Origin of the sequence: Nonomuraea sp. B10E15 (assembly GCF_039871615.1) — a bacterium.
In the GTDB taxonomy this organism is placed as follows: domain Bacteria; phylum Actinomycetota; class Actinomycetes; order Streptosporangiales; family Streptosporangiaceae; genus Nonomuraea.
On record NZ_JBDPMB010000004.1, the window covers coordinates 224414 to 336449 of the forward strand.

Annotated in this window: 105 protein-coding genes (2 of these 105 cut by a window edge); 44 read left to right on the top strand and 61 right to left on the bottom strand. The window is 71.6% G+C overall.

What is annotated here, in order from left to right; all coding sequences use genetic code 11:
• The 9 genes in view from ABGB14_RS16675 to ABGB14_RS16715 are tightly spaced (each overlapping or abutting the next) and all read left to right on the top strand, a layout consistent with a single transcriptional unit that may run on beyond the window.
• Nucleotides 1-624, top strand: the 3' end of a protein-coding gene (locus tag ABGB14_RS16675) for a beta-L-arabinofuranosidase domain-containing protein (RefSeq protein ID WP_347644563.1). The gene continues 1293 nt to the left of window position 1, outside the view; the window shows 624 of its 1917 coding nt (coding positions 1294-1917); its start codon lies beyond the left edge, outside the window; the stop codon is at nt 622-624.
• Nucleotides 621-2309, top strand: a complete 1689-nt coding sequence (locus ABGB14_RS16680) for an ABC transporter substrate-binding protein (RefSeq protein ID WP_347644564.1) — start codon at nt 621-623, stop codon at nt 2307-2309. The genes ABGB14_RS16675 and ABGB14_RS16680 overlap by 4 nt, the downstream gene beginning before the upstream one ends.
• Nucleotides 2310-3254 carry an ABC transporter permease gene (locus tag ABGB14_RS16685; protein WP_347644565.1) on the top strand — a complete coding sequence of 315 codons (945 nt, stop codon included), beginning with the start codon at nt 2310-2312 and terminating at the stop codon, nt 3252-3254.
• Entirely contained in the window at nt 3254-4249 is a 996-nt protein-coding gene (locus ABGB14_RS16690) for an ABC transporter permease (RefSeq protein WP_347644784.1), read from the top strand. Before ABGB14_RS16685 ends, ABGB14_RS16690 begins: the two co-directional genes overlap by 1 nt.
• Nucleotides 4246-5055 carry an ABC transporter ATP-binding protein gene (locus ABGB14_RS16695; RefSeq protein WP_347644566.1) on the top strand — a complete coding sequence of 270 codons (810 nt, stop codon included), beginning with the start codon at nt 4246-4248 and terminating at the stop codon, nt 5053-5055. The genes ABGB14_RS16690 and ABGB14_RS16695 overlap by 4 nt, the downstream gene beginning before the upstream one ends.
• The gene (locus ABGB14_RS16700) at nt 5052-5864 is read left to right on the top strand and encodes an ATP-binding cassette domain-containing protein (protein ID WP_347644567.1); all 813 of its coding nucleotides are present in this window, start codon (nt 5052-5054) and stop codon (nt 5862-5864) included. Before ABGB14_RS16695 ends, ABGB14_RS16700 begins: the two co-directional genes overlap by 4 nt.
• Nucleotides 5861-7159, top strand: a complete 1299-nt coding sequence (locus tag ABGB14_RS16705; protein ID WP_347644568.1) for an alpha/beta fold hydrolase — start codon at nt 5861-5863, stop codon at nt 7157-7159. The genes ABGB14_RS16700 and ABGB14_RS16705 overlap by 4 nt, the downstream gene beginning before the upstream one ends.
• Nucleotides 7156-8511: an aminopeptidase P family protein gene (locus ABGB14_RS16710; RefSeq protein ID WP_347644569.1), complete on the top strand. Its 1356-nt coding sequence runs from the start codon at nt 7156-7158 to the stop codon at nt 8509-8511. The genes ABGB14_RS16705 and ABGB14_RS16710 overlap by 4 nt, the downstream gene beginning before the upstream one ends.
• On the top strand, nt 8508-9398 hold the full coding sequence (locus ABGB14_RS16715; RefSeq protein WP_347644570.1) for a dihydrodipicolinate synthase family protein: 891 nt from the start codon (nt 8508-8510) through the stop codon (nt 9396-9398). Before ABGB14_RS16710 ends, ABGB14_RS16715 begins: the two co-directional genes overlap by 4 nt.
• Nucleotides 9399-9414: 16 nt before the next feature.
• Here the strand turns inward: ABGB14_RS16715 and ABGB14_RS16720 are convergent, their stop codons facing one another.
• Nucleotides 9415-11487, bottom strand: a complete 2073-nt coding sequence (locus tag ABGB14_RS16720; protein WP_347644571.1) for an alpha-galactosidase — start codon at nt 11485-11487, stop codon at nt 9415-9417.
• Between the two features lie 235 nt (nt 11488-11722).
• Between ABGB14_RS16720 and ABGB14_RS16725 the strand changes: the two genes are divergently transcribed.
• Nucleotides 11723-12610, top strand: coding sequence for a siderophore-interacting protein (locus ABGB14_RS16725; RefSeq protein WP_347644572.1), 888 nt, complete (start codon nt 11723-11725; stop codon nt 12608-12610).
• A gap of 141 nt (nt 12611-12751) precedes the next feature.
• Here ABGB14_RS16725 and ABGB14_RS16730 read toward each other — a convergent pair whose 3' ends face one another.
• Nucleotides 12752-13849 carry a hypothetical protein gene (locus ABGB14_RS16730; protein WP_347644573.1) on the bottom strand — a complete coding sequence of 366 codons (1098 nt, stop codon included), beginning with the start codon at nt 13847-13849 and terminating at the stop codon, nt 12752-12754.
• A 614-nt stretch (nt 13850-14463) separates the two neighbouring features.
• Here ABGB14_RS16730 and ABGB14_RS16735 point away from each other — a divergent pair.
• Nucleotides 14464-14790, top strand: coding sequence for an STAS domain-containing protein (locus ABGB14_RS16735; RefSeq protein ID WP_347644574.1), 327 nt, complete (start codon nt 14464-14466; stop codon nt 14788-14790).
• Between the two features lie 18 nt (nt 14791-14808).
• Here ABGB14_RS16735 and ABGB14_RS16740 read toward each other — a convergent pair whose 3' ends face one another.
• Entirely contained in the window at nt 14809-15387 is a 579-nt protein-coding gene (locus tag ABGB14_RS16740; RefSeq protein WP_347644575.1) for a TetR/AcrR family transcriptional regulator, read from the bottom strand.
• Nucleotides 15388-15716: 329 nt separating this feature from the next.
• Entirely contained in the window at nt 15717-17384 is a 1668-nt protein-coding gene (locus tag ABGB14_RS16745) for an ABC transporter ATP-binding protein (protein WP_347644576.1), read from the bottom strand.
• Nucleotides 17385-17898: 514 nt separating this feature from the next.
• Here ABGB14_RS16745 and ABGB14_RS16750 point away from each other — a divergent pair.
• Nucleotides 17899-18084, top strand: coding sequence for a hypothetical protein (locus ABGB14_RS16750; protein WP_347644577.1), 186 nt, complete (start codon nt 17899-17901; stop codon nt 18082-18084).
• A gap of 114 nt (nt 18085-18198) precedes the next feature.
• Here ABGB14_RS16750 and ABGB14_RS16755 read toward each other — a convergent pair whose 3' ends face one another.
• The 7 genes from ABGB14_RS16755 to ABGB14_RS16785 form a co-directional block, all read right to left on the bottom strand.
• On the bottom strand, nt 18199-20934 hold the full coding sequence (locus ABGB14_RS16755; protein WP_347644578.1) for a DEAD/DEAH box helicase: 2736 nt from the start codon (nt 20932-20934) through the stop codon (nt 18199-18201).
• A 98-nt stretch (nt 20935-21032) separates the two neighbouring features.
• Complete coding sequence (locus tag ABGB14_RS16760; protein ID WP_347644579.1) at nt 21033-21920, bottom strand: YegS/Rv2252/BmrU family lipid kinase; 888 nt, start codon at nt 21918-21920, stop codon at nt 21033-21035.
• 16 nt (nt 21921-21936) lie between these two features.
• The gene (gene tatC / locus ABGB14_RS16765) at nt 21937-22830 is read right to left on the bottom strand and encodes a twin-arginine translocase subunit TatC (RefSeq protein ID WP_347644580.1); all 894 of its coding nucleotides are present in this window, start codon (nt 22828-22830) and stop codon (nt 21937-21939) included.
• A 30-nt stretch (nt 22831-22860) separates the two neighbouring features.
• Nucleotides 22861-23187 (bottom strand): Sec-independent protein translocase subunit TatA, encoded by a 327-nt coding sequence (tatA, locus tag ABGB14_RS16770; protein ID WP_347644581.1) that lies wholly within the window; start codon nt 23185-23187, stop codon nt 22861-22863.
• A 67-nt stretch (nt 23188-23254) separates the two neighbouring features.
• The gene (locus ABGB14_RS16775; RefSeq protein ID WP_347622110.1) at nt 23255-23410 is read right to left on the bottom strand and encodes a hypothetical protein; all 156 of its coding nucleotides are present in this window, start codon (nt 23408-23410) and stop codon (nt 23255-23257) included.
• A complete protein-coding gene (locus ABGB14_RS16780; protein ID WP_347644582.1) occupies nt 23407-24378 on the bottom strand; it encodes a WYL domain-containing protein in 972 nt (323 codons plus the stop codon). The genes ABGB14_RS16775 and ABGB14_RS16780 overlap by 4 nt, the downstream gene beginning before the upstream one ends.
• Nucleotides 24375-25337 (bottom strand): WYL domain-containing protein, encoded by a 963-nt coding sequence (locus ABGB14_RS16785; RefSeq protein ID WP_347644583.1) that lies wholly within the window; start codon nt 25335-25337, stop codon nt 24375-24377. Before ABGB14_RS16785 ends, ABGB14_RS16780 begins: the two co-directional genes overlap by 4 nt.
• A gap of 39 nt (nt 25338-25376) precedes the next feature.
• On the opposite strand from ABGB14_RS16785, the gene ABGB14_RS16790 reads away from it, so the two are divergent.
• Nucleotides 25377-26450: a DUF3866 family protein gene (locus ABGB14_RS16790; RefSeq protein ID WP_347644584.1), complete on the top strand. Its 1074-nt coding sequence runs from the start codon at nt 25377-25379 to the stop codon at nt 26448-26450.
• Here ABGB14_RS16790 and ABGB14_RS16795 read toward each other — a convergent pair.
• Genes ABGB14_RS16795 through ABGB14_RS16805 form a run of 3 tightly spaced genes read right to left on the bottom strand, consistent with a single transcriptional unit; the run spans nt 26396 to nt 28531 of the window.
• Nucleotides 26396-26884 carry a DUF3291 domain-containing protein gene (locus ABGB14_RS16795; RefSeq protein ID WP_347644785.1) on the bottom strand — a complete coding sequence of 163 codons (489 nt, stop codon included), beginning with the start codon at nt 26882-26884 and terminating at the stop codon, nt 26396-26398. The genes ABGB14_RS16790 and ABGB14_RS16795 overlap by 55 nt on opposite strands.
• 24 nt (nt 26885-26908) lie before the next feature.
• On the bottom strand, nt 26909-27559 hold the full coding sequence (locus tag ABGB14_RS16800) for a transcriptional regulator (RefSeq protein WP_347644585.1): 651 nt from the start codon (nt 27557-27559) through the stop codon (nt 26909-26911).
• Nucleotides 27560-27619: 60 nt separating this feature from the next.
• Entirely contained in the window at nt 27620-28531 is a 912-nt protein-coding gene (locus ABGB14_RS16805; protein ID WP_347644586.1) for an FKBP-type peptidyl-prolyl cis-trans isomerase, read from the bottom strand.
• Nucleotides 28532-28639: 108 nt separating this feature from the next.
• Between ABGB14_RS16805 and ABGB14_RS16810 the strand changes: the two genes are divergently transcribed.
• The 3 genes from ABGB14_RS16810 to ABGB14_RS16820 all read left to right on the top strand — a co-directional run bounded on the left by ABGB14_RS16810 (nt 28640) and on the right by ABGB14_RS16820 (nt 30899).
• Complete coding sequence (locus ABGB14_RS16810; protein ID WP_347644587.1) at nt 28640-29179, top strand: MarR family transcriptional regulator; 540 nt, start codon at nt 28640-28642, stop codon at nt 29177-29179.
• A gap of 170 nt (nt 29180-29349) precedes the next feature.
• Nucleotides 29350-29757: a YciI family protein gene (locus ABGB14_RS16815; RefSeq protein WP_347644786.1), complete on the top strand. Its 408-nt coding sequence runs from the start codon at nt 29350-29352 to the stop codon at nt 29755-29757.
• Entirely contained in the window at nt 29754-30899 is a 1146-nt protein-coding gene (locus ABGB14_RS16820; RefSeq protein WP_347644588.1) for a DUF6596 domain-containing protein, read from the top strand. The genes ABGB14_RS16815 and ABGB14_RS16820 overlap by 4 nt, the downstream gene beginning before the upstream one ends.
• 74 nt (nt 30900-30973) lie before the next feature.
• Here ABGB14_RS16820 and ABGB14_RS16825 read toward each other — a convergent pair whose 3' ends face one another.
• From ABGB14_RS16825 to ABGB14_RS16845, 5 genes are read right to left on the bottom strand one after another with little or no spacing between them, the layout of a single operon-like run.
• Nucleotides 30974-35044 carry a glycoside hydrolase family 2 TIM barrel-domain containing protein gene (locus tag ABGB14_RS16825; protein ID WP_347644589.1) on the bottom strand — a complete coding sequence of 1357 codons (4071 nt, stop codon included), beginning with the start codon at nt 35042-35044 and terminating at the stop codon, nt 30974-30976.
• 13 nt (nt 35045-35057) lie between these two features.
• Complete coding sequence (locus tag ABGB14_RS16830; protein WP_347644590.1) at nt 35058-36893, bottom strand: sugar-binding domain-containing protein; 1836 nt, start codon at nt 36891-36893, stop codon at nt 35058-35060.
• 19 nt (nt 36894-36912) lie between these two features.
• Nucleotides 36913-37755: a carbohydrate ABC transporter permease gene (locus tag ABGB14_RS16835; protein ID WP_347644591.1), complete on the bottom strand. Its 843-nt coding sequence runs from the start codon at nt 37753-37755 to the stop codon at nt 36913-36915.
• The gene (locus ABGB14_RS16840) at nt 37752-38687 is read right to left on the bottom strand and encodes a sugar ABC transporter permease (RefSeq protein ID WP_347644592.1); all 936 of its coding nucleotides are present in this window, start codon (nt 38685-38687) and stop codon (nt 37752-37754) included. The genes ABGB14_RS16835 and ABGB14_RS16840 overlap by 4 nt, the downstream gene beginning before the upstream one ends.
• A complete protein-coding gene (locus ABGB14_RS16845; protein WP_347644593.1) occupies nt 38684-39691 on the bottom strand; it encodes a LacI family DNA-binding transcriptional regulator in 1008 nt (335 codons plus the stop codon). Before ABGB14_RS16845 ends, ABGB14_RS16840 begins: the two co-directional genes overlap by 4 nt.
• A gap of 139 nt (nt 39692-39830) precedes the next feature.
• Here ABGB14_RS16845 and ABGB14_RS16850 point away from each other — a divergent pair, with 139 nt between their 5' ends.
• Nucleotides 39831-41282, top strand: coding sequence for an extracellular solute-binding protein (locus ABGB14_RS16850; protein ID WP_347644594.1), 1452 nt, complete (start codon nt 39831-39833; stop codon nt 41280-41282).
• 17 nt (nt 41283-41299) lie between these two features.
• Complete coding sequence (locus tag ABGB14_RS16855) at nt 41300-42766, top strand: sulfatase-like hydrolase/transferase (RefSeq protein ID WP_347644595.1); 1467 nt, start codon at nt 41300-41302, stop codon at nt 42764-42766.
• A 139-nt stretch (nt 42767-42905) separates the two neighbouring features.
• Here the strand turns inward: ABGB14_RS16855 and ABGB14_RS16860 are convergent, their stop codons facing one another.
• The 5 genes from ABGB14_RS16860 to prcB form a co-directional block, all read right to left on the bottom strand.
• Nucleotides 42906-43835, bottom strand: coding sequence for an FKBP-type peptidyl-prolyl cis-trans isomerase (locus ABGB14_RS16860; protein WP_347644596.1), 930 nt, complete (start codon nt 43833-43835; stop codon nt 42906-42908).
• A gap of 122 nt (nt 43836-43957) precedes the next feature.
• The gene (gene pafA / locus ABGB14_RS16865; RefSeq protein WP_103962987.1) at nt 43958-45316 is read right to left on the bottom strand and encodes a Pup--protein ligase; all 1359 of its coding nucleotides are present in this window, start codon (nt 45314-45316) and stop codon (nt 43958-43960) included.
• 149 nt (nt 45317-45465) lie between these two features.
• The gene (locus ABGB14_RS16870; RefSeq protein WP_347644597.1) at nt 45466-45987 is read right to left on the bottom strand and encodes a hypothetical protein; all 522 of its coding nucleotides are present in this window, start codon (nt 45985-45987) and stop codon (nt 45466-45468) included.
• A 377-nt stretch (nt 45988-46364) separates the two neighbouring features.
• Nucleotides 46365-47153 carry a proteasome subunit alpha gene (prcA, locus tag ABGB14_RS16875; RefSeq protein ID WP_347644787.1) on the bottom strand — a complete coding sequence of 263 codons (789 nt, stop codon included), beginning with the start codon at nt 47151-47153 and terminating at the stop codon, nt 46365-46367.
• A 21-nt stretch (nt 47154-47174) separates the two neighbouring features.
• Nucleotides 47175-47921: a proteasome subunit beta gene (gene prcB, locus ABGB14_RS16880; protein WP_347622128.1), complete on the bottom strand. Its 747-nt coding sequence runs from the start codon at nt 47919-47921 to the stop codon at nt 47175-47177.
• A 307-nt stretch (nt 47922-48228) separates the two neighbouring features.
• On the opposite strand from prcB, the gene ABGB14_RS16885 reads away from it, so the two are divergent.
• Entirely contained in the window at nt 48229-49329 is a 1101-nt protein-coding gene (locus tag ABGB14_RS16885) for a DNA polymerase IV (RefSeq protein ID WP_347644598.1), read from the top strand.
• Between the two features lie 283 nt (nt 49330-49612).
• Here the strand turns inward: ABGB14_RS16885 and ABGB14_RS16890 are convergent, their stop codons facing one another.
• The gene (locus tag ABGB14_RS16890; RefSeq protein ID WP_347622130.1) at nt 49613-49822 is read right to left on the bottom strand and encodes a ubiquitin-like protein Pup; all 210 of its coding nucleotides are present in this window, start codon (nt 49820-49822) and stop codon (nt 49613-49615) included.
• Nucleotides 49823-49969: 147 nt separating this feature from the next.
• On the opposite strand from ABGB14_RS16890, the gene ABGB14_RS16895 reads away from it, so the two are divergent.
• Nucleotides 49970-50374 (top strand): hypothetical protein, encoded by a 405-nt coding sequence (locus ABGB14_RS16895; RefSeq protein ID WP_347644599.1) that lies wholly within the window; start codon nt 49970-49972, stop codon nt 50372-50374.
• Nucleotides 50375-50434: 60 nt separating this feature from the next.
• Here ABGB14_RS16895 and dop read toward each other — a convergent pair whose 3' ends face one another.
• From dop to ABGB14_RS16920, 5 genes are all read right to left on the bottom strand, one after another.
• Nucleotides 50435-51949 (bottom strand): depupylase/deamidase Dop, encoded by a 1515-nt coding sequence (dop, locus tag ABGB14_RS16900; protein ID WP_347644600.1) that lies wholly within the window; start codon nt 51947-51949, stop codon nt 50435-50437.
• 86 nt (nt 51950-52035) lie between these two features.
• Nucleotides 52036-53115 carry an acyltransferase gene (locus ABGB14_RS16905; RefSeq protein WP_347644601.1) on the bottom strand — a complete coding sequence of 360 codons (1080 nt, stop codon included), beginning with the start codon at nt 53113-53115 and terminating at the stop codon, nt 52036-52038.
• A gap of 67 nt (nt 53116-53182) precedes the next feature.
• Nucleotides 53183-54262, bottom strand: a complete 1080-nt coding sequence (locus ABGB14_RS16910) for a pyridoxal-phosphate dependent enzyme (RefSeq protein WP_347644602.1) — start codon at nt 54260-54262, stop codon at nt 53183-53185.
• Nucleotides 54263-54390: 128 nt separating this feature from the next.
• Entirely contained in the window at nt 54391-56154 is a 1764-nt protein-coding gene (arc, locus tag ABGB14_RS16915; RefSeq protein ID WP_132514529.1) for a proteasome ATPase, read from the bottom strand.
• Between the two features lie 204 nt (nt 56155-56358).
• On the bottom strand, nt 56359-57210 hold the full coding sequence (locus tag ABGB14_RS16920; RefSeq protein WP_347644603.1) for a tRNA (adenine-N1)-methyltransferase: 852 nt from the start codon (nt 57208-57210) through the stop codon (nt 56359-56361).
• Nucleotides 57211-57262: 52 nt separating this feature from the next.
• Here ABGB14_RS16920 and ABGB14_RS16925 point away from each other — a divergent pair, with 52 nt between their 5' ends.
• Together ABGB14_RS16925 and ABGB14_RS16930 are read left to right on the top strand one after the other, a co-directional pair.
• On the top strand, nt 57263-58378 hold the full coding sequence (locus ABGB14_RS16925; protein WP_347644604.1) for a GNAT family protein: 1116 nt from the start codon (nt 57263-57265) through the stop codon (nt 58376-58378).
• Between the two features lie 115 nt (nt 58379-58493).
• Nucleotides 58494-58991: a hypothetical protein gene (locus ABGB14_RS16930; RefSeq protein ID WP_347644605.1), complete on the top strand. Its 498-nt coding sequence runs from the start codon at nt 58494-58496 to the stop codon at nt 58989-58991.
• 369 nt (nt 58992-59360) lie between these two features.
• Here ABGB14_RS16930 and ABGB14_RS16935 read toward each other — a convergent pair whose 3' ends face one another.
• Nucleotides 59361-60872: an FHA domain-containing protein gene (locus ABGB14_RS16935; RefSeq protein ID WP_347644606.1), complete on the bottom strand. Its 1512-nt coding sequence runs from the start codon at nt 60870-60872 to the stop codon at nt 59361-59363.
• Between the two features lie 340 nt (nt 60873-61212).
• Nucleotides 61213-62349, bottom strand: coding sequence for a site-2 protease family protein (locus tag ABGB14_RS16940; protein ID WP_347644607.1), 1137 nt, complete (start codon nt 62347-62349; stop codon nt 61213-61215).
• A 186-nt stretch (nt 62350-62535) separates the two neighbouring features.
• On the opposite strand from ABGB14_RS16940, the gene ABGB14_RS16945 reads away from it, so the two are divergent.
• The 3 genes from ABGB14_RS16945 to ABGB14_RS16955 all read left to right on the top strand — a co-directional run bounded on the left by ABGB14_RS16945 (nt 62536) and on the right by ABGB14_RS16955 (nt 65438).
• Nucleotides 62536-63396 carry a RecB family exonuclease gene (locus ABGB14_RS16945; protein ID WP_347644608.1) on the top strand — a complete coding sequence of 287 codons (861 nt, stop codon included), beginning with the start codon at nt 62536-62538 and terminating at the stop codon, nt 63394-63396.
• Between the two features lie 186 nt (nt 63397-63582).
• Nucleotides 63583-64758 (top strand): sensor histidine kinase, encoded by a 1176-nt coding sequence (locus ABGB14_RS16950; protein WP_347644609.1) that lies wholly within the window; start codon nt 63583-63585, stop codon nt 64756-64758.
• On the top strand, nt 64755-65438 hold the full coding sequence (locus ABGB14_RS16955; RefSeq protein ID WP_347644610.1) for a response regulator transcription factor: 684 nt from the start codon (nt 64755-64757) through the stop codon (nt 65436-65438). The genes ABGB14_RS16950 and ABGB14_RS16955 overlap by 4 nt, the downstream gene beginning before the upstream one ends.
• A 248-nt stretch (nt 65439-65686) precedes the next feature.
• Here ABGB14_RS16955 and ABGB14_RS16960 read toward each other — a convergent pair whose 3' ends face one another.
• From ABGB14_RS16960 to metH, 8 genes are all read right to left on the bottom strand, one after another.
• The gene (locus ABGB14_RS16960; protein WP_347644611.1) at nt 65687-66721 is read right to left on the bottom strand and encodes a dipeptide ABC transporter ATP-binding protein; all 1035 of its coding nucleotides are present in this window, start codon (nt 66719-66721) and stop codon (nt 65687-65689) included.
• A 250-nt stretch (nt 66722-66971) separates the two neighbouring features.
• Nucleotides 66972-67997 (bottom strand): ABC transporter ATP-binding protein, encoded by a 1026-nt coding sequence (locus tag ABGB14_RS16965; protein WP_347644612.1) that lies wholly within the window; start codon nt 67995-67997, stop codon nt 66972-66974.
• Entirely contained in the window at nt 67994-69007 is a 1014-nt protein-coding gene (locus ABGB14_RS16970; protein WP_347644613.1) for an ABC transporter permease, read from the bottom strand. Before ABGB14_RS16970 ends, ABGB14_RS16965 begins: the two co-directional genes overlap by 4 nt.
• Before the next feature lie 84 nt (nt 69008-69091).
• The gene (locus ABGB14_RS16975; protein ID WP_347644614.1) at nt 69092-70852 is read right to left on the bottom strand and encodes an ABC transporter substrate-binding protein; all 1761 of its coding nucleotides are present in this window, start codon (nt 70850-70852) and stop codon (nt 69092-69094) included.
• Between the two features lie 48 nt (nt 70853-70900).
• On the bottom strand, nt 70901-71893 hold the full coding sequence (locus ABGB14_RS16980) for an ABC transporter permease (protein WP_347644615.1): 993 nt from the start codon (nt 71891-71893) through the stop codon (nt 70901-70903).
• A gap of 228 nt (nt 71894-72121) precedes the next feature.
• The gene (locus ABGB14_RS16985) at nt 72122-72613 is read right to left on the bottom strand and encodes a cellulose synthase (protein WP_347644616.1); all 492 of its coding nucleotides are present in this window, start codon (nt 72611-72613) and stop codon (nt 72122-72124) included.
• Nucleotides 72614-72718: 105 nt separating this feature from the next.
• Nucleotides 72719-73405: an HAD family phosphatase gene (locus ABGB14_RS16990; RefSeq protein WP_347644617.1), complete on the bottom strand. Its 687-nt coding sequence runs from the start codon at nt 73403-73405 to the stop codon at nt 72719-72721.
• Between the two features lie 96 nt (nt 73406-73501).
• The gene (gene metH / locus ABGB14_RS16995) at nt 73502-76966 is read right to left on the bottom strand and encodes a methionine synthase (RefSeq protein ID WP_347644618.1); all 3465 of its coding nucleotides are present in this window, start codon (nt 76964-76966) and stop codon (nt 73502-73504) included.
• A gap of 271 nt (nt 76967-77237) precedes the next feature.
• Here metH and ABGB14_RS17000 point away from each other — a divergent pair, with 271 nt between their 5' ends.
• Nucleotides 77238-78092, top strand: a complete 855-nt coding sequence (locus ABGB14_RS17000) for a PAC2 family protein (protein WP_132604671.1) — start codon at nt 77238-77240, stop codon at nt 78090-78092.
• Nucleotides 78093-78245: 153 nt separating this feature from the next.
• Nucleotides 78246-78800 (top strand): hypothetical protein, encoded by a 555-nt coding sequence (locus tag ABGB14_RS17005; RefSeq protein WP_347644619.1) that lies wholly within the window; start codon nt 78246-78248, stop codon nt 78798-78800.
• Nucleotides 78801-78833: 33 nt separating this feature from the next.
• Here the strand turns inward: ABGB14_RS17005 and ABGB14_RS17010 are convergent, their stop codons facing one another.
• The gene (locus ABGB14_RS17010; protein WP_347644620.1) at nt 78834-79571 is read right to left on the bottom strand and encodes a CbiX/SirB N-terminal domain-containing protein; all 738 of its coding nucleotides are present in this window, start codon (nt 79569-79571) and stop codon (nt 78834-78836) included.
• Complete coding sequence (locus ABGB14_RS17015; RefSeq protein WP_347644621.1) at nt 79568-80719, bottom strand: uroporphyrinogen-III synthase; 1152 nt, start codon at nt 80717-80719, stop codon at nt 79568-79570. The genes ABGB14_RS17010 and ABGB14_RS17015 overlap by 4 nt, the downstream gene beginning before the upstream one ends.
• Nucleotides 80720-80957: 238 nt before the next feature.
• Between ABGB14_RS17015 and def the strand changes: the two genes are divergently transcribed.
• Nucleotides 80958-81443: a peptide deformylase gene (def, locus tag ABGB14_RS17020; RefSeq protein WP_347644622.1), complete on the top strand. Its 486-nt coding sequence runs from the start codon at nt 80958-80960 to the stop codon at nt 81441-81443.
• Here def and ABGB14_RS17025 read toward each other — a convergent pair.
• The 3 genes from ABGB14_RS17025 to ABGB14_RS17035 are packed head-to-tail and all read right to left on the bottom strand — an operon-like array spanning nt 81379 to nt 83226.
• A complete protein-coding gene (locus ABGB14_RS17025; protein WP_347644788.1) occupies nt 81379-81681 on the bottom strand; it encodes a WhiB family transcriptional regulator in 303 nt (100 codons plus the stop codon). The genes def and ABGB14_RS17025 overlap by 65 nt on opposite strands.
• A 34-nt stretch (nt 81682-81715) precedes the next feature.
• Entirely contained in the window at nt 81716-82636 is a 921-nt protein-coding gene (locus ABGB14_RS17030; protein WP_347644623.1) for a glycosyltransferase, read from the bottom strand.
• Complete coding sequence (locus ABGB14_RS17035; RefSeq protein WP_347644624.1) at nt 82633-83226, bottom strand: HAD-IIIA family hydrolase; 594 nt, start codon at nt 83224-83226, stop codon at nt 82633-82635. Before ABGB14_RS17035 ends, ABGB14_RS17030 begins: the two co-directional genes overlap by 4 nt.
• 170 nt (nt 83227-83396) lie before the next feature.
• On the opposite strand from ABGB14_RS17035, the gene ABGB14_RS17040 reads away from it, so the two are divergent.
• From ABGB14_RS17040 to ABGB14_RS17085, 10 genes are read left to right on the top strand one after another with little or no spacing between them, the layout of a single operon-like run.
• Entirely contained in the window at nt 83397-85040 is a 1644-nt protein-coding gene (locus ABGB14_RS17040; protein WP_347644625.1) for a carbamoyltransferase C-terminal domain-containing protein, read from the top strand.
• On the top strand, nt 85037-86068 hold the full coding sequence (locus tag ABGB14_RS17045) for a glycosyltransferase (protein ID WP_347644626.1): 1032 nt from the start codon (nt 85037-85039) through the stop codon (nt 86066-86068). The genes ABGB14_RS17040 and ABGB14_RS17045 overlap by 4 nt, the downstream gene beginning before the upstream one ends.
• Nucleotides 86065-87336 carry a glycosyltransferase family 9 protein gene (locus tag ABGB14_RS17050; RefSeq protein WP_347644627.1) on the top strand — a complete coding sequence of 424 codons (1272 nt, stop codon included), beginning with the start codon at nt 86065-86067 and terminating at the stop codon, nt 87334-87336. The genes ABGB14_RS17045 and ABGB14_RS17050 overlap by 4 nt, the downstream gene beginning before the upstream one ends.
• On the top strand, nt 87333-88520 hold the full coding sequence (locus ABGB14_RS17055) for a glycosyltransferase (RefSeq protein ID WP_347644628.1): 1188 nt from the start codon (nt 87333-87335) through the stop codon (nt 88518-88520). The genes ABGB14_RS17050 and ABGB14_RS17055 overlap by 4 nt, the downstream gene beginning before the upstream one ends.
• Nucleotides 88521-88522: 2 nt before the next feature.
• Complete coding sequence (locus ABGB14_RS17060) at nt 88523-89071, top strand: SIS domain-containing protein (RefSeq protein ID WP_347644629.1); 549 nt, start codon at nt 88523-88525, stop codon at nt 89069-89071.
• On the top strand, nt 89068-90402 hold the full coding sequence (locus ABGB14_RS17065) for a PfkB family carbohydrate kinase (protein ID WP_347644630.1): 1335 nt from the start codon (nt 89068-89070) through the stop codon (nt 90400-90402). The genes ABGB14_RS17060 and ABGB14_RS17065 overlap by 4 nt, the downstream gene beginning before the upstream one ends.
• Nucleotides 90399-91073, top strand: coding sequence for an SDR family oxidoreductase (locus ABGB14_RS17070; protein ID WP_347644631.1), 675 nt, complete (start codon nt 90399-90401; stop codon nt 91071-91073). Before ABGB14_RS17065 ends, ABGB14_RS17070 begins: the two co-directional genes overlap by 4 nt.
• A complete protein-coding gene (locus ABGB14_RS17075; RefSeq protein ID WP_347644632.1) occupies nt 91064-91951 on the top strand; it encodes a glycosyltransferase family 9 protein in 888 nt (295 codons plus the stop codon). Before ABGB14_RS17070 ends, ABGB14_RS17075 begins: the two co-directional genes overlap by 10 nt.
• Nucleotides 91948-92910 carry a UDP-glucuronic acid decarboxylase family protein gene (locus tag ABGB14_RS17080; RefSeq protein ID WP_347644633.1) on the top strand — a complete coding sequence of 321 codons (963 nt, stop codon included), beginning with the start codon at nt 91948-91950 and terminating at the stop codon, nt 92908-92910. Before ABGB14_RS17075 ends, ABGB14_RS17080 begins: the two co-directional genes overlap by 4 nt.
• Nucleotides 92911-92912: 2 nt before the next feature.
• Nucleotides 92913-93452, top strand: a complete 540-nt coding sequence (locus tag ABGB14_RS17085) for an isochorismatase family cysteine hydrolase (RefSeq protein ID WP_347644634.1) — start codon at nt 92913-92915, stop codon at nt 93450-93452.
• 22 nt (nt 93453-93474) lie between these two features.
• Here the strand turns inward: ABGB14_RS17085 and mshC are convergent, their stop codons facing one another.
• Genes mshC through ABGB14_RS17110 form a run of 5 tightly spaced genes read right to left on the bottom strand, consistent with a single transcriptional unit; the run spans nt 93475 to nt 97413 of the window.
• A complete protein-coding gene (gene mshC / locus ABGB14_RS17090) occupies nt 93475-94698 on the bottom strand; it encodes a cysteine--1-D-myo-inosityl 2-amino-2-deoxy-alpha-D-glucopyranoside ligase (RefSeq protein WP_347644635.1) in 1224 nt (407 codons plus the stop codon).
• Between the two features lie 10 nt (nt 94699-94708).
• Nucleotides 94709-95359 carry an NRDE family protein gene (locus ABGB14_RS17095; protein ID WP_347644636.1) on the bottom strand — a complete coding sequence of 217 codons (651 nt, stop codon included), beginning with the start codon at nt 95357-95359 and terminating at the stop codon, nt 94709-94711.
• A gap of 48 nt (nt 95360-95407) precedes the next feature.
• A complete protein-coding gene (locus tag ABGB14_RS17100; RefSeq protein WP_347644637.1) occupies nt 95408-96172 on the bottom strand; it encodes an SCO1664 family protein in 765 nt (254 codons plus the stop codon).
• A complete protein-coding gene (locus ABGB14_RS17105) occupies nt 96169-96717 on the bottom strand; it encodes a DUF3090 domain-containing protein (protein ID WP_347644638.1) in 549 nt (182 codons plus the stop codon). The genes ABGB14_RS17100 and ABGB14_RS17105 overlap by 4 nt, the downstream gene beginning before the upstream one ends.
• Nucleotides 96718-96726: 9 nt before the next feature.
• Nucleotides 96727-97413 (bottom strand): MSMEG_4193 family putative phosphomutase, encoded by a 687-nt coding sequence (locus tag ABGB14_RS17110; RefSeq protein ID WP_347622317.1) that lies wholly within the window; start codon nt 97411-97413, stop codon nt 96727-96729.
• A 259-nt stretch (nt 97414-97672) separates the two neighbouring features.
• Here ABGB14_RS17110 and ABGB14_RS17115 point away from each other — a divergent pair, with 259 nt between their 5' ends.
• Together ABGB14_RS17115 and ABGB14_RS17120 are read left to right on the top strand one after the other, a co-directional pair.
• Nucleotides 97673-98620: an aldo/keto reductase gene (locus ABGB14_RS17115; RefSeq protein ID WP_347644639.1), complete on the top strand. Its 948-nt coding sequence runs from the start codon at nt 97673-97675 to the stop codon at nt 98618-98620.
• A gap of 127 nt (nt 98621-98747) precedes the next feature.
• Nucleotides 98748-99572 carry a hypothetical protein gene (locus ABGB14_RS17120; RefSeq protein ID WP_347644640.1) on the top strand — a complete coding sequence of 275 codons (825 nt, stop codon included), beginning with the start codon at nt 98748-98750 and terminating at the stop codon, nt 99570-99572.
• A 105-nt stretch (nt 99573-99677) separates the two neighbouring features.
• Here ABGB14_RS17120 and fabI read toward each other — a convergent pair whose 3' ends face one another.
• On the bottom strand, nt 99678-100442 hold the full coding sequence (fabI, locus tag ABGB14_RS17125) for an enoyl-ACP reductase FabI (RefSeq protein ID WP_347644641.1): 765 nt from the start codon (nt 100440-100442) through the stop codon (nt 99678-99680).
• Nucleotide 100443: 1 nt separating this feature from the next.
• The gene (gene fabG, locus ABGB14_RS17130) at nt 100444-101139 is read right to left on the bottom strand and encodes a 3-oxoacyl-ACP reductase FabG (RefSeq protein ID WP_347644642.1); all 696 of its coding nucleotides are present in this window, start codon (nt 101137-101139) and stop codon (nt 100444-100446) included.
• Nucleotides 101140-101216: 77 nt separating this feature from the next.
• Between fabG and ABGB14_RS17135 the strand changes: the two genes are divergently transcribed.
• Together ABGB14_RS17135 and ABGB14_RS17140 are read left to right on the top strand one after the other, a co-directional pair.
• Nucleotides 101217-102710 (top strand): TldD/PmbA family protein, encoded by a 1494-nt coding sequence (locus ABGB14_RS17135; RefSeq protein ID WP_347644643.1) that lies wholly within the window; start codon nt 101217-101219, stop codon nt 102708-102710.
• A gap of 62 nt (nt 102711-102772) precedes the next feature.
• Entirely contained in the window at nt 102773-104128 is a 1356-nt protein-coding gene (locus tag ABGB14_RS17140) for a metallopeptidase TldD-related protein (RefSeq protein WP_347644789.1), read from the top strand.
• Between the two features lie 36 nt (nt 104129-104164).
• Here the strand turns inward: ABGB14_RS17140 and ABGB14_RS17145 are convergent, their stop codons facing one another.
• On the bottom strand, nt 104165-104722 hold the full coding sequence (locus ABGB14_RS17145) for a hypothetical protein (RefSeq protein WP_347644644.1): 558 nt from the start codon (nt 104720-104722) through the stop codon (nt 104165-104167).
• A gap of 31 nt (nt 104723-104753) precedes the next feature.
• Nucleotides 104754-104966, bottom strand: coding sequence for a dodecin (locus tag ABGB14_RS17150; protein ID WP_347644645.1), 213 nt, complete (start codon nt 104964-104966; stop codon nt 104754-104756).
• Nucleotides 104967-105065: 99 nt separating this feature from the next.
• Between ABGB14_RS17150 and ABGB14_RS17155 the strand changes: the two genes are divergently transcribed.
• Nucleotides 105066-105380 (top strand): DUF3099 domain-containing protein, encoded by a 315-nt coding sequence (locus tag ABGB14_RS17155; protein WP_347644646.1) that lies wholly within the window; start codon nt 105066-105068, stop codon nt 105378-105380.
• A gap of 302 nt (nt 105381-105682) precedes the next feature.
• On the opposite strand, the gene ABGB14_RS17160 is transcribed toward ABGB14_RS17155, so the two are convergent.
• The 4 genes from ABGB14_RS17160 to ABGB14_RS17175 form a co-directional block, all read right to left on the bottom strand.
• Nucleotides 105683-106474: an NTP transferase domain-containing protein gene (locus tag ABGB14_RS17160; RefSeq protein WP_347644647.1), complete on the bottom strand. Its 792-nt coding sequence runs from the start codon at nt 106472-106474 to the stop codon at nt 105683-105685.
• Between the two features lie 310 nt (nt 106475-106784).
• Complete coding sequence (moaA, locus tag ABGB14_RS17165; protein WP_347644648.1) at nt 106785-107774, bottom strand: GTP 3',8-cyclase MoaA; 990 nt, start codon at nt 107772-107774, stop codon at nt 106785-106787.
• A 139-nt stretch (nt 107775-107913) separates the two neighbouring features.
• Entirely contained in the window at nt 107914-108888 is a 975-nt protein-coding gene (locus tag ABGB14_RS17170) for a hypothetical protein (RefSeq protein WP_347644649.1), read from the bottom strand.
• 38 nt (nt 108889-108926) lie between these two features.
• On the bottom strand, nt 108927-109295 hold the full coding sequence (locus ABGB14_RS17175) for a helix-turn-helix domain-containing protein (RefSeq protein WP_347644650.1): 369 nt from the start codon (nt 109293-109295) through the stop codon (nt 108927-108929).
• Nucleotides 109296-109399: 104 nt separating this feature from the next.
• On the opposite strand from ABGB14_RS17175, the gene ABGB14_RS17180 reads away from it, so the two are divergent.
• A complete protein-coding gene (locus tag ABGB14_RS17180; RefSeq protein WP_347644651.1) occupies nt 109400-110047 on the top strand; it encodes an NAD(P)H-binding protein in 648 nt (215 codons plus the stop codon).
• Nucleotides 110048-110117: 70 nt separating this feature from the next.
• Here ABGB14_RS17180 and ABGB14_RS17185 read toward each other — a convergent pair whose 3' ends face one another.
• The 3 genes from ABGB14_RS17185 to ABGB14_RS17195 all read right to left on the bottom strand — a co-directional run.
• Complete coding sequence (locus ABGB14_RS17185; RefSeq protein ID WP_347644652.1) at nt 110118-110621, bottom strand: hypothetical protein; 504 nt, start codon at nt 110619-110621, stop codon at nt 110118-110120.
• 153 nt (nt 110622-110774) lie between these two features.
• Nucleotides 110775-111641, bottom strand: a complete 867-nt coding sequence (locus ABGB14_RS17190; RefSeq protein WP_347644653.1) for a hypothetical protein — start codon at nt 111639-111641, stop codon at nt 110775-110777.
• A 107-nt stretch (nt 111642-111748) separates the two neighbouring features.
• A protein-coding gene (locus tag ABGB14_RS17195) for a long-chain fatty acid--CoA ligase (RefSeq protein WP_347644654.1) crosses the window boundary here: on the bottom strand, nt 111749-112036 show its 3' portion. Its footprint extends 1554 nt past the window's final position; the window shows 288 of its 1842 coding nt (coding positions 1555-1842); the start codon falls outside the window, past its right edge; the stop codon is at nt 111749-111751.

Sequence of the window (112036 nt, forward strand, 5' to 3'; positions counted from 1 at the left end):
GCCAGGATCGAGGCCTCGGAGCTGGGCCTGGCCATGGAGACCGGCTACCCGTGGGACGGCGACGTGCGCCTCACCGTCGAGCGGGCGCCGCGCGAGCCGTACGAGCTGGTGCTGCGCGTTCCCGGCTGGGCCAGGGACGTGACCGTCACCGTCAACGGCGAGCCGCCGGAGGCCGCCGCCCGCGACGGATGGATCACCCTGCGGCGCGCGTGGTCGGCGGGCGACGAGGTACGGCTGAGCCTGCCCATGCCGGTCAGGGCGCACGGCTCCCACCCCTACCTCGACGCCACCAGGGGCGCGGTCGCCCTGGCCCGCGGCCCGCTCGTCTACTGCGTGGAGCAGCAGGACAGCCCCGTGCCCGTCGATGACCTGGTGCTCGGCGTCGCCGACATTGTTAACGCGAACATCGAGCGGCGGGACGGGACCGTCGTCCTCCGCGTGGCGGCCGGCGCCGCTCGCCCGCCCTCCGCCGAGCTCTACCCCGAGCTGCCGCTGGAGGAGACGTCCCCGCGAGTGGAGGTCACCGCGACCTTCACCCCCTACTTCCTGTGGGGCAACCGCGGCCCCCAAGCCATGCGGGTCTGGGTCAGGACCCCCGCGACCAACGGAAAGAAGGCGACATGAGGAGATCGGCGGCGCTCGCGAGCGTGACCATGACCGTCGTGCTGGCGCTGACCGCGTGCGGAGGGGGTAGCGGCGCGGCTCCCGGCCCCGGCACGGCGGCGGCCGGGCCGGCCGCGGAACCCGCGACAGGCGGCACGGTGCACGTCCTGGCCAAGGCGGACTTCTCCCACCTTGACCCGGTGCGCGGCTTCGACGGCGGCGTCAACAACTTTTACCGGCTCATCTACCGGGGGCTGACGATGTTCGGCGCGGGTCCGGGCGCCGAGGGCACGAAGATCGTGCCCGACCTGGCCACGGACACGGGCACGCCGTCCGACGGCGCCAAGACCTGGACGTTCACGCTCAAGGACAACCTGTTCTTCGAGGACGGCACGCCGATCACGAGCGAGGCAGTGAAGTTCGGCTTCTCACGAACGTTCGACCCGGAGGCCGGGATCGGCTCACCGTACGGGAAACTGCTGCTCGACGCGCCGAAGGACTACCAGGGCCCGTACCTCGACGGCGACCTGGACACCATCGAGACGCCCGACGACAAGACGGTCGTCTTCCATCTGAGGAAGCCCTTCGCCGACTTCCCGAGCGCGCTGGCGCTCGCCAACTTCACGCCCTTCCCCAAGGGCACGGGGGCGGGCGCGGCGTTCGACACCAAGCCGATCGCGAGCGGGCCGTACAAGGTGGCGAGCTACCAGCGCGGCTCCTCACTGAAGCTGGTGCGCAACCCGCAGTGGAAGCCCGAGACGGACAGCGTGCGGGCGGCCAAGCCGGACGCCTTCGAGTGGACGTTCGGCCTGGACCCGGCCACGATCGACGAGCGCATGCTGGCCGGGCAGGGCGCCGACGCCGACGCCATCGGCGAGTCGATCCAGGCGGCGACCGTGGCGCGGGTGCAGCAGCCGCAGATCAAGCAGCGCACCCTGTCCGGGCTCAACGGCTGCACCACGTACATGAGCCTGAACACCACCAAGGAGCCCCTGGACGACGTGCGGGTGCGGCAGGCGATCAACCACGCGATCAACAAGGACACCGTCGTCGCTGGGATGGGCGGCAGCGCCCTGGCCGCCAAGGGCACCTCGATCCAGCCGCCCACGGTCGCGGGCCGGGTGGACTACGACCCGTACCCGTACAACGTCGAGCAGGCCACGAAGCTGCTGGCCGAGGCGGGCCTGGCGGACGGGTTCTCCCTGACGCTCGACACCCGCCCGGACCCGAAGATGGCGGCGGTGGCGGTGGCGATCCAGGACGCCCTCAAGCAGGTGAAGATCAACGTCAAGATCAACAACATCGACACCTCGACGTTCTACGAGGTCATCGGCACGCCGGCGCAGCAGCACGACGCCGCCGTCACCGGCTGGTGCCCCGACTGGGCCTCCGGCGCGACGTTCCTGCCGCCGCTGTTCGACGGCCGCAACATCACCACCAAGGGCAACGCGAACCTGGCCCAGATCGACGACAAGGCGATCAACGAGCGGATCGACGAGATCGCCGCGATGACCGCCGTCGATGAGGCCAACGCCGCCTACGGCGAGCTGGACAAGGAGATCATGAAGCAGGCGCCGATCGTGCCGCTGGCCTACGAGAAGCTCATCCTCGTCGTCGGCTCGAACATCGCGGGCGCCTACCAGTCCAGCTCGTTCTCCGGCGGCATCGACCTCATCTCCGTCGGCCTGGCCAAGCCGACCACGTAGATGACCGTCGCAGCTCACTCACAGCAGGTGGCGGGCGCGCCCGCCACCCCGCCCACCACCTCGGGACGGCGGGTCGCGGGCGCGCTGCTGCACGACAGGGCGGCCGTGCTCAGCAGCGCGTTCCTGGCGCTGATCGTGCTGATGGCGATCTGCGCGCCGCTGATCAGCCTGATCACCGGGCACGGCCCGAACGACTTCGACACCGCCGCGGTCGACACCGACCTGGGCGGCGTCCCGCACGGGCCGCTGGGCGGGATCAGCGCCGAACACCCGCTCGGCGTCGAACCGCAGAACGGCCGCGACATCCTCGCCCGCATCGCGTACGGCGCCCGCGTGTCCCTGCTGATCGCGCTCGCCGCCACCGCGCTCACGACCCTGCTCGGCGTGGTGCTGGGCCTGCTGGCCGGGTTCTACCAGGGCTGGGCGGACCAGGTGATCTGCCGGGTCATGGACTTCCTGATGGCCTTCCCCGCGCTCATCTTCATGATCGCGATCCTGTCGTCGCTGCCGCAGGGCAACCGGCCGGTGCTGCTGGTCGTGGTGATCAGCGTGTTCGGCTGGCCGTACCTGGCGCGGGTGGTGCGCGGGCAGACGATGACGCTGGTGAACCGGGAGTTCGTGGAGGCCGCGCGGGCCTCGGGCGCCTCCACGGGAGCGCTGGTGTTCAAGGAGATCCTGCCCAACCTGCGCAGCTCGCTGATCGTCATGACCACGCTGGCGGTGCCCGGCTACGTCGGCACCGAGGCGGGCCTGTCGTTCCTGGGCGTCGGCGTCACGCCGCCCACGCCGTCGTGGGGGCAGATGATCGCGAGCTCCGTCGGCTGGTACGCCGTCGACCCGATGTACTTCGCCATCCCCGGCACGTTCCTGTTCCTCACCGTGCTGTCGCTGACCGTGCTCGGCGACCGGCTGCGGGCCGCGTTCGACTCCGGGGAGGCCGCGTGATGGCGCGTTACCTGGCCGGGCGGGCCGCCGGGGTGGTGCTGATCCTCTTCCTGGTGTGCCTGTTCACGTTCGTCATCTTCTTCACGCTCTCCCCCGACCCGGCGGTGATGATCTGCGGGAAGACGTGCACGCCGGAGCGCATCGACCAGATCCGCGACGTCCTGGGCCTCGACGAGCCCTTCCTGGCGCAGTTCTTCGGCTTCCTCATCGGGATCCTCGCCGGGCGCGACTACGGCGAGGGCGCGAACCTCGTGCACTGCGCCGCGCCCTGCCTGGGCTACAGCTTCCAGACCAACCAGTCCGTGTGGGACATGGTCGTCGAGCGCCTGCCGGTCAGCGCGACCGTGGCGATCGGCGCGGCGGTGTTGTGGTTGCTCCTCGGCGTCGTCGCGGGCCTGCTCAGCGCGGTCAAGGAGGGCACCTGGTGGGACCGCGCCGCGATGGGCCTGGCACTGGGCGGCTCCAGCATCCCCAACTACGTGCTGGCACTGGCCCTGCAGTACGTGCTGGTGGTGCAGCTGCAGGTGCTGCCGTTCCCGCAGGCGGTGCCGTTCGCCGACGACCCGGCGCTCTGGTTCCAGTCGTACCTGATGCCGTGGCTCGTGCTGGCCACCGGCTACGCCTGCCTGTACGCGCGGCTCACCCGCGCGAACGTGATCGACACCCTGGCCGAGAACTTCATGCGCACGGCCAGGTCGAAAGGGCTCAGCCCGGCGCTGACCATGCGCAGGCACGCGCTGCGGCCGGCGCTGACGCCGATCGCCACGATCTTCGGCATGGACTTCGCGGCGCTGCTGGGCGGCGCGCTGATCACCGAGACGGTGTTCGGGCTGAACGGCGTCGGCAAGATGGCCGCCGACTCCATCGCCAAGAACGACCAGCCGGTGATCATGGCGGTGACGCTGCTGGCGGCGTTCTTCGTGGTGATCGGCAACGTGGTGGTGGACGTCGTCTACACGAGGCTGGACCCGAGAGTGAGGATCGCGGCGAGATGAGCGAGCTGCTGGTCGTAGAGGACCTCACCGTCACCTTCCCCACCACGCGCGGCCCCGTCGACGTGGTGAAGGACGTCTCCTTCACCGTCGGCAGGGACGAGACCGTCGGCATCGTCGGCGAGTCGGGCTCCGGCAAGTCGATGACCAGCCTGGCGATCATGGGCCTGCTGCCCAAGGGCGCCACGACCCGCGGCAGCATCCGGCTGGACGGCGCCGAGGTGCTCGGCGCCTCCGCCAGGGAACTGCGGCGGCTGCGCGGCGACCGGATGTCGATGATCTTCCAGGATCCGCTGTCGTCGCTGAACCCGTACTACACGGTCGGCCTGCAGATCGAGGAGCTCTACCGCGCGCACCGCGGCGGCTCGCGCGCGGCGGCACGCGAGGTCGTCACCGCCGCGCTGCGCCAGGTGGGGCTGCCCGACCCCGAGCGGCGGGCGCGCCACTACCCGCACCAGTTCTCCGGCGGGCAGCGGCAGCGCATCATGATCGCGATGGCGCTGGTGTGCTCGCCCTCGCTGCTGATCGCCGACGAGCCGACCACGGCCCTGGACGTGACCGTGCAGGCGCAGATCCTGCGCCTGCTGGCCGAGCTGCGCGGGCAGAGCGGCATGGGCATGGTGTTCATCACGCACGACCTGGCCGTGATCAGCTCGATCGCCACCCGCGTGCTGGTGATGCGGCGCGGCGAGCAGGTCGAGTACGGCACCGCGGAACAGGTCTTCGCCGAGCCCCGCCACGACTACACCCGGATGTTGCTGGACAGCATCCCCCGCATTGACGACCCCCTCGACGAGGTGAGCGCATGACGCTGCTGCGCGCGAAGGACCTGACCAAACGCTTCGTCGCCCGCGGCCCGCTCGGCGCGAAGGCCGGGTTCACGGCCGTCGACCGGGTGAGCTTCGACGTACGGCTGGGCGAGACGCTGGCCGTGGTGGGCGAGTCGGGCAGCGGCAAGTCGACGACCGCCAGGATGATCGCCAAGCTGCTGGAGCCGAGCGAGGGCACGCTGGAGTTCGAGGGCGAGGACGTCACCCGCGCCAAGGGGGCGGCGCTGGCCCGCTTCCGCGGCAACGTCCAGGTCGTCTTCCAGGACCCGTTCTCCTCGCTGAACCCGCGGCACACGGTGGAGCGCATCCTCATGGCGCCGCTGGTCTACCAGGGCATCGCGCCCAGCGGCAGCCGCCGGGCGCATGCCAAGGAGCTGATGGAACGCGTCGGTCTCAACCCGGACCACTCGCTGCGCTACCCGGCGCAGTTCTCCGGCGGGCAGGCGCAGCGCATCGGCATCGCCCGCGCGCTGGCCGTCAACCCCAAGCTGGTGATCTGCGACGAGGCCGTGTCGGCGCTGGACGTGTCCGTGCAGGCGCAGGTGATCGAGCTGCTGCGGCGGCTCCAGCGCGAGAGCGGCTTCAGCTACGTGTTCATCGCCCACGACCTGGCCGTGGTGCGGCAGATCGCGCAGCGCGTCGCCGTGATGAGCGAGGGCAGGATCGTCGAGCTGGGGACGACCGGCCAGGTGTTCGACGACCCTCAGGACGAGTACACGCGCACGCTGCTGGCGGCCATCCCGCGCATCGACCCGGAGTGGGAGCGCCGCAGGAGGGAGAAAGCTTGATCAGCGCGACTTACACGATCCCCGGGATGCGGATGCGCGACCACGTCGTGGAGGTGCCGCTCGACTGGTCGGCCCCGGATGCCACCATCACCGTGTTCGCCCGCGAGGTGGTGGACCCGGCGCGCGACGGCGAGGACCTGCCGTGCCTGCTCTACCTGCAGGGCGGCCCCGGAGGCAAGGGGCCGCGCCCCACCGGCACGTCGGGCTGGCTCGGGCAGGCGCTGGAGACGTACCGCGTGATCCTGCTCGACCAGCGGGGCACGGGCCGCAGCTCGCGCGTCGACGGGCGCGTGATGAGCGCGCTCAGCCCGCGGGAGGGAGCCGACCACCTGGCCCGCTTCCGCGCGGACTCGATCGTGGCCGACGCCGAGCACCTGCGCACGACGGTGTTCGGCGGGCGGCGCTGGTCGACGCTGGGGCAGAGCTACGGCGGCTTCCTCACCCTCACCTACCTCTCGCGCGCGCCCGGCGGGCTGAGCGCCTGCTACGTGGCGGGCGGGCTGCCCTCGCTCGACCCCGACGCCGCGGAGGTCTACCGGCGCACCTATCCCCGGGTGGCGGCCAAGAACGACGCCTTCTACCGCCGTTACCCGCACCACGTGGAGACCACCGGCCGGCTGGCCGACCGGCTGGCCGCCGGCGACGTGCTCCTGCCCGACGGCGACACCCTCACCGTGCGGCGGCTGCAGTCGCTCGGCATCGACTTCGGCATGAAGCCGGGCTACGAGCGCATGCACTGGCTGCTCGACGAGCTGCCCGACAAGGCCCTGCCCGGCGGGCGCGGCGACCTGCCGGAGACGTTCCTGCACCAGGTGCTGGCCCGCTCCTCCTACGCCGACAACCCGCTGTTCGCGGCGTTGCAGGAGAGCATCTACGGCTCGGGGCCCGGCGCGACCGCGTGGGCGGCCGAGCGGGAGCGCGCCCGGCATCCCGCCTTCGCCGAGGACGCCAGGCCGCTGCTGTTCACCGGCGAGATGATCTACCCCTGGATGTTCGGGGAGATCCGCGCGCTGCGCCCCTTCGGCCCGGCCGTCGAACTGCTCGCCGAGCGCGCCGCGTGGCCGCCGCTGTACGACCTCGACCGGCTGGCCGCCAACGAGGTGCCGGTGGCCGCGGCCGTCTACTTCGACGACATGTACGTCGACGCCGGCCTGCAACTGGACACCGCCGCCCGGGTCGGCAACACCCAGGCGTGGGTCACCAACGAGTACGAGCACGACGGCATCGGCGACGACCGGGTCTTCACCCGGCTGACCGGGCTCGTCCGCGACCTAGGAGGAGGAATCACCCCGTGACCGACGGCCGGTTGCCCAAGCTGGCGGAGATCCCCGCGTTCGCCGCGTACATCGCCGAGGGCTGGGACTCCCCCGCGTGCACACCTCCGGTGGAGCCCGGCGCGGCCGAGGCCGCCGCGGCCCACCGGGCCAGGCTCGCCGCCGCGCTGCCCGGCACGACCGCCGTCGTGGCGGCCGGCCGGGCTCCGGTGCGCAGCAACGACACCGCCTACGACTTCCGGGTGGACAGCGACTTCTACTGGCTCACCGGCTGCGCGGTGGAGAACGCCGTGGCCGTCGTCGCGGGCGGGGAGGCCACGCTCTACCTGCCCGCACCCGCCCGCCCCGGCGACCAGGGCTTCTACGCCGACGCCGCCTACGGCGAGCTGTGGGTCGGCCCCTCGCCGTCCCTGGCCGAGTGGGCCGGGGCGCTCGGGGTGGGGGTGCGGCCGCTGCCGGAGTTCGCCGGGCCGCCGGGCGGCGCGCTGCTCGCGGGACCCGGCTGGGCGGAACCGTCCGAGGAGCTCGGGCGGGTGCTGGCCGAGCTGCGCATGATCAAGGACGGGTGGGAGACCGCCCGGCTCCGCGAGGCGGTCGACCGTACCGTGGAGGGCTTCGCCGCGGTGCTCGCCGAGATCCCGGCCGCGGTCGCGGGCGGCGGCGAGCGCTGGTTGCAGGGCACCTTCGACCGCTACGCCAGGACGCACGGCAACGGCCCCGGCTACGCCACCATCGTCGGCGGCGGCGCGCACGCCCCCACGCTGCACTGGGTGCGCTGCGACGGCCCCGTCGTGCCCGGCGAGCTGCTGCTGCTCGACATGGGCGTGGAGGTGCGCGGCCACTACACCGCCGACGTCACCCGCACCTTCCCCGTCTCCGGCGCCTTCTCCGCCGCCCAGCGGCAGGTGCACGACCTGGTCGAGCGGGCGCACCGGGCGGGGCTGGCACAGGTGGCGCCGGGCCGCCGCTTCACCGACTTCCACCACGCGGCCATGGAGGTCATCGCGCGCGGGCTGCACGACTGGGGGCTGCTGCCGGTCTCGGTGGACGAGGCGCTGTCCGAGCGCGGCCAGCACCACCGCCGCTACCTGGTCTGCGGCATCGGCCACCACCTGGGCCTCGACGTGCACGACTGCGCACGATCCCGCCCCGAGGCGTACCACGGCGCGGAGATGGCGCCGGGGATGGTGCTCACCGTCGAGCCCGGACTGTACTTCCACGCCCACGACCGCACGCTCCCCCCGGAGCTGCGCGGGATCGGCGTGCGGATCGAGGACGACCTGCTGGTCACGGCGGGCGGCGCGGAGAACCTCTCCGCCGCCCTGCCCATCGACGCGAGCGGGCTGGAGAACTGGAGCAAGGAGAGATCATGAACGCCCCCGTCTGGCACGGCGTGCACGTCGCGACCGCGCTGCCCTTCAACGACGACCTGTCCGTCGACTACGACGGTTACGCCGAGCACGTGCGGTTCCTGGCCGAGGGCGGCTGCGACGGCGTCTGCCCCAACGGCTCGCTCGGCGAGTACCAGACGCTCACGGCCGAGGAGCGTGCCCGCGTGGTGCGCACCGCCATCGAGGCCGCCCCCGACGGCTTCCACGTCATGCCCGGCGTGGCCGCCTACGGCGCGGCCGAGGCGCGGCGCTGGGCCGAGCAGGCGGCCGAGGCGGGCGCCGGGTCCGTGCTGCTGCTGCCGCCGAACGCCTACCGCGCCGACCGGCAGGCCGTGGTCGGCCACTACCGGGAGGTCGCCAAGGCGGGGCTGCCGGTCGTGGCCTACAACAACCCGCTGGACACGAAGGTGGACCTCACTCCCGACCTGCTGGCCGAGCTGCACCAGGAAGGGCTGATCGTCGCCGTCAAGGAGTTCACCGGCGACGTGCGCAGGGCGTATGAGCTGGCCGAGCTGGCGCCCGGGCTCGACCTGCTCATCGGGTCGGACGACGTGCTGCTGGAGCTGGGCATCGCCGGGGCGGTCGGCTGGATCGCCGGCTACCCCAACATGATCCCGCGCTCCACGGTCGAGCTCTATCGTCTGGCCACCTCCGGCGACCTGGACAAGGCGCTGCCCATCTACCGCGACCTGCACCCGCTGCTGCGCTGGGACTCCAAGACGGAGTTCGTGCAGTCCGTCAAGCTGTCGATGGACCTGGCGGGGCGCAAGGGCGGCGTCTGCCGCCCGCCGCGCACCGCGCTCCCCTCCGAGCTGGCTGCCCGGATCACCCACGACACGCAGGAGGTGCTGGCGAAGGGCTACCGCTAGGCCTTCGCCCGCGCCTCTAGGCCCGCTCCACCTCGATGACCAGCGCCGACGCCGGCCGCAGCGTCGGCGCCGGCAGCCCGAGCTCGCCGAGCACCGAGCCCGGCAGCCGCACCGGGGCGGCGGTCCACCCGGGCAGCCCTGCCCCCTCGGGGAGCGGCCCGGCCACCCGCACGTCGTAGGTGGCCGCGGGGTCGAGGCCGGGCAGCCGCAGCGGGCCGGGCCCGGTGGTGAGCCGGGTGGTGAGCTGCACGAACGCGAACACCCCGCGCCCGGGCGTCACCACGCCGTGCAGCAGCGCCGACGGGTCGGGGTGGTCGGCCCGCACCACCCGGCCCGCGTGCAGCACCGGGCGCAGCCGCTTGTGCAGGGCGATCCACGTGGCCAGCTCCTGGAGCTCGGCCTCGCTCGCCGAGGTCAGGTCCCACTCGACGCCCATGTGCCCGAACAGCGCGGTGGCGGCCCGGAAGGCCAGCGGCAGCCGGCGGCCGGAGCCGTGGTCCTTCGGCGCGCCGACGTGGCAGCCCAGCCGCTCCGGCGGCACCAGCAGCCCGGTCCAGCGCTGGATGGCCTGCCGGTCGAGCGCGTCGTTGCTGTCGGAGGTCCACACCCGGTCGGTGCGGGCCAGGATGCCGTAGTCGACGCGCGCGCCGCCGGACGAGCACGACTCGATCTCCAGCCCCGGATGGCGGCGGCGCAGCTCGTCGATCAGCCGGTAGGCGGCCTCGGTCTGCGCGTGCACGCCCGGCGCTCCGTCGTGCACGGGCTCGGCGATGTCGCGGTTGTGGTCCCACTTGATGTAGTCGAGCGCGTACTCGCCGACCAGGGTGTCCAGCCGCTCCAGCAGGTACGCGTACGCCTGCGGCCTGGCGACGTCGAGGACCTGCTGGTTGCGCTGCGGCGGCGGCAGGCGTTCGGCCTGGCCGAGGATCCAGTCGGGATGCTCGCGGGCCAGGTCGGAGTCGGGGTTGACCATCTCGGGCTCGAACCAGAGCCCGAACTGCATGCCGAGTTTGCGCACCCGGTCGGCCAGCGGGTGCAGGCCGTCCGGCCACACGCCCTCGTCGACGTACCAGTCGCCGAGCCCGGCCCGGTCGTCGCGGCGGTGGCGGAACCAGCCGTCGTCGAGCACGAACCGCTCGATCCCGGCCGCCGCGGCCCGCTCGGCCAGTTCGAGCAGCCGGTCGAGGCCGTGGTCGAAGTAGGTGGCCTCCCAGTTGTTGAGGGTGACGGGCCGCACCGGCAGCGGGCCCTGCGCGCGCAGGTGGTCGTGCAGCCGTCCGCTCGCCTGGTCGAGCCCGCCGCCCGACCAGGTGAAGAACACCCGGGGCGTGCGGTAGCTCTCCCCCTGCGCCAGCACGACCTCGCCGGGCTCGAGCAGCTCGCCCGCGGCCAGCAGCGCCGGGCCCTCGGGCAGGCGCTCGGCGTGGTGCAGGTGGTTGCCGCTCCAGCCCGCGTGCACCCCCCACACCTCGCCGGAACGGAAGCCGAACCCTTCGGTCCCGGCCACCAGCAGGCCGGTGCCGTCGTGCCCGGTGCGGCCCCGCCGGCTCTCCCTCGACCACACGCCGAACCCGAACGCCCGGCGCTGCGGCGCCTTCTCCATCGCCCACCGGCCGGTGAAGTCGAGCAGCTCCCCCGCCCGCGGCGGCACCGGCAGCGAGCAGGTCAGCCCCTCCAGCCGGTAGGGGGAGGCGGCGGTGTTGGTCACCGTGTGCCGCATCGTCACCAGGCCGCGGGCGTCCATGGCCAGCTCGCTCTCCAGCGCGAGCCCGGCCCTGGCGTCGGAGGCCGCGACGGTCACCGTGCCGCCCGCTCCGGGGGTTGCCGTCACGTCGAGCCGGTCGAGGCTCCAGCGGACCGGCCAGTGCTCGCCGGCCCGGCCACCCGACAGGCCCGGCCTGCCGTACCAGCCGTCTCCCTGGGCGGGCAGCAGCGGCGGCGCGGGAGTCAGGGACGCCAGCACCGGCTCCAGCGCGGATCCGGCGACCGGCCCCAGGCCGGCGCCGAAGTGGAGCACCCGTGGCAGACCTGGACCGGGGCCGTCGAGCACCAGGGCGACGCCCGCGGCGGAAAGGATGTGGGGGGACACGTCGGCCTCCTCGGCTCGGGGGCAGGCGCGGGCCGGCGCCTTGAGGTTTCAGCGGTACGACGCTACCGGACGGCCTTTCGCCGCACCGCGACCGAGGGGCCTGGCGCGGGAGTTGCACGTCTTCCGCCATATACGGAAATATCCGGCGACCTTGCATCCACCTCCCCCGGCTGGCCATACCGCTTCCGATCCGTTAGGTTAGGCTCACCTAATTAAGATCGGAGAGTGCGCGGGGATGACCGAGCCGTATCGCATGTTCGACGTACGGGTGGACCGGCTCGAGCGGTTGAGCCCGTCCTTCCTCCGGGTCACCTTCAAGGGTGAGAACCTGCGCGTGTTCGCCGACAACGGCTACGACCAGCGGCTCAAGCTCATCCTGCCGCTGCCGGGGCACGGCCTGGCGCACCTGCCGACCGGCCCCGACTGGTACATGCGCTGGCGGGAGCTCGACGACGACAAGCGCAACCCGATGCGCACGTACACCGCCAGGCTGGTGCGCCCCGAGGCCGGCGAGGTCGACGTGGACGTGGTCATGCACCCCGACGGCGGCCCCGTCGCGCGGTGGGCGGAGAAGGTGCGCCCCGGCGACGTCGCGGCGCTCTTCGGCCCCGACGCGCGCTACGAGGGCACGCACGGAGGCCTGGAGTTCCGCCCGCCGACCGGCACCGGCTGCGTGCTGCTGGCCGGGGACGAGACCGCGGTGCCGGCGATCTGCGGCGTGCTGGAGCGGCTGCCCGCCGACCTGGCGGGCGAGGTGCTGATGGAAGTACCGGGAGAGGACGACTTCCTGCCGGTCGAGACGGCCGCCTCCGTCAAGGTGACCTGGCTGGCCAGGAACGGAGGTGAGCGCGGCGCGGACCTCGTCCCCGCCGTACGGGCCGCCGCCGGGCGCCTGCTGCCCCCGCTGCCCGTGCCCGACACCTTCGACGACGTCGACGTGGACGCCGAGGAGCTGTGGGAGGTGCCGCAGGAGGCGCCGCCGTACGGGCCGCTGTACGCGTGGCTGGCCGGCGAGGCGTCCGTCATCAGGACCCTGCGCCGGCACCTGGTCGCCGAACGCGGCATGGACCGGCGCGCGGTGGCCTTCATGGGCTACTGGCGCCAGGGCCGCGCCGAGAACTGACGGCACACCGTCCCGCCTCGTGCGACGCGCCTCCGGCGCCGCGCCTCCGGCGCCGCGCGCCGCGAAGGCCCGGCCCGCGCCCTCTGCCGCGGGCCCGCACGGCGGAGGGCGCCGGCGTCGGCGAAGCCCGTACGGGCCGGATCAGCGCAGCCCGGGCGAGCCCGTGCCGGCGAGCACGATGCGCAGGTCGTCCGGTGAGGGCGGCCGGGTCCAGGTCAGCCCGGGCCCGCCGGAGGCGATCAGGCGCGGCAGGACCTCGCGCAGCAGCGCCTCGGGGGTGGCGTCCGGCTGCTTGCCGCGAGCCTCCCGGTAGCGGTCGAGCACCCGGGCCAGATCCAGCATCATCGTGTTGACGCGCCCTCCCGGCGCGGGCGAAGCGCCCAGCGGTGGAGCGTCCGGCGCAGCTGGAGTGTCCGGCACGGCCGGAGCGTGCTGTCCGAGCGGAGCGTCCGCCACAGGCGGAGGGTCCGACACAGGCGGAGGATCCGACACAGGCGGAGGATCCGACACAGGCGGAGGATCCGACACAGGCGGAGGATCCGACACAGGCGGAGGATCCGACACAGGCGGAGGATCCGACACAGGCGGGGGATGCTGCCCGAGCGGTGCGTCCGACCCGAGCGGTGCGTCCGAGACGGGGGTTTCGTCCGTGCGGTCCTTGACCGCCGTCGTGGCCGGCCCGGCCGTCGCGGGCACCGGCCTGCCGTTGACGGGCGCCGGTTCCCCGGCCTGCGCGGCGGACGGCTCGCCGAGCACGGCCACCTGGAGCGCCCCCACCGTCTCGTCAGCCGACCGGCTCACGACGCCCGCGGCCCGCTCGCCGCACACGATGTCACGCACCGCCTCGGTGAAGCGCTCCCGGTCCATGCCGTCGACCTCACCGCTCAGCCAGCCGGGGCGCAGGTGCAGCACTCCAGGCCGCTCGGCTCCCGCCAGCCGGTCCATCAGCGCCGCCACCGTCTCCTGCGGGTCGTGCAGCGCGGCGTCCCCCCGGGCCGCGAACACGTCGGCGAGCAGGTGCAGCGAGATGAGCCGCGGCGGGTCGTACGTCGTGAGCACTCCCTGCTCGCCGGCGACGGCCAGGCGGTTGCCCGCGTCGTTGTAGGCCCGCAGGCCTTCCATGAACGCCGCCTGGGCCTCCGGCGTGAGCCGGAGCTCCCAGCCCCGCTTCCGCTCCACCTCGAACTGACCGGCGGCATCGCCACCGACGGTGTCCCTGCGGAGCCACCAGATCACCATGCCCACGACGATGGCGGCCGGCACTGCGATTGCGATCCACACTGTTCTGTACTTTCCCTCGTATCTTACCGAGGAGCAGCGTAGTGTGATCTTGCCTGTCAAATCATACAATTTCCCTAAATTTCGTCTGGTCGCCTCCGGCATGAGAACAGCATCCGGGTGGTCGGCGCCGTTCCACGGCGACAGGCCTCCGCGCGACACCGTTCGCCCCGCTCCCGCCCGTGGTCCGGCGAGCTCGCCCGCGCGGCCCCCGCCGCGGCCCGCACGGACGCCGGGCCGTGCGGGCCGTGGCGGGCCGTGGCGGGGGCCGCCTGCCACCGTCCCGGCGCGCTGAGCTGCCCGGCGACCCGCGGGACTTCGCCGGTCACCCTTCTCGGGGCCAAACGACGCTGAAGGGCAGGGAATCTTGCATCTGGTAACCGGAATTGTTTTCCTCGGGATTTCTCTTTTCCCCCGAAACCCCGCAAGTCCCCTGAACAAGCGGCGCCGGACCTGTACACTCCACCAGAAACACGCACGAAACTACGTGTAACACGAATACAGCATCCGGCGTGTACGGCAAGGGCGGGGTTCGCGCCACCTACGGGACGATTCCAGCCCTGGAGAGAACGCGGATGGACCCACTGCACCTGACCACCAGCCGCCACGACGGCACGGTGACCGTCAGCGTCTCCGGCGAGCTCGACATCGCCACCGCCGAGGTGCTCCGCGGGCGGCTGGCCCGGCTGCTGCGGGAGGCCGGTGCCCGCAACGGCACGTTCAACCTGGTCGTCGAGGTGAGCGGCCTGTCCTTCATCGACGCGGCCGGGCTCGGCGCCCTCGTCTCCGTCCGGAATCAGGCCATGAGCCAGGACACCCCGCTGCGCGTCACGGGCGCACCGCCCCCCATGAGACGGCTCCTGCGCATCACCGGCCTGGACGCGCACCTCACATCACCTTGACGTGCCCCGGCCAAGAGGTCAGCCGGAGGGCCGCATGCCGTCGCAGACCACCTCCGCCATCCGCACCGTGCCGTGCCTGGACCGCGCCCTCCGCTCGGCGACCAGGCATCCTCTCAGCAGGTCGGCCACGTCCTGGCCGGTCAGGCCCGGGCGTACCGCGCCGACCCGCTGGGCCCTGGCCAGCAGACGGTCGATCGCGGCGGCGAAGTCGTCCTCCAGCGTGGAACCCGGCCGTAAGGCCGGCCGGGGGCCTCCTCCCAGCATGTCGCAGAGCGCCTGGTTGGCCGCGGCCTCATCGACGACCTTCGCGAACCAGCCGAAGAACGCCCTGCCCGGGTCTTCGGAGGTGGCCAGCCCGCGCGCGTCGGCCAGGAACCTCTCGATCCGCCCCAGCAGCACCGCCTCGAACAGCGCCTCCTCGGTGGGGAAGTGCCGGTAGACGGTGCCGACCCCGAATCCGGCCCGCCGGGCGATCTCGTCGAAGGAGATCGTCAGCCCGTCTCCGGCCAGGGCCTCCCGCGCGATCTGCAGCACCCGCTCCCGGTGGCGCCGGGCGTCGGCGCGCAGCGGCCGGGCCGAGTTGTGGTCGTCGCCCATCAGACCCGGCGTGAGGACTGCCGCGCGACCCCGCGGGGACGCCGTCTCCCTGGCGGAGTTCCTGTGCTCGCGACGGGCAGGGCCCGGGTGTCGCCGGTCTCGGCATGGGGACGCGAGAAGCCGCTCCCACCAGGCACTGGAGGAGTCACGAGGGGAACCTGCCTTCGACGCGGGGAGAGTCTCTCCACGCGGTCGGGCGCGAGCGGAGAGAGCCTCGCGATTCTAGCGGGCGGCCGCTCCGGCGGCGAGCCGGGCCCGGAACCACGACACCCGCCCCGTAGGGCGGGTGTCGCGGGCCGGGGCAACCATCCGGCGGGTCAGAGAGGGGGTCAGCAGCGCACCGGGGAGCGGGTGCCGCGGGCGCCGACGCGCTTGAGCCGGATGCGCTCCGGCGCTCGCACCGGCTCCAGCTCCACCCTGCGCGCGCCTTCCGGCACGTGCCGCGGGTCGTGCGTGATCATCAGCGTCGTACGCCCTGCCATGAGGCGCCGCAGCGGCTGCATGATCTGCGCGGCCGTCGCGGCGTCCAGCCCGGTCATGGGCTCGTCCAGCACCAGCACGGGCGCGTCGCGCAGGATGGCCCTGGCGATCGCGATCCGCTGCCGCTGCCCGCCGGACAGGAGCCGTCCCCGCTGCCCCACCGGCGTGTCGTAGCCCTGGGGCAGCACCTTGACGAAGTCGTGCACGCCCGCTGCCTCGGCGGCCCTGATGACCTCGTCGAGCGAGGCGCCGGGCCGCCCGTAGGCGATGTTGTCGCGGACCGACCCCGAGAACATCAGCGTCTCCTGGTGCAGGATCGTGACGTTCTCGCGCAGCGACCGGCGCGTCAGGCCCCGGATGTCGGCGCCGTCCAGCAGGATGCGTCCGGCGTCCGGGTCGTAGAAGCGCAGCAGCAGCTTGGCCAGCGTCGACTTGCCCGATCCGCTGGGCCCGGCGATGACGACGACGTCGCCCGGCTCGGCGGTGAACGACACGTCCCGCAGGACCGGCCGCCCTCGTCCCGGGTAGGCGAAGCCCACCCGCTCGAACGCGATCCGCCCGCTGCTCCTGCCCGCGGGCACGGCGTCGGGAGCGTCGGTGACGGTGGCCCCGGTCCGCAGGATCTCGATGACCCGGTCGGACCCGGCCGCCGCCTCGGACACCGTCAGGGCCAGCTCTCCCAGCCCTTGCACGGCCGGGTACAGCATGGCCAGGTAGGCGGCGAAGGCGAGCAGGCCGCCGATGGTCAGCCGGCCGGCGGCGATCTCCCACGCGCCGAACCCGAGGATGACGATCAGGCAGACGGTCTCGATGACCTGCACGGCGGGGCCGTACAGGCCGGACAGCCAGGCCTGCGTCATGTTGGCGCGCAGCCAGTTGCGGCCCTCCCCGTGCAGGCGCCGCGACTCCGCGCCCTGCCGGTTGTACGCCTGCACGAGCGGCTGGTTGGCCAGCCCTTCCTCCAGGACGCTGTTCATGACGCCGTTGCTCTGGCGCTCGCGCGCCGCGGCGATCCTGAACTTGGCGGCGAACACCTTGGAGACCACCAGGAACGCCGGGATCAGGGCCATCGTGATCAGCGCGAGGTCCCACCGGATGAAGAAGGCGGCTCCCGCGAAGAAGATCACGCTGGCGACCGTGGTGACGGCTTTGACCACACCCGATCCGACGAGTTCCTCGATGGCCTCGACGTCGTCGGTCAGGCGTGCCATCAGGTCGCCCAGCCGCCGCTTCTCCGAGAACTCCGGCGCGAGCGTCTGCAGGTGGGCGTAGACCCGGTCGCGCAACTTCAGCAGGAACCGTTCGGCGCCGAGCGCGGTGATGTACGTCCCGCCGAAGGACGCCGCACCCGCGATCGCGGCGAGGCCGAGCCAGGTGAATGCCGGAGTCCAGAAGGCCCCGAGTTCTTTGGTGGTGAGCACTTCATCGGTGATGTGACCGAACAGGCGGATCGCGGCGACCTCGCAGAGCGCGGCGACGATGGCGAGGACGACGCCGGCCGCGAATAGGCGGCGCAATCCGCGAGTGTCCGGCCAGAACTGGCGGAATGTCCGGCGAATGGAAATCGCCGGAGCGAGCTCTCGGCCGGAGACAGAGAATGAGAGCCGGCGGCTCAGCCGCCGGCTCTCAGCGGGGCGGTTTACCACCCCCAGCCCCACCAGCGGCGACGACGGCATCCGCCGCACCAGCGGCGACGACGCCGCCTACGGCATCCCCATCCGAGCTGGTGGCCGACCTGTGTGAACTGCGTGCTAGCCATGATTCCTCCCCCGTTGGCTAACTTGCACAAAACGGACACTAGCACCCGAATTGCGATATAGCACGGCATATTCGCCATTTAAAAGAGACTTGACCGGAGAATCCCGGCGAGAACGGCACTTCGCATCGCCGTTAAATCTCATGTAAACGGGATAATGTCCTAGGAGAAGTCAGGCGAACGTCAATGATGCTTCTGAGAACTGGTTCCAAGGAACAGGGGCGCCGATACTTTGGTTCGATGATCCGGCCGCCTCGACCTGCGATCGTCGAGGCATGGCAATCCTCGGTGTGCTCCTCATGATCCAGGGCTTCGGCGGCCTCATCGCCGACTTCGTCTTCGACCGTCACTTCGGCCTGCTGCACCTGGTGCTCGACGGCGCCGCGCTGACGGCCGCCAGCGTCGTCGCCGGCCTGCTCGGCCTGGCACTGACCGTGTTCGGCGGCCGCGCCGGGAAGTAGCCCGAAGAGGCAGCGCGAGCAACAGCCCGGAGAACCAGCCCGGGGAACCAGCGCTGCGGAGTACTCCCTGACGCCCGCGCGCGGCTCGTACGGGGCTCGCGCGCGGGCGGGTGCTCAGGTGAGCGAGGAGTAGGCCACCACGCCGCGCCGCATGGCGTCCATGGCCTTGACCGACGTCTGCTTGATCTTGCTGCCCTGCGGCGCGGCGCTCCCCAGCTGGCCGAGCAGGTCCATCAGCTGCTTGACCCACCGTACGAAGTCGCCAGCGGCCAGTTCGTTGCCGTTGACGCCCTCCAGGAGCACCGCGTCGAGGCTGTGCCCCTTGGCCCAGCGGAACGCCGCCCACGCGAAGCCCATGTCGGGCTCCCTGATCGTGGACAGCCCGTGGTCGGACTCGATGGCCTCCAGCTCGCCCCACAACCGCGTCATCGAGGTCAGGGCGTCCTGGGCCCGTCCCGCGGGGATCTTGGGCCTGCGGGCGTCGTCGGCCGCCCGCGACTCGAACACGAGGGCCGACACGCACGCCGCCAGCTCGCTCGGGTCGAGCTCCTCCCACAACCCCATCCGCAGGCATTCGGCGGTGAGGAGGTCGAGCTCGGTGTAGATGCGGCCCAGCCGGCGGCCCTCGTCGGTGACGGCCTCGCCGTCGAGGTAGCCCAGCTGTTCCAGCACCGTGCAGATGCGGTCGAACGTGCGGGAGATGACGTGGGAGCGGCCTTCGACCCGGCGGCGCAAGCCTTCGGTCTCGCGCAGCAGCTTGTGGTAGCGCTCGGCCCAGCGCGCGTGGTCTTCGCGCTCGTCGCAGCCGTGGCAGGGGTGTTGCCGGATGCGCCGGCGCAGCTCGTTGACCTCGTCGTCCTCCACCGCGTGGTCGCGGACCCTGGGCGGCTTGCCCAGATCCCGGTCGCCGATCTTGGCCAGCAGCGTGGAGACCAGGTTGGCGCGCTCCTTGGGCGAGCGCCCGTTGAAGTTCTTCGGGATGCGCAGCTTCTCCAGCGGCTCGACCGGCACGGGGAAGTCGGCCGGGTCGAGCTTCTTGACCTGCTTGCCGATGGTCAGCACCAGCGGGCTGGGCCCGGTGCCGGCGGCGCGGCCGCGCGGGTTGCGGCCGGGGTCGAGCACGATCGCCAGGCCCGCCCGGCGCCCGCCGGGCACCCGGATCACGTCGCCCGGCTGCAGCGCCTCCAGCGACCGCACGGCGGCGGCGCGGCGGGCGGCGCCGCGCTGCCGTGACAGCTCGGCCTCGCGGTCGGACAGGCGGCGGCGCAGCGCGGCGTATTCGGGGAAGTCGCCCAGGTGGCACGTCATGGCCTCCTGGTAGCCCTCCAGCGCCTCCTCGTGCTTGCGCAACTGCTTGGCCAGCCCCACGACCGCCCGGTCGGCCTGGAACTGCGCGAACGACTCCTCCAGCAGCGCACGGGCACGCTCTCTGCCGAACTGGCCGACGAGGTTGACCGCCATGTTGTAGGAGGGCTGGAAGCTGGAGCGCAGGGGGTAGGTGCGGGTGCCGGCCAGGCCCGCCACCGACAGCGGGTCCATGCCGGGCTGCCACAACACCACGGCGTGGCCCTCGACGTCGATGCCGCGCCGCCCGGCCCGCCCGGTGAGCTGGGTGTATTCGCCGGGGGTGAGGTCGGCGTGGGCCTCGCCGTTCCACTTGTCGAGCTTTTCGATCACCACGCTGCGGGCCGGCATGTTGATGCCCAGGGCCAGCGTCTCGGTGGCGAACACGGCCTTGACGAGCCCGCGCGTGAACAGCTCCTCCACGACCTCCTTGAAGGCCGGCAGCATGCCCGCGTGGTGCGCGGCCAGGCCCCGCTCCAGGCAGTCGCGCCACTCGAGGTAGCCGAGCACCGCGAGATCCTCGTCGGGCAGGTGGGCGGTGCGCTCGTCGACGAGCTGCCTGATCTCGTGCCGCTCGCGCTCGGTGGTGAGCCGGATGCCGGCGTACAGGCACTGCTGCACGGCCGCGTCGCAGCCGGCGCGGGAGAAGATGAACGTGATCGCCGGCAGCAGCCCCTCGGCGTCAAGCTTCTCGATCACCTGCACCCGGTCGGGCGGGCGGGAGCGCTGCGGCCTGCCGTAGCCGCGCCTGCCCCGGCCCGCGGTCAGCCGCTCGGCGTCGCGCGTCACCCGCATCAGCGTGGGGTTGATGCGGGGCGTCAGGTCGTCGCTGACGAACATGTCGTAGACGCGGTTGCCGACCATCATGTGCTGCCACAGCGGCACCGGGCGGTGCTCGTCGACGATCACCGTGGTGTCGCCGCGCACCTCTCCCAGCCACTCGCCGAACTCCTCGGCGTTGCTGACGGTCGCCGACAGCGCCACCAGCCGGACCGACTCGGGCAGGTGGATGATGACCTCTTCCCACACCGCGCCGCGGAAGCGGTCGGCGAGGTAGTGGACCTCGTCCATCACGGCGAACCCGAGCCCGGCCAGCGTCGCCGAGCCGGCGTAGAGCATGTTGCGCAGCACCTCGGTGGTCATGACCACGATGGGTGCCTCGCCGTTGACGCTGTTGTCGCCGGTCAGCAGGCCCACCTTGGCGGTGCCGTAGCGCTTGACCAGGTCGTTGTACTTCTGGTTGGACAGCGCCTTGATGGGGGTGGTGTAGAAGCACTTGAGGCCCTGCTCCAGCGCCAGATGGACGGCGAACTCGCCGACGACCGTCTTGCCCGACCCCGTGGGGGCCGCCACCAGGACGCCGTCACCGGCCTCCAGAGCCCGGCAGGCGTCCAGCTGGAAGTCGTCCAGCGCGAAGTCGTAGAGGCCTCGGAACGATCTGAGAGCGGCCCCGTCGTCTCCGTGCTTCTGACGGAAGGCCGCATAGCGTTCCGCTGGCGTTGTCATACCGGCCAGCCTACCGAAATCGCCATTCCGGTCCGTCCCGCCGGGCTTGCGGGGAGGGCGCGCGGGCGCCCGGACCAGGCGCCTTTACTATGTAGATTTCATACGAGAACGCGTAACGCCCCAGGCCGGACCTCGCAGTGCACCGGCACCGGCCCCACCCGTTCGCCGTCTGCGTAGGCGACCACATCCGGCGCCTCCAGCCGCACGCTGCGCACCCGCCGGATCGACACGGCACGATGAGCCACGTGCGTGCCCCGGTAGACGCTGGGGAAGACCCGCAGGAACTCGGCCTTCGGCACGGCTTCCAGCATCACCACGTCCAGCAGCCCGTCGTCGGGGCTGGCGTCCGGCGACACCCGCATCCCCGCGCCGTACGAACGCGTGTTGGCGACGGCCACCAGCATGGCCTCCCGCTCGATCACCTCGTCCTCGTCGAGCGTGACGCGGAACGGGATGGGCCGGAAAGACCGCAGCTCGTCCACCATCGCCACGACGTATCGCAGCATCCCCGGCGGCCAGGTGAGCCGGTTGGCGCGCTCGTTGACCCGCGAGTCGAACCCGCAGCACATCACCCCGGCGAACAACTCGTCCGCCGGCCCCGCCACGACGCGGGCGGCGTCGACGCGCCGCGCTCTCATCCGCAGCACGGTCCTGGCGGCGGCGACGGGGTTGCCGCACGGCACTCCGAGCGCCGCCGCGATGTCGTTGCCGGTGCCGGCGGGGATGATGCCGAGCGGCACGTCCGTACCGGCCACGGCCTGTACGGCGAGGTGCACCAGGCCGTCGCCGCCGAAGGCCACGAGCGCGTCCGGGCGCTCGGCGACGGCGGTGCAGGCACGGTCGAGGGCGTCGCCGGCGTCGTCGCCGACGATCACCGACAGCTCGGCCCCGCCGGCGCGCAGGCGGCGCGCCACCGGCTCCAGCAGGCGCAGGGTGCGACCGCCGCGCGCGGCGGGGTTGACGAGCAGGGCGAGTTGAGGGGACACGCCCGGAACTTATCGCCTATCGCCCGGAACCGGAATCCTCTTCGGCGCGGGTGGTGTCGGGACCGTCGTCGAGCGGCGTGTCGTCCGCCTCCAGCGGTGAGGCCTCGTCGTCGGACAGGTGCCCGAACTCGCTCGCCGGGTTGCGCTTCTCCCGCAGGTACATGAACAGCTCGGCCGCCGCGAACAGCACGATCATCGGCGCGGCCAGCGCCATCATGGTGATGGGGTCGCCGCCGGGCGTGACGACGGCGCCGAACACGAACATCAGGAAGATGACCAGCCGCCGGTGCTTGGCCACCGCCTCGTGGGACAGCACCCCGATGATGTTGAGGAACACCAGCAGCAGCGGCAGCTCGAACGACACCCCGAAGATCAGCAACATGATCAGGACGTAGTCGAGGTATTCGTCGATCGCGATGGTGGCGACCGAGCCGTCGACCGAGAAGCCCAGCAGGAAGCCGAGCGCGGTGTCCATGATGAAGTAGGAGAGCCCCGCGCCCAGCGCGAACAGCGGGATGGCCAGCGCCAGGAACAGCACCGTGTAACGCTTCTCGGTGCGGTAGAGGGCCGGGGTGACGAACGCCCAGATCTGGTAGAGCCAGGCCGGCGACGACAGCACCAGGCCGACCATCAGCGAGACCTTCAACGTCAGGAAGAACGACGAGAAGATGCCGTTGTAGGTCAGGCTGCACTCGCCCGTGAGCTGACGCGACTGGGCGGTCGAGCAGTAGGGCTCCTTGAGCACCGCCCACACCGGGTCGAAGACGATCCACCCGATGATCAGGCCCACCACGAGGGCGGCGAGCGCGATGAGCAGCCGGTTGCGCAGCTCGCGCAGGTGCTCCATGAGCGGCATCCGGCCTTCGGGATCGGGCTCAGGCTTGGGCCCCGACCGTTTCAGCAGCGCCATCACCAGTCCAGGGAGTGAGGAGGAGAGGGGTCAGGGGCGCTTGTCGGCCTGGGCGCTCGCACGCAGCTTGGCGGCCTGCTCCTCGAGCCGGCGGGCCTGCTCCTCGGCCGACGGCTCCGGCGCGGGGGCCGCGGCCTGAAGCTGCTGCGGCGCGGCCGGCTGCTGCTGCTGGGCCTCGGGCTGTGCCTGCACGACGGTCGGCTTGTCGTCGTCGTCATCGTTCATCTTGCTGGTCTCGGCCTTGAAGATGCGCAGGGACCGTCCGACGCCACGGGCGAGGTCCGGCAGCTTCTTGGCGCCGAAGAGCAGGACCAAGGCCACCAGGATCAGGATGATCTCCGGAGCTCCCAAGTTCATGTGACGTCCTTCATGGTTAACGAGTGCTGTCCTTCACGACCGATCGTACGCTGCCGGGGCCGCTGCCTCATCCCTTGGCGTCCTGTTTATCCCTGAATTGCTCATGAACCTGAGCGATCTCCCTGTTCAGGTCACGTGCGGCGGCCACGACCCGGGCGCCCGCGACCCCGAGCACGGCCAGCCCGGCCAGGCACAGCCCGGCGGCCAGGAGAATCCACGTCATGACCGGTGAGCGTACAACGCCAGGGCCCGCTCGGCCTCCTGGCGCACGGCCTCGGCCATCGCGGGCGGCGCGACGACCCTGCCGGTGTCGCCGAGGCGCAGCGCCAGCTTGAGGATCCAGTCCTGGTCGCGGGCGCGCAGCGCCACCCGCAGCCGCCCCTCGCCCAGCTCGGTGACCTGCTCGCACGGGTAGTACTCGGCGATCCACCGGCCGGCGGCGCTGACCTCCAGCTCGACCAGCTCGTCGGTGGGCGAGGGCCGGAAGACCCCCTGGGCGAGGTCGATGGGCTCGGCCTCGGCGGGCGGGTCGGCGGGCACGTCGAGGAGGTCGACGCCGAGCATCCGGTCGAGCCGGAACAGCCGCATCGCCTCGGCGCGGTAGCACCAGCCCTCCAGGTAGGCGCGGCCGTCGACGACCACGATCCGCATCGGGTCGACCTCGCGCGGCGTCACCTCGTCGCGGCCCGGCACGTAGTAGCGCAGCGACAGCCTGCGTCCCTTGGTGAGGCCCTCGCGCACGCGCGGCAGGGCGTCGGGGGCGGCCTCGACGTCGACGGCGACCTGGCTGCTGACGGTGGCCGCGCCCTCGCCGGCCGCCTGCTCCAGCTTGGCCATCACGCGGGGCAGCGCGTCTCCCGCGCCCTGCACGTCGGCCAGTTGCGGGGTCGCGGCCAGCATGCGCAGCGCGACCAGCAGCGCGCTGGCCTCGTCGATGCCCAGCCGCAGCGGCCTGGCGATCGTGTCGGCGTTGTCGATGAGGATCTCGCCGCCGTCCCAGGACACGTCGATGAGGTCGCCGGGGGTGTGACCGGGCAGCCCGCACATCCACACGAGCTGCAGGTCGTCGATGAGCTGCTTCTCGCTCAGCCCGAACACCGCGGCCACCTCGCCGACCTGCGCCCCGGGGTGGGACATCAGGTACGGCACCAGCGACAGCAGTCGCGGCAGCCGGTCGGCGGACCCGCTCATGCGAGCGCCCCTTTCAGTCGGCGGATGACGGCCTCGCGGGCGTCGGGGGGCTCGACGACCTCGACGTCGCCGCCGAGGCTGGCCATCCACCCGGCCAGCCGCTCGGGGTCGGAGAAGGTCAGCTCGGCGTCGTCCCACCCGTCCGCGCCGGTGTGCACGGCCCTGGCCAGCTGGCGAACCCCCTCGCACGTCCCCTGGCGCACGCGGACCACCGCGACCCGCTCGTCCGTCGCCTCGTCGGGGTAGCCGACCATGGACCGCACGTCGACGCCTTCCGGCACCTCGACCGCGCCCGGCTTGCCGACCGCCGCGACCTGCCCGGTGATGCGGCTGAGGCGGAAGGCGCGCGGGGCGTCCCTGCCGCGGTCGAACCCGGCGAGATACCAGCGGCCGCGCCTGCTGACCACGCCCCACGGCTCCACGGTGCGGGTGCGGACCTCCTCGCTGCCGGCGCCGCGGTAGTCGAAGCGCACCACCCGCCGGTCGCGTACGGCGTTCCACAACGCGGGGAAGGCGGGGTCGCGGGTGTCGACGCGCAGTTCCAGCGCTCCCCCGCCCATCGCCGCGCCGACGGGCTGGTCGGTGGCGACGCCGCCGGCGCGCAGCTTCAGCAGCGCCCCCGAGGCGGCCTCGGCCAGGCTGGCGCGCTGCCACACCTGGGCGGCCAGCCCCAGCACGGCGGCCTCGTCGGGTTCCAGGGTGATCTCGGGCAGCTCGTACGACTGCCGCTCGATCCGGTAGCCGGGCTCGTCCTCCCACGGGTCGCGCACCACGTCGATGGGGATGCCGAGCTCGCGCAGCTCGTTCTTGTCGCGCTCGAACATGCGCTGGAACGCCTCGTCGCCGTCGCGGTCGTAGCCGGGGACGGCGTGGCGGATCTGCTCGGCCGACAGCGGGCGCCGGGTGGCGAGCAGGCAGATCACCAGATTGAGCAACCGTTCTGTCTTCCGGCGCGACATCTGCCTCACTCCTCCTTCAATCGACGCTACCCTGCCCCCGTGATCAGATGGCGCAAGGGCGAGGTTGTCAGGATCCGACGCGAGTGGCCGGGAGCGGTGGAGCTGGATGTCGCCGTCCCCGAGGGGGAGTGCCGGGCGCTGGCGTATCCGCCGTTGGTCGGGCGCCCGGAACCCGGCGACGAGGTGCTGCTCAACACGACCGCGCTCGCGATGGGTCTCGGTACGGGAGGTTACGCCATGGTGGTGGCCGTCCCGAACCGTTTGCCGCAAGATCCTGACGGTCCCGGGCACCTGGTGAAGGCCCGGTACACACCGCTGCAGGCCACGGTGCTGGGCGCCGACGAGCAGGACTCCCCTCATCACGACCGGTTGCGGGAGGCCGACTCGCTGGACGGCATGCCGGTGATCGTGGCGGATCTGCACTCGGCGCTGCCGCCGATCCTGTGCGGCCTGTACGCCTCGGCCGCGCGATCCGGGATCCGCGTGGCGTACGTGATGCTGGACGGCGGCGCGCTGCCGGCGTGGTTCTCGATGGCGGCGGCCCGGCTGCGTGAGACCGGCTGGCTGGCGGGCGTGGTGACGGTCGGGCAGTCGTTCGGCGGTGACGTGGAGGCGGTCACCGTCCACACCGGGCTGCTGGCGGCCAGGCACGTGCTGGAGGCCGACCTGGCGATCGTCACGCAGGGGCCGGGCAACCTGGGCACGGGGACCCGGTGGGGCTTCTCGGGGGTGTCGGCGGGTGAGGCGGTGAACGCGGCGGGCGTGCTGCTGGGGCGGCCGGTGGCCGCGCTGCGGGTCAGCGAGGGCGACAAGCGCGAGCGCCACTACGGCGTCTCGCACCACTCGCTGACCGCCTACGGCCGGGTCGCCCTGTCGCCCGCCGACGTGCCGGTGCCCGAGTTGCCGGGCGCGTTCGGCGAGCGGGTCAGGGACCAGGCGGAGCTGCTGGCGGTGCGCCACCGCCTCGTCCCGGTGCCGGTGGACGGCCTGCACGAGGCGCTGCGCGGGTCTCCGGTGCGGTTGTCGACGATGGGCAGGGGCCTCGAGGAGGATCTGCCCTATTTCCTGGCCTCGGCGGCGGCCGGCAGGCTGGCGGCCTCGCTGCTGGCGTAGGAGTCCTTGAGGGTGAACGCCTCGGGGCTCGGCCCCTCGGCCTTGAGGCGTTCCAGCCGCCGCATGCCCTCAGCCAGCGGCGGGATGTGCCCTTCAGGGATCCACCACATGACGGTGTACGGCTCCGCCACGCGCAGGAACCACTCCCTGCGCCGGCGCAGCACGCCCAGGTGAGGGCTGCGGTAGACGTAGTTCCACAGCGCGTCGCGCGACTCCCACACCGAGAAGTTGACCAGCAGGTGGTCGCCGTAGTCGTGCACGACGGTGGCGGTGGGGTCGGTCTCGCTCTCCTTCAGCCGCCACACGAACCCCGGCGCCGCGTCGGCGATCGCGTTGACGGGTTCGAACAGGGCGATGAACTCGGCGAGTTCGGGGCTGTCGACGGGCGCGCGCAAGTGCGCGACGTTGAGCTGGGCCAGATGCATGCCGCTCAGCACATCACCCCTCCACCTTCTATGTCAATCTTCATTTGTTTTAGAAGCGGCGAAGGCCACGCAGCACTCCCCCGGCCGCGGGTCGAGCCGCGCCCTGCCCGGGTCGTCGCCCAGCCCTTCAAGCAGCCCCTGGCACAGGGCCAGGTTGACCGAGCACACCAGCAGCGGCTGCTCCTTCGCCAGCACGTGGAACGGGCAGTTGCGCAGCCGCAGCAGGCCGTCCTCCTCGTAGGGCTCGTAGCCGCGCTCGCCCAGCACCCGCTCCACCGGCTCTCCCCGGTGCCGCCCCGCCATCCTCGCGCCCGCGTCGCGCGCCGCCAGCTCGGCCTGCTCCTCGGCGCCGAGCAGGTCGACCACGCCGGCCAGGACGGAGGCGAGGGTCGTGTAGTCGCGCGGCGGCAGGCTCACCGACCGCTCGCCCCCGGCCCTGCGGTAGACCTTGGCGGGCCGGCCGCTGCCCGGCCCCTTCTTCTCCGGCCGCCGCAGGCCGCTCTCCAGCAGCCCGGCCTCGACCAGCCGGTCGAGGTGGTGGCCGGCGAGGGTCCTGGACACGCCCGCGGCCTCGGCCGCCTCTCCCCTCCCGACGTCGCCGCCGCTGCCCGCCACCACGTCGTACAGGCTGCGGCGTACGGGGTCGTGCAGCAGGGCCAGCGCGTCGAGGTCGTCGCTACTCACAGCGGGAGTCTACGAAAGCCTCCGGCCGGCCGGAGCGGGCCCCGGCGGGCCCCGGCGGCGTCAGTAGGCCGCGACGACGTCCACGACGAAGACGAGCGTGTCGGAGCCCTTGACGCCGTACGCGGGGTTGCCGGAGCGTCCGTACCCGTCGGAGGGCGGCACGATCATCACGACCCGGCTGCCGGTGGGGACGCCGACGAGCGCCCTGTCCCACGCCTTGATCAAGCTTCCGTCGCCGAGCTTGAACGCTCTGGGCCCGCCGGTCGTCCAGGTCGCGTCGAAGACGCGGCGCCGGCCCCAGATCGCGCCTTCGTACTGGGCGACCACGAGCTGCCCCGCCTGGGTCCTGCGCCCCTTGCCGCGGTGCAGCACCTTGGCCGCGAACCGGGCGGGCGGCGCGGTCGCCGGCACCGACAGCGCCGGCGGTCTGCCGTTCCTGGCGCCGCCGGAGACGCGCACGCCGGCCAGCGAGCCGCCGCGCGCCTCGATCGACACGCCCTTGGGGTGGGCGCCGAGGATGTCGACGACGTAGAGCAGCTCCTCGTCCGGCGCGATCCCCCGCGGCGGGTTGGCGCCGAAGCCGTCGCCCGGCGGGATGGCGGCGATCACCCTGCTGCCCACCCTGCGGCCCTGGAGAGCCCGCTCCAGCCCCGGCAGCAGCCGCCCCACCGGGAACGCGGCGGGGGTGCCCCGGGTGAAGCTGGAGTCGACCAGGCGGTTGTCCCTGCCGTTCCAGACGTGCGCGGTGTACTGGACGATCGCCACGTCGCCGGGGCGCAGCCGCTCGCCCTTGCCCGCGGCCGGCTCGTCGACCTGCAGCTCGTCCACCGGCTTGCCGGCGGGAAAGACGATCGTGGGCCGGGCGCCGAACGCGCCGTCCACCTTCAGCTCCGGGCCGTCCGCGGCCTCGCCCGTGCAACCGGCCGGCGCGAGCAGCGCCGCAAGCAGCAGCGCGACGATACGGCGACGCATAGGAGACCTCCCGCGTGGCCCAGGCGGGGGGCTGCCGGGGCCACGCGATGCTACCGCGCCGCCACGCCGCGGACCGGCAATCATGAGTAGTGCATGTTAAAATGAGGAATGCATGATTCCAACACGACAGCGAACCTGTTGGGCGCCACCGCGCTGGCCCTGACGGACGTGACGCTCGGCAACGTGACCCGCGCCGCCGGAGTGACCGCCCGGGCGGCTACGGCGCTGGTCACGCTGTCCGCCAGTCCCGGCCTCAGCGTGTCGGAGCTCGGCCGGCGCGTGGGACTCACGCAGTCGGCCGCCGCCAGGATGGTCGACACGCTCGAAGCCGACGGCCTGCTCAAGCGCTCACCGCACCCCTTCAACAGTCACTGGGTCACCGTCTCGCTCACGGAAACGGGCTGGGCCACGACCCAGCACATCCTGGGAGCCCGGGCGACCCCGCTCAGCGGCGTGCTCGAATGCCTCGACGAAGGAGAGCGGCAGACCCTGTCGTGCCTGCTCGTCAAGATCCTCACGCGGCTGTACGAGGACAACGGGAACGCCCAGTACATCTGCCGGCTCTGCGACCGGGGCGCGTGTGCCACGGAGCATTCGACCTGCCCGGTCGGTGAAGCCGAGCGCCAGGACCGGCGACAGCCGAACTGACAGCACCGCCCGGGACGCCCGGGGCAGCGGGCCGGCTGGGAGGGCCGTACGCCGCGGCTGCTGACATCCACCGGAAAAAAGTTCCGAGGGGATGTCGAGAACCCGCGCGCGGCTCCGTCCCCGCAGCGAACACCGGCCACAATGGGCCGTATCGCACGAAGGAGAACATGATGGCCAAATACCTGCTGCTCAAGCACTACCGTGGCGCGCCGGCAGCGGTCAACGACGTGCCGATGGAGCAGTGGACGCCGGAGGAACTCACGGCCCACGTGCAGTACATGCAGGACTTCGCCACCCGGCTGGAGAGCACCGGCGAGTACGTCGACGGCCAGGCGCTCTCCCCGGAGGGCACGTTCGTCCGCTACGACGGCGAGGGCCGGCCGCCGGTCACCGACGGCCCGTTCGCGGAGACCAAGGATCTGATCGCCGGCTGGATGGTGATCGACGTCGACACCTACGAGCGGGCGCTGGAGCTGGCCGGCGAGTTGTCCGCGGCACCGGGTGCGGGTGGCAAGCCGATCCACGAGTGGCTGGAGGTGCGCCCCTTCATGCACGAGGCCCCCACGGTGACCGAGTGAACGAGTCGCTGCTGCGGGAGCTGGTGCCCGCGGTGATCGGTGTCCTCGTCCGTCGCGGAGCGGACTTCGCGGCGGCCGAGGACGCCGTGCAGGACGCCCTCGTCGAGGCCGTGCGCGTGTGGCCGGACGACCCGCCGCGGGATCCCAAGGGCTGGCTGGTCACCGCGGCCTGGCACAAGTTCCTCGACGCCGCCCGCGCCGACACCTCCCGGAGGAACCGCGAGGTGCGCGCCGAGGGCGAGCCCCTGCCCGGCCAGGCCGAGGCGGTGGACGACACGCTCCGGCTGTACTTCCTGTGCGCGCACCCGTCCCTGACCCCGGCGTCGGCCGTCGCGCTGACCCTGCGCGCGGTCGGCGGCCTGACCACGCGGCAGATCGCGCAGGCCTACCTCGTGCCCGAGGCGACCATGGCCCAGCGGATCAGCAGGGCCAAGCGGACCGTCTCGTCCGTCCGGCTCGACCAGCCCGGTGACGTCGCCACGGTGCTGCGCGTGCTCTACCTCGTCTTCAACGAGGGCTACTCCGGCGACGTCGACCTGGCCGCAGAGGCGATCCGGCTCACCCGCCAGCTGGCGGCCAGGACCCGCCACGAGGAGGTCGCGGGCCTGCTCGCGCTCATGCTGCTCCACCACGCACGGCGCCCGGCGCGGACCGGCCCCGACGGCAGGCTCGTGCCCCTGGCCGAGCAGGACCGCGGCCTGTGGAACACCCGCCTGATCGCCGAGGGCGTCGACGTGCTCCAGGCGGCCCTCGCCCGCGACCGCCTGGGCGAGTACCAGGCCCAGGCCGCCATCGCCGCGCTGCACGCCGACGCCGGCACGGCCGAGGAGACCGACTGGGTGCAGATCGTCGAGTGGTACGACGAACTGCTGCGCCTCACCGGCAGCCCGGTGGCCCGCCTCAACCGGGCCGTAGCGGTCGGCGAGGCCGACGGCCCGCGGGCCGGCCTGGCCGCCCTGGCGGAGCTCGACCCCGCCCTGCCCCGCCACACCGCCGTCGCGGCGTACCTGCACGAGCGTGACGGTGACCCGGTCACCGCGGCCCGGCTCTACGCCGAGGCCGCCCGATCGGCGCTCAGCGTCCCCGAACGCGACCACCTCACGCGGCAGGCCGCACGGCTCAACGCACGGCTGCGCGCTTGAGCGGCGAGCGCTCATGGGTGCGCGGGCCGGCCGACCGGGCCGGATGACCGGGCCGGATGACCGGGCCGGCGCGCTCAGCCGGGGGCGCTGCGCGCCTCCAGGCGGTCGATCGCCTGGGTGCCGGCGTTGCCGCGCAGGCCCGCGGCGTAGTGCCAGCCGTCCAGCGCGCCCGGCAGGGTGAAGTCGACCCGGCCCTGGGTCGTGGCCGTCATGATCTGCGACCAGCCCCAGCCCCGCCCCCGGTCGACCCAGGTGCTGATCGTGTTGCCGTCCAGGACGTACGCCCAGCGGTCGCCGGGTTCGAGCGGCGCCGTGGAGCAGCAGGCGCTGGTGAGCCTGCCGTCGATCCTGATGTCGACGCCGTGCCGGCCCTTGATCCCGGTCCAGGCCATGACGTAGTTGCGCTCGTCCTTGACCAGCCCGTTGAACAGGGCGTCCTGCCCTTTCCCCGTGCCCGCCCATCTGCCGTGGTCGACGATCACCACGGCCCGGGAGCTCCGCGGCCCCGAGCCATGGGCGACCAGCCCGTAGTAGGCGCCGGGACCCTGCGCCCGCAGGCTGCCCGCGCCGAAGGTCAACCGCGGCAGCGCCTCGCCCGCCGACGGCTGGTGCACCGTGTAGCCGGCGCTGGAGTCGGTGTCGAAGGTGTCGTCCACGCCGGCCTCGGAGTAGGCGCCGGGGTCGAACGCCACCGTCGATCTGCTGATCACCTGGATCGCGTGCTCGCCCCAGCTCGCGGTGGCGGTGAAGTCCGCGGTCTGGCCGGTCAGCACGTCCGACTCCGCCCGCACGGTGTACGCGATGTGCCGGGCCTGGCCGGGCTTCAGCGAGCCGATCGTGTCCGGCTCGGCGGCGGTCGCGCTCCAGCCGCCGGGGGCCGACATCCGCACCCGCACGTTCCGGACCGTCCTGCCGGTGTCGTTGACCACGGAGACGATCGCCGTCCCGGTGCCGGATCCGGGCGCGATCGCGGCCGGGGCCTGGTACACCGAGAGCCGCGAGTCGACGGCCTTGAACCGCGGGCGTTCGTCGGGCACGGAGACCCTTCCGCCGGCCAGCGCGGGCGGCGTGCCGTGGCGGCCCGCGCGGGCGCCGAAGATCGACAACCCGCCGCCGTCGGAGGCGAAGCGCAGCGTGACGGTGCCCGCGTCGCCGAGTTGCCTCCCGGTGATCGGGACGGCGACGCGGTAGCCGTAGCGGTTGCCGAAGTCCCCCGCGAGGGAACCACGCGATCGACCGGCCAGCGCCGCCGGGCCGTGGGGATCGTCGGGCAGCTCGACCGGCGGCAGCGGGCTGCCGTTGACGGAAACGGTGAGGCGGGTGGGGTGGCGGCGCGCGCTGGTCTTGTTGTTGGGGTCGTACCAGCCGCGTGCCTGTGCGGAGGCGACCTCCGCGACCAGGGTCGCGCCGCGCGCCCCGCGCAGCTTCTCGGGCACCTTGACCTCGTACTCGAAGTAGCCGCGGCCGTGACCGGTGACCCGGTCCGATCCGCCGGTGGTGCTGGCCTGGGCCCCGCCGGTCCACTCCTGCGCCGTCACCTCGCCGGCGGGGAAGCCGGTCTCGCCGCCGGGGGAGTCAAAGGTGAGGTAGTTCTCGGCGAGGGTCCTGCCGCCGGCCTCGAGCCAGATCCACAGATGCCCGGCCCGCAGCCCGGCGGGTGCGGTGACCGACACGGTGCCGGCGTCGGTGACGGTGTACCGCGCGGGTGCGACCTCGCGCGAGCCGCCTCCGGCGTCGGCCATCCAGCGGCCCTCGTCGTCGTACCCGCCGATCTTCCAGCGCAGCTTCGCCCGGGAGAGGTCGTGGTCGCTGAAGTGGCTGACCCTGACCGGGACGTCGATCGTGCCGCCGCGTTCGACGGTCCGCGCCGACCTGCCCATCAAGGAGATCGCGTCGTCGGCCTGGAACATCTCGATGCCGCGGGCCCTGCCCCGGTGGTCGGTGAACTCCGGCTGGTTCGGCTGCCGGTCGAAGGTGACCGGGCTGTGGACCTCCTGCTCGGTCTCGGCCAGCTGCACGCCGACGTAGCCGTTGAGCTTGGGGTAGGCGCGGAAGAGGCTCGCCGTGTGGGGGAACTGCCCGCCCCTGATGGCGAACTCGGAGTTGAGCCAGGGTTGCCCGCTCTGTGCCCCGTCGTCGAAGTTCCAGGTGGAACCCGGCTTGACCTGGGCGTCGAACCCGTCGAGGAGCTTCTTCCACTCGTCGTACGTGGCCAGGTAGTAGTGCCAGTCGTTGAGGTCGGTGTCGAGGTGGCCGTTCTGGCAGCAGGCGGAGTTGTCGACGACCAGCCGGGACGGGTCGAGGTCGTGCGCGATCCGCACCATCCTGCGGACGTACGGGAACGCCTCCGCCGGGATCGGCTGCTGCCACGGATCCTTGTTGATCCCCCACGACTCGTTGAAGATCGTCCAGATCACGATCGACGGGTGGTTGTGATCGCGCTGGAACGTGGTGCGCAGCAGCCCTTCGAAGAGCCGTTCCGCCTCCTCTCCCAGGGAGTGCCAGCCCGCGTTGGGCAGGTCGTACCAGATCATCAGCCCGAGCCTGTCCGCCCAGTGGTAGTAGGCAGGTTCGTTGACCTTGAGGTGGTTCCTGATGACGTTGAAGCCGAGCTTCTTGGCGTTCTTCAGGTCGAGCAGGATCGATCCGCGGCCCGGCTCGGCCTCGCTGCCGGTGCGCAGGTCGGGGCCGGCGGTGACCCCGGTGTAGGTGTACAGGCCCCACGGGTTGTAGCCCTGGTCGAGGACGCCGCGCACGTAGATCGGCCGGTTGTTGAGGTGGATGTACTGGTACTCGCCGGTGTGGCCGGGGGCCCACTTGCGGTCGATCGTCCGCAGCCCGAAGGCCGTCCTGACGCCGTCGTCGTCTCCCAGCCGGACGTCGGCGGTGTACAGCGCCGGGTCGTCCGGCTCCCACAGGCGCGGGCGCTCGATCGGGATCCGCGCCGTGCCCCGGCCGCCGTCCAGCGGCACGGTGGCGGTGCCGACGACCTTGCCGCGCGGGTCCTTCACCCGTACGGTCGCGCTGTCCGCCGCGCCGTCGGCCGCGAGGTCGATCTTCGCGGCGGCCGCGGACGGCGTGCGCGACTCCCCCTCGAAGGTCAGCTCGGGGGTGATCCTGGTCCCGGTGAGCCGGGCGCCGTCGTAGGGTTCGATCCACACCGACTGCCAGATGCCGCCGACGTCGGTGAACCAGCCGGTGTTCTCGCCGTCGGGGACGCCCGTCTGCTTGCCCATCGGGTAGGGCGAGCCGGGTGTCGTCGGGGGCGCGACCACCCGGATCGTCAGCGTGTGGGTCGAGCCGGGAGCCAGCGCGCCCAGCCCCGCGCTGATCTCGGTGTAGCCGTCGCCGGAGTAGGGCAGCACCGGCTCGCCGTCGAGCCAGACCGCCGCGCCCCAGTCGGCGGCCCCGATGCGGAGCCTGGTCTCCCGGCCGGAGAAGTCCTCGGGGACGGTGAAGGAGCGCCGGTACCACACCGTTCCGCGGTAGGAGGAGAAGGCGCTGCGGAAGATCTCCTTGGTCGCCAGCGTCTCCTCACCCCAGGCCGCCATCGACTGGTAGCCGAACGGCACCCGGATCGCCTTGCCGAACGTGTGCCCGGGGTCGAACCAGCGCTCCCGCTCCCCGGCGTCGCCGGGGTCGAAGTCGAACGACCAGGTGCCGTTCAGCGACATCCATGCGCCGCCGGTGAACGGGCGCCGGTCGGCGTCGGGACGCGGATATTCCGCCCTGGCCGGCGCGGTGTCGCGCTCGAGCTCGAGCGTGACCGTACGGGCCGTGGTCGTGGAGGCGAAGGCGTACCCCTCCTTGGCCGCGACCACGAGGGCGCTGCCGTCCGGCACGCCGGTCAGGGTGAAGGCGCCGTCCCTCGCGGTCGTGGCGAACGCCTCCGACCTGGAGGCGTGCACGGTGGCGCCTTCGACCGGCGCGCCGCCGCGGGCCTCCACCACCCGGCCGCGCACGTCGATCGTCCTCCCCGCCGGGGCTCCGGCGGCCGGGCCGCCCCCTGGGCCCGGGTCCGGCTCGGCGAGGGCCGGGATCCCCGGGCACAGCAGCGCCAGAACGCTGATCAGGGCGACGGCCAGGTTCCGGCGTGTCGTCGCGGCCGGGGCCCGCACGCCCCGCCCGCCTGTGGCTCCAGACATCGAGGTCACCGATCTACATGGTGGGTGAAGAGGAGGACGTGGAGGCCCGCTCGATGGCGGCCGGGCGTCGCTGCGCCGCGCGGATCCGCGAGACGTCCAGCTTGCTCGTGCGGTCGAAGCGGTAGACGCCGTTCTGTTCCTGGAAGACGTCCGTGAGCTGGGTGTAGCAGTAGCCGAACATCAGGGGGTCGTCCAGCAGGACCCCGACCAGCCCGGCGAAGCGCCGCTGGAGCTCCTCCTCGCTCGTGGGCCGTTCGCCGTACCCCCAGGAGCTCTCCCCGGGACGCACGTCCGGGTTCCACCAGATGCCCCCGAACTCGCTGCAGAAGTACGGCTGCCCGCGGTACGGCACCGACCAGGCCGTGCCGTCGCGGCCGGCGTTGACGTACGGCTCCCCCTCGGCCAGGCCGGCCATGAGCTTGCCGAACACCTCGGGATCCTGCTCGTAGCAGTGCGAGTCGTAGACGTCGGCGCCGGGAACCCGGTGCGCGTAGCCGGACGCGTCGAGCACCGGGCGGGTGGGGTCGGCCGCCTTGGTGGCGAGGTACATGCCCAGGGTGACGTCGTCGAGGACGGTGATCCGGTCGTGCAGCCGCTGCCAGGTCTCGTTGAGCGGGCACCACCCGACGATGCTCGGGTGGGAGTAGTCGCGCTCGACCGCCTCCAGCCACTGCGTCACGAACGTCGCGGTGGGCTGCTGGTTGTCGCCGGCCGGCCCGCCGGTGTTCGCTCCCCAGTCGCCGAACTCGCCCCAGACCAGGAAGCCCGCCCGGTCGGCGTGGTACAGGTAGCGCTCCTCGAACACCTTCTGGTGCAGCCGGGCGCCGTTGAATCCCGCGGCCACGGCCAGCTCGATGTCGCGGCGCAGGGCCTCGTCCGTCGGCGCGGTCATGAGGCCGTCGGGATAGTAGCCCTGGTCGAGCACGAGCCGCTGGAAGCACGCCTGGCCGTTGAGCAGGACGGCGTGCCCGTCGATGGCGACCGAGCGCAGCCCGGCGTAACTCGCCGCGGTGTCGACCACGGCGCCGTCGCCGTCGAGCAGGTCGATGCGCAGGTCGTACAGGTGCGGGTCCTCGGGGCGCCACAGGCGTACCCGGTCGTCCGGCAGCGCCAGCCACACCTCGGCGGACAGGTCGAGGTCGGCGCGCGCCCGCGCCTGCGCGAGCTCGCCCGCCTGGTCCGACACCGTCACCCGCACCTCGTGCCCGGCGCGGTTGGCCGACAGCGGCACCGTGACCCGGAACGCGGACGCGGCGACGTTGGGCGTGATCCGCGGCCGGCCGAGGTGCGGGCCGGGCACGGGCTCGCACCACACCGTCTGCCAGATGCCGGTGGTGCGTCCGTAGCGCGCTCCGCGCCCCTCGTAGGTGGTCGCCTGCTTGCCGCGCGCCTGCGGCCCGGTGCGGGGATCGCGGGCGCGCACGACCACGGTGTACGTGCGCGCCGGATCGGCCGCGGCGGCCAGGTCGCAGGTGAACGGGGTGAACCCGCCCCGGTGCCGGCCGGCTTCGACGCCGTCGACCCACACCGTGGCGTCGTGGTCCACCGCCTGGAAGTGCAGCAGCACCCGCTGCCCCGCCCACTCCTCCGGCACCTCGACGGTGCGGCGGTACCAGACGGCCGGGTGGAAGTCGGGGTCGCCGACGCCGGACAGCGGCGCCTCCGGGCAGAACGGCACGACGATCTCGCCGGCCAGGTCGCGGTCGAGCAGCCCGCGCTCCAGCCCGGAATCGCCGGGGTCCCTCTCGAACTGCCAGGTTCCGTTGAGGCACTGCCATGCGGCGCGGACGAACTGGGGGCGGGGATACTCCGGGCGGGGAACCACGGGGCTCTCAGGCACGATGCTCACTTTCTCGATGGTGATGTGCTCAGGACTTGACGGCGCCGGCGATGCCTTCGACGAAGTAGCGCTGCAGGGCGATGAACAGCGCGACGACCGGCAGCAGCGAGATCGTCGCCGCGGCGGCCATGCCCGACCAGTCGGTGGCGTTCTCGCCCACGAACGCGAGCATGCCGACGCTCACGGTGCGCAGGTCGGGCCGGGAGAAGGTGAAGACCAGCGGCAGGAAGAACGCGTTCCAGGTGTTCAGGAAGGTGAGCACGGTCACCGTGGCGGTCACCGGCTTGGCCAGCGGCAGCATGATGCGGAAGAAGACGGTCCCGAACCCGGCGCCGTCCATGAGCGCGGCTTCGGTGAGCTCCTTGGGGATGCCGCGGAAGTAGCCGATGTAGAGCAGGATCGCCGCCACGTGCGCGGCGCCCGACATCGCCAGGATCATGCCGGTCAGCGAGTTCAGCATGCCCAGCCGCTGGGCGAGGTCGACCAGCGGGATGATGGTGTAGCCGGCCGGCACGAACAGGGTGGCGATCAGGGTGCCCATGACGATCTTGCGCCCGCGGAACTCGTGGCGGGCGAGGACATAACCCGCCATGGCGCACCTGACGACCACGACCACCACCGTGGCCACCGTGACGATCACGGTGTTGAGCAGGTATTTCCCGAACTGGGCGTCCCCCCAGGCGCGCTCGTAGTTCTCCCACTGCGGGTTGCCCGGCAGCAGGTCGAGCCCTTGGGTGAACACCTCTGCCGACGTCTTCAACGACGCGGCGACCATCCACAGGAACGGGTAGATCCAGATCAGGCAGCCGGTGGCGAGCGCGGCGGCGGCCAGCCACCAGGGCAGCCGGCGCAGCGCCTTGGACAGGGTCATGCCGCCCCCCTGGCCTTGCGGGTGGCGCGGACCGCGAGGAGCTGCAGCAGCCCGACGACGCAGACGAACAGGCCGAACAGGACGGCGGCCGCGGAGGCGTATCCGAGCCGGGGCACCGTCGCGGCGAAGGCCCACCGGTAGATGTAGACCTCGATCACCTCGGTCGAGTAGAACGGGCCTCCCCCGGTCATGGTCAGGACGAGGTCGAAGACCTGCAACGAGGCCTCGATCGACAGCAGGGTGATGATGACCAGGAACGGTTTGAGCAGGGGCGTGGTGATGTGCCGCAGGGTGGCCAGCGCGCCGGCCCCGTCGAGGCGCGCCGCCTCGTACACCTCGTCGGGCACGGTCTGCAACGCGGCCAGCCAGTAGACCAGGGTGATCCCGAACCACTTCCACACGTAGACGGCGATCGTCGTGCCCAGCGCCGTGGACGACTGGCCGAGGAAGTCGACCCCGTCCGTCACCAGGCCGGCCTCGCGCAACGCGAGGTTCACCGGGCCGCTCGCCGGGTCGAAGACGAACTGCATGACCACGCCGACGATCGCCGTCGTGGTGACCACCGGCAGGAACAGCGCGGTGCGGAACAACGTGCGCAGCGGCATGCGGGGCGAGTTGAGGACGATCGCGACCAGCAGGGTGGTCAGCACCTGGAGCGGTACGGCGACGAGCATGAACGTCAGGGTCAGCCGGAACGAGCTCCAGAACATCGGGTCGGCGAGGACCTCGCGGTAGTTGGTCACGCCGATGAACGACGGGCTGGCGTCGAACCCGTTCCAGTCGGTGAGCGAGTAGACGTAGCTGCCGACGATCGGGTAGACGGTGAACGCGCCGTACAGCAGCACGGTCGGGGCGAGGAACAACCACACGTACGTGGTGGTGCGGGCGCCGCGCGGTTTCCGCGAACCGGCGGACGGGACGGCGAACGTCATGCGCCCGCTCCGGCGACGCCCGTGGTGCTCTGGTCGACCATCAGCCGCCAGGGCGCCTCCAGCTCGGCCGCCGGCTCCCGGTCACCCTCGACGCGCTGCAGCAGGCGGGTCACGGCGAGCTCGGCGATCTTCTTCTTGTCGGGCACGATGGTGGTCAGGGGCGGGGTGACGAACCGGCCCTCCTCGATGCCGTCGAACCCGGCGACGGCGACGTCCTGCGGCACCCGCAGCCCTCGGGCCAGCACGGCTCGCACCGCCCCGATCGCGAGCAGGTCGTTGTAGCAGAACACCGCGTCCGGCGGCTCGTCCAGGTCGAGCAGGCGCTCCATCGCCTCCCGCCCGTCCTGGCGCTGGTAGCGGCGCACCGTCGCGGGGATCTCGGGCAGCCCGGCCTCCTCCAGCGCCTGCCGGTATCCGGCCGTCCGGTGCGCCGCCGTGTTGCCCACCGGCCGTTCCACCGGCCCGATGGCGGCGATCCGGGTCCGGCCCAGCGAGACCAGGTGAGCCGTGGCGGCCCGCGCGGCGGCGGTGTCGTCGATGGCGACGTGGTCGAGGCCCTCCACCCGGACCTCACCCAGGATGACCGCCGGGCAGTTGCCCGCCCAGCTGCGCAGCTCGTCCTCCGTCAGGCCGAGCGGGCTGAAGATGATCCCGTCGAACAGCGCCGACCGGTCCCGCCGCATGGTGATCTGCCGCTCGCGTTCCGCCACGCCCTCGGTGCGGTCGAGAAGCACCGTGTATCCGCGCTCCTCGGCCTGGTCCACCACGTGGGCGGCCAGCTCGGTGAAGTAGGGCACGTCCAGCGGCAGCACGAGGGCCAGCAGGTTGGAGCGCCCCCGGTTCAGGCTGCGGGCCGCGAGGTTGGGCCGGTAGTCGAGCTCCTCCAGGGCCCGTTGCACCTGGGCGCGGGTCTCCTCGGACACGTAGGCGAAGTTGTTCACGACGTTGGAGACGGTCCGTACGGAGACTCCCGCCAGCCGCGCTACGTCACGTTGTGTCACCACGACCGTCCAACCTCCAGATCGGGAGCCGACTTCCAAGAGAGTCTTGCCGCGCGGCATGCCGCGTGGCAAGAATGACTTTGCCACGCGGCAACACTGCTTCACAAGACCTTTGACCGCCGCGGGGTGGAAGGCAGGACCGATGAGCGTGATGACTCGGCGAGGGTTCCTCGCCGCGGCGGGCACCCTGGCCGCCGCGGCGGCGACCAGTGCGTGCGGCGGGGGCGGAGGCAGCGGCGGCGGCGCCTCGCTGACCTGGTGGGACCACCAGAACCAGCTGCAGAAGGCCAAGGCGGAGATCTTCGCCACGTATGCCAAGAGCCCCGGCGGCGTCCCCGTCCAGTACACGTACTACAACCCGGCGAAGATGGGCCAGGCGCTGCAGCTGGCCAAGCAGAGCGACCAGCTGCCGGACGTCCGCTCCAACGCCGGTCTCAACCTGCCCGCCGCCGCGCTCGTCGCCGCCGGATGGGCGCAGCCGCTGGACCTCAGCGAGGAGGCGACGGCCCGGGTCAAGGACTCGCTCGTCGAGGGCGTGCACGTCTTCGACGGCAAGATCTACGCGTTCCCGATCTTCAGCCACCAGGTCTACGTCGCCGTCAACTGGTTCAACACCGAGCTGGTCGGGCGCGCCGGGCTGGACCCGCAGGCGCCGCCGAAGACCTACGACGAGTTCCGCGCGGCGGCCCGCGCGGTGCAGCAGTCGGCCGGCGAGGGCACCTACGGCTGGGTGTGGAACATCGGCATGCCGGACCGGCTCGGCGAGCAGGTCCACGACCTGGCGCAGGCGGCCGGGTTCGCCGGCGGGCAAGGACGGTTGTACGAGAGCGGCGAGTACGCCTTCCACGCCGGCGAATATCTCGACGTGATCGAGTTCCTGGTCTCGCTGCGCCAGGACAAGGTGCTGGTGCCGGGGTCCAACTCCTGGGTCGACGACGTGGCGCGGGCCCGGTGGACCGCGGGGCTGGCGGCGTACTATTTCGACGGCCCTTGGTGCCCCGGCGTGGCGCTGCAGGAGATGCCGGAGTTCGGGGAGAAGCTGGGCGTCGGGCCGATGCTCGTGCCCGACGCGGGCACCGCCGTCGCGAGCTACCACGTGCCACAGCCGGGCGACTACTGGTTGTCACCGACGACCCGGCACGCCCAGGCGGCCAACACCCTGTTGAGCGACTACTTCACCACCCCCGACTACTCCCGCCGGGTCGCCGAGACCATGTCGCAACCCCCGCGCGACATCGACGTCGTCGAGCAGTCCCAAGCGCACCCCGCCTACAAGAAGCTCATCGGCTGGTTCCGGGAGAGCGTCCACCTCGGCCCCGACCCGATCGCCGGCAACGCGGACATCCAGCAGGTGCAGATCGCGTCCAAGCCGGTGCGCCCCACCCTCGGCGACATCGTGCAGGGCGCGCTCACCGGCGACGTCACCGACGTCCGCGCGGCGCTGACCAGGCTGTCCAGCGACACCGCCAAGGACCGGGACCGCGCGATCGCGGAGGCCAGGAAGAAGGGCGCGAAGGTCAGCCTGGACGACTACGCCTTCCCCAACTGGAAACCGGGCAAGGACTACACCAGGCCGATGTACGACGAGCGCTGACGAGGGAGAACGTTCCCGTGCAACGACCGAACATCGTGCTGATCATGACCGACCAGCAGCGTGCCGGCTGGACGGCGGCGGGCGGATTCCCCCTGGACACCATGCCGTTCCTGGACGGGCTGATGGACGCCGGCGTGCGGTTCAGCCGGGCGTACACGACCTCCCCGCTGTGCGTCCCTGCCCGGATCAGCCTGCTCACCGGGCGGTATCCGTCCGCGCACCGGGTCAGGCAGAACAGCGCCGCCCATCACGTGCTCCGCGGCGACGACCTGGTGGACGTGCTGCGCGAGTCCGGCTACGCGCTGCACCTGGCGGGCAAGACGCACTTCCACCGCAAGCCCACCGATTTCGACACGTTCGCCGCGCCCTACTGGCACGAGCGCGGCCCGGCCGACGCGGCGACGCCCGAGCAGGAGGCGTTCGAGGAATGGCTCGTCTCGCTCGACCACTCGGTCAGCCATGAGCCGGCGCCGTTCCCGCTGGAGTGCCAGTTCCCGCACCGGATCGTCACCGACGCGATCAGCGCGATCGACGAGACGCCCGCCGGGCGGCCGTTCTTCACCTGGCTGTCGTTCCCGGAGCCGCACAACCCCTACCAGGTCCCCGAGCCGTACTTCAGCCTGTTCGCGGAGGACGAGGTGCCCGACCGGCAGTCCGGACCCGAGGGCGCCGAACGCAAGGGCGGCATGTACACGTGGCTGCGCCGGCTGACCGAGGAGAAACGGCCCGGCTACGACGCCGAATGGCGGCGCTACCGCGCCAACTACTGCGGCATGCTCCGCCTCATCGACGACCAGCTGCGCCGGTTCTTCACGCACCTGCGCGAGACCGGGCGGGACGCGGACACGCTGGTGTTCTTCGTCGCCGACCACGGCGACTACACCGGCGACTACGGCCTGCAGCGCAAGGGCGCGGGCATGCCGGAGTGCCTGATGCGCATCCCGTTCGCCGTGGCCGGGCCGGGCGTGCGGCCGATGGCCAACGGCACCGACTTCGTCTCGCTCGCCGACCTGTTCCCGACGGTCTGCGACGCCCTCGGCGCCGGCATCCCGCCCGGTGTCCAGGGCCGCAGCCTGTGGCCCATGCTCACCGGGGAGCCCTACCCGGCCGAGGAGTTCGCGAGCGGCTACGGGGAACGCGGGTTCGGCGGGCTGTCGTACACCGTCGACGAGCGCCCCCTGCTGCACTTCCCCTACGAAGGGCGCACCTTCGACGAGCTCAACACCGTCACCCAGTCCGGGACGACGGTGATGCTCCGGCGCGCGCGGTGGAAGCTGCTGCTGGACGAGCGCGGGACCGGCGAGCTCTACGACCTGGACGCCGACCCCGCCGAGCTGGACAACCGCTACGACGACCCCGCGCTCGCCGGGGTCCGCGCCGACCTCACCACCGACCTCGCCCGCTGGATGATCCGCGTCAGGGACGACCTGCCCCAGGCGGTCTACACGCTCAAACGTCCACCACACAACTGGAGCCAGGCGTAACGGGGCTCACGTCCTGGCGCGTCCGCCGGGGAGGACGTCGATCACGCGAACGCGAGACCGGGCGGCATGCACCTGGCCCTGCTCCCACGGTGCCGGACGACCGCCGATCACGGGAGTCCGTCCGGCACCGTGGTGCTGATCAGTAGGCGCCCAGGACGTCCACCACGAACACCAGGGTGCTCTTCGCGGGGATGCCCTGCTGCTCCTGGTCGCCGTAGCCGAGGTCCGGCGGGATGCTCATCACGACCCGGCTGCCGACCGGCACCCCGACCAGTCCCTGCTGCCAGCCCTTGATCACCTGGCCGAGCGGGAACTCGGCCGGCTGGCCGCGATCCCAGCTGGAGTCGAACTTCTTGTCGGTGCCCCAGATCTTGCCCGTGTAGTGGACGGCGAGCGTCTGGTTGGCCTTCACCTTCTCGCCGGTGCCCTTGATGACCGTCTTGACCTCGAGCTTCGCCGGCGGCTTCGCATCGGTCTTCGTGGTCAGCCCGGGAGCCTTCTCACCGCCGGGATTGTCGACCTTGACACCCTTGATGCTGTCGTCGATCTCCTTGCCCTCGGCCGCCTTGAGCGGCGGCGGCTGGGTGCCGACCACGTCGAACACGAACACCTTGGTCGGCTGGGCGGGCGCGGCCTGCTGCTGGGGAGCGGCGTCGTTGGCCAGCACGGCCAGCAGCCGGCCGCCCTTCTTGACCTTGGTGAAGCCCTCCTGCAGGACCTTCGGCAGCTGCTCGTTGACCGGGATGGCCTCGGGCGCCTTGGTGTCGTAGGAGGAGCCCTGCACGGCGTTGCCCTGGCCGTCCCAGTTGTAGACGGTCAGGTTGACGACAACCCGGTCGCCCGCCTTGATGGCGTCGCCGTCGCCGGGATGGATCACCTTGTACGACGACGTGGTGGCGGGCGAGCCGGACGGGAAGGTCACCGTGGGCTTGGCCCCCACGTTGCCCGCGACCCCCACCTTGGCGCCGTCGGCCGGCGCGGCGCTCGACGTGGCGCCGGCGCTGGACGTGGCGCCGGAGTTCGCGCCGTCATCGGAGCCGCACGCGGCGGCGAACAAGAGCAAAGGCACGGCGGCCGAAACGGCCAGAGCGCGGCGCATGAATGTCCCTCGGAAAAGACGTCAGATTCGCGTCACACTACCCGACATTCAGGTAGGGCCGGGGTAAACGCGACACCACGCTCTGGCACGGGTCACATGCCGGCGATGAGCTTGTCGACCCGCTCGTCCACGCTGCGGAACGGGTCCTTGCACAACACCGTGCGCTGCGCCTGATCGTTGAGCTTGAGATGCACCCAGTCGACGGTGAAGTCGCGCCGCTTCTCCTGCGCCTTGCGGATGAACTCGCCGCGCAACCGCGCCCGCGTCGTCTGCGGCGGCACCGACTTGGCCTCGAAGATCTTCAGGTCGGACGCCACCCGCTCCACCGACCCGCGCTTCTGCAGCAGGTAGAACAGGCCGCGCTTGCGGTGCACGTCGTGATAGGCCAGATCGAGCTGCGCCACCCGCGGCGAGGACAGCGGCAGGTCGTACTTCTTCCTGTAGCGCTCGATCAGCTGGTATTTCGTCACCCAGTCGATCTCCCGCGAGACCAGGTCGAGGTTGCCGGTGTCGACCGCGTGCAGCGTGCGCTCCCACAGCTCCAGCACCCGGTGGGCGATGGCGTCGCCGCCGCGGCGGTCGACGAAGTCCTTCGCCTTCGACAGGTATTCCTGCTGGATCTCCAGGCTGGAGGCCTCGCGCCCGTTGGCCAGGCGCACCCGGCGCCGGCCCGTCATATCGTGGGAGACCTCGCGGATCGCCCTGATCGGGTTTTCCAGCGACAGATCACGCATCACCGTGCCCGACTCGATCATGCGCAGCACCAGGTCGGTGGCGCCGACCTTGAGCAACATCGTGGTCTCGCTCATGTTGGAGTCGCCCACGATGACGTGCAGGCGGCGGAACCGCTCGGCGTCGGCATGCGGCTCGTCGCGGGTGTTGATGATGGGCCTCGACCGGGTGGTGGCGCTGGAGACGCCCTCCCAGATGTGCTCGGCCCGCTGCGAGACGCAGTAGACGGCGCCGCGTGGCGTCTGCAGCACCTTGCCTGCCCCGCACACGATCTGCCGCGTCACCAGGAACGGGATCAGCACGTCGGCCAGCCGCCCGAACTCCCCGTGCCTGCCCACGAGATAGTTCTCGTGGCAGCCGTAGGAGTTGCCGGCCGAGTCGGTGTTGTTCTTGAACAGATAGATGTCACCGGCGATGCCCTCTTCGCGCAGCCGCTTCTCGGCGTCCACGAGCAGGCCCTCGAGAATGCGCTCGCCCGCCTTGTCATGGGTGACGAGCTCGATGACGTTGTCACACTCAGGTGTTGCGTATTCAGGGTGGCTGCCCACGTCGAGGTAGAGACGTGCGCCGTTGCGGAGGAAGACGTTGCTCGATCGGCCCCAGGACACGACCCGCCGGAACAAGTAGCGCGCGACCTCGTCGGGCGACAGCCTGCGCTGCCCCCTGAACGTGCAGGTCACGCCGTACTCGTTCTCCAGCCCGAAGATGCGACGATCCATCACCTCACACTATGCCCACGGATCGGCATGCGGGAGAGATCTTCGCAGGTGTTTTCCCGCACCCGCCCCGTCGGGTGTCCCGTTGACCGGGCGTTTACGGGCGTTCGTCCCGCACCCGCCCCCTCGGGGCGCGGGTCACACGGCGCGGGTCAAGGGGTGTAGATCTCCTGCACCTTGACGATGCGCCCCTTGTGGACAGTGATCAACGCGGGGTGCGGACGAGCGCCGTGCCGCTTGATGAGCGTGGCCCTGGAGCAGCGCTTCGCGCCGAGCCCCGTCTTCCTGCTGACCGTCATGTCCGACATCGTGGACTTGCACCCATACGCCGACAGGAACACCACGTTCTTCGCGATCGGCGAGGCATACGCGCCGACGCTCCCCTCGCGCGGGCCGACGAACAGCCCTTCGGTGTGGGTGCCCTTCTTCCACTTGATGGGCTCGTACTCGGCTACTCCGCCGCGCACGTGGGTGATCCGGCCGCGCAGAATGCCGTTGTGGCGGGAGTGGATCCCCTTGGTGAAATCGTGCCCCGGGTCGGCCTGGAAGGTCGTGCCGAAGGTCTTGGGCGCTTTGTACTTCGGGTAGGCGGCCGCGTCGGCGGCGCCGCCGGATACCAGCACCACGGCCCCGGCCGCCCCGGCCGCGAGGATGCCGCGCAGGGAAGTGTTCATGGAACCTGAGATCTTCGACGGCCCTCCGAAGTTCACCCCAACCAATGTGAAACAGATCACACTCTTGGAGAACCCCAGGAAGCCACGAACGCCGCGCCGCCGCGTGCGGGTGGAGGGATCGCCCCGCACGACGGTGTGAGACCGTCGGCGCCACGGCGACGTCGCCACCACCGAGCACGCGGCACCAGCGGCGGAACCACCACGGGGCACCCGGTACGACGGCGAGGGTGCCCGACCCACGACGCGGCGGCGACGGCCGGGACCGCCGGGCGGCGGCCGGGACCGCCACGGGCGCCCGGCACGACCGCAGGAAACCACCGGATGCCCGGCTGCGGCTGCGGGGACCGCCCATGGCAGGCCCCCGCGGAAAAGTGTGTCTACAGCGGCGAGGAGCCGTCGTCCACGTCGCCGTCCGGGCCCGTGGGCGGCGGCGTGTCCTTGCCCTCGCCGGCGGGAGGCGTGGGCTGGGAGGCCGGTGGGGTGGTCGTCTGGGCGAGCAGCCGCTCCAGCCGCGCCCCCGTCAGCCGGAGGAACTTGCGGTGCTCGCGGTTGCGGTCGAGCACCGCCACCTCCAGCTGCGCCACCGGCGGCCGCTCGCCGCCCGGCTCGGTGAGCGCCGTCAGCGCCACCTCCAGCGCGTCGGCCAGCGACATCGACTCGCGGTAGCGCTCCTTCAGCCGGGTCGCCACCGCCTCGGCCTGGCCGCCCATCGCCGCGAAACCGTGCTCGTCGAAGACGGACCCGTCGAACGTCAGCCGGTAGATCGCGTCGCCGTCCTTGGTCTCACCCACCTCGGCGACGACGACCTCCACCTCGAGCGATTTGATCGACTCGGTGAAGATGCGGCCCAGGTTGGAGGCGTAGAGGTTGGCCAGGCCGCGTCCGGTCACGTCGGAGCGGTCGTAGGTGTAGCCGTTGATGTCGGCGTAGCGGATGCCGCCGAGGCGCAGCTCCTCGAACTCGTTGTAGCGCCCGACGGCGGCGAACCCGATGCGGTCGTAGATCTCGCTGATCTTGTGCAGCGCCCGCGACGGGTTGGGCGCCACGAACAGGATGCCGTCGACGTACTGGAGCACGACGACGGACCGGCCCCGCGCGATGCCCTTGCGCGCGTAGTCGGCCTTGTCCCGCATGATCTGCTCAGGGGACGCATATCCAAAAGGCATGGACACGTGCGGTGGTCCTTTCTAGCGCAGCGGGGCGATGGGGCCGTCGGGCGAGATCAGGCGGGCTTCGAGCATCTGCTCCACGTAGGAGGAGACCTGCTCGTCGGTCAGCCGGCGGAAACCGTCGGCGTCGATCACCGCGACGACCGGCCAGATCTTCCTGCTCACGTCGGGCCCGCCGGTGGCCGAGTCGTCGTCGGCCGCGTCGTAGAGGGCCTGGATGAGGGTCATCACCATGTCGTCGGAGGAGGCGCCGTCGCGGTAGAGCTTCTTCAGCGACCCGCGGGCGAAGATCGAACCGGACCCGATCGCGTCGAACCGCTCCCGCTCGTAGGGGCCGCCCGCGACGTCGTAGCTGAAGATGCGACCTTCGTCCTTGTCGGGGTCGTAGGCGGCGAACAGCGGCACCACCACCAGCCCCTGCATCGCCATGGCGAGGTTGCCCCTGATCATGGTCGCCAGCCGGTTGGCCTTGCCGGCCACCGACATCGTGCGGCCCTCGAGCTTCTCGTAGTGCTCCAGCTCGACGCGGTAGAGGCGGGCGAACTCGAGGCCCGTGCTGGCCGTGCCGGCGATGCCCATGCACGAGTAGTCGTCGGCGCGGAACACCTTCTCCACGTCGCGCTGGGAGATGATGTTGCCCGACGTCGCCCGCCGGTCGCCGGCCATGATCACTCCGCCGGCGAAGGTGGCGGCCACGATCGTGGTCGCGTGCGGGACCTGATCGCCGATCGGGGTGGCCAGAACCTCATCCCGCTGTGGCAGCAACTCGGGCGCATATGAACTGACAAACTCCGAGAACGACGAATTTCCCGTGTTCCGGAAAAGATGGTTCACCAAGCCGACGGGCAGATCCCTGTGCGATGCCACGCGACTCCCTCCAAACGTCAGTGTTCCTAGGGCGACCCTACTCATGTTGGGTTGCTGTCTGCACTTCCCACGATCAGCTCACGGCGAACCATTGTGCGCGGGCTTCACCGGCGCACCCCTTGAAACCCCGAACCAGACACCACGCCCGTGGACAGCGCTCCCCCGTGCTGGGCCCGTCACGAACCCACCGGCCATACTGGACACCATGGCCACCAGGTCCACCCGGGACTGGATCCTGCACGTCGACCTCGATCAGTTCGTCGCCGCGGTCGAGCTGCTCCGCCATCCTGAGCTCCGCGGCAGGCCCGTGGTCGTGGGCGGCACAGGCGATCCCACGCGCCCCCGCACCGTGGCCGCCACCGCGACCTACGAAGCCCGCGCCCACGGCATCCGTTCCGGCATGCCGCTGCGCACGGCGTACAAACGATGCCCGGAAGCGATCTTCCTGCCCAGCGACCCGCCCGCCTACGAGGCCGCCTCGCGAGAGGTCATGGCCGTCCTCCGGGAGTTCCCCGTGCGCGTGGAGATCTGGGGCTGGGACGAGGCCTTCGTCGGCGCCACCACCGACGACCCCGAAGCACTCGCCGCCGGCCTCCAGCAGGCCGTACGCGCCCGCACCCGGCTGACCTGCTCCGTCGGCATCGGCGACAACAAACACCAGGCCAAGCTCGCCTCGGCCTTCGCCAAGCCGGCGGGCGTGCACCGGCTCACCGGCGACAACTGGGCCGAGACCATGAACCACCGCTCCACCGACGCGCTCTGGGGCATCGGCGCCAAGACCGCCAGGAAGCTCGCCGCCCACGGCCTGCACACCGTCGCCCAGCTCGCCGCCGCCGACCCCGCCGATCTCGCCCGCCGTTTCGGGCCGACCAACGGCCCGTGGTATCGCTATCTCGCCCTCGGCAAGGGCGAGGCCGAGGTCGTCACCACACCCTGGATCGCCCGAGGCCACAGCCGCGAAACGACCTTCGAACACGATCTCACCGACAGGGGCGGCATCGCCCACCACGTCACGGCACTCGCCGGGCGCGTGGCCCAGGACACCATCGACGCCGGCCGCCAGGCGACCCGCGTCACCGTCAAGGTGCGCTACACGCCCTTCCTCACCCGCACCCGCCAGGCCAAGCTCCCCGCCGCCACGGCCGACCCGGGGGCCATCACCCGGACGGCCCTCACCGTCCTCGGCCGCTTCGATCTCGACCGCCCCGTCCGCCTCCTCGGCGTCGCGGTCGACTATGCCATGCCCGACCACACGCCCGACCATGCCGTACCCGACGACCAACCCACCCTCGACCACCTGGACTAGAGAACAGCCTGGAACCCGGCCCTTCGCCGGTTCCCCATGCCCCGCAGAAAAAAGCGCGCTGAGCCCGCCCTCGTGGGCGAGCATGCGCGCGACGTCGTCCTGGTGGTGCCGTAACGGCAGGCGAACGGATGGTTCCGGAGGAGGATCCCGCCGACGCACGCTCGCCCATCGGGCCTGCGCCAGATGGGCCCGGACCGGGTGACGGCCGTGGCCTCACCGCGGTCCGGGCAGGTCAGTCGGCCCGGCGTTCCCACCCGAATCATCCCTTTAGTTGATGTTTGCCCTACTCTCCGCCCTTTTGGACATAGCTGCGCACGAACTCCTCTGCGTTCTCTTCGAGAACTTCGTCTATCTCATCCAGAATCGAGTCGACATCGTCCGTGAGCTTCTCCTGCCGCTCCTGAACGTCCGGCGCCGCCGAGGCCTCGGTCTCCTCGACTTCGGACTCGCGCCGACCGGTCTGCTTCTGGCCGCCGGTGTCCTTGGTTGCCATGTCCTACCTCCGTCTGGGGGACTGCCTCTCCTGCATATCTTCCCCGAACCGGGCGACATTTCGCGCCCATCGCCCAGCGATCTTGCGGGGTTGACCAGATAGTAGAGCTATCCAATAATGGGACCCCTGTACGCACAGGAGGTTGCGATGTCCCCTTCGTCCCTGAGCACTGCCGGTGTGCTCCTCATCACAGTTCCCCTGGTCGCCTTCGGCGGTGTCTCGTTGTTGTCGTTCCTGATGCGGAACGTTCCAGGATACCTCGACAATCCGGTGCGCCGCGGCCTGTGGCGGGCGGGTCACGCCCACGCGGGCGTGCTGGTGCTCTTCGCCCTGGTGGCGATGGTGTACGTGGATCAGGCGAGCCTGCCGGAAGGCGCCAAGGCCGTGGTGCGCACGCTGATCGTGGCCGCGCCGATCCTGATGCCGCTGGGGTTCTTCCTGTCGGTGGCGCGCCCGAGCGACACCAAGCCGAGCAGGCTGATCTGGCTCACCGTGGCGGGCGGCGTGAGCCTGGCGGCGGGCACGCTGACGCTCGGCGTGAGCCTGTTGTGAGGCGGGGCCGCGCGCGGCCTGTGGTCGGCCGCCGCCGTGGACGCGGCCACCAGCGGGTGGTCAGTCGCCGCCGGTGAGCGCGGCCACCAGGTCGGCGGCGGTGCGGCAGCGATCGAAGAGCTCTCCGACATGGGCCTTGGTGCCGCGCAGCGGCTCAAGGGTCGGCACGCGCTGCAGTGACTCCCTGCCGGGGATGTCGAAGATGACGGAGTCCCAGGAGGCCGCGGCGACGGCCTCGCTGTACTGGCTCAGGCAACGGCCGCGGAAGTAGGCGCGGGTGTCGGTGGGCGGGTGTTCGACGGCACGCTGGACCTCTTCCTCGCTGACCAGGCGCTGCATGCGTCCGCGGGCGACGAGGCGGTTGTAGAGGCCCCGGTCGGGGCGGATGTCGGAATATTGCAGGTCGACGAGCTGGAGCCGGGGGTGCGACCAGGCCAGGCCGTCACGGCTGCGATAGCCCTCGAGGAGTTCGAGCTTGGCGACCCAGTCGAGCTCGCGGGCGAGCTGCATCGGATCTTCCGCGAGGCGGGTGAGCACGGACTCCCAGCGGTCGAGGATGTCCTTGTTCATCTCGTCGTGGGCGGTGCCGCGTTCCTCGACGTATTTGCGGGCCTGCTCGAGATATTCCATCTGGAGCTGGATGGCGGTGAGCTTGCGCCCGTCGCGCATGGGGATCTCGTAGCGGCAGGCGGGGTCGTGGGACACGGCCCGCAGCGCCTGCACGGGGTTGTCGACGGCGAGGTCACGGGTGAGGAAGCCGTCCTCGATCATGGCGAGGACGAGTGCGGTGGACCCGAGCTTGAGATAGGTCGAGATCTCCGACATGTTGGCGTCGCCGATGATGACGTGCAGCCTGCGGTATTTCTCGGGGTCGGCGTGCGGTTCGTCACGGGTGTTGATGATGGGCCGCTTGAGCGTGGTCTCGAGCCCGACCTCGACCTCGAAGAAGTCGGCCCGCTGGCTGATCTGGAACCCTTCGCCGCGGGAGTCCTGGCCGATGCCGACCTTGCCGGCGCCGACGACGACCTGACGGGAGACGAAGAAAGGAGTGAGGTGCCGGACGATGTCGGCGAAGGGGGTGGCGCGCCGCATCAGGTAGTTCTCGTGGCAACCGTAGGAGGCGCCTTTGGCGTCGGTGTTGTTCTTGTAGAGCTGGATGGGGGCGTTGGAGGGGATGGCAGAGGCTCGGGTTGCCGCGTCGTACATGACTCGCTCGCCCGCTTTGTCCCAGATGACGGCGGCCCGAGGGTTGGTGCACTCGGGCGCGCTGTACTCGGGGTGGGCGTGGTCGACGTAGAGCCGGGCGCCGTTGGTGAGGATGACGTTGGCGAGGCCGAGGTCCTCGTCGGTGAGCTGGGTGGGGTCGGCCACCTCCCGGGCAAGGTCGAACCCGCGCGCGTCGCGCAGCGGGTTCTCCTCCTCGAAATCCCACCGTGCCCTGCGCGCGCGGGCCGCCGAGGCGGCCAGGTAGGCGTTCACGACCTGCGAGGAGGTCACCATCGCGTTGGCGCCTGGCTGACCAGGTACGGAGATGCCGTACTCGGTCTCAATGCCCATCACCCGACGCACCGTCATGCAACACCCTCTGTTCGTCCGGGTCTGTCTATCCGCCGTTTATATGCCCGAGCCTATGCCCTTCACAGTGCCCCAAGGCCACAAGGTTATGGCACCGACGTCTTTTCAACCTGTACGGCAGGAGCTGACGTGCTTTGCGGTGCCCTGCGCGGCTTGAGAAGTCGCTGGATAGGACGTTCCGCAAAGGCATGGACAAGATAGGACAGCAGAATCGCGACCAGCGTCGCGGTGACGGCGACCGCCCAAGGGGGCAGGTCCTCGACGAGCACGGGGATGAGGGCCACCGCGACCACGCCATGGAACAGGTAAAGCGGGTACGTGACCCCACCGAGCGCGGTGAGCGTCCTCGACGACTTCAGCCTGAGCAGGCCGAGGGCGACCAGGGCCATCAGGGTGAAGATCAGGGTGATGGTGATGATGACGCTGACGTCGGTGACGGGCATGTTCTTGAAGCCCGCGGCCTCGACCCGGCTGTGCACACGGCCGAGCGCGGCGTTGATCGACAGGCCGTACCCGCCGGCCACGTACAACCAGGGCAGCCAGGCGCTGCCGTGCTTGTGGATGAGGTACAGGGACATGCCGGCCACGAAATAGGGGGCGTACCGCGGCATGACGATCTCGTCGAGCAGGTCGTTGCCGAGCAGTTCCGCGCCGAGCGCGGCGACCAGCCAGACGCCCGCGAAGACCAGCACGCGCCGGTACGTCACGCCGATGATCACGAGGACGGCCATCAGCAGGTAGAAGCGGAGCTCCGCCCAGAGCGACCAGTAGACGCCGCTGGCGTCGGTGACCTTGAACAGCCGCTGGAGCATGGTGGCGTTCACCAGGTATTCGCCTGGTGAAAGTTTTGGGTTGAGCGCCTTGGCGCCGGTGATCGCGTAGAGGGCGGCGACCGCGCCGAGGCTGAGCCAGTACGCGGGATAGAGACGCACGAACCGGGACCGGGCGAAGCCGCCGAGCCCTCGGCCCCAGACGGTCATCAGGATGACGAACCCGCTGATGATGAAGAACAGCTCCACGCCGAGGATGCCTAACCCCGCGATGGGCGCCAGCGCCGGGAACAGCTCGGCGGGCCTGTCCCCCCAGACGGAGGCGTACGCGACCAGATAGTGGAAGGCGACGACGGCGAGGGCGGCGATGAATCGCAGGAGGTCGAGCTCGGCCAACCGGCCGTCCCCCCGGACATGCTTCGGCCGGTTGGGTGAATGCACGCCCCTTTGACGTAGATGTCGATCATTTTGGTTCCACCGGTCCCTCTGTTCCCACGAGCAACACGCGTGAGCGCTCGTCGACGCCGAGCGCACGCCGGGAGTCGCCGCTCAGTTCGAGCAGCCCGGCGGCTCCGGCGGCTCCGCACGGCGACAGGGCCACGCCGTGCCCGGACAGGAGCCGGACCGCGGCGTCCGCCTCCTCGTCGGTGATCGTCATGTAGAGGTCGGCGAGGTGGGACAGGAGACGATGGGCGATAAGGGAGGGTTCGAGGCAGTCGAGCCGGCCGAGCGTGGTATGTCCGCCTCTGATCCGGACGGACGTGCCGGCGCGGGCGCTTTCGAGCAGGCAGGGCGCGCCCTCGGGCTCGACGACGATCACTTTGGGCTGCTCGCCCCAGCGGTCCCGTACGTATCCGGCCGCCGCCGCGGCCAGCCCGCCTACCCCGGCCTGCACGAACACGTGCGTGGGCGCGCCGGGGCCCTCGTCCGGGCCGTCTCCGGCGGGCTCAGCCGCGGAAGAGAGCTCGCCGAGGCCGGACAGTTCGTCGAACAGGACCGTGTAGCCGCGCATGACGTCGAGCGGGACGGCGGTGTAGCCCTCCCACGAACTGTCGGAGACCAGCCGCCACCCCTGCTCCTCGGCCGTGCGGAGCGCCGCGGCCATGCTGTCGTCGTAATGCCGGCCGCTGCGCCGCACCTCCGCGCCGAGGGCGCGCAGCCGCCGCTCGAACGCCTGGGGCACGTCCTCGCTCAGGTAGACCACGCACGGCACGCCTGCCTCCGCGGCTCCTGCGGCGACGGAGATGCCGTGGTTGCCGGCGCTGGCGCACACGAAGGGCGGGCCTCCTGGCTCGCGTTCGGCCATCAGGCGCACGGCGTAGGCGCCGCCGAGCGCCTTGAAGCTGCCCAGACCCATGCGCAGGCTCTCGTCCTTGATGTGCACGGCGTACGTACCCGCGAATGCGCGCAGGGTGTGGACGGGCGTGGGCCGGTAGCCGCGGTGCCCGGCGAAGCGGGCGCGGGCCTGGCGGGCGTGCTCGACTCCGATGAGCTCGCGGTCCTGCGCGGTGTACGGGCCGCGACCGGGGTTCAGGTACTCCATGATCGCCATGCTAGGCGCGGCCGGCGCCTTCCCCGGCGGGCGACCCGCCACCGATGCGGCCGGCGACCGGGTCCGCAGACGCGGGAGGGCCGCGCGGTCTCCCGCGCGGCCCTCCCGATCAAGGGGTGTTACAGGTACTGGCCGGTGTTGGCGACGGTGTCGATGGACCGGCCGGCTTCGGTGCCCTGCTTGCCGGAGACGAGCGTGCGGATGTAGACGATCCGCTCGCCCTTCTTGCCGGAGATGCGGGCCCAGTCGTCGGGGTTGGTGGTGTTGGGCAGGTCTTCGTTCTCGGAGAACTCGTCCACGCAGGCCGTGAGCAGGTGCTGCACCCGCAGGCCCTTCTGGCCGGATTCGAGGAACTGCTTGATGGCCATCTTCTTGCCCCGGTCGACGATGTTCTGGATCATCGCGCCGGAGTTGAAGTCCTTGAAGTAGAGGACCTCCTTGTCGCCGTTGGCGTAGGTCACCTCGAGGAAGCGGTTCTCCTCGCTCTCGGTGTACATGCGCTCGACGACGCTCTGGATCATGCCCTGGATGGTGGCCTCACGGGAGCCGGAGTGCTCCGTCAGGTCGTCGGGATGCAGAGGCAGGTCAGAGATGAGGTATTTCGAGAAGATGTCCTTGGCCGCCTCGGCGTCCGGCCGCTCGATCTTGATCTTGACGTCCAGGCGGCCGGGCCGCAGGATCGCCGGGTCGATCATGTCCTCGCGGTTGGAGGCGCCGATGACGATGACGTTCTCGAGCCCCTCGACGCCGTCGATCTCCGACAGCAGCTGAGGGACGATGGTGTTCTCGACGTCGGAGGACACGCCCGAGCCTCGGGTGCGGAAGATCGAGTCCATCTCGTCGAAGAACACGATCACCGGGGTGCCCTCTGAGGCCTTCTCGCGGGCTCGCTGGAAGACGAGGCGGATGTGCCGCTCGGTCTCACCGACGTACTTGTTGAGCAGCTCCGGGCCCTTGATGTTGAGGAAGAAGCTCTTGCCGGACTGGCCGGTCTTCTCCGCGACCTGCTTGGCCAGGGAGTTGGCGACGGCCTTGGCGATGAGCGTCTTGCCGCAACCGGGCGGGCCGTACAGCAGCACGCCCTTCGGGGGACGGAGTTTGTGCTCGCGGAACAGGTCGGCGTGCAGGTAGGGCAGCTCGATCGCGTCCCTGATCTGCTCGATCTGCCGCATGAGACCGCCGATCTCCTCGTAGGAGATGTCGGGGACCTCTTCGAGCACGAGCTCTTCGACTTCGGACTTGGGTATGCGCTCGTAGACGTAGCCGGAGCGAGGTTCGAGCAGGAGCGAGTCGCCCGCCCTGATGGGCTGGCCGACCAGCGACTCGGCCAGTCGCACGACGCGCTCTTCGTCGGCGTGCGAGATGACCAGGGCCCGCTTTCCCTCGTCGAGCAGTTCTTTGAGCATCACGATCTCGCCGACCTCTTCGTAGCCGAGGGCTTCGACCACGTTGAGCGCCTCGTTGAGCATGACCTCCTGGCCACGCCGCAGCGAAGCGACGTCGACGGCGGGGCTGACGTTCACCCGGAGCTTGCGACCTCCGGTGAACACCTCGATCGTGCCGTCTTCTCGGGCCTCCAGGAAGGTGCCGAAGCCGGATGGCGGCTGCGCCAGCCGGTCGACCTCCTCCTTGAGGGCGACGATCTGGTCCCTGGCCTCCTTGAGTGTGGCCACCAGGCGTTCGTTCTGGCCGGTCACGGCCGCCAGATTGGCCTGTGCCTCATGGAGACGCTCTTCGAGGACCCTGGCCTGACGGGGTGACTCGGCCAGCTTCCGCCTCAGCGCGGTGATCTCCTCCTGGAGGAAGGAGACCTGTGTTGAAAGATCAGCGACCTCCCGTTCGCGCTGCGCGGCTCGAGCCTCAGCATCATCGCGAGCTGCCACGCCCCGTCACCTCCTTCCCAGTCGAGGGCGACTACTAAGGACCTTACCTATCTCGGGCCCCTCCGTAACCTGGCCGGGCAGTGTTCGTCGTGTGACAATCAGTATTCGGCGATTAATCCCCAATAGTGCGTTTAATACTCCCAGCATATGAACACGGTCATCTGTTCCCGTGTCACGCACCAACGCACCCTCGTGGCCAAATTGTCATAGTTCTTCGGTCGTCCCCTTCGGTCGTCGACGGCGCGGCGGCGGAGTCACGCCGTCGGCCATGCGGCGGGCGGTGACGAGGAACCCGGTGTGGCCGATCATCCGATGATCCGGTCTCACCGCGAGTCCTTCGACGTGCCAGTCGCGAACCAGGGTCTCCCACGCATGCGGCTCCGTGAAACACCCATGATCGCGAATGACCTCGACCGTCTTGGACAGCTGGGTCGTCGTGGCCACGTAACAGCAGATCACACCCCCAGGCGTCAGCGCCTTGGCGACCGCGTCGACGCACTCCCAGGGAGCGAGCATGTCGAGGATGACGCGGTCGACGTCGACCTCGTCGATCGACGACACCAGGTCGCCGGTGACCAGGCGCCAGTTGCCCTCCATGGGACCGCCGTAGAACTTCTCCACGTTCTTGCGCGCCACGTCGGCGAACTCCTGGCGCCGCTCGTAGGACGTGACGTGCCCCTCCGGGCCGACCGCGCGCAGCAGGAAGCAGGTCAGCGCGCCGGAGCCGACACCCGCCTCGATGACCCGGGCGCCGGGGAAGATGTCGGCCATGCCGACGATCATGGAGGCGTCTTTCGGGTAGATGACGGCCGCGCCACGCGGCATGGCCAGCGTGTAGTCCTGCAGCAGGTGGCGGAAGGCGAGGTAGGCGGTGCCGCCCGAGGAACGCACGACGGAGCCTTCAGGCTGCCCGATCAGATCACTGTGCGGGATGGCGCCCTTGTGGGTGTGGAAGACGCCGTCCTCCTTGAGCGTGATCGTGTGGCGCTTGTTCTTGGGGTCGGTGAGCTGCACCTGATCCCCCGCCTGGAAAGGCCCATGCCTGCGGAAACCCATGGCGGCAAGGTTATAGGGCTTTCGAGCGGGTCAGGACGCACGATAAGTATGGATGATGCTCCCGCACGACGTGATCTCCACCGGCTCCCTCATCCTGCGGCCACCCGTGGAGTCCGACGCCGAAGCGATCGTCACGACCTGCGACGACCCGGTGTCAGCCAGATTCCTGCCGCTCCTGCCGTCGCCGTACGGGGCCGGCGACGCGCTCGACTACCTCGGCAGGTCCGCGGCCAGGTGGCGGGACGGCGGTGCGGAGTTCTCGATCACCGAGAACGGCCGCTACGCCGGCTCCATCGGCGTCGGGCCGCCGGACCGCTGGGGCGTGACCGAGATCGGCTACCTGGTGGCCCCGTGGGCCCGGGGCAAGAACGTCGCGGCCACGGCGGCCAGGGCGGTCACCGACTGGCTCTTCGACCACGGGGTGCGCCGGGTCGAGCTGCAGGCCGAGGTGGAGAACGTGGCGAGCCTGCGCGTGGCGTACAAAGCGGGTTTCCGCGAGGAGGGGCGCAGGCGGGACGCCAAGCAGGTGCGCGACGGCCGGTACGCCGATGTCGTCACGTTCGGCCGGCTGGCTGGCGACGCCGTGGCTGTGGCGGAGCCGTACCTTCCGTTCTTCGAGGGCGGGGAGCTGACCGACGGAGTCGTGGCGCTGGAGCCGCTGGCCGCCGAGGACGCCAAGGACTTCCACCGGATGATGGCCGAGCCGAGCGTGGCGGTCTACTCCGTGGGGCCGCCGGCCACGCTGGAGGACAACGAGCGGCGCTGCCGCTACACCGGCTACTGGTGGGCGTCGGGGCAGCGCGTCGAGCTGGCGGTCAGGGACGCGGCCTCGCGGGCGTTCGCGGGGCACCTGCAGCTGACGCAGGTGGTCCCGGCGCTCGGGCAGGCGATGATCGGCTACTCGCTGGTGCCGCCGCACCGGGGCAAGGGGCTCATGACGCGGGCGGTGCGGCTGCTGGTCGACTGGGCGTTCGCCGGCACGCCCCTGCACCGGATCGTGGCGGGTACCGAGGCGGGCAACACGGCCTCGCAGGCGGTGCTGGAGCGGGCGGGGTTCAGCCGGGAGGGCGTGCACCGTGAGCTGTTCCCGCAGCCGGACGGCACCTGGGCCGACGACGTGGCGTGGGCGCGCCTGCGGCAGGACGAGCCCGCGGGCCGGAAATCCTGATTTCCTGTTGAGGTCTGGTCAAGGGCGCCGTCCAGGACGATAGTCGGGGCACCCGCACGTAAGGTCGCGCGATCGGGGTACGCGATCTCACCCTCTCCCCCCGAGGGGCGCCGCGATGCCATACGACCGTGCCGACGTCGCCATGCGCGAGCTCATCGCCGTGTTCTCCTGCCTGGAGGCGGTGAACCTGATCGACCGGCTCGCACGTACCGCCGCGGCCGTCGCGAGCACCGGGAACGCCGGATTCGTCCGGGTGGACGTGCTGCGCCGGCACGCGTGCTCGATCCACGTGCACACGCCGCCAGGCGATCCGCTGAGCGTGCGGCGGTGGCTGGCGGAGTCGGGGGTGATGAAGGAGCTCGTGGCGTCGCAGGCGACGGTACGGCTGGCGCGCGACGTGTCGGTGGGCGAGCCGGGTTTCCTGTCCATGCCCGTGCCGATGGCGACGCGGGACTCCACGCACCTGTGGGTGGCGGGGCGCGGGTTCAGCGACGGTGACGAGCACCTGGTGAGCCGGTTCGCCGCGGCGGCGGGGCGGGCGCTGGAGGCCGCCGGGGGCCTGGAGGCCGCGGTGCGCATGTTGCGCGGAGTGCGGTCCTTCCGTCCCGTCTAGCGAGGGGTGGGCCCGCTTTCGCGCGGTCGGAATCCGGGGTTGCGGACGACCTGTAGCGGGCCCGAATGAGGCGGGAAAACCTGCCCCGGCGGGTTCTCCGGCCCGTCACTCATGAAGATCCTTCGCCTATTTCGCGGCTCTTATCCAGACTGACGATTTCTCGGGATATGGCTCTCTGAATTGTGTGCTCCGCGGCCGGGATCCCCGGCGTGGCCGCCGATCCCGTCGTCCGCACCCCGGATTCCGCCCGTTCGGGGCAAGCCACACGTGGTGTCGTTTCGCGCCGAAGGCCGCCCTCCGGATGGCGTACGGCCCTTGTGCGAGAACGCTCGCGCCCCGGCGAGGGCGCGAGCGTCAGGCGGCGCGGTGTCAGCCCCTGTGGGCCTCGAAGCGGAGCGTGCGGGACACGCCCACCCGGACGGTCGTGCCCGGGGCGATGGTGACCGGCTCGTTGGGCGGGATGTCGTAGAAGTTGGGGTCGCCGGGCGGCTGGATCTGCGTGCCGTTGACCGAACCGAGATCCACCAGGTTGACGTCCCAGCCGTCCAGCGCCACGCGCAGGTGGCGGCGCGAGACCGAGCCGTCGGGGCTGGTCACCTTGGCCGGCCTCGCGCTGCCGCCGGCCACCTCGGGCGCGCGCTCAGGGTCACGGCCGAGGAGGTAGTCGGCCTCCAGGGGCAGCGCCGTGCCGTCGTCGAGGACGAGGACCCCGAGCGGGGGACGCGGCCCTTTGTAGGGGACGAGGGTGCGCTGGACCAGGGCGATGCCGCAGACGGCGCAGTAGGGCACGCGGGGGTCGTTGAAGTGGTCGTTCTTGCAGTCGACCCCGTAGACCAGCGGCCGGTCGCCGTGGTCGGCCTGCTGATCCTGCTGCTGGGGCGGGCCGGGCTGGTCGTAGTGCTCCTGCGGGCCGGGCCCGGCCGGACCGGGCTGGTCATAGTGGTCGGGCGGCCCCATGTGCTGCTGGGCCTGCTGCTCGCCGTTGCCCGAGTGCGCGGGCTCGTCGAAGGAGGGGAACTGCTGCTGCGGCTCGGGCAGGGGCGGCGGCTGCTCCTGCGGCGGGCCGTAGGGTGACTGCTGCTCGTGGGGCGGGCCGTAGGGGGGCTGGTCCTGCGGCGGGCCGTAAGGGGGATGTTGCTCCGGGGGCGGCCCGTAAGGGGGCTGGTCCTGCGGCGGGCCGTAGGAGGGCTGGTCAGGGGGCGTCAGGTAGGACGGCTGCTCGACCGGCTGCGGACCCGAGTGGGGGCCCGGCTGCGGGCCGGAGGCGGCCGGCGGCTGGTCGGCCAGCGGGTAGGGAGGGCGCTCGACGGGCTGCTGCGGGGGCGGCTGGATGAGGTCGGGCTCGACATGGAGGCCGGTGGCGGGCATCTCGCTGGTGAGCGGCCTGGACACGGCGGGTGCCGAGGGCTGCTCGGAGAAGTCGCCCACCAGACCGCCGCCGTGCACGACGCCGCCGTCGAACCGGACCGCGGGGTGCGGGCTGCCGGCGCCGGGCAGGCTCAGCTCGACGCGCTCGACGGTGCCGGTGACGAGCCGGTCGGCCCACGTCAGGGAGTCGCTCCCGGCCAGCCGCGTCTCGCCTGCCGGGGTGGCGATGGTGGCCGCCGCGGAGCCGCTGACCAGGACCGCCACGCCGTCGCCGACGGAGCCCGCCACCGCGCAGGTGGCCGGGTCGCCGGCCATGTTGGCCGCGAGCACCTGGGCGGCGCGCCGGGCCAGCGCCCGGCCGTCCCCGCCGGACGACGCCGTCGCGCGCAGCGCCTCGAGCAGGTCGTCGGCCGCGGACTCGCCGGCGTCGCACACGAGCAGCAGCCCGCCCTCGTAGGCGACCAGCCCATTTCCAGGAAGCGGACGCACCACTCCGAAGCCTTGGCCGGTCATGAGTCCTCCCTCATGCCGACCGTGCTGCGCTCATTGGTGCCCTCGCTGCGCTCGGTCACTCAACTCTCCTCCCCGGAAGCCGGCGGTGTTACGGCACCCGCACTGCCGTGCTGGTCACCAGCCATACGTACCCCGACGACGAGGCCACGTCGCGGCCACCTCGTCTCGATTCGGTGAACCGGTCGACCGCGGCAAACCCCTCAACTGTGCAAGTCTGGCCAACCAGCACACTATCGGCCAGTCGTCACATCGCAGAAATCGCCAGAGTCGGCTCCGGCCCACCCCGAAACTGCTGGACACGACCCTAGCCGGGGGCTGCCGCTTAAACGAGTGGGACAAATCAGACGCCGGAGAAGACCCGGTTCACGTCGGCCGTGGCCAGCACGCCGTAGATCTCGCCGCCGTGCTCCACGAGCAGATATTCGCTGCCCGGCGCCTCGCGCATGGCGTCGATGAGGGGCTCACCCTCCAGGTCGGCGGCCAGCACCATGTCGGGCTCGAGCGACTTGGCGAGGGAGGCGACGTTCACCCAGGGGCGGCGGTGCTCGGGCGTGGCCTGGACGGCGGCCTCGCTGACGATGGCGACGGGTTTGCCGTCGTGGTCGACCACGACGATGGCCCCCGCCCGGCGTTCGCCCGCCTGCCGCAGCGCCTCGGCCAGCGGCGTCTCGGCGACCACGGGAACGGCCCTTCGCGCGAGGGTGCGGGCGTTGACCTGCGGGATCCTGGCCCGGATCTTGGCCACGCGCAGCGACTGGCTGGCGCCGAGCCAGATGAACATGGCCAGCACGATCGGCCACAGCAGGTCGGTGAGATCGAGCTCGCGCCCGTCGGACAGCGCCGTCGCGACCGGCACGACGACGAGGAGCACGGCCAGCACCCGGCCGCCCCACGCGGCGACGATGGTGCCGGAGCCGGGGTTCTTGGTGAGCTTCCAGACGCCGGCGCGCAACATCCTGCCGCCGTCGAGGGGCAGCCCGGGCAGCAGGTTGAACACGCCGACGATGAGGTTGGCCACCCACAGCTGCCAGACGAGCGCCTCGGGGATGCCGCCGTCGTTGATCACGTAGATGTCGGCGGCCAGCCCGAGCCCGCCCAGGCCGAGCGAGAGCGCGGGGCCCGCGGCGGCCACCAGGAACTCCTTGCCCGGCGTCGGCGGCTCCTTCTCGATCTCCGACACGCCGCCGAGGAAGTAGAGGGTGATCCGCCGCACCGGCAGGCCGTAGGCCTTGGCCAGCACGCTGTGCGCGAGCTCGTGCAGCAGCACCGAGACGTACAGCAGCACCGCGAACACGAACGCGACGGCGTACGCGGCCGTGCTGTTCAGCTCGGGCAGCATGATCTGCATTCTCGGCCCGACGAGCATGGTGATGAAGGCCGCCACGATGAACCATGTCCACGAGACGTAAACCGGAATGCCGAACGGCTTTCCCATCCGAAGGCCGGAGAACTCCTGTCGCGGGCTCTGCTCGCTCACCGCACTCCTTGACATCCTCGCCGCCGGGGCATCCGTCGCCGCGCCCGGCCGGAGGGCCGGGCGACGGTCCGTGTCGCGGATTTCCCGTCGGCACGTGCTGTTGCTGCCTTGATGCTACGCGCCGGATCAGGTGATCCTCGTTCCGCGGGCGTTATTCTGTCGGGCTCTTGACCTAGAGTGCGGTGCATGACCTTGACCGAGCCGGCGATCATCGGAGCTCTCTCCCCGTCCCGGGCGGGCGATTTCATGACATGTCCGCTGCTCTACCGTTTCCGGGTGATCGACCAGCTGCCCGAGAAGCCGTCGCAGGCGGCGGTGCGGGGCACGGTGGTGCACGCCGTCCTCGAGCGCCTCTACGACCTGCCGGCGCCGCGGCGTTCGGTGAGCGCGGCGCTTGAGCTGCTGGAGCCGCAGTGGCGGCGGCTGCTCGACGACGACCCGCAATACGGCGAGATGTTCGCCGACGAGGCCGAGCAGGGCGAGTGGCTGGCGCAGGCGCGCGGCATGCTGGAGCGCTATTTCACGCTGGAGGATCCGACGCGGCTGGAGCCCGCCGAGCGGGAGCTCTACGTCGAGGCGGTGCTCGACGGCGGGCTCATGCTGCGGGGCTACGTCGACCGGCTCGACGTGGCGCCCACCGGCGAGGTCAGGGTGGTCGACTACAAGACGGGCAGCGCGCCGGGGCCCGATTTCGAGGCCAAGGCGTTATTTCAGATGAAGTTCTACGCCCTGGTGCTGTGGCGGCTGCGCGGGCAGGTGCCGCGGCTGCTGCAGCTGGTCTACCTGGGGGGCAAGGGCGAGGTGCTGCGCTACGCGCCCGACGAGGCCGACCTGCTGGCCACCGAGCGCAAGGTCATGGCGTTGTGGGCGGCCATCGAGCGGTCCCTGCAGTCCGGCGAGTGGCGGGCGCGCAGGAGCCGGTTGTGCGACTGGTGCGACCACCAGGCGCTGTGCCCGGAGTTCGGCGGCACCCCGCCGCCGGTTCCCGACCGCAAGCCCGGCGACACGGTCCGCAGCAGCCGCCGATCGGCCACGGACGAGCTCTGAGCGCGCGGGCCCACGACACCGCCGATCGGCCACCGGCGGGCTCTGAGAGTGCGGGCCCACGACACCGCCGATCGGCCACCGGCGAGCTCTGAGCGCGCGTCCTGGGGCGCGGCGTGGCCGGGGTGTGCGCGCTAATCCTCCCGAGGGAGGAGGTTGCGTGCTCTGGCCTGGGCCTACAGTGAAGCGGTGCGGATAGACCGAACCAGGTTCCACGACACGGTGCTCGCCGGAGTGGTGGCCGCGGCCTCGGTGGCGCTGTTCGTTCTCTACGACCCTGGACGGCTGCCGTCCGGGGGCCTGGCGGTCGACGGCATGCGCGAGCCCGATCCGTTCGGTGTGCTGCTGGTGCTGCTGGCGTGCGCCCCCGTGACCGTGCGCAGGCGGTGGCCGCTGGCGGCGTTGTGCGTCGGGCTGGTGCCGGAGACGCTGCTGACCGCGTTCGGCTACAGCACCGGCGTGCCGGGCCTGTCCGGGCTGGTGCTGCTCTATTCCGTGGCCTCCAACCGGGGCCTGGCGATGGCGCTGGGCGGGCTGCTGATCTCGGTGCTGGCCTACACCCTGGGCGCCGCGGCGGGCCCGCCCATGGCCACGAGCCTGAGCGACCACGTCGTGGTGGCCATGGTGCTGGTCTCGGTGTGGGGCGCGGGCCGGAGCCTGCGGTTGCGCCGGGCCTACAGGGAGGAGCTGAGAGGCCGTGCGGCGCGGCTGGAGCGGGCGCGCGCGGCCGACACGCGGGCCGCGCGGGCCGAGGAGCGGTCGAGGATCGCCCGCGAGCTCCACGACGTCGTCGCCCACCACGTCAGCGTGATGACCGTGCAGGCGGCCGCGGCGCGCAAGGTGCTGTCCTCCGACCCCGGCCTGGCTCGCGAGGCGCTGACGGCGATCGAGCACACCGGCCGGATGGCCATGTCCGAGATGCGCAACATCGTCGGCGTGCTGCGCACCGACGCCCGCGCCGAGCTGGGGCCACAGCCGGGCGTGGACGACCTGCCCGCGCTGGTCGAGCAGATGCGTGAGGCAGGGCTGCCCACGCGGCTGATCGTCGAGGGCGAGCCGCCGCCGCTGCCCGCGGGGGTCGACCTGGCCGCCTACCGGCTGGTCCAGGAAGGGCTGACGAACAGCATGCGGCACGCGGGCGCCGGGACGCAGGCGGTGGTGACGGTCCGCCACGCGCCGCACGAGCTGGACGTACGCGTGGCCGACGACGGCCGGGGCACGGCCGGGGCGCCGGCTCGGCCCGGTCATGGTTTGGTGGGCATTCGTGAAAGGGTTGCCCTCTATGGTGGAATCCTCAGCGTCGGTCCGCTACCCGGGGGCGGTTTCGAAGTGCGGGCGAGATTCCCGTTGAAGGACGGCCAATGACGATCAGAGTGCTGCTGGTGGACGACCAGCCGCTGCTGCGTACGGGATTCCGCCTGATTCTCGAGGCCGAGCCCGACATCACGGTGGTGGGCCAGGCCGGCGACGGCAAGGGCGCCCAGGAGCAGACGCGGGCGCTGCTGCCCGACGTGGTGCTCATGGACATCCGGATGCCCGGGGTCGACGGCATCGAGGCCACCCGCAGGATCGTGCGGGAGGCGACGCCGTCGGCGCACGTGCCGAAAGTGCTGGTGCTGACGACGTTCGACCTGGACGAGTACATCGTGGAGGCGCTGCGCTCGGGCGCCTCCGGGTTCCTGCTGAAGGACGTGCCGCCCGACGAGCTGGTGCAGGCCATCCGGGTGGTGGCGGCCGGCGACGCGATCGTGGCGCCCAGCGTGACGCGGCGGCTGCTCGACCGGTTCGCCACGCGGCTGCCCCCCGCTCACGAGCAGGCCACCCCCGCACGGCTCGACCGGCTGACCGAGCGGGAGCTGGAGGTGCTGCGGCTGATCGCGAAGGGCATGTCCAACGCGGAGATCGCGGCCAAGCTCGTGGTGAGCGAGACCACGGTGAAGACGCACGTCGGCAACGTGCTGACCAAGCTGGGGCTGCGCGACCGGGTGCAGGCCGTGGTCCTGGCGTACGAGACGGGGTTGATCACACCGGGCGCCATGCCCTGACACCCGCTCCCCTGCCCTGAGACCGGTTCACGCGCCGCTCCGCGTCCGGCATCTCAGCGCCGCACCGGGACGGACGCCACGCACCGCGGCCGCATCGACCCCGCCGGGCGTCGCGCGCCGACACGGGCGCCACGAAACCCGGCCGCCGCACCCCGCCGGATGCCGCGTCGCCGGGTCAGGAGCGTGGGATCCCGGTCGCGGCCGCGCACGCATCGCCGCCGAACCCGGGCCGCGGCGCCCGGTCGGTGTCAGGCGTCCTCGGTCGCGGCGGGGGCCGCGGAGACCTCCGGGGCGTTCTCCGGGAAGTGGCAGGCGACCTGATGGCCGCTGGCCAGCTCCTCCAGCGGCGGCTCGACCTGCTTGCAGATGTCCTGTGCCTTCCAGCAGCGGGTGTGGAAGCGGCAGGCGGGCGGCGGGTTGAGCGGGCTCGGCACGTCGCCGGTCAGCCGGATGCGCTCGCGGCCGGCCCGCCCTCTCGGGTCGGGCACCGGCACCGCCGACAGCAGGGCGTTGGTGTACGGGTGCATCGGCGAGCTGTACAGGCGCTTGCGGCCGGCGATCTCGACGATCTTGCCCAGGTACATGACGGCGACCCGGTCGCTGATGTGGCGCACCACCGACAGGTCGTGGGCGATCACGACGTAGGTCAGGTCGAGCTCGTTCTGCAGGTCTTCGAGCAGGTTGACGACCTGGGCCTGGATGGAGACGTCGAGCGCGGAGACCGGCTCGTCGGCGATGATCAGCTTGGGCCTGAGCGCGAGCGTACGGGCGATGCCGATGCGCTGCCGCTGCCCGCCGGAGAACTCGTGAGGGTAGCGGTTGTAGTGCTCGGGGCTGAGCCCGACGAGCTCCAGGATGTCCTGGACGGCCTTCTTGACGCCGTTCTCGGTCTGCACGCCCTGGATGCGGAAGGGGGCGCCGACGATGGCGCCGACGGTGTGCCGGGGGTTGAGTGACGAGTAGGGGTCCTGGAAGATCATCTGCATGTCGCGGCGGAGCGGCCTGAGCCGGCCCTGCGACATGTGCGAGATGTCCTCCCCCTCAAAGATGATCTTGCCGGCCGTGGGCTCGAGCAGCCGGGTGATCAGCCTCCCGGTCGTGGACTTGCCGCAGCCCGACTCGCCCACCAGGCCGAGCGTCTCGCCCTTGACCACGTCGAAGCTGATCCCGTCGACCGCCTTGACGGCGCCGACCTGCCTTTTGAGCAGGCCCTTCGTCACGGGAAAGTGCTTTTCGACGTTCTGGACGGAAAGCAGCAACTCGTTGTCGCTCGCCTCGGTCATCGCGCACCTCCCGCGTGACGACCGCGTCCCCTGGCGCGGCGAACGTATAGGGGGCTCCAGGGCATGACGTTCTCCTGATCGTGTCGGCGCGGCGGCCCGGAGTGACCGGCGTCGGTGGTGACGCCGGCGAGCGCGACCGCCTCGGGGTGTGTGGCGGCGCGGGAAGCCTTCCAGGCGCGGGCCGGGGTGGCGACCCGCGCGCCGCCCGGCTTCGTCGGGGATGCTTCGGCCTCGCGCGCCGGAGCGGATGTCACGAGGTCTCCAGCGCGGGCTTGATCTCGTCCTCCCACAGCGTGCGCCGCTCGTCCCGGCTCATGTGGCAGCGCACCAGGTGGCCGCCCTCGGTCTCGGCGAGCACCGGCGCCTCGGTCTCGGCCTTGCCCCCGGTGCGCTCGGAGAACGGGCAGCGGGGGTGGAAGGCGCAGCCGTCCGGCACGTTGATCAGCGACGGCGGGGAGCCCTTGATCGGCAGCAGCCGTTCGGTGGGTTCGCGGTCGAGGCGGGGCATGGAGCCCAGCAGCCCCCAGGTGTAGGGGTGTTCGGGACGGTAGAAGATGTCGTCGGTGGAGCCGTATTCGACGCATCTTCCCGCGTACATGACGAGGATGTCGTTGGACAGCTCCGCCACCACGCCGAGGTCGTGCGTGATGATGATGAGCGCGGAGTTGAACTCGCGCTGCAGGTCGCGCATCAGGTCGAGGATCTGCGCCTGCACGGTCACGTCGAGAGCGGTCGTCGGCTCGTCGGCGATGAGCAGCTCGGGGTCGCACGAGAGCGCCATGGCGATCATGGCGCGCTGTCGCATGCCGCCGGAGAACTCGTGCGGGTAGCTGTCGACGCGCCTTCCCGGCTCGGGGATGCCGACCCGGCCGAGCATGTCGACGGCGTGCTTGCGGGCCACCTGCTTGGAGACGTCGTTGTGGATGCGGTAGGCCTCGATGATCTGGTGGCCGACCGTGTAGTAGGGGTGCATGGACGACAGCGGATCCTGGAAGATCATCGCCATCTTCTTGCCGCGCAGCCCGCGTACGTGCTCGGCCGAGGCGCTGTTGAGCTCCTCGCCGTCGAGCCAGATCTCCCCGGAGATCCGCGCCCGCCCGCCCCTGTTCAGGCCGAGCACGCCGAGGCTGGTCACGCTCTTGCCCGAGCCCGACTCCCCCACGATGCCCAGGGTCTTGCCGCGATCGACGCTGAACGACAGCCCGTCGACGGACTTGACCAGGCCGTCGTCGGTCGGGAAATGGATCTTCAGGTCCTTGACGTCAAGGAAGCTCACGACAACCTCACCCTCGGGTCGACCACGGCATAGAGCAGGTCGACGATCAGGCTGGCCACGACCACGAACATCGCGGCGACCAGCACCACGCCCATGACCTGCGGCATGTCCTGATTTCTGATCGCCAGGATGGCGAACTGGCCGAGCCCGGGCAGAGTATAGGTGGTCTCGGTGAGGATGGCGCCGCCGATGAGCAGACCGAAGTCGATGCCGAAGAGGGTCAGGATGGGCGTCAGCGCGGCCCGCAGGCCGTGTTTGACCACGACCTCGCGCTCGTGCAGGCCCTTGGCCCTGGCGGTGCGGATGTAGTCCTCGCCCATCGTCTCCAGCATCCCGGCGCGGGTGAGCCGGGCGTAGGTCGCGGCGAACAGGAACGCCAGCGTGATCCACGGCAGCAGCAGGTTGTAGGCCCATTGGGCTGGATTGACGGAGATGTCCGTCCAAGCGCCGCCGGGTGGGGTCCAGCCCAGGCCGTAGCTGAAGACGACCAGGGAGACCATGCCGGTGAAGAAGATCGGCAGCGAGACGCCGGCCAGCGCGGCACCCATGGAGAGGCGGTCGAAGAAGCTGCCCCGGCGCAGCGCGGAGATCACGCCCACGCAGACGCCGCCCACCACCCAGAGGACGGCGGCTCCGATGGCCAGCGAGAAGGTCACCGGCATGCGGTCCAGCAGGTCGGGCCAGACGGGCTGCCCGCTGATGAAGGAGTAGCCGAAGCAGGGCGCGGGGCACTGCTCGACGCCCGCGCCGTAGTCGTACTCGGCTCCTGCCACCAGGCCCTTGACGAACCTGCCGTACTGCACGATCACCGGATCGTTGAAGCCCAGCCGCTCGGCCACCAGGTGCACCGTCTCCGGCGTCGCGGCGCGCCCGACGTAACGCGACGCCATGGCCTCCGGCGAGGCGCCGGCCCACTGGGGGACGACGTAGAAGATGCCGAAGGTGACCATGCTGATGACGATGAGCATGGCGAACGCGCCGATGACACGTTTGATGATGTATGTGAACACCGCTACGGCCGAGTGGCCTGCCCGTCACCGAGCAGGCCACTTGTGCCTTCACCTGCCTTCGCTAGATCCCCGTACCTCGCACGGTCACTCGACGCCGAGCAAGATGTAGTCGAACATGCTCTGGCCCTCGTTGTAGGCGACGTTCGTCACGCCCTTGCCGCGCATGAGCAGCGACTTGGCCCAGACCACCGGAAGGATGGAGGCGTCTTCCATGACCTTCTTGTCGACCTCGACCCAGAGCTTGGCGCGGGCCGCGTCGTCGAGCTCGGCGGAGGCCTGGTCGATCAGCTTGTCGACCTCGTCGTTCTTGACGCTGAGGTTGTAGTTGCCGGCGTCGCGGATCGTACGGCTGTCGACGATGGCCTGCAGGAAGCCGTAACCGTCAGGCCAGTCGGAGCCCCAGCCGTGGGCGGCCAGGCCGATGCCGTTCTTCTTCACGTAGTTGACGTTGCCGGCGTAGTCGGAGAAGTAGCTGGAGCCGGGGAAGCCCTTGAGCGTCAGCTTGATGCCGACCTTGGCCAGCGCCTGCTCCATGGCCTCGGCCAGCGCCTTCTCGCGAGGACGGTCGGAGCGGTAGGTCATGGTGGTGGAGAAGCCGTTCGGCTGGCCGCAGGCGGCGAGGGCCTGCTTGGCCTTGTTGACGTCGCCCTTGTTGCCCGGGGTCGCGTACAGGTCGAACTTCTCCTGGCCGACGATGGGCGGCGGCAGGACGTTCGTGGCGATCTCGCCGCCGGCGAGCTCGCCTCCGTAGGCGGTCTGGTTGGCGACGCGGTCGGCGGCCCACATGACCGCCTTGCGGCACTCGATGTTGTCCAGCGGCGGCGTGTCGGGGATGACCGAGACGTACCAGAGCCTGGGGATGGTGGGGTTGTCCGTACGCGCCTTCAGCGCGGGGTCGGGCAGCACCTTGCCCAGCGCGGCCGGCTGCAGGCCGGTGCCGGGGATGTCGAGGTGGACGTCACCGGCGATGAGCTGGTTGTCCAGGTCGTCGGCGTTGACGTTGACCTGGACCTCGATCCGGTCGGGCAGCGCGGGACGGATGGGGTCGGTCGCCGGGTCCCACTGGTCGTTGCGCACCAGCGTGAAGCCCTTGCCGATCTCGTTGGTCTCGAACTTGTACGGGCCCGAGGAGACGACCTTCTCCTTGTACTTCGCGCCGGTGTCCTTGTCCTTGGGAACCGGGGCGGTCATCGGCATCTGCACGACGTAGTCCATGGACGCGAACGGCTCCTTCAGGTGGAAGACCACCGTCGAGTCGTCGGTCGCCTCTACGGCCGAGGAGTAGTCGGCGTCGGGGTCGTCGTAGACGCCCTTGAAGTCCTTCGGCCAGTCGAGCAGCTCGTTGAGGTAGGAGGGGCCGTGCGGGAAGGTCTTCTTGTCCCACGAGCGCGCCACGGCGTAGGCCACGTCCTTGGCCGTGATCGGGGTGCCGTCCTCGAACTTCAGGCCGCTCTTGAGCTTGTACGTCCAGGTCTTGCCGCCGTCGCTCGGCTCGCCCAGCCCTTCGGCGAGGTCGGGGACGACGGTGTTGCCGTCGGGGCCGGGACCCGGCTTGTACGTCGTCAGCGTCCGCCAGTAGAGGCGGCCGAAGTTGAACGAGTAGCCGTAGTAGGTGTCACCCGGGTCGAGGCTGTCCCAGTCGGCGGAGTGGGCGGCCTTGAGGGTGCCGCCCTTCTTCGTCGAGGGGTTGAACACCTCGGTGAGGCCGGCGTTGAACGCGGGTTGCGCGGCGCCGCCGGAGGACGAATCGGCGGGCTGTTGTGTGCCGCCGCCTCCGCCGCATGCGGAGAGCACCAGGGCGAGCGCCGCTGTCGCGGCCCCTGCCAGTGCGGTTTTCCTTCTCATTGACGTAACCCCTTGATGAGTGAGATGGGGATGGAGCGTTGGCGAAGATCAGTGCGCCCGCGGGTCGAAGGCGTCCCGCAGCCCGTCTCCGAACAGGTTGAACGCAAGGACGGTAACGAAGATCGCCAGCCCCGGGAAGAGCACGAAGTGCGGCAGCGTGTAGAACCTGACCGCCTCGGAGAGCATGCCTCCCCAGGTCGGGGTGGGCGGGTTGACGCCGACCCCCAGGAAGGAGAGCGCCGCCTCGAAGAGGATGTTGGTCGGGATGAGCAGGGTCGCGTAGACCAGGATCGGCGCCATCAGGTTGGGCAGGATCTCGCGGAACAGGATGTAGCCGTTGCGCGCCCCCAGGCTTCGCGAAGCGTCGACGAACTCCCGCTCGCGCAGCGAGAGCGTCTGCCCGCGGACGATGCGGCCGATGCTGGGCCAGCTGAAGAAGCCGATGATGAAGATCATCATGGCGATCCGCAGGCCGTTGCCCTCGAGGCCGAAGCCCTTGTCGGGGACGACGCCCGCCAGCGCGATCGCGAAGACCAGCAGCGGGAAGGCCAGGAAGACGTCCATCAGCCGGCCGATCACCAGGTCGACCCAGCCGCCGAAGTAGCCGGCGATGACGCCCAGCGTGGTGCCGATGAGCACCGACAACATCGTGGCGAGGAAACCGATCAGCAGCGAGACCCACGCGCCGGCGACGATGCGGCTGAAGATGTCGCGGCCGTTGATCGGCTCGACGCCGAGCAGGTATTCGCTGCTCATGCCGCCGAACGCGCCCTTGGGCAGGAGCGTGCTCTGGTCGATCTGGTCCTGGTGGAACTCCAGGGGCGGGTGGCCGAACACGGCGATGATGGGCGAGGCGAAGACCGCGACGAGAATCAGCAGCACGACGACGATGCCGCCGGTAAGCGCGATCTTGTCGCGCCTGAGCCGCGTCCAGGCGATCCGCGTGAGGGATCTGCCCTGGATGGCCTTGCCCGCTCCCGCGAGCACCGACTCCGGCTGCGCTTCTGCGGCGGAACCGGAAACGTCAAGCGGTGCGGTCATGCCGGATTGCCCCCTGATAGCAGACGACGCGTCTATGGAGTATCAACTTCAGACCGCGAGTCGCGCGACCTCAGGAGGCAGAATCTATGGCCTGAGCTGCACTGACCAGTCCCTCAGGCCGCTATGTGGCTAATCTGTGATTGATGCGAAACTCATTCGTATTGATCTTTACGACAATGTCTAGCCTGCGTCCCGGTTGAGTCTCGGAACTGTGACAGAGCGTCCGGATCAGCTGATGCCCCGGCGCTTCAGCAGCTCTTCGATGTCGGAGAAGTCGTCGTCGCGCTTGCCCGCCTTGGGGGCGGCCGCGGCGGGCTGCGGTTTGCTGGAGACGGCCGGCTTGTTCGCTGCGGGCTGAACGGATTGCTCCTGCTGGCCGTCCGCGGACGGCTTCTTCCGCCGCCCCACGATCCTCAGCTTCCTGCCCCGCATCACCCCGGACACGACGAAGAGCACCGCCGACAGCCCCGCGACGGCCACTCCCGCCCACACGAGCGGGTTGAACACCAGACCGGTCACGAAGCCCACGATGGTGACGCCGATGGTCCACAGCGACCGTAGCGCGTCGGTCAGATAGGCCGCCACCGGCAGCAGCGCCCACGCCGCCACCCGCAGCCCGGAGGCGGCCCCCCTGCGCCGGAATGCCAGGAAACTCAACACCAGCCCGGCGATGGTCGCCCCGGCGCACAGCGGCAGCCAAGCGATCTGATCAAACGACATCCTGCCCGCTCCCTCGTTGTGGCTCTGCCTCCATCCTGGCACGCGAACGCGGGACGGCATCCTCCGCGAGAACCACATTTCCCCTAGGGGACGGAGCCCTGGCCCTCAGGCACCGGGCAGGAGGGCCCTCAGGCGGTCGACCGTGACCTCCTCCAGGGAGGAGACCACCAGGCGGCCGGCCGCCGCCTCGACCGGCAGCAGGCTGGGCACCGCCACCACCGCGCAGCCGGCGGCGGTGGCCGCCGCCACGCCGTTCGGTGAGTCCTCCAGGACGACGCAGCGGACCGGCGGCACGCCGAGCAGCCGCGCGGCCGTCAGGTAGGGCTCGGGGTCGGGTTTGGTCCGCTCGACGTCGTCGGCGGTCACCACGAGGTCGAACCGGTCGCGGCCGACGCCCTTGAGCACCGCGTCGGCGATCTCCCCCAGCGAGGAGGTGACCAGCCCGACCGGAACGCCCTCGTCGCGCAGCGCGTCGAGCAGCTCGGACGCGCCCGGCATCACGCGCACCCCTCCGGAGAGGCGCTCGACCATGCCGGAGACCATCCACTGCCCCACCGTCGCGGCGCTCACGCCGGAGCCGGACGCGGACAACATGTAGCCGACCGCGCGCTCCATGGACCCGCCCAGGAGGTGCACCTGGTGGTCGGGCGTCCACGTGCCGCCGAGCCTGCCCATCACCTCGGACTCGATCTCGAGCCAGATCTTTTCGGTGTCGACCAGCAGGCCGTCCATGTCGAAGAAGACCGCCTGCATGCCCATCGTCTCACTCCGTTCGGCGCGCTCGGTCGCCATGTGCCGTCGTCCTCCCCCGCTCCCGTCTCCGGGCCCGCCTCGCCGGCGCCCGGGCCCTTCGGTGAGTCCGCTCCCACCGGTGGGCGCCGGACCGGGTCAGACGTTGAAGTATTTCGCCTCGGGATGGTGGGCGACCAGCGCGGAGGTGGCCTGCTCGGGGTGGAGCTGGAACTCCTCCGACAACGTCACCCCGATGCGCTCGGGATCGAGCAGCTGGAACAGCTGCTGCTGATCCTCCAGGTTGGGACAGGCGGGGTAGCCGAACGAGTAGCGGCACCCCTGGACGTTGACCTTGAGCATGTCGTCGAGCGACTCGTCCCCGCCGATCCCCCACTCCTGGCGCACCCTGGCGTGCCAGTATTCGGCCAGCGCCTCGGTGAGCTGCACCGACAGGCCGTGCAGCTCGAGGTAGTCGCGGTAGGCGTCCTTCGCGAACAGCTCGGCGGTGGCCTCGGCGATCTTCGGCCCCATGGTGACCACCTGGAAGCCGACCACGTCGACCTCGCCGGAGCTCTTGCCGCGGAAGAAGTCGGACAGGCACAGGTGGCGGTCGCGGCGCTGGCGCGGGAACGTGAAGCGGGTGCGCTCGCCGCCGCCGTCATCCAAAATGATCAGCGAGTCGCCGTCGGAGACGCACGGGAAATAGCCGTAGACGACGGCCGCCTCCAGCAGGCCCTCGGTCTGGATGCGATCGAGCCACATGCGCAGCCGCGGCCGCCCCTCGGTCTCCACCAGCTCGTCGTAGCCGGGCCCCTGGCCGCCCCTGGCGGGCTTGAGCCCCCACTGGCCGAGGAACAGCGCCCGCTCGTCGAGGAAGGCGCTGTAGTCGCCCAGCGAGACGCCCTTGACGACGCGGTCGCCGTGGAACGGCGGCGACGGCACGGGGTTGTCCTCCGCCACGTCGGAGCGGGCCGGCAGCTCCTCGACGGGCGTGCGGGTGAGCACGGCGCCGGTCTTGACGCGCCGCTCGCGCAGCGGCGGCAGCGTGGCTCCGGCGACGCCGCGCTTGACGGCCATGAACGCGTCCATGAGCCGCAGCCCCTCGAACGCGTCGCGGGCGTAGCGCACCTCGCCCGCGAACAGCTCGGCCAGATCCTGCTCGACGTAGGCGCGGGTGAGCGCGGCCCCGCCGAGCAGCACGGGATAGCGCTCCGACAGGCCCCTGGAGTTCATCTCCTCCAGGTTTTCCTTCATGATGACCGTCGACTTGACCAGCAGGCCCGACATGCCCACCACGTCGGCCTTGTGCTCGTCCGCGGCCTCCAGGATGGCCGAGACCGGCTGCTTGATGCCGAGGTTGACCACCTGGTAGCCGTTGTTGGACAGGATGATGTCGACGAGGTTCTTTCCGATGTCGTGCACGTCGCCCTTGACGGTGGCCAGCACGATGCGGCCCTTCGTCTCACCGTCGACCCGCTCCATGTGGGGCTCGAGGTAGGCGACGGCCGACTTCATCACCTCGGCCGACTGCAGCACGAACGGCAACTGCATCTGCCCCGACCCGAACAGCTCGCCCACGGTCTTCATGCCGTCGAGCAGCACGTCGTTGATGATCTCCAGCGCGGGGCGCTGCTCCAGCGCGGCGTCGAGGTCGGCCTCGAGGCCCTTCTTCTCGCCGTCGATGATGCGCCGCTTGAGCCGCTCCCACAGCGGAAGCGCGGCCAGCTCCTCGGCCTTGCCCGCGCGCATGGCGGCGGCGTCGACGCCCTCGAACAGGTCCATGAAGCGCTGCAGCGGGTCGTAGCCCTCGCGCCGGCGGTCGTAGACCATGTCGAGCGCGACCTGGCGCTGCTCGTCGGGAATGCGGGCCATCGGCAGGATCTTGGAGGCGTGCACGATGGCGGAGTCGAGCCCGGCGTTGACGCACTCGTTGAGGAACACCGAGTTGAGCACCATGCGGGCGGCGGGGTTGAGGCCGAAGCTGATGTTGGACAGCCCCAGCGTGGTCTGCACGCCCGGATGGCGGCGCTTGAGCTCGCGGATGGCCTCGATGGTCTCCAGGCCGTCGCGCCTGGTCTCCTCCTGGCCCGTGGCGATGGGGAAGGTCAGGCAGTCGACGATGATGTCCTCGACCCGCATGCCCCAGTTGGCGGTCAGGTCGTCGATGAGGCGGCAGGCGACGCCCACCTTCCGGTCGGCGGTGCGGGCCTGGCCCTCCTCGTCGATGGTCAGCGCCACCACGGCCGAGCCGTGCTCACGCACCAGGCGCATGATCTTCTGGAAGCGGGAGTCGGGACCCGCGCCGTCCTCGTAGTTGACGGAGTTGACGGCGGCGCGACCGCCGAGCATCTCCAGACCGGCCTGCAGCACCGCGGGCTCGGTCGAGTCGAGCATGATCGGCAGCGTGGAGGCGGTGGCGAAGCGGAAGGCCAGCTCCTTCATGTCGGCCGCGCCGTCGCGCCCGACGTAGTCGACGCACAGGTCGAGCATGTGGGCGCCGTCGCGGGCCTGGTTGCGGGCCATCTCGACGCAGTCGTCCCAGCGGCCCTCCAGCATGGCCTCGCGGAAGACCTTGGAGCCGTTGGTGTTGCACCGCTCCCCGATGGCGAGGTAGGAGGTGTCCTGCCGGAACGGCACGGTCTGGTAGAGGGAGGACGCGCCGGGCTCGGGGTGGGGGCGGCGCTGGACGGCCTGCTTGCCCCGGACCCGCTCGACGACCTGGCGAAGGTGCTCGGGCGTGGTGCCGCAGCAGCCGCCGACCAGGGACAGGCCGTAGTCGCCGGTGAAGGTGTCGTGCGCGCCGGCCAGCTCCTCCGCGCTGAGCGGGTAGTAGGCGCCGTCGGAGGTGAGCACCGGCAGGCCGGCGTTGGGCATGCAGGAGAGCTTGAGCCGCGAGTGGCGGGCGAGGTAGCGCAGGTGCTCGCTCATCTCCGCGGGGCCGGTCGCGCAGTTGAGGCCGACGACGTCGACGCCGAGCGGCTCGATCGCGGTCAGCGCGGCGCCGATCTCGGAGCCGAGCAGCATCGCGCCGTTGGTCTCGATCGTCACCTGGGCGATGATCGGCACGTCGCGACCGGAGTCTTCGACGGCTCGCCTGGCGCCGATGACGGCGGCCTTCACCTGCAGCAGGTCCTGGCAGGTCTCGACGATCAGGGCGTCGGCGCCGCCGGCGATCAGGCCCGCGGCGTTGTCGCGGTAGGCGTCGCGCAGGCTGGCATAGGGCAGATGGCCCAGCGTCGGCAGCTTGGTGCCGGGACCCATCGAGCCGAGCACGAACCTCGGCTGGTCGGGCGTGGACCAGTGGTCGGCGGACTCACGCGCGATGCGGGCGCCGGCCTCGGAGTATTCGAAGACCCGCTCAGGGATGTCGTATTCGCCGAGCGCGGCCAGGTTGGCGCCGAAGGTGTTGGTCTCCACGCAGTCGACGCCCACGGCGAAATAGGCGTCGTGCACGCCACGGACGATGTCGGGCCGGGTGACATTGAGCACCTCGTTGCAGCCCTCGTGGCCGTGGAAATCGTCGAGCGTCGGGTCCTGGGCCTGCAGCATCGTGCCCATCGCCCCGTCGGCGACGACGACGCGCTGGGACAACACTTCTCGGAAGGACGGGGAGATGCTCATGAGGTGAAGCTTATCGGCTGTGCCTGAACCATCGTTCGAGGCCGCCTCGAGCGCCGGTAGACGCGCCCGTCAGAGCGTGGCGTCAGGCGTCCCCGGCCCGCGCGACCGGCGCCACGCCCGTGCCGCGTGCGTGAACGTGCCGGCGGGCACCGGGGACGTGGACCGCGGGCGCCGCGGTGGGGCGTTCGCGGGCGTTGCGGGGGGAGATCGGTGACGCTGACGGCCCCGAACCGCATAGGCTTAGCGGGATGATGGAGAGAGGAGGCGACACGTGATAGACCTCGAAGGGCTCCCCGAGCTCGTCGACCCGGTGCTCATAGCCGCGTTCGAAGGGTGGAACGACGCGGGCGAGGCCTCCAGCGGTGTGGTCGCCCATCTCGAGTCCGCCTGGAAGGCCGAGACGCTGGTCGCGCTCGACCCCGACGACTACTACGACTTCCAGGTGACCCGGCCCGTGGTCGAGATGAACGACGGGCTGGCCCAGTCGATCGTGTGGCCGACGACGCGGTTGCTGCGCGCCCGCCCGCCGGGCGTCGAGCGCGACGTCGTGCTGTTGCGCGGCATCGAGCCCAACATGCGCTGGCGCTCGTTCTGCGCCGACATCATCGAGGTCTGCCGCGAGCTCGGCGTCGAGCTGGCCGTGATGCTGGGGGCGCTGCTCAACGACTCGCCGCACACCCGGCCCGTGCCCATCCTCGGCGGCGCCACGGACGAGACGCTGGCGCGTTCGACCAACCTGGAGCTGAGCCGCTACGAGGGCCCGACGGGCATCGTGGGGGTGCTGCAGCACGAGTTCGGCCGGGCCGGCATGGACGCGGTGTCGTTGTGGGCGTCGGTGCCCCACTACGTCGCGCAGCCGCCCAACCCCAAGGCCACGGTCGCGCTGTTGCGCCGTCTCGAGGACGTGCTGGAGATCCCCATGCCGCTGGGCGATCTCGACGAGGAGGCCCGCGCGTGGGAGCGTGGCGTCGACGAGCTGGCCTCGCAGGACAGCGAGGTCGCCGAGTACGTCAAGGAGCTCGAGGAGCGTAAGGACGCCGCCGAGTTGCCCGAGGCCAGCGGCGACGCGATCGCCGCGGAGTTCGAGCGTTACCTGCGGCGCAGGGACCGCGACACCGACAGCTGACCTTCAGCGGTCAAATCTCCACATTTTTCGCGGTTTCGGGTGATAATCGGGGCCTCGCACGTCGCACAAGGCTGGACACCAGCTGTCGCCCCTTCCATCAGCATCGACGCACCGTAATGCCTGATCAACCGACCGCGCACCGTTAGGCATGCCATGGCGACTTCCCACGTGGATCCGCACCAAAGAAGTCAGGACACCAGGCGGCGCATCCTTGAGATGGCCGTCTCCGTCAGGGAGGACCGCAGCGGCGGCCACGTCGACTACTTCCTCGCGCTGCTGCAGGATCGGCTCCCGCTCTGGCTCAGCATCCTCCACGATCTAACCCATCGAATAGGGAAAGGGTGCATCTCCGACAATCTTCTGCCGGTGGCGCGAGCGGGCATCGACTACTACATGGAGGTGCAGGGCGCGGCGCTGCCCGCCTTCACCTCGCCCGACGTGACGGTTCGTTTCCGCGAGGCCCTGCGCGGCGCCGGGCTCGGACCGCGCACGGAGACGACGCCACTCGCCGCGTACCTGGCCGCCGAGCAGCGGCTGGGCCGGGTGCGCCCCGACGCCGACCCCGAGGCCAGCGCGCGGCTGCTGGTCGCGGGCTGCTTCCACCGGGCCTACATCGAGATGTTCGTCGGGCGGGACGCCGGGCCGAGCCTCGACGACAGCGCCAGGGAGATCGTCCGCGAGCTGCGCCTCGAACCCGTCCACGCCTGACGCCCTGCCCCCGCCGCCTCCCCCGGGGCGGTGTCAGGGGGTCGCGGGGCGGAGGGTCGGCCGGGCGTGCCGCTGACGGGGGTGCCGCGCCGTCGCGCGGCGGTCGCGGAGCGCCTCCTCGTAACGGTGCCAGATCAGCGACGCCACGTCCGGGTCGGCTCCCAGCGGCTCGCTCACCGCTCCCGCCCCCGCCGCGGTCAGCCGGTCGTGGAAGAAGCCGGGCGCGAGGACGTACGACGCGATCACCACCCGGGCGGCGGAGCCGAGCCGTTCCACCGCCTCCTCCAGCGAGGGGGCGCCGGCGGAGGCGAAGGCGGCGGTGACCGGGCGCGCCAGGCGCACGCCGAGCCGGTGGGCGGCGGCGCGCACGTCGGCGAGGGCGGCCGGGTCGGAGGAGCCCGCCGCGCCGAGCACGACGGCGTCGTCCGCGCGCAGCCCGGCCCGCGCCAGCTTGCGGACGAGCGCCGACGTGAGCAGCCGGTGCGGCCCCAGCCGGCCGGCCACCATCGCGTCCGGGCGGCTCCGCGCGATCACCGCGGGCAGGTCGATGTGGACGTGGTAGCCGCCGGCCAGCAGGAGCGGCACGACGACGACGGGGCCTGCGACGGCGGGGAGCACCTCGGCCAGCAGCGGCACGCTGATCTCGAGATGGCTCAGCTCGACCCGCCGGCCTGGACGCGCTCTTCTGACCGTCTCCGCCAGGGCCGCGAGGGTTCGCTGCCCCGCGGGGCTGCGCGTGCCGTGCGCGGCCAGCACGAGCGCGGGGGTCACGGCCCCGCCTCGTAGCGGCAGGCGAGCCGGTAGCCGCGCTTGACCACCGTCTCCACGATCCCGCTCGGCCCGAGGGCGCGGCGCAGCCGGGTGATGGCCATCTCCACCGCGTGCTCGGCCGATTCGCGCGCGACGCCGCCCGGCAGCACGGTACGCAGGTCGGCGCGCGACACCACGTGCCCCGGCTTGTCGGCCAGGCGCTTGAGCACCGCCATCGGGGCCGGCGGCAGGGGCCGCAGTTCGCCGTCGACGACCACGGCGTGGCCGCGGATCTCCAGCTGGTGATCGCCGGCCACGAGCTTGGCGACGCCGTGTTCCGGCAGGTGCCTGGCCAGGGCGCGGGCCAGGGCGCCGAGCCGCGATCGATCCGGCTGCAGCGTGGGCACGCCGCGCGAGTCCAGCGGGCCCGCGGTCACGGGCCCCACGCAGGCGGCCACCACGGGCCCGCTGAAGGCGGACAGCAGCGCGTCCTCCAGCCCTTCGGAGCGGGCCATGCCGAGCATGGCGTGCACGGCGGGGGCGCTGGTGAAGGCGACGGCGTCCACCGAGCCGGAGACCGTCTGGCTGATGAGCCGGCGCAGCGGCGAGGCGTCGCGGTACGGCAGCCACCGGTAGACGGGGATCTCGATCACCTCGGCCCCCGCCGCGCGCAGGCCGGCCACGAACCCGGTGAGCGGCTCCCCGTGCTGCTGCACCGCGATGCGCCGCCCTCTCAGGTCCTGGGCCAGCAGGTACTCCTTGATCTCGTCGCACGATTCGGTGGCGGGTGTCCAGTGGTCGTTCAGCCCGGCCGCCCGCACCGCTCCCCTGGCCTTGGGCCCGCGCGTCAGCAGGCGCGCCCTGGACAGGTGCTCGCCCAGGTCGGTGGAGAGCCCCCAGCCTTCCGCGGCGGCCATCCAGCCGCGGAAGCCGACGCCGGTGGTGACCACCACGTCGTCGAGCGGCCCCCGCAGGCTGTGCCGGGTCGCGGCGAGCAGGTCGGCGTCCTCGGCGAGCGGGACCAGCCTGATGGCGGGGGCGCTGACCACGCGCGCGCCGCGCCGTTCCAGCAGCGCCCCGAACTCCTCCCGCCGCCTGGTCGCGGTCACGCCGATGGTGAAGCCGGCCAGCGCGTCCGGCTCCGTCTCCGGGGACGAGCGCCCGTTCATGCGGACCGCTCCGGGCGGACAGGGATTTCTGCCCCTGTGCCCGGCCGGGCCCCGAGCACCCGGCCAGGCATCACAGGCGCGTACGACGCAAGTGAGATCACGCTCCGATCCTGCTTTCGGGTGGTTTCGCCACTGGGTCTCCTCTGTTACCGCTGTGCTACAAGGCAGGAACCTTCGCGGTTGGGGCGGCGCCGCGGAGGGAAACGTCCGTCATGACGACGGCTATCGGGGAGTGCTGGTGACGGTCCTGCCTATTCGCATGTTCGACGACCCGCTGCTTCGCGCGGTGGCGTCGCCGGTGCACGACTTCGACCGGGAGCTCAGGCGGCTGGTGAAGACGCTGACGGCCACGATGCGGGCGGGAGCCGGCCGGGCCGGCCTGGCGGCGCCGCAGGTGGGTGAGGCGGTGCGGGTGGTGGTCTACGCGTACGACGGCAAGGCGGGCCATCTGGTCAACCCGCGCCTCGAGTTGTCAGAGCGGCGCGTCACCGCTGACGAGGCGTGCCTGTCGGCGCCCGGCGTGTGGTGGCCGCTGGAACGTTCCTACATGGTCACCGCGCGTGGCCGTGACATGTTCGGCAAACCGGTGACGGTGCGGGCGCTGGGCATCCTGGCGAGGGTGTTGCAGCACGAGGTCGACCATCTCGACGGCGTGCTGTTCAGCGACCATCTCGAAGAGAGCGAGCGGGCACGGTTTCTCGCCGAGGCGCTGCCGGCGGGCTGAGGCGGGCGGCGGCGTCCGCCCTGAGCTCGCGCCGTTGTTCCGGATCGGTGCCGCCCCAGACGCCGTACGCCTGCCTGGTGCTGAGCGCGTAGTCGAGGCACGCCTCCTGTACGGGGCAGCCGCCGCAGACGTGTTTGGCCCGCTGGACCTGTGACTGGCTGGGACCTTCCTGGGAGATCGGGAAGAACAGCTCCGGGTCCAGGTCGAGGCAGGCCGCCCTGCGTGTCCAGTCGAGCATCATCATGGGGCGCGCCTACCCAGACGTCTGGCCGTCATACCTCATGGAGCAGCCGATCCCAGTCGGCGAGGAAGCGGTCGAGCCCGTACCGTGCCAGAGCCGCGGCCCTGGCGGCCTTTCCCGCCTGGCTCGCGCGCTCCGGATCGGCCACGAAATCGTGCAGCGCGCCGGCGAGCACGTGCACCTTCGTCGACAGGACGCCGGCCTCCTGCGGCACGGCCTCGACCGCCTCGGTGGCGGCCAGCGCGACCACGGGCATGCCCAGCGTCATGGCCTCGACGAGGGCGAGCCCCAGCGAGGTCCACCGGTAGGGGTGCAGGTAGACGCGCCGCCTGGCCAGCTCGGCGTGCATGACGTGCTGCGGCAGGTCCTCGTGGGTGCCGTACGGCAGCCCGTCCACCTTCATGCCGAACACGTCGAGGGGCACCCGCTCGGCGAAGCGGGGCAGCAGGTCGGTGCCGGCGACCCTGGTGCGGCGTACCGGTTCGTTGACCACGACGCCCGCTCGGGGGAGCTCGCCCGTGTACAGGTGGCCGGGGTCGGGGACTCCGTGCTCGATGACGCGCGTGCGTGCCCGGCCGTTGTCCCAGTACAGCTCGTTGAAGTGGGTGACGTGCACGAGCGTGACGTCGTTCTGGCCGGCGAGGTGGTGGCGGGTGCGGGGCACGTCGCCGGCCGGGGTGTTGTGCTCGACGTAGACGCCGGGCACGTCGCGGCCGAGCCACTCGCGGGCCAGGCCGATCTCGTGCGGGCGCTGGTAGACGACCACGTCCACGGGCTCGTGGCGCAGCCGGTCGTACGGCACCTCGCGGGCCGCGGCCGGCCAGTCGAAGGTGGCGGCGCGGCCTCTGCCGTCGGGGCCGCGGCCGGGGACGAGCGGGAGGAGGTAGTCGTGGCCGCCCCTGATGAAGGCGCTGGTCCACGAGCCGTGCACGTGCCAGATGAGGATCCTCACCAGCGGCTCCAGCCCATCGCCCTGGCCCAGGGCGCGGCGGCGGCGGGCACGGGCGCCTCGCCGACGTCGTTGAGCACGCGCTCCACGACGTCGGCCAGATCGTCGGCCACCTCGGGGGCCTCCTCGATCTCCTCCGGCAGCGTCTCCATGGTGGGGACGAGGATGCCCCTGGCCCCGGCGGCCCTGGCCGCCTCCATGTCCCTGCCGATGTCCCCCACCACCACGCAGTCGCGCGGGCTGACGTCGAGCACGGCGGCGGCCCTGATCACGAGTCCGGGCGCGGGCTTGCGGCAGGTGCAGCCGTCGGTGTCGTCGTGCACGCAGATCGCCCAGGCGTCGAACGGGCCGAGCAGCTCCTCCACCCTGGCGTTCACCTGGTCCATCTCGTCGGGCGTGACCAGTCCCTTGGCCACCCCGGACTGGTTGGTGACCACGGCCACCGGGACGTCGGCGCGCCGCAACCGGCCCAGCGCCTCGGTCGCACCCGGCATGGGCTCGACGAGACGGGGATCGCCGTTGTACGGAACGTCCCTGATCAAGGTCCCGTCCCGGTCGAACAGCACGGCGCCGGGACGTCGCTTTTCGAACACCATTCACCTCCGTCGCGTGCCCCGCAGCTACCCGGGCCCTCAACCGACAAACAACTACTTAGCGTGACAGTCTCCCGGCGCAGAGGCCCGTTTTCGCAGGTCTTCAGGTCGCCGAATGTTTGAGAGCCGCTCCTGTCGGTAGCGGTTCTCGACATCTGTGGGGAGGGGACATGAAGTTTCTCGGCATCAACGCGATCTTCCACGACCCGGCCGCCGCGCTCGTGGTCGACGGGAAGATCGTCGCCGCCGCGGAGGAGGAGCGCTTCAGCCGCCGCAAGCACGGCAAGCGGCCGCTGGCGTTCTCGGCTTGGGAGCTGCCCGAGCTGGCCGCCGCCTGGTGCCTGCGGGAGGCGGGACTCTCCCCCGAGGAGATCGACGCCGTCGCCTACTCCTACGACCCCTCGCTGGTGGTCCGGAAGCCGGAAGGCGACTGGGAGGACCTGCGCACGAGGTACGCCGTGCGCGCGCCCGCGTTCCTGTCCACCGCGCTGCCGGGCCTGGACCCCGGCCAGGTTACCTATGTGCCGCACCACGTGGCGCACGCCGCGTCCGCGGGGCTCGCCTCACGGTGGTCGACGCCGGGGCGGGACTGCGCGGTGCTGGTGTGCGACGGGCGCGGCGAGAACGTCTCCCACCTGGCCGGCCGCTACCGCGACGGCGAGCTGGAGGTGCTGGCCGCGCAGGAGCTGCCGCACTCGCTCGGCCTCATGTACGAGGACGTCACGGAACACCTCGGGTTCCTGCGCTCCAGCGACGAGTACAAGGTCATGGCGATGGCCTCCTACGGCCGGCCCCGCCACCTGGCCGCGCTGCGCGAGGTGATCTACACGACCGGGGACGGCGGCTTCCGCGTCGAGCCGGTCGACTGGGGCGGCTACGCCAAGGCGCTGCGCAGGGGCGCGGCCTGGACCTCCGACCACGCCGACCTGGCCGCCAGCGTGCAGGCGCGGCTGGAGGAGGTGCTGCTGGAGCTGGTGCGCTGGCTGCACGAGCGGACCGGCGAGCGGCGGCTGGCGCTGGCCGGCGGGGTGGCGCTGAACTGCGTGGCCAACACCCGGCTGCTGGACGAGGGACCGTTCGAGGAGGTCTGGGTCCAGCCGGCGGCGGGCGACTCCGGCACCGCGCTGGGCGGCGCGCTGCACCTGGCGCACGCGTACGGCGAGCCGGCCGCGCCCATGCCCGGCACGGCGCTCGGGCGCGGCTTCACCGACGAGGAACTGGGCGCCTGGCTGGACGTGGCGCGCGTGCCGCACACCCGGCCCGCCGACCTGGCCGCCGCGGTGGCGGCCGAGCTGGCCGCCGACCGGATCGTGGCCTGGTTCCAGGGGCGGTCGGAGTACGGGCCGCGCGCGCTCGGCCACCGGTCGCTGCTGGCCCACCCGGGTCACGCGCGCAACACGGAGCGGCTGAACGACGTCAAGGGGCGCGAGCAGTTCCGGCCGGTCGCGCCGATGGTGCTGGAGTCGCGGGCGGCGCAGATCTTCGGACGGGGGCCGGTGCCCTCGCCGTACATGTTGTTCGTGCACGACGTGGACCCCGGCTGGGCGCCGCGCATCCCCGCGGTCGTGCACGTGGACGGGACGGCGCGCATCCAGACGGTCTCGCCGGGCGCCGACCCGCTGTTGGCGCGGGTGCTGAGCGAGTTCGAGGCGCGGACAGGGCTGCCCGTGGTGGTCAACACGAGCCTGAACACCGCGGGGCGGCCCATGGTCGACGATCCCAGGGACGCGCTGGAGTGCTTCGGGTCGTCGCCGGTGGACGTGCTCGCGCTCGGGCCGTACCTGGTGCGGCGCGGGGAGGTGTTCGCCTCGTGATCACCGTGGTGATCCCCACCATCGGGCGCGCCACGCTCCTGGACACGCTGGCCGCTGTGGGCCCCGGCATGCCGGTGATCGTGGTCGACGACAGGGCGGCGCCGGGCGGCGCCGCCGGGGTCGTGGAGTCGCTTCCCGGCCGGGTGCGGGTCGTCCGCTCCTCCGGGAGGGGGCCCGCCGCGGCGCGCAACGCGGGGTGGCGGGCGGCGGAGACGCCGTGGGTGGTGTTCCTCGACGACGACGTGATCCCCGGGCCCGGGTGGGCGGAGGCGGTCTGGAAGGACCTCGTGGATCTGCCCGAGGACGTGGCCGGCAGCCAGGGGCGGATCGTGGTGCCGCTGCCCGGCGGGCGGCGGCCCTCCGACGGCGAGCGGCACACCGCCGGGCTCTCCGGCGCGCTGTGGGTGACCGCCGACATGGCCTACCGGCGCCCGGTGCTGGAGTCCGCCGGGGGGTTCGACGAACGTTTTCCCCGGGCGTACCGGGAGGACGCCGACCTCGCGCTGCGGGTGACGCGGGCGGGGCACCGGCTGGTGCTCGGGCAGCGGGTGACGACCCATCCGGTGCGCGACGACGGGTTCTGGGCGAGCGTGCGCTTCCAGCGGGGCAACGCCGACGACGCGCTCATGCGGCGCCTGCACGGGCCGGGGTGGCGGGCCGCCATCGGCGGCGGTCCCGGCCGTCTGCGCCTGCACGCCGCCACCACGGCGGCCGCGCTCGCGGCGGCGGCCCTGGGGGCGGCCGCCCTGCGCGGCAGGGGTACGGCCGACCGCGGGGCCGGCCGCGGAGGCTTTCCCGGCGTGCCGGCGATCGGCGCGGGACCGGCTCAGGACCGTTCCGATCGGTGGCGGGCGGCGGGGGCGGCGGCGCTCGTCTGGGGAGCCCTGGCCGCGGAGTTCGCGTGGCGCCGGATCGCGCCGGGGCCGCGTACCCCGGCCGAGGTGGTGCGGATGGCCGTCACCAGCGTGGTGATCCCGCCGGTCGCCTGCGTGCACCGGCTGCGAGGGGAATGGAGGGCACGGCGATGAGCGCTCGCTGGGCGGAAACCGTGTCGTGCGGCTCGAACCCGTGCCGGACAGCAGGCGCGCCGGAGGGCGCGCCCCCGCGCGCGCCCGCCCACACCGGCAGGCCCGGTGGCGGCCGGCGCGGGGGCACCGGGCGGCGCGCGGGCACGGGCCGGCGCGCGGAGCGGGGCGGGATCGGGCGCAACCGGGCTGTCCACGACAGATCCGGGCAGGTCCCGGCCGAGCAGGGAGAGCCGGTGCGAAGCGGCGCGGGCCGGGGGCGGGTGCTCGTGGCACGCCTGGACGACGCGGGTGACGTGCTGCTCGCGGGACCCGCCGTCAGGGCCGTGCGAACGCTGGCCGCCGAGGTGGTCTTCCTGGCGGGTCCGAACGGCAGAGCGGCCGCCGAGCTCCTGCCGGGCGTGGACCAGGTGATCGAGTGGCACGCCCCGTGGATCGACCACACCCCGCCGCCGGTCAGCAGGAACGACGTCGCCGGCCTCGTCGGCCGGTTGCGCGGCGTGGACGAGGCGGTGGTGCTGACGTCGTTCCACCAGTCGGCGCTGCCGCTGGCCCTGCTGCTGAGACTGGCGGGCGTGCGCAGGATCACCGCCATCAGCAACGACTATCCCGGCTCGCTGCTGGACGTCAGGCACGTCGTGGACGAGAGCGTCGACGTGCCGGAGGCGGAGCGGATGCTGGCCGTCGCCGCGGCGGCCGGGTTCCTGCTGCCGCCGGGCGATGACGGAAAACTCGCTGTTCGGCGGCCATTGCCGGATATTTCGGGACTTCTGGGGAACGCGTCCGGCGCTGACAAGCGCACGTACGTCGTGGTCCACCCCGGAACCTCGGCCCCCGCCCGCACCTGGCCCGCCGGCCAGCACCGGCAGGCGGTACGGGAGCTGGCCGGGGACGGGCACCAGGTCGTCGTGACCGGAACAGAACGTGATCTCACCGCCCACGTGGCCGGAGACGTCGCCGTCGACCTGGGCGGGATGACCACGCTCGCCGAACTGGCCGCCGTGATCGAGCACGCGGGCGTGCTGGTGGCCGGCAACACCGGCCCCGCCCACCTGGCCGCGGCCGTCGGAACCCCGGTCGTGAGCCTGTTCGCCCCCGTCGTCCCCGTGGCCCGGTGGGCCCCGTACGGCGTGCCCACGGTGGTGCTCGGCGACCAGCAGGCGCCCTGCCGGGACAGCAGGGCGCGCACCTGCCCGGTGCCCGGGCACCCATGCCTGTCCCAGGTGACCAGCGAGCAGGTGGTCAAGGCAGTGAGGGAGCTGACGCAGTGAAGGTGGATCTCATCTCCGAGCACGCGGACCCGCTGGCCGCGGTGGGCGGCGTGGATTCCGGCGGCCAGAACGTGCACGTCGCCGCGCTGGCCGTGGCGCTGGCCGAGCGCGGGCACACGGTGGTCGTCCACACCCGGCGCACCCGCGGCTCGCAGCCCGCCTCGCTGACCATGGCGCCGGGCGTCACCGTCGAGTACGTCCCCGCCGGCCCCGCGGCCCAGGTCCCCAAGGACGAGCTTCCTCCGTACATGCCGGAGTTCACCGAGCGGCTGGCCGTCCGGTGGGCCACGCGCCCGCCGGACATCGTGCACGCCCACTTCTGGATGAGCGGGCAGGCGGCCCTTCAGGCGGCCGCCGGCGTGCCGGTGGTGCAGACGTTCCACGCGCTCGGCACCGTCAAGCGCCGCTGGCAGGGCGGGGCGGACACCAGCCCCGCGCACCGGATCGCCACCGAGCGCGAGATCGCCAAGCGGGCCGACGCCGTGCTCGCGACCTGCACCGACGAGGTGCACGAGCTGCGCGCGATGGGCGTGCCCGAGCAGCGGGTCGCGGTCGTGCCCTGCGGGGTGGACCTGACCGCGTTCTGCCCGGAAGACCCGGCCGCGCCACGCGCCGAGGGCAGCCTGGTGCTGAGCATCGGCAGGATGGTGCCGCGCAAGGGTGTCGACACCATCGTCAGGGCGATGCGCGGGGTGCCCGGCGCCGACCTGGTGATCGCCGGCGGGGGCCGGGACGACGCGGAGGCGCGACGGCTGCGCGAGCTGGCCGGGGCGTACGGGCTGGACCACCGCGTCCACGTGATCGGCAGCGTGCCGCGCTCGCACGTGCCGGCGCTGATGCGCTCGGCCGACGTCGTGGTCACGGTGCCGTGGTACGAGCCGTTCGGCATGGTGCCGGTGGAGGCGATGGCGTGCGGCGTTCCCGTCGTGGCCTCGGCGGTCGGCGGCCACCTGGACACGGTCGCGGGCGCGGGCGTGCTGGTGCCGCCGCGCCGCCCGCGCGCCCTGGCCAGGGTGCTGCGCGAGGTGCTCGGCGACCCGGGCAGGCGGGCGGAGCTGGGCGCGGCGGGGGCGCGCCGGGCCCGCGAGAGGTACGGCTGGGCCCGCGTGGCCGAGCGCACGGAGGCCGTGTACGCGCAGGTCATCGACGGCAAGGTCGGCCATCTGGCGGCCCTGGGGGGTTGATCATGGATGCTCATCTGGAGAAGTTGTGGAACACGCTGGAGAAGGTCGACGACCACGCGGTCGCCGTCCGGGCCTGGGGTGGGAAGCTGGCCGGCGTGCTGTCCGCGGGGGGCAGGCTGCTGGCCTGCGGCAACGGCGGCTCGGCCGCGGAGGCCCAGCATCTGACGGCCGAGCTGGTCGGCAGGTTCCGGCACGACCGGCGCCCGTACGCGGCGATCCCGCTGCACGCCGACGGCTCGGCGCTGACGGCGATCGCGAACGACTTCGGCCACGAGGAGGTCTACGCCCGCCAGGTGCTGGCCCACGGCCGCGCGGGCGACGTGCTGATCTGCCTGTCCACCAGCGGCCGCAGCCCCAACGTGCTGGCCGCGGCCGCGGCGGCGCAGGACAGCGGGATCGTCGCCTGGGCCATGACCGGCCCCGCCCCCAACCCGCTGGCCATCCTGTGCGACGAGGCGGTCGCGGTGCCGGCGGAGGAGACGGCGACCGTACAGGAGGTGCACCTCGCGCTGATCCACCTGCTGTGCGACGCGGTGGAGGAGGCGCTGTGAGGGGGCCGCTCGTCGTCATCGGCGACTCGCTGCTGGACGTGGACGTCGAAGGCGACACGGAGCGGCTCTGCCCTGACGCGCCGGTCCCCGTGGTCGACGTGGCCGCCGAACAGGCCCGCCCGGGCGGGGCGGGCCTGGCGGCGCTGCTGGCCGCCCGCGACGGCGCCGACGTCGTGCTGATCACCGCGATGGGCGACGACCCCGACGGCCACCGCCTGTGCGGGCTGCTGTCCGAGGAGCTCGATCTGGTACGCCTCCCGCTGCGCGGCGGCACCGTGCGCAAGACCAGGGTCAGGTCGAAGGGCCAGACGCTGGTCAGGCTGGACACCGGCGACGGCGCCGCCAGGTACGCCCCCAGCGAGGAGGCGGCGCAGGCGATCCTCCAGGCGGGCGCGGTGCTGGTGTCCGACTACGGCAGGGGTGTGGCCAGGATGGCCCGCGGGCTGCTGCGCGACGTCGCCGTTCCGGTGGTGTGGGACCCGCATCCCCGGGGCGAACGGCCCATGCCCGGCTGCGCGCTGGTGACCCCGAGCGAGGCGGAGGCGCGGCTGCTGTGCCCCGACGGCTATCACGGACCGGACCAGGCGGCCCGCTGCCTGGTGAGGGCCATCCAGGCCAGGGCGGTGGCCGTCACGACCGGCGAGCGGGGCGCCGCGCTGGCCGTGGAGGGCGGCCCGCTGACGGCGGTGCCGCCGCCGGTGCGCGCCGCCGGGCAGGACGCGTGCGGTGCGGGCGACCGGTTCGCCGCCACCGCGGCGCTCGCGCTGCGCGACGGCACCGACGTGCAGGACGCGGTGACGATCGGCGTCGGCGAGGCCTCGCGGTTCGTCGAGCGCGGCGGCGCGGCCACCGTCAAGGTCCGCGAGCAGCGGCTCGGCGACCGGCCCCGCACGGCGCTGGAGGTGGCCGAGCTCACCCGCGCCCAGGGCGGCCGGCTGATCGCGACGGGCGGCTGCTTCGACCTGCTGCACGCGGGGCACGTGAGCCTGCTGCGGCGGGCCAGGGCCCTCGGCGACGCGCTCGTCGTCTGCGTCAACTCCGACGACTCGGTACGCCGGCTGAAGGGCCCGCCGAGGCCGATCGTGGACGCGCGCGACCGGGTCGAGGTGCTCAGGGCGCTCAGTTGCGTGGACGCCGTGCTGGTGTTCGACGAGGACACCCCGGCGGCCGCCATCGAGCGGCTGCGGCCCGACGTGTGGGTCAAGGGCGGCGACTACACGGGGGAGATCCTGCCCGAAACCGAGGTCCTCGGCAGGCTCGGCGCGGAGACCGTCGTGCTGAGCACGCTGCCGGGGCGTTCGACCACCGATCTGATCAAGGAGATCCAGTGAACATTCTCATCACCGGGGGAGCATCCGGGCTCGGGCTGGCCACCGCCGAGGCCGTGGAGAAGGAGGGCTGGCAGGCGCTGGTCGTCGACGTCCGAGCGCCCGACCAGCGGTTCCAGCACGTCACGGCCGACCTGGCCGACCGGGGCGAGGCCGAGCGCGCCGTACGCGAGCTGGCCGAGCGGGCCGGCGGCCTGGACGGCGTGGTGACGGCCGCGGGCATCGACGCGTGCGGGCGCCTGGAGGACGTTCCCGCCGACGACTGGGAGCGGGTCGTCCGGGTGAACCTGCTCGGCACGGCCTCCGTCGTACGGGCTGCGCTGCCGTATCTCAAGCACACCCGCGGCACGGTCGTCACCTGCGCGTCGACGCTGGGTCTTCGGCCGCTGAGCGACGCGTCGGCGTACTCGGCGTCGAAGTTCGGCGTGGTCGGCTTCACCAGGGCGCTGGCGACCGAGCTGCGCGGGGAGGTCGGGGTGACCCTGCTGATCCCCGGCGGCATGCGTACGAGCTTCTTCGACGGCCGTCCCGAGCAGTACAAGCCGGGACCCGAGGCCGGGCTGAACGATCCGGCCCACGTCGCCCAGTCCATCGTCTTCGCGCTGCGGCAGCCGGCCGGATGCGAGGTGAGAGAGCTCGTCGTCTGCCCGTCCACGGAGACGTCATGGCCCTAGATCTCCTGGTGCTCCGCGGGCTCGGCCTGGGCGACCTGCTCACGGCCGTGCCCGCGCTGCGGGCGCTGCGGCAGGCGTTCCCCCGGCACCGGATCACGCTGGCGGCGCCGCGGGCGCTGGACGCCCTGCCGCCGCTGACCGGGGCGGTGGACGAGCAGGTGGACGTGTCGGGGCCGGGGCCGATCCCCATGGACAGGGTGCCGTTCGAGCGCCCCGACATCGCGGTGAACCTCCACGGCAAGGGCCCGCAGAGCATCGAGGCGCTGCGGCGGACCGGTCCCGGCCGGCTGATCAGCTTCGGCACGGGTCCGGCGTACCCGGACGGCGTGCACGAGGTGCGGCGCTGGTGCGGGCTGCTGGAATGGCACGGCATCGCCACCGACCCCGCCGACCTGACGTTCGGCGTCTCCGACCGTACGGGGCCCGCGATCGTGCACCCGGGCGCCGCCTACCCCGCCCGGCGCTGGCCGCCGGAACGTTTCGCGGAGGTCGCCGCCGCGCTGGACGACGTGGTCGTCACGGGGAACGCCGAGGAGACGCCGCTGGCCAGGCGGGTCGCCGAGCTGGCGGGGCTGCCGCCTGAGCGGGTGCTGGCCGGGCGGACCACCATGGCCGACCTGGTCGACCTGGTCAGCCGGTCGCGGCTGGTGGTGTGCGGCGACACCGGGGTCGCGCACCTGGCGACGGCGTTCTGCGTCCCGTCGGTGGTGCTGTTCGGGCCGGTCTCCCCCGCCCTGTGGGGGCCGCCGCCCGGCTGGCGCCACGTGGCCCTGTGGGCCGGGCGGAACGGGGACCCGCACGGCGAGCGGCCGGATCCCGGCCTGTTGAAGATCGAAGTTTCCGAAGTCGTCGACGCTGCCTTGGAGGTCACGTCATGAGGGCTCTGGTCACGGGGGGCGCAGGCTTCCTCGGTTCGTACCTGTGCGAGCGGCTGCTGGACGAGGGTGCGGAGGTGGTCTGCATGGACAGCTTCCTCACCGGCGGGCCGCGCAATGTCGAGCATCTGATGGACCGGCCGGAGTTCCGGCTGATCGAGTGCGACCTGACCGGATACGTGCACGTGCCCGACCGGCTGGACCTCGTGCTGCACTTCGCCTCGGCCGCCTCGCCGGCCGACTACCTGCGCTACCCGATCGAGACCCTGCGGGTGGGCAGCGCCGGCACGCTGCACGCGCTGGGGCTTGCCAGGGAGAAGGGCGCCAGGTTCGTGCTGGCCTCCACCAGCGAGGTGTACGGCGACCCGCTGGAGCATCCGCAGCGCGAGACGTACTGGGGCAACGTGAACCCGGTCGGCCCGCGCAGCGTCTACGACGAGGCCAAGCGCTTCGCCGAGTCGCTGACGACCGCCTACCGCCACTCGCGCGGCACCGACACCGGGATCGTGCGCATCTTCAACACCTACGGGCCCCGCATGCGCCCGTTCGACGGCCGGGCCATCCCGACGTTCATCAGGCAGGCGCTGAAGGGCGAGCCGATCACGATCACCGGGGACGGCTCCCAGACGCGCTCGGTCTGCTACGTGGACGACACCGTGTCGGGCATCCTCGCGATGGCCCGCAGCCACTTCGGCGGCCCGGTCAACATCGGCAACCCGGACGAGCTGACCATGCTGGAGCTGGCCACGATGATCAAGGAGCTGGCCGGGTCGTCGTCGGAGATCGTCTTCATCGACCGTCCCGCCGACGATCCCCGGGTCAGGCGGCCCGACACGTCGCTGGCTGCCGAGCAGCTCGGCTGGCGGGCGCGGGTGCCGGCGGCCGAAGGGCTCGGGCGCACGATCGAGTGGTTCACCGCCGAGCTGGCCTCGATGGACCAGCTCGAACAGCTCCAGGTCTGATCATGGCCAGGACCGCGATGGTCGTCGTCGACATGCTCAACCCGTACGAGCACGCGGACGCCGAGCAGCTGGAGCGCGCCGTCCAGCCGATCCTGCCCCCGCTGGTCGAGCTCGTCGGCCGGGCACGATCGCGCGACGACGTGGACCTGATCTACGTCAACGACAACTACGGCGACTTCACCGCGACCCGGGAGGACCTGGTGGCGCGGGCGCTCGGCGGTCACCGGCCGGACCTGGTCGAGCCGATCGTGCCCCCGGCGGACTGCTCCTTCCTGCCGAAGGTGCGGCACAGCGCGTTCTTCGGGACACCGCTGGAGTACCTGCTCGGGCAGCTGGGGACGGACACGGTCCTGCTGGCGGGCCAGGTGACCGAGCAGTGCATCCTGTACAGCGCGCTGGACGCGTACATCAGGCACTACTCGATCATGGTGCCGCCGGACTGCGTGGCGGCCATCCACCGCGACCTCGGGCTGGCGGCGCTGCGCATGATGGAGCGCAACATGTCGGCCGAGGTCACCCCGGCCAGGGGCTGCCTCACCTAGCGAGGCACCCGCGAGGCGCCTGCTAGAGCTGCACCCCGAGCAGGGCGTCCACCAGGTCCCTGACCAGGCCCGGCGCGCCGGTGTCCGGGCCTTCGCCGGCCAGCGCCCCGGATGCCCAGGCGTCGACGGCGGCCAGCGCGCCCGGCGCGTCGAGGTCGTCGGCCAGCCGCTCGCGCACCGTGGCCAGAAGCTCCTCGGCGCGCGGTCCCGACGGCAGCGCCGTGGCCCGGCGCCACAGCTCCAGCCTGCGCTCGGCCTCGGCCATCAGCTCGGGCACGTATTCCCAGTCGGCGCGGTAGTGGTGGGCCAGCAGCACGAGCCGGATCGCCATCGGGTCGTGCTGCTCGCGCAGCTTGGAGACGAAGACCAGGTTGCCCTTCGACTTCGACATCTTCTCGCCGTCGAGCGCCACCATGCCCGCGTGCGTGTAGAACTTGGCGAAGGGCCACTCCCCCGTGGCCGCGTGGCCCTCGGAGGCGCCGCACTCGTGGTGCGGGAAGATCAGGTCGGAGCCGCCGCCGGCCACGTCGTAGCCCGCGCCCAGGCTGTCGAGGGCGATCGCGGTGCACTCGATGTGCCAGCCGGGCCGGCCCCTGCCGAGAGGCGAGTCCCAGGCGGGCTCGCCGGGCCGCTCGGCGCGCCACAACAGCCAGTCGAGCGGGTGCCGCTTGCCCTGCCGGTCGGGGTCGCCGCCGCGCTCGGCGAACAGCGCCAGCATCTCGTCCTCGTCGTAGCCGGACACCTGTCCGAACTTGGGCGCGTCGGCCACGCTGAAGTAGACGTCGCCGTCGAGGTCGTAGGTGACGCCCTTGGCGGAGAGCCTGGCGATCAGACCCGCCACCTGGTCGACGACCTCGGTCACGCCGACGTACTCGCGGGGCGGCACGATCCGCAGCGCCTCCATGTCGCCGCGGAACAGCTCGATCTCCCGCTCCGCCAGCTCGCGCCAGGAGACGCCGGTCTGCGTGGCCCGTTCCAGCAGCGGATCGTCCACGTCGGTCGCGTTCTGCGTGTAGTGCACCTCGTGGCCCGCGTCGCGCCACAACCGGCCGACGAGGTCGAAGGCGAGGTAGGTGTTGGCGTGGCCGAGATGGGTGGCGTCGTAGGGGGTGATGCCGCAGACGTACATCCTGGCGGTCGGCCCCGGATCGGTCTGCCTGACCTGCTTCGCGGAGGTGTCGTGGAGACGCAGCGGGATGCTCTCACCAGGGAGCTTGGGTATGTTCGGGGCAGACCACGATCGCATGTCTTCGAGCCTATCCGTCCCGATCTGCGGTCAGGTCGGTGAAGTCGTACGTCACGCCGCCGGCATCGATCTCGACCTCCATCACCGAAAGGGAGGCGAGGACGCGGCCGTCGGCCAGCTCGTGCCGGACGATGAGCGCGCCCGGGTCGGAGGACGGCTCCGCCGCGGCCAGCTCGCGCCAGGCGCTCGTCTCCGCGAATCTGGGCAGGTAGGCCAGCACCCGCTCGTCTTCCGGATCCAGGCCCGCGTTGACCACCATGCTGGTGCCCTCGGGCAGCTCGCCTTCGGTGCGCCGCTCGCCGTCCCAGCTGACCAGCCGCACCCGCGACAGGTCGGCCAGCACCAGATGGAAGGGGTCGTAGCGGGTCAGGTCGGCATCGGGGAAGTCGCCGCCGTACGCGGCCCGAAGCGCCAGGTCGCCCCGGGAGATCTTCGTGGTCTCCCGCGCGGCCCGGCCGCGGCCGTTGAGCAGGGCGGCGGCGCGGCGGGCCGCCGGGTTGACGGCCAGCCAGGTGCCGCCGGCCTTGAGGTCGCGCCCGCCGATCACGCCAGGGTATTCGGGCCAGTGCTCGCCCGGGCCCTCCCACGGACGGTCGGTGAACTCGTCTCTCACGCCCATGAGCGTCAGCGGCCGCCCGGTTCTCACGATCAGCGTGCACATGGGCAAAGGGTAATCAACGCCCCAAGTCGCGTGACGCCCGGGGTCGGGTCAGATCGGCGGCCAGGGGATGGCTGGCCAGCCCTCCGGCGGGTAGGGGTGCACGCCGGTGTCGAGCAGCCGCCTGACGCGCTGCCAGGTGGCCTCCACCTCCGCCGGCGTGAGCAGCTCGCGCAACCTGCGCCCGAGGGATCCCGACTCGAGGTCGCGCTCCAGCTTGGCCAGCACCGCCACCGCCTCGCGGGCCAGCGGCTTGCCGCGCCACTGCCACAGCACCGTACGCAGTTTGTCCTCGACGGAGAAGCAGACCCCGTGGTCGACGCCGTAGACGTGGCCGGTGGGCAGCGGCAGCAGGTGACCGCCCTTGCGGTCGGCGTTGTTGACCACGGCGTCGAACACCGCCATCCGGCGCACGACCGGGTTGCGGCTCTTGACCAGCCGCATGAGGTCGATCTCCCGCTCGGTGTCGATCCAGAGCTGGCACATGCCCGGCCCGAAAGGGCCGTCGCGGTAGACCGTGGGCGGCACGATGCGCCAGCCGGTCGCCTGGGACACCTCGTAGGCGGCCACCTCGCGGGCGGCCAGGGTGCCGTCGGGGAAGTCCCACAGCGGGCGCTCACCGCGTACGGGCTTGTAGACGCAGGCCGCCGTGCGGGAGCCCAGTTTGACCGAGCAGTAGAGCGTCATGTTGGTCGCCTCGACCAGACGGCCGGCCACCTCCAGGCGGCCGTCACGCAGGAGCGCGTGCGCCTCGTCCTCGTGCAGGGGCGGCGGCTGGGACGACTTGACGGCCGGTTCGCTCTCAGGAGCGGTCATGAAGCCGCCTCACCCCCGCGGTAGCCGTTGAGACGGACGCACACGTGACCGGCCGCGTCGAGCGGCTGGCTGCACAGGGGACACGGCGGGCGGCCCGCCGCGACGATCTGCAGCGCTCGCTGGGTGAAGGCCCGGGCGGCCCCGGCGCTGATGCGCACGCGCAGCACCGCGGGGTCGGGGCCGTCGAGGTCGTCCTCGTCGACGGCCTCCTGCGCCTCAATCACCACCTGCGACCTGTCCGAGTCCCAGGCGAGCGCCATGGTCCCCACCCGGAAATCCTCCGCGACCGGCACGTCCAGGGGCGCGTCGTCGGCCAGGTCGGCGGGCGCCAGCGCGGGCACGTGCGCGGCGCCCCCGCTGAGGCGCAACACCTCGTCGAGCAGCTCGTCGAGCCTGCCCGCCAGCGCGGCGACCTGCAACTTCTCCAGCGCCACCGTGGTCAGTCTGCCCTCGGCCCTGGCCTGCAGAAAAAAGACCCGCGCGCCCGGCTGCCCCAAGGCACCGGCGACGAACCTCTCTGGTGGGTCGTAGTCGAAGACCGGCATAGCCTGACCTTACGTGGTTCCGGGTCCGCCGCCGACGGCAGCATCGCTCCCGGTGATGTTTTCTCCCCCGTCTTTCTCCTCCGAATCCTCGGGAAGCCTCAATTCCCCCATATCGTTAAGCCTGAGCACAAAGGGACGTAGCGGCGCATAGCGAATGACGGTGAGCGCTCCAGGATCGGCTGTTATCCGCTGAAAGTGATCGAGGTGGAGGCCCAGAGCGTCCGCGACGATCGCCTTGATCACGTCGCCGTGGCTGCAGACCAGGTAGACACCCTTCTCCCCGACCCGCTCGTTCCACTCCCTGACCGCCGCGACCGCCCGATGCTGCATCGCCGTCAGCGCCTCCCCGCCGGGGAAGGCCACCGCGCTCGGATGCGCCTGGACGACCTGCCACAGCGGCTCGCGGGCGAGCTCTTTCAGCGGCCGCCCGGTCCACTCGCCGTAACCGCACTCGATGAACCGCTCGTCGATCACCACCTCCGCCGCGCGCCCGTCGGCGACCGCCTGGGCCGTCTCCCGGCACCGTTCGAGCGGGCTGGAGACGATGGCGTCGAGACCGACGCCCGCGATGCGCCCGGCGAGCGCCGCGGCCTGCGCTCTGCCCGCCTCGCTCAGGTGCACCCCCGGAGTACGGCCGGCCAGCACCGGCCCTGTGAGATCCGTCAGCCCGTGCCGGGCGAGAAGCAACGTGGTCACCCTGCCAGTGTCGCAGGCGCCGTCCACAGTCGATCACAACGGCTGCGCCCCCGCCCCGGCCCGGCGCCCGCGGCGCCGCCATCCGGCCGCACGCGGGGCCGCCCCTCCCTCTACGGGCCGCGGACCACAACCCGCCCAGCAGATCTCCGGCCGGCCGATGAGAAAACGGCATGGCGGGCCGCCGCTACAGCCCTGACCACCGACAACAGCGGAGCGGCAGCCTGCTGAGCAGGTTTCTTGTTGGTAATCTGGCGGGATCATGGAGCAGCGCTATGTCGGCCACAGCGGACTGTCGGTGTCCAGGCTGGGGCTCGGCACGATGACCTGGGGGCGTGACACCGACGCGGACGAGGCGGCCGCCCAGCTCCGCACGTTCCTCGACGCGGGCGGCACCCTCGTCGACACGGCCGACGTCTATACCGGCGGCGACTCCGAGCGGCTGCTGGGGCGCATGTTGCGCGACTCGGTGCCGCGCTCCGAGCTGGTGATCTCCACCAAGGCCGTGGTCACCCCCACGGGCCGGCGGCCCCGCGACGCCTCACGGCGCCACCTGATCGCCGCCGTCGACGACTCGCTCAACCGGCTCGGGCTCGACTACGTCGACCTCTGGCAGCTGCACACCTACGACGCCGAGGTGCCGCTGGAGGAGACGCTGGCCGCGCTCGACGCGATCGTCTCCTCCGGCCGCGCCGTCTACGCCGGCGTCTGCGACTACGCCGGCTGGCAACTGGCCGCCGCCGCGGTCACCCAGAAGATGATCCCCGGCCGCATCCCGATCACCTCGGCGCAGGCCGAATACTCGCTGCTGGCCCGCGAGCCCGAGCGCGAGTTGCTGCCCGCCGCCAGACACCTCGGCGTGGGCATGCTGGCCTGGTCGCCGCTGGGCAGGGGGGTGCTGACGGGCAAATACCGCGCCGGTGTCCCCGGCGACTCGCGCGCCGCCACCCCGCACTTCGCCGACTTCGTCCGCCCTTATCTCGACGAGCGCAGCCGGCGCGTGGTCGAATCGGTCATGACCGCCGCCGACGGGCTCGGCGTCTCGCCCCTGGCGGTGGCGCTGTCGTGGGTGCGCGACCAGCCCGGCGTCGCCTCCGCCATCGTCGGAGCGCGTACACACGCGCAGCTCAAGGGCATCCTGCCCGCCGAAGACGTGGTGCTGCCCATAGAGATCCGAGAGGCCCTCGATGACGTGTCGTCACTCGACTGACCGGGAACGAGAGACTCTCTCGTGTATCACTAGTCGATACCGAATCGCAACTTTACCCGGCAAACGCCTGCGTCCGACCGGGGATGTCCATCAGGATTTCTCCCTGAGGCAACGCAGGAGGGGACGGATGGGGAGCAGGACCGCGATCTCGGCTGGAGTTCTCGCGGTGGCGTTGGGGGCCGTTCCGGTGGCGGCACCGGCCGCGGCGGCCACCACCCAGGACTGCACGCGGGGCGGCGGCCTGCTTTCAGGGGTGACCAACACGCTGTGCGACGTCGTGGGTGCGGTTACCGGCACGGTCGACACCCTGACAGGCGGGGTCACCGGCAAGGTGACCGACGGCCTCGACAAGACCACCGACGAGGTGCTCGGCAGAGTGGGCACGGTCGTGCCGACCGCCAGGCCGAAGACCACCAGGACGATCGAGCCGCCCCCGTCGCCGTCGCCCAGGGCGAGTGAGCAGGAGCGGGAGCCCTCCGATGACGGATGCCTGCCGGAGCCGGCCTGCGCGGACGGCGAGGTCCACAGCACTCTGTCGCCACCGCGCACGTCCTCGGCCAGGCGCCCGGCGCGGCCGCGCGCGGGACAGAAGGACTCCTCGTCCGTGCCCAGCACGTCGAGGACGCGCAGGCCCGAGAGCCGGCCGCAGCTCATGGACACGCGCCGGCCGCTGGCCGACAAGAAGCGGGCCGACCCGGAGGAGCCGCGGGTCGACCTGTTGTGGCCCAACCCGTTCGCGCACGAGCTGACCGTGCCGATGCAGCAACAGCGGGTCGTGCGGCCCAGCCCGCCAGCCTCCGACGTGCTGGGCACGGCGCTGACCATCGCGCTGCTGGGGTCGGCGGTGCTCGCCGCCCGCATCGTCCAGCAGCGCCGCAGCCGCAACGAACCCGCCGAGTCGATCCCCTTCGAGCCGGCCCGCGCCGGCAACGGCCGCCACCGCACGGCCTGAGCAGCACCCCCAGGCCCCACCGCCGGCGTCGGCCTCGACCGCCCCGGCGGCGACGGCGGCCGTCTCCGTGAGCGCCGCCGTCGCGCCTGAGCGCCGACGGGTGGTTCAGCCGCCGATGGCGTGGACGCCGCCGTCCACGTGGACGATCTCGCCCGTCGTCGCCGGGAACCAGTCGGACATGAGCGCCACGCACGCCCTGGCCGCCGGGACCGTGTCGGACAGGTCCCAGCCCAGCGGGGCCTTCTCCGGCCAGCTGTCCTCGAACTCCTTGAAGCCCGGGATCGACCTGGCGGCCATCGTGCGCAGCGGACCGGCCGCCACCAGGTTGACGCGGATGTTGTGCTTGCCCAGGTCGCGGGCGAGGTAGCGGTTGCAGGACTCCAGGCCCGCCTTGGCCACGCCCATCCAGTCGTAGACCGGCCACGCCTTGGAGGCGTCGAAGTCGAGGCCGACGAGGGAGCCGCCCTCCTTCATGAGCGGCAGGCAGGCGACCGCCAGCGATTTGTACGAGTAGGTCGACACCTGCACGGCGGTCGCGACGTCGTCCCACGAGGTGTTGAGGAAGTTGCCGCCCAGAGCGCTCTGCGGGGCGAAGGCGATCGAGTGGACCACGCCGTCGAGACCGTCGACGTGCTCCCCGACCCGGGCCGCGAGCGTGTCGAGGTGCTCGGTGTCCTGGACGTCGAGCTCCAGCACGGGGGCCGGCGACGGCAGGCGCCTGGCGATGCGCTCGACCAGGCTCAGCCGGCCGAACCCGGTGAGCACCACCGTGGCGCCTTCCTCCTGCGCCAGCTTGGCGACGTTGAACGCGATCGAGGCGTCGGTGAGCACGCCCGTCACGAGAATCCGCTTGCCTTCGAGAATGCCCATGTCAGTGCCCCATCCCGAGTCCGCCGTCGACGGGGATCACGGCCCCGGTGATGTAGGAGGCGTCGTCGCTGGCCACGAAGCGCACGACGCGCGCGACCTCCTCGGGGCTGGCCTGGCGCCCGAGCGGGATGCGCGCCACGATCTGCTCCTGGTCGAGGTCTGCCGTCATGTCGGTGGCGACGAAGCCGGGCGAGACGACGTTGACCGTGATGTTGCGCGAGCCGTATTCGCGGGCCATGGAGCGGGCGAAGCCGATGAGGCCGGCCTTGGAGGCGGCGTAGTTGGCCTGCCCGGCCTGGCCGCTCATGCCGATGACCGAGGAGATGAGGACGATCCGGCCGCGCTTGAGCCGCATCATGGGCCTGATGGCCCGCTTGGCGACGCGGTAGGCCCCGGTGAGGTTGGCGTCGATGACGTCGGTGAAGGTCTCCTCCTGCATCATCGCCAGCAAGGTGTCCTTGGTGATGCCGGCGTTGGAGACCACGACCTCGACCGGGCCGTGCTCGGCCTCCACCTTGTCGAAGGCGGCCTCGACGTCGGCCATGCTGGTGACGTCGCAGCGCACGCCGAACAGGCCCTCGGGCGGCTCCCCTGAGCGGTAGGTGACCGCGACGGCGTCGCCTGCCGCGGAGAGTTCACGGGCGATCGCGAGGCCTATGCCGCGATTGCCTCCGGTGACGAGTACAGAGCGTGCCATGACACCTGACGCTATCTCCTACCGGCGGGTATGCGCTTGTCCGGGTGGTACAAGATCGCAGGGTTAGGATCGTGGACATGCGCCAGATCGATCCCGACTTCCTGGAGCTGCCGCTGCGGCAGCTCGCGGACGCCGCCCTGCAACGTGCCCGCGACCTCGGCGCCGAGCACGCCGACTTCCGGCTCGAACGCGTCAGGGCCGAGACGCTGAGCCTCTATGACGCCCGGCTCGAAGGCTCCATGGACGCCGACGACCTGGGCTACGCCGTGCGCGTCGTCAAGGGCGGCACGTGGGGGTTCGCCGCCGGCATCCACCTCACCCCCGAGGCCGCCGCGGCGGTGGCCGGGCAGGCGGTGCGGGTGGCGGAGGTGAGCGCCCCGATCAACAGGGAGCCCATCGAGCTGGCCCCGGAGCCGGTGCACGCCGACACCGTGTGGGTGTCGGCGTACGACGTCGACCCGTTCGAGGTGGCGCCGGCCGACAAGGTGGGCCTGCTGGCCGACTGGTCGGCCGGGCTGCTGAAGGGGGCCGACCACGTCTCGGCGCGGCTGCTGCAGGTCAAGGAGCAGAAGTTCTACGCCGACACGGCCGGCACGGTGACCACGCAGCAGCGGGTGCGGGTGCATCCCAGGCTCAACGCGATGAAGGCGGCCGAGGGCGGGTTCGACGACATGTCGACCCTCGCGCCGCCGGTCGGCAGGGGCTACGAATATCTGACGGGCACGGGCTGGGACTGGCGGGGCGAGCTGGCCAGGCTGCCCGAGCTGCTGGCGGAGAAGCTGGCCGCGCCCTCGGTCGAGGCCGAGGACTACGACCTGGTGATCGACCCGTCCAACCTGTGGCTGACGATCCACGAGTCGATCGGCCACGCGACCGAGCTCGACCGGGCGCTCGGCTACGAGGCGGCCTACGCCGGCACCAGCTTCGCCACGTTCGACCAGCTGGGGGAGCTGGTCTACGGTTCACCGCTGATGAACGTGACCGGCGACCGCACGGTCACGCACGGCCTGGCCACGATCGGCTACGACGACGAGGGCGTGCAGGGGCAGAGTTTCGACATCGTCAGGGACGGCATCCTGGTCGGCTACCAGCTCGACCGGCGGATGGCGCTGATGAAGGGGTTCGGGCGGTCCAACGGCTGCGCGTTCGCCGACTCCCCCGGTCACATGCCGATCCAGCGCATGGCCAACGTGTCGCTGGTGCCGGCGCCCGGCGGGCCCTCCACCGACGAGCTCATCGCGGGCGTCGAACGGGGCCTCTACATCGTCGGCGACAAGAGCTGGTCGATCGACATGCAGCGCTACAACTTCCAGTTCACGGGGCAGCGGGCGTACAAGATCTCGCACGGGAAGCTGGCCGGTCAGGTCAGGGACTTCGCCTACCAGGCGACGACGACCGACTTCTGGCAGTCGATGGAGGCCGTGGGCGGGCCGCAGACGTACGTGCTCGGCGGTGCGTTCAACTGCGGCAAGGGCCAGCCGGGGCAGGTCGCGCCGGTCAGCCACGGCTGCCCGGCGGCGCTCTTCAGGGGCGTGCGGATCCTCAACACGGTGCAGGAGGGCGGCAAGTGAACGAGCACGGCGAGCTGACCGGCGGGCGCGGGCCGGTGGAGAGCCTCATATCCCCTCAGGAGATGGTGGAGAGGGCGCTGGAGCTCTCCCGCAATGACGGCTGCGTGGTGCTGGTGGACGAGGGCTCCACGGCCAACCTGCGCTTCGCGGGCAACACGCTGACCACGAACGGCGTCGCCCGCTCGTCGCGGCTCACCGTGATCTCGATCGCGGGGCAGGGCGTGGGAGTGGTGTCGCGGTCCGCCGTACGCGAGGACCAGCTCGCCGGTGTGGTGGCGGCAGCCGACGCGGCGGCTCGCGAGGCCCAGCCCGCCGAGGACGCCCGCGACCTCGTGGCGGGCGTCCCCGCCTCGCCTGCCTGGAGCGAGCCGGTACGACCGACCGACATCGGGGTGTTCGGGGCGTTCGCCCCCGCGCTCGGCGACGCGTTCGCCGACGCGGAGGCGGCCGGAGGCAAGCTGTACGGGTTCGCCCAGCACAAGGTGACCACGACCTTCCTCGGCTCGTCCACGGGCCTGCGGCTGCGCCACGACCAGCCGGCCGGCAAGGTCGAGCTCAACGCCAAGTCCGCCGACATGAAGCGTTCCGCGTGGACCGGCGTGTCCACACCCGACTTCACCGACGTCGACGTGGCGGCGCTCGGGTCCACGCTGGCGCAGCGGCTGGAGTGGGCCAGGACACGGGTCGACCTGCCCGCGGGCCGCTACGAGACGCTGCTGCCGCCGAGCGCGGTGGCCGACCTGATGATCTACATGTACTGGTCGTCGGGCGCGCGCGACGCGCTCGACGGGCGTTCGGTGTTCGCCAGGCGCGGCGGGGGCACCCGGGTGGGCGAGCAACTGGCCACGCTGCCCGTCTCGCTGTCGAGCGACCCGGGGGCGCCGGGCATCGGGTGCGCGCCGTTCGTGGCGGCCCACGCCTCCGACAGGGACAGCTCGGTCTTCGACAACGGGCTGCCGCTGGGGCCGACCGGCTGGATCACCGACGGCCGCCTCGACGCGCTGCTGCAGACCCGCTACTCGGCGGGGCTGAGCGGGCTCCAGGCGACGCCGGGGATCGACAACCTGATCTTGTCGGGTCCCGGTGACGGCAGGTCGCTGGACGAGATGATCGCCTCCACCAGGCGCGGGCTCCTGGTCACGTGCCTGTGGTACATCCGCGAGGTCGATCCCCAGACGCTCCTGCTGACCGGGCTGACCCGTGACGGCGTCTACCTGGTCGAGCACGGCGAGATCGTGGGCGAGGTGAACAACTTCCGCTTCAACGAGAGCCCCGTCGACCTGCTGGGAAGGCTGGCTGAGGTGGGCGCGAGCGAGCGCACGCTGCCGAGGGAGTGGGGCGACTACTTCCAGAACACGGTCATGCCGCCGGTGCGGGTGCCCGACTTCAACATGTCCACGGTGAGCCAGGCGAGCTGACCCGCGCCGCCCGCCGTCTGCCGGGGACGGGCGGGCTCAGCGGGGGCCCAGGAGGGCGCCCAGGGTGTGGCTGAGCGACTCGCCGAGCGCCTTCGCGCACGTGTCGTAGCCCTCGGGCGGGCCTCCGTAGGGGTCGCGCACGTCGGGCGCGGGCCGCCGGCGGCGCCGTCCGGCGGCCGACTCGACGATCGCCCGCGCGCGCTGCGCGGTGTCGGATCGGTGGTGGCGCTGCTCCGTGCCCGCCGCGAGCGCGGCGAACTCGGGCAGCGTGAACGTCTTCGGCGTGGCGGCCGGGTCGAGCCCGACCGCGACGGCGGCGTGCCCGGCCTCCATCGTCAGCAGCAGGTCGGCCGACCTGACGAGCTCGGGGTCGAGCTGCCTGGCCCGGTGCGCCCGGCCGTCGAGGCCCAGCCGGGCGAGCGTGGCGAGCGCGTGCGGCGCCATCGGATGGCCGGTCAGAGCGTGCACCCCCGCGCTCCCCGTGGCGGCGGGCAGGCCCGTGCCGGCGAGCATCGCCCTGGTGATCACCTCCGCCATGGCGGAACGGCAGATGTTCGCCGTGCACACGAGCAGGATGCGGAACTCACCGTTCACGTGGGCCAATCTAGCCCGTGGCGCCCGGCGCTCAGGCGTCCTCCAGGCGGAAGCCCACCTTCATGCCGACCTGGAAGTGCGCGACCTCGCCGGCGTCGAGGTGGCCGCGGATCTCCGTCACCTCGAACCAGTCGAGATGGCGCAGCGTCTGTGCGGCCCTCCTGAGGCCGTTGCGGATCGCCTCGTCGACGCTCTCCCCGGAGGTGCCGACGATCTCGGTGACCCGGTACGTACGGTCCGTCATCTCCCCATCCTCCTTACTCGAAGGCCATGGTCGCATGACCCGCGTCCGTGTCCGGGGGCGCCGTCGCGCCCTGCTCATCCGAGGTCTACCGTGGAAGGTATGAAGGGGTGGCGCAAGAAGCCGGACGTCCACGCCGTCACCGACGCCAGGCCGTCGCTGACCGCGGACATCCGCAAACGTGAGGTCAGCTACCTCATCAAGATGGGCATCCGGACGATCTGCCTGATCCTGGCGGTCGTGGTCCCGCTTCCGTGGCCGTACCGGCTGCTGTTCATCGCCGGCGCGGTCTTTTTGCCATACATAGCCGTAATCGGGGCCAATGAGAGGGGCCAGGCCGTCCCGCCTCCTACCTTTCAGTCGCCGGAGGCTAACCAAACCGAGATACCGCTGCATCGACGCGAGATCGGGTCGTGACTAAGTCTTGACGCATCCCATGGGTTGTAGGTGTACGCTTTAGCCAAGCGCTCCGGTCCCCCGTCGGAGTGCTGGTGCCGGCGTTCCGGGCCCCCGTCGGAACGCCGATGAAGCGACGCCGGGTGGTTTGCCCCCGTAACCACCCGGCGTCGCCCCTTTCCGGAAGTTTTTGATCAGCGCGACGCCGTCGGGCGAGTCGGATAGGACTGCTTTCCCGAAATCGTTTACACCCCTCCTGCCCCACATTTCACAGGAAACTTTCAGGGGGGCAGGGGGATTGACTTCAACAGTTCGTTCGAGTGTCAGTCGTCGGTCAACGTCTCGGTGGTCGCCTGCGACCAGTTTTTCGCCAATGTGATCAGTTTGGTGACCGCGTCCTCGGGTGCGGTGCCGGCGCCCTGGGCGAGCCCGAGCAGATAGGCGGTCAGGGGCGCGGCCGGCCTGGCGACCCCGTGGGCGACCTCCTTGGTCAGGTCGAGAATCAGGTCACGGTCCACGGTGGCCGGGTCGATGCCGAGTTCCTTGCAGGCCAGGGCGGTCCATTCGTTGAGCACGTTCATACGAGCCTCCTCCAGGTCGTCCATTGTGTCGCAGTCGAACCACGGCCGCCCGCGCAGCGCCAGGCGCACCGTCACGAGCGGGCCCAGCAGGCCCTTGAGCGAGCGTCCCCGATAGTCCGCGAGAGCCGCCTTCAGCTCGGCGGCCGGCCACGCGCCGGCCAGCCACTGCTCGCGCCCTCCCGCGTCCACCAGCACGACCCCGCCCGTCGGCTCGGCGGCCCTGAGCATGGCCGCCACGTGGGCCGCCGTCATGAAGGGCAGGTCACCGGCGAGCAGCACCACCCGCGGCGCGGTGACCTCGTTCAGGCCGGCGGCGAGCGCGGGCACGGGGCCGCCGCGCGGGGGATCCTCCCTGACGAACACGACGCCCGGGATCGGACGCTCGGGGCCGGCCACGATCGTCTTCCTCGCGCCCGCGGCGGCCGCGACCACGTGCTCGACCAGGGTACGTCCGCCCACGGTCAGGCCGGGTTTGTCCGCTCCGCCCAGCCTGCGCGCCGCTCCCCCGGCCAGGATCACCGCGTCGAAGTCCACGCCCTCACCCCCAGCTCGAAACCGTCCCGCACGTCACCACTTCCTCCGCCCGCACCCCACCGGGGGTACGGGCACCACCCGCCTCGAAGGGCGACCCAGGAGCCCCTCAAGCACGTGCCGCGGCCGGGAGGGGCGGATGCCGTGTCGCGGCGGCTCGCGTCCCGAGGGCCGGATGCCGTGTCGCGGCGGCTCGCGTCCCGAGGGCCGGATGCCGTGTCGCGGCGGCTCGCGTCCCGGGGGCCGGATGCCGGACTGCGGCGGCTCGCGTTCCGGTGTCCATGGACAACCGCCACCGGTCGCGTCGCCGGGGCTAGCCGCCGATGGCGGACATGGGGCGGGCGGGCTGGAGGAAGGACGGGTCGTCGATGCCGTGCCCGGCGCGCTTGCGCGCGACCGCCGCCACCCACCTCTCGGCCAGTTCGTCGTCGGACGCGCCCGCGCGCATGGCGGTCTTGAGGTCGGACTCCTCGGTGGCGAACAGGCAGTTGCGCACCTGGCCGTCGGCGGTGAGCCTGACCCGGTCGCAGGAGCCGCAGAACGGGCGCGTCACCGAGCCGATCACGCCCACCCGCGCCGGCCCGCCGTCCACGAGGAACCGTTCGGCGGGTGCGCTGCCGCGCTCCTCCAGGTCGTCGGGCTTCAGGTCGAACGACGCGGAAAGCAGGTCGAGGATCTCGTCGGCGGTGACCATGCCCTCGCGGCTCCAGCCGTGCTGCGCGTCGAGCGGCATCTGCTCGATGAAGCGCAGCTCGTAGCCCTGGTCGAGACACCAGCGCAGCAGCGGCACCGCCTCGTGGTCGTTGACGCCGCGCATGAGGACCGCGTTGACCTTCACGGGCCGCAGGCCCGCCCCGTCGGCCGCGGCCAGCCCGGCGATCACGTCGGCGTGCCGGTCACGGTGCGCGAGCCGCTTGAACGTGGCCGGGTCGAGCGTGTCGAGCGAGACGTTGACCCGGTCGAGCCCCGCGCCGGCCAGCGCGCCGGCCAGGCGGGCCAGGCCGATGCCGTTGGTGGTGAGCGACACCTGCGGCCTGGGGGTGAGCGCGGTGGTGCGGGCGACGACGTCGGCCAGCTCGCGCCTGAGAAGCGGCTCGCCGCCGGTGTAGCGCACCTCGGTGATGCCCAGCCGCTCGACGCCGATCGTCACCAGGCGGACGATCTCGTCGGCGGTGAGCAGTTGCGGGTTGGGGAGCCAGTCGAGCCCCTCCGGCGGCATGCAGTAGGTGCAGCGCAGATTGCACTTGTCCGTGAGGGACACCCGCAGATCAGTCGCCACCCGTCCGAACGAGTCTCGCAACATGGGGCGTCACCTCCTGTTCGTTCGCCAGGGGACCAGACTATGACGCATGCCGGGAGGCGCTTCCCATCGCCCCTCTCTGCCACGACAACACATTCCCATCTTGATCGATTCCTCCTTGGTACGCGAACCGGGCCCCGTCTCAGCCGGCGAGGGCGGCGTCGTCCGCTGCGGTGTCATCGTCCGTCCAGGCGTCCTGCGGCGGGTGGGCCAGATGCCAGCGCACCGACTCGGCGACGTGCGCGGCGGGGTCGCCCGGCTCCCACCCGAGCAGTGCCCGGGCACGGGCCACGGACACCACCAGATGCTGGGCGGGCGCACCTGACAGCGCCAGGTCGGGCGGGATGCGGTCGTCCGGCACCCGTTCCAGCCGGGCCCGCGAACCGGCGGCGCCGAGGATCTGCTCGAACCAGGCGCCCATCGTCACCGTGGCCGTCTCCCCGAGGTTGACGGCCAGGCCGTCGGCGGAGCGGTGGTCGAGGGCGGACAGGACGCCGGTCGCCAGGTCGTCGGCGTAGCCCTTGGTCCAGAGCAGGTTGGCGGCGCCGACCGGAATGCGGTCGCGGCCGGCGCGGACGCGGCGCAGGATCGGCTCCTCCCTGCGCTGCCAGTCGTGCGGGCCGTAGATCAGCGGCAGCCGCAGGACGACGGCGCCGCGGGCGAGCCACCGCTCCTCCACGTCGAGCTTCTCGTAGTCGTCCGGCACGCCGGGAAAGCCTTTGCCCCGTTGGGGGTGGCGTTCGCGGCGCAACTCCGAGTCCTCGGTGATCGGCACGGGCGCCAGGCAGCGTCCCGTCTGCAGGCCGGTGAACGCTTCGTACACGTCCTGGCTGGACAGCACCACCGTGGGCACGTGCGGCAGCAGCGGCAGGACGGTGTCCACGTCGGAGCCGGTGAGCGCGTGGGTGTCGACCACGGCCTGCGGCGCGAAGTCCTTGATCTGGGAGGCGTGACGCGCCAGGTCGTGACGGTCGGTGTGCAGGTGGACGCCCGGCACGCCGGGTGCGGAGCGGCCGGAACCCCGGTGGACGAGGAGGATCTGGTCGCCGCGGGCCGCGAGACGTTCGGCTACGCGCCGCCCCAGGAACCACGTGCCGCCCAGCATCAGGACTCTCATGCTCCCACCCTGCCCGATCTGTCCCCCGCCCGGGCGGGCTAGGGCGTTCCCGCGTGCCAGGTCTCGCGGGCGCGCATCAGCTCGGCCAGGTGTTTCCTGGACCACTCGCAGCCGGCGTTCATCGGCTCGAGGAGGCTGCGGCCGAGGGCGGTCAGCTCGTATTCGACGCGCGGCGGGATCTCGTCGTAGGCGGTCCTGGTGAGCAGGCCGTCGCGTTCCATCGCGCGCAGGGACTCGGTGAGCACCTTGGGGGTGATGCCGCGCAGCGGCCGCTGGAGCTCCGTGAAACGCCGCGGACCCAGTTCGAGACAGCGGATGATCTTGGCGGTCCACTTGTCGCCGACGCGGATGGGCGCGGCGGTAGGAGGGCATCCGTAGAACATGTCCGGATCGAGAGGCTCGGCCATGCCCGTCATCGTAGGTAACTATCGTTGCGGAAAGCGAGGTCCCGCCCTCTACCGTTCTCCCGGCGGCCGGGGAGTCCGGTCGCCGGGAGAACGGAGCGTGGACGATGAGCAGGTTCGTGCTGTTCGGAGCCGGCGGACGGGCCGGGACGCGGGTGGCGGCGGAGGCGGCCGGGCGCGGGCATGACGTGACGGCCGTAGTACGGGATCCAACCAAATATCCGAATTTGTCGGGTGAGAACGTACGGGTGGTCGCCGGGGACGTCACCGACGCCGACCGGGTGGCGGCGGTGGCGGCGGATCACGACGTGGCGATCCAGGTCACGGCCAGGCTGGACATGCCGTCGGAGGAGTTCTACACGGCGGCCTCGCACGCCCTGGTGGACGGGCTGGCGCGGGCCGGGGTGTCGCGCCTGGTCGCGCTGGGCATCGGCAGCCTGCTGGAGGTCTCACCCGGGATCCGGCTCGTGGACACGCCCGGCTTCCCCGCCGACGCCCGCGCGTTCTCGCTGGGGCACGCGGCGGAGCTGGCGGTGTTCGAGGAGTCGGCACTGGACTGGGTGGTGCTGGCGCCGCCGCCGGTCTTCCTGGACGAGCACGCGGCGAGGACGGGCCGTTACCGGATCGGGGGCGGGCAGGTGCCGGCGTCCGCCGAGGGCGATCCCGCGTTCGCGTACGCCGACCTCGCGGCCGCCCTGGTGGACGAGGCCGAGACGCCCCGCCACCACCGCGTCCAGGTGGCCGTGTCGTACTGAGCCCGGCCGGCGATCGCCGGTTGCACATGCCGGACGCCCGGCCTGGTGAGGCCGGGCGTCCGAGGTGTGACTAGTGGCGGTGGTGGTGGCGGTGGCCGATGACCCGGACCCAGTCCGTGCCCTCGGAGCCGTCCAGCCACCTGGCGCCCTTGAAGACCGCGCGCCAGGTGCCCGACGTGCGAGCCGGCACCTTCGTGTGGAAGTAGCCGCTGCGGCTGGTCCTGACCGTCTCGACGTATTCCCACTTGCCGCTGCCGGCCGGCTGGAAGAGGATCGTGATCCGCTTCCAGGCCAGGCGGTGCCAGCGCTCGGTGCTCTTGCAGTGGTCGGCGTGGTGCACCGAGACCAGACCGCTGATGTAGTCCTTGTCGCACTCGACGGAGAGCTTGCCCTCAAGGGTGATGGGGCGGCCCCGCCAGGCGGGCTCAGGGTTCGCGTCGAACTTCAGGCTCGTGTGCCCGCCCGCGACCGGGTCGATGCCCGGGTCGGCGAGCGCGGGCGAGGCGGCGGTGGCCACCATCGTCGCGCCCAGGGCGGCCGCCGCCAGGCCGGCGGCGAGACGTCGCATCTTCACAATCGGAATTCCTTCCCCGTCTGAGAACGCACCCCGGGACGGGGCACGTCATTGGCCAATGACGCGTAAGGGTAAAGAAAAGTTGCGACGCAGTTGATCACGATTCGGCAACAGCGGTTTAGGCCATGCGCTGATTTAATTATGTTTGCTGTGCTATTGAGTGATTTGTTGAACTTTGGAGATATCTGCGGCGTAATGTCCCGTTCCGGGATAGCGGACGCGCCAGAATCCGCCGGTACGGCCCGAGACCGTCGTGGCGAACGAACCGGCGGCGTCGGTACGCACCTCCCCGATGCGCTCCCAGTCCGAGGATGCGTCGGCACGCCAGAGGATGTCCAGCTTCTGCCTGGAGAACGGCCCGTAGTCGGTGAGACCGCGCGGATCGACCCTGGTCAGCGAACCCCGCAGCCGCACCTTTCCGCCCGCCGTCCCGTCCACCCGCACGGAGGCGAGCTTCGTGTTACGCCTGAACTGGAACGACTCGTACTCGGTGACCGTCGTGCCGCCCCGGCCCGTCGCGGTGGCGGCGATCGTCCAGGTGCCCGTGGGGTAGTAGCGGTTCAGCCTCTTGTCGGGCAGGAAACGCCACGTCTCCCAGCCCTCCGCCGCCGAGGCCGGCGTGGCGGACCTGGCGGGCGAGCCCACCCGCCACGCCATCATCGCCGGGAGGTCCGCGGCGGGCTCGCCGCCGGAGGCGAGCCGCGGGGCCCCGGAGACCCTCGGCGACGGCGTGGCCGCCGGCGTGTCCTCGGCCGGGGTCTTCGAGCTGAGCACCGGGGCCGGCGGGGAGCCGGGTTCGACCTTGACGGAGACGCCGTGCTTACCCCGTGTCCCCCGGGCGATCACCTCGATCACCAGGCGGACGGAGCCCTTCGGGCCGACCACGGGCTCCGCTGGACGTACGGTGATGGATCGGATGGCGAGCTCGGTCGCGGCGGAGGTCGCGGGCGCGGGCGCCATGAGCGACCCCGCTGTGAGCGATCCCGCCGCGAGCGAGACGAGAAGAAGGCTTCTGGTCATGAGCGAGACGGTAGGAACCCGCCGGTCATGACCAGGACCACAACACACGCCCCGATTGGCAAAACCGCTCGGAGCGGCCCGTCCGCCGGGTGCGTGCCGCCGCCCGCTCAGCGGGGACCGGTGTAGAGCCCTTCGATGACGTCGGCGTACTTCTGGTGCACGACGCGCCGCTTGAGCTTGAGGCTCGGGGTGAGCTCCTCGGTCTCGGCGGTCCACTCGACCCCGAGCAGGGCCCACTTCTTCACCTGCTGCACCTGCGCGAGCTTGGCGTTGGCGGCCTCGACCGCGGCCTCCACCTCCTTGAGCACCTCGGGATGCCCGGCCAGCTCGGCGAGCGAGGAGAACGTGACGCCGCGCGCCCGCGCCCAGCCCGGCGCGACCTCGCCGTCGAGGGT

Excerpts from the sequence above, each read along its gene's own strand:
- ABGB14_RS17095 (WP_347644636.1), bottom strand. The coding sequence starts at position 95,359 with ATGTGCACGCTGATCGTGAGAACCGGGCGGCCGCTGACGCTCATGGGC.
- ABGB14_RS16695 (WP_347644566.1), top strand. The coding sequence starts at position 4,246 with ATGAGCGAGCTGCTGGTCGTAGAGGACCTCACCGTCACCTTCCCCACC.
- ABGB14_RS17120 (WP_347644640.1), top strand. The coding sequence starts at position 98,748 with ATGGGGAGCAGGACCGCGATCTCGGCTGGAGTTCTCGCGGTGGCGTTG.
- ABGB14_RS16850 (WP_347644594.1), top strand. The coding sequence starts at position 39,831 with ATGAGCGTGATGACTCGGCGAGGGTTCCTCGCCGCGGCGGGCACCCTG.
- ABGB14_RS16990 (WP_347644617.1), bottom strand. The coding sequence starts at position 73,405 with ATGGCGACCGAGCGCGCCGAACGGAGTGAGACGATGGGCATGCAGGCG.
- ABGB14_RS16885 (WP_347644598.1), top strand. The coding sequence starts at position 48,229 with ATGGCCACCAGGTCCACCCGGGACTGGATCCTGCACGTCGACCTCGAT.
- ABGB14_RS16815 (WP_347644786.1), top strand. The coding sequence starts at position 29,350 with ATGGCCAAATACCTGCTGCTCAAGCACTACCGTGGCGCGCCGGCAGCG.
- ABGB14_RS16890 (WP_347622130.1), bottom strand. The coding sequence starts at position 49,822 with ATGGCAACCAAGGACACCGGCGGCCAGAAGCAGACCGGTCGGCGCGAG.
- metH (WP_347644618.1), bottom strand. The coding sequence starts at position 76,966 with ATGAGCATCTCCCCGTCCTTCCGAGAAGTGTTGTCCCAGCGCGTCGTC.
- ABGB14_RS16755 (WP_347644578.1), bottom strand. The coding sequence starts at position 20,934 with ATGACAACGCCAGCGGAACGCTATGCGGCCTTCCGTCAGAAGCACGGA.
- ABGB14_RS16975 (WP_347644614.1), bottom strand. The coding sequence starts at position 70,852 with ATGAGAAGGAAAACCGCACTGGCAGGGGCCGCGACAGCGGCGCTCGCC.
- ABGB14_RS17150 (WP_347644645.1), bottom strand. The coding sequence starts at position 104,966 with ATGACGGACCGTACGTACCGGGTCACCGAGATCGTCGGCACCTCCGGG.
- ABGB14_RS17180 (WP_347644651.1), top strand. The coding sequence starts at position 109,400 with ATGAGCAGGTTCGTGCTGTTCGGAGCCGGCGGACGGGCCGGGACGCGG.
- ABGB14_RS16955 (WP_347644610.1), top strand. The coding sequence starts at position 64,755 with ATGACGATCAGAGTGCTGCTGGTGGACGACCAGCCGCTGCTGCGTACG.
- fabI (WP_347644641.1), bottom strand. The coding sequence starts at position 100,442 with ATGGGCATTCTCGAAGGCAAGCGGATTCTCGTGACGGGCGTGCTCACC.
- ABGB14_RS17080 (WP_347644633.1), top strand. The coding sequence starts at position 91,948 with ATGAGGGCTCTGGTCACGGGGGGCGCAGGCTTCCTCGGTTCGTACCTG.
- ABGB14_RS16725 (WP_347644572.1), top strand. The coding sequence starts at position 11,723 with ATGACCGAGCCGTATCGCATGTTCGACGTACGGGTGGACCGGCTCGAG.
- ABGB14_RS17025 (WP_347644788.1), bottom strand. The coding sequence starts at position 81,681 with ATGCTCGACTGGACACGCAGGGCGGCCTGCCTCGACCTGGACCCGGAG.
- ABGB14_RS16840 (WP_347644592.1), bottom strand. The coding sequence starts at position 38,687 with ATGACGTTCGCCGTCCCGTCCGCCGGTTCGCGGAAACCGCGCGGCGCC.
- ABGB14_RS16810 (WP_347644587.1), top strand. The coding sequence starts at position 28,640 with ATGCATGATTCCAACACGACAGCGAACCTGTTGGGCGCCACCGCGCTG.
- ABGB14_RS17040 (WP_347644625.1), top strand. The coding sequence starts at position 83,397 with ATGAAGTTTCTCGGCATCAACGCGATCTTCCACGACCCGGCCGCCGCG.
- ABGB14_RS16805 (WP_347644586.1), bottom strand. The coding sequence starts at position 28,531 with ATGCGTCGCCGTATCGTCGCGCTGCTGCTTGCGGCGCTGCTCGCGCCG.
- ABGB14_RS17140 (WP_347644789.1), top strand. The coding sequence starts at position 102,773 with ATGGTGGAGAGGGCGCTGGAGCTCTCCCGCAATGACGGCTGCGTGGTG.
- ABGB14_RS16690 (WP_347644784.1), top strand. The coding sequence starts at position 3,254 with ATGGCGCGTTACCTGGCCGGGCGGGCCGCCGGGGTGGTGCTGATCCTC.
- ABGB14_RS17005 (WP_347644619.1), top strand. The coding sequence starts at position 78,246 with ATGGCGACTTCCCACGTGGATCCGCACCAAAGAAGTCAGGACACCAGG.
- ABGB14_RS16750 (WP_347644577.1), top strand. The coding sequence starts at position 17,899 with ATGGCAATCCTCGGTGTGCTCCTCATGATCCAGGGCTTCGGCGGCCTC.
- ABGB14_RS17085 (WP_347644634.1), top strand. The coding sequence starts at position 92,913 with ATGGCCAGGACCGCGATGGTCGTCGTCGACATGCTCAACCCGTACGAG.
- ABGB14_RS16740 (WP_347644575.1), bottom strand. The coding sequence starts at position 15,387 with ATGGGCGACGACCACAACTCGGCCCGGCCGCTGCGCGCCGACGCCCGG.
- ABGB14_RS16925 (WP_347644604.1), top strand. The coding sequence starts at position 57,263 with ATGATGCTCCCGCACGACGTGATCTCCACCGGCTCCCTCATCCTGCGG.
- ABGB14_RS17075 (WP_347644632.1), top strand. The coding sequence starts at position 91,064 with ATGGCCCTAGATCTCCTGGTGCTCCGCGGGCTCGGCCTGGGCGACCTG.
- ABGB14_RS17105 (WP_347644638.1), bottom strand. The coding sequence starts at position 96,717 with ATGCCGGTCTTCGACTACGACCCACCAGAGAGGTTCGTCGCCGGTGCC.
- ABGB14_RS17175 (WP_347644650.1), bottom strand. The coding sequence starts at position 109,295 with ATGGCCGAGCCTCTCGATCCGGACATGTTCTACGGATGCCCTCCTACC.
- tatC (WP_347644580.1), bottom strand. The coding sequence starts at position 22,830 with ATGGCGCTGCTGAAACGGTCGGGGCCCAAGCCTGAGCCCGATCCCGAA.
- ABGB14_RS16935 (WP_347644606.1), bottom strand. The coding sequence starts at position 60,872 with ATGACCGGCCAAGGCTTCGGAGTGGTGCGTCCGCTTCCTGGAAATGGG.
- ABGB14_RS16825 (WP_347644589.1), bottom strand. The coding sequence starts at position 35,044 with ATGTCTGGAGCCACAGGCGGGCGGGGCGTGCGGGCCCCGGCCGCGACG.
- ABGB14_RS16960 (WP_347644611.1), bottom strand. The coding sequence starts at position 66,721 with ATGACCGAGGCGAGCGACAACGAGTTGCTGCTTTCCGTCCAGAACGTC.
- ABGB14_RS16700 (WP_347644567.1), top strand. The coding sequence starts at position 5,052 with ATGACGCTGCTGCGCGCGAAGGACCTGACCAAACGCTTCGTCGCCCGC.
- ABGB14_RS17015 (WP_347644621.1), bottom strand. The coding sequence starts at position 80,719 with ATGAACGGGCGCTCGTCCCCGGAGACGGAGCCGGACGCGCTGGCCGGC.
- ABGB14_RS16930 (WP_347644605.1), top strand. The coding sequence starts at position 58,494 with ATGCCATACGACCGTGCCGACGTCGCCATGCGCGAGCTCATCGCCGTG.
- moaA (WP_347644648.1), bottom strand. The coding sequence starts at position 107,774 with ATGTTGCGAGACTCGTTCGGACGGGTGGCGACTGATCTGCGGGTGTCC.
- ABGB14_RS16985 (WP_347644616.1), bottom strand. The coding sequence starts at position 72,613 with ATGTCGTTTGATCAGATCGCTTGGCTGCCGCTGTGCGCCGGGGCGACC.
- ABGB14_RS17050 (WP_347644627.1), top strand. The coding sequence starts at position 86,065 with ATGAGCGCTCGCTGGGCGGAAACCGTGTCGTGCGGCTCGAACCCGTGC.
- ABGB14_RS16945 (WP_347644608.1), top strand. The coding sequence starts at position 62,536 with ATGACCTTGACCGAGCCGGCGATCATCGGAGCTCTCTCCCCGTCCCGG.
- mshC (WP_347644635.1), bottom strand. The coding sequence starts at position 94,698 with ATGCGATCGTGGTCTGCCCCGAACATACCCAAGCTCCCTGGTGAGAGC.
- fabG (WP_347644642.1), bottom strand. The coding sequence starts at position 101,139 with ATGGCACGCTCTGTACTCGTCACCGGAGGCAATCGCGGCATAGGCCTC.
- ABGB14_RS17135 (WP_347644643.1), top strand. The coding sequence starts at position 101,217 with ATGCGCCAGATCGATCCCGACTTCCTGGAGCTGCCGCTGCGGCAGCTC.
- ABGB14_RS17115 (WP_347644639.1), top strand. The coding sequence starts at position 97,673 with ATGGAGCAGCGCTATGTCGGCCACAGCGGACTGTCGGTGTCCAGGCTG.
- ABGB14_RS16980 (WP_347644615.1), bottom strand. The coding sequence starts at position 71,893 with ATGACCGCACCGCTTGACGTTTCCGGTTCCGCCGCAGAAGCGCAGCCG.
- ABGB14_RS16680 (WP_347644564.1), top strand. The coding sequence starts at position 621 with ATGAGGAGATCGGCGGCGCTCGCGAGCGTGACCATGACCGTCGTGCTG.
- dop (WP_347644600.1), bottom strand. The coding sequence starts at position 51,949 with ATGACGGTGCGTCGGGTGATGGGCATTGAGACCGAGTACGGCATCTCC.
- ABGB14_RS16835 (WP_347644591.1), bottom strand. The coding sequence starts at position 37,755 with ATGACCCTGTCCAAGGCGCTGCGCCGGCTGCCCTGGTGGCTGGCCGCC.
- ABGB14_RS16730 (WP_347644573.1), bottom strand. The coding sequence starts at position 13,849 with ATGGTGATCTGGTGGCTCCGCAGGGACACCGTCGGTGGCGATGCCGCC.
- ABGB14_RS16715 (WP_347644570.1), top strand. The coding sequence starts at position 8,508 with ATGAACGCCCCCGTCTGGCACGGCGTGCACGTCGCGACCGCGCTGCCC.
- ABGB14_RS16920 (WP_347644603.1), bottom strand. The coding sequence starts at position 57,210 with ATGGGTTTCCGCAGGCATGGGCCTTTCCAGGCGGGGGATCAGGTGCAG.
- ABGB14_RS16775 (WP_347622110.1), bottom strand. The coding sequence starts at position 23,410 with ATGACGTGGATTCTCCTGGCCGCCGGGCTGTGCCTGGCCGGGCTGGCC.
- ABGB14_RS17170 (WP_347644649.1), bottom strand. The coding sequence starts at position 108,888 with ATGAGAGTCCTGATGCTGGGCGGCACGTGGTTCCTGGGGCGGCGCGTA.
- ABGB14_RS16780 (WP_347644582.1), bottom strand. The coding sequence starts at position 24,378 with ATGAGCGGGTCCGCCGACCGGCTGCCGCGACTGCTGTCGCTGGTGCCG.
- ABGB14_RS17190 (WP_347644653.1), bottom strand. The coding sequence starts at position 111,641 with ATGACCAGAAGCCTTCTTCTCGTCTCGCTCGCGGCGGGATCGCTCACA.
- prcA (WP_347644787.1), bottom strand. The coding sequence starts at position 47,153 with ATGCCTTTTGGATATGCGTCCCCTGAGCAGATCATGCGGGACAAGGCC.
- pafA (WP_103962987.1), bottom strand. The coding sequence starts at position 45,316 with ATGGATCGTCGCATCTTCGGGCTGGAGAACGAGTACGGCGTGACCTGC.
- ABGB14_RS16895 (WP_347644599.1), top strand. The coding sequence starts at position 49,970 with ATGTCCCCTTCGTCCCTGAGCACTGCCGGTGTGCTCCTCATCACAGTT.
- ABGB14_RS16785 (WP_347644583.1), bottom strand. The coding sequence starts at position 25,337 with ATGTCGCGCCGGAAGACAGAACGGTTGCTCAATCTGGTGATCTGCCTG.
- ABGB14_RS17155 (WP_347644646.1), top strand. The coding sequence starts at position 105,066 with ATGAAGGGGTGGCGCAAGAAGCCGGACGTCCACGCCGTCACCGACGCC.
- tatA (WP_347644581.1), bottom strand. The coding sequence starts at position 23,187 with ATGAACTTGGGAGCTCCGGAGATCATCCTGATCCTGGTGGCCTTGGTC.
- ABGB14_RS16735 (WP_347644574.1), top strand. The coding sequence starts at position 14,464 with ATGGACCCACTGCACCTGACCACCAGCCGCCACGACGGCACGGTGACC.
- ABGB14_RS17060 (WP_347644629.1), top strand. The coding sequence starts at position 88,523 with ATGGATGCTCATCTGGAGAAGTTGTGGAACACGCTGGAGAAGGTCGAC.
- ABGB14_RS16870 (WP_347644597.1), bottom strand. The coding sequence starts at position 45,987 with ATGAACACTTCCCTGCGCGGCATCCTCGCGGCCGGGGCGGCCGGGGCC.
- ABGB14_RS16685 (WP_347644565.1), top strand. The coding sequence starts at position 2,310 with ATGACCGTCGCAGCTCACTCACAGCAGGTGGCGGGCGCGCCCGCCACC.
- ABGB14_RS16910 (WP_347644602.1), bottom strand. The coding sequence starts at position 54,262 with ATGGAGTACCTGAACCCCGGTCGCGGCCCGTACACCGCGCAGGACCGC.
- ABGB14_RS17100 (WP_347644637.1), bottom strand. The coding sequence starts at position 96,172 with ATGACCGCTCCTGAGAGCGAACCGGCCGTCAAGTCGTCCCAGCCGCCG.